This window comes from Serratia sp. NCCP-200, from assembly GCF_059697885.1.
This window is the reverse complement of the sequence record NZ_BAAKUJ010000002.1, coordinates 919,945-1,035,287: the sequence shown is the minus strand read 5'-3', so window position 1 is coordinate 1,035,287 and position 115,343 is coordinate 919,945. Positions and strand designations below refer to the sequence as shown.

Here is a 115,343-nt window from a genome sequence, read left to right as displayed (position 1 = left end):
AGGCGCTGGTCCAGAAGTTCTGCACGTAGGCGGTCAGCAAGGAGATCGCCAGCATCAGGTCGCTCGGTTCGCCGCCGTGCTGCAAGGTACGCAGCAGGTGCACCACCAAACGGAAGTCTTTGCTTTTTTGCGACAGCAGAGCCATCGCCTGCTGCTGAAGGTCATCAATATTCAGCGAGCTGTGGGTCAGCGAACCCACTTTGACCATCTGGCTGTCGATATGCTCCCATTGCGGATCGTCATCGGCCAACGCCTTGGCGGTCTGCTCGGGCGTCAGCGGCGTCAGCAATAATGCATGCCAGGGATGTTGTGACGTGCTATCCATAGTCCTCACCAGTGGCAGGCGTTACGCAGCGGTTTCAGCGCTGGCGTTAACTGCGAAATATTAAATGTCAGACGGGGTAACCCGCCGTTGGTACCGTCGATCGTCAGCGTCTGCGCCGACATCAACCGCTTGATCTCATCAATACCGGCCAGGCCCCGGCTGGATTCCAGCAGATAGCCGTTTTCACGCAGGAACCACTGCACGTTAAACCGGTCGCTATCCGCCGTTAGCGTCACCGCACCGTCTTTTTGCGGACCGACCAAGGCGATCTGCAAACGGGTAATGTTGTCGATGCAGCTCAGCATCAGCACTGGCCGCGGTGGTGGCACACCAATCGCTGGCGTGGTCAGCACCACCTGCGGGTTGTTGCCCTGCCCTTCGCTTATCAGGAATGCCGTCGAGTGATCGCGGCGGCCTTTTTCCTGCGCCATGGCTCGCTGCCAGGCTGGCCCGGCCTGTACCTGACCCGGATTGTCGCCGCTGGCCGCTGACAACGCGTTGTCGTAACAGTCCAGACGCACCAGCGGCGAGCTTTCACTGCGGCAGTTCATCAGCAGCGCCAACTGATGCGCATCCCCTTCAGGCTGCGGCAGCGAAAGGCCACTTAGCCACTCGGTGGCTGAATGGCTGCCGGAAAGCAGTAACGAACCGATCAATAACCACGTATTCATAGCTAACACCTGTATTTCGCCAACTTGTAACCCAGGGTGCGCGGCGTGATCCCCAGGCTGTCGGCGATGCGGTTTTTGTCATTGCCGTACAGACGCTGGCGCTGCGTCAGTACCGCGGCTTCAAACGCCTCCACCGCGCTAGACAGGTCATCTATCTTGCTGTAATCGCGTGATAGCTCTGGCGAGGTGGAAACGTCGGAGGTGCTCAGCGAGACCATCAGCTCATCCAACTGTTTTTCACGCACCTTGAACATCGATCGCAGCTGGACCAGTTGCGATCGCAGATGCTCTACCTCTTGCAGCTTGTTGAGGCGGTGCTGAAAAATCTGGCAATAGATAGAAAACATGCCCCGGCTGTCCACAAATCGATCGATATCCTCGGCAAACACCGCAATCACCCCGCAGGCCCGCCCCTGAAAATCAAACAGCGGTACGCCATACATGCTGCAACCGTTGGGCAACGCCTCAATAAAGCCACGAAAGCCGTCATCTTCGATGCGCACCCCGCGATTGAGCGCGTACCAGACTTCGGGCGCGCCATTACGCAGCACCCGCACCAAGGGGTGGTTGGTATCTTCGATATCGGCTTCCAGCTTTACCGTAGCGCGCCGGTTGGCATCAGACAGGCGGAGGCATTCCAACTGCCCCTCGCTGGCGTTGAACATCGCCACCATCAAGCCGTCGAACCCGTGACGGTGGTGATCCAGCGTCAAAAAGCCATGGACCAAATGCTCGACCGAATCGTTTTCCAGCAGCGCCAGTAAGCATTTCAGCCGTTGCCTCATAGCGCCTCCTCGACCTGTGCGGTAAACGCATTTCCCTCCGTGGCAATGCGGATATGGCTGATTGCCGTACCTGCCGCCATTTTTTGCAATAGCAGTAGGGAAACCGGTGGCAGCAACGCCCCGTCGATAATCGATTCCAGCATGCGCGCCCCGTTCTCGGCACGGGTGGCACGCAGCAGGATCTCTTCGATCACCTCAGGCTCAATCACCACTTCGGCATTAAAGCGCTGGCGCAACAGGTTATCCAGGCGTTTGAGCTTGCCGTGGATGATGGTTTGCAGCGTGTCCTTGCCCAGAGGCAGGTAAGGCACTACTTCCATACGCGCCAGCAGGGCCGGTTTGAAGAAGGCCGCCAGCTCGGGGTACAGCAGTTCACCCAGCAGTTCCGGCTGTTCGGCGTGATCGACAATGGTCTGATAGCCCAGGTTGGAGGTCAGGAAGAACACCACGTTTTTGCAGTCGATGATGCGGCCTTCGCCGTCGGCCAGTTCACCCTTGTCGAACGCCTGATAGAACAGGTTGAGCACGTCGGGGTGGGCTTTTTCGACTTCATCGAGCAGCACCACCGAATAGGGTTTCTGGCGGATGGCTTCAGTCAGCACGCCACCTTCGCCATAGCCCACATAGCCTGGCGGTGAGCCGATCAGGCGCGAAACGGTGTGTTTCTCCTGGAACTCGGACATGTTGATGGTGGTGAGATAGTGGCGCCCGCCGTACAACAGCTCGGAGATCTGCAATACGGTCTCGGTTTTACCCACGCCGCTTGGCCCCACCAGCAGGAAAGCACCCATTGGGCGACCCGGACGGCGCAAATCGGCCCTGGCGGTCAGCAGATGTTGATGCAGGCAGTGGATCGCGGTTTCCTGGCCTTTGATCTGCTCGCCAAGATACGTTGGCAGCTCGGTGACCACCGACAGTTCACTCTGCGACAGGCGGTTTAACGGCACGCCGGTCCACTCGGCGATCACTGCCGCGATCTGATGTTTATCCACGTGTGGAGAAACCAGGGTTTGATGCTGTTGCAGTTGTTCCAGCTCGGCACCCAGCGCAGCCAGATTAATAACCTGTTCTTCCGTCGCGTTTTCTTCCTGCGTCAGCAGCTCTGCCCGCAGGGCGATGATCTGCTGCACCAACTGCTGCTGGGTTTGCCAGCTGGCATTCAGGTCCGCCAGTTGCTGTTCGATCTCAGCGCGCTGTTGTTGCAACACCGATAAACGCTCATCCGGCTGGCTCAGGTTGAGGCGCTGTTCACGCTCCAACATCTGGATTTCCATCGCCTGCTGGTGCAGCTGCGTTTTCAGTGCCGATACCTGACGCGGTGCCGAAGTCAGGTTGATCGCCACCCGCGCGGCGGCGGTATCGAGCACGTCGATGGCCTTGTCCGGCAGTTGGCGGCCAGAGAGATAGCGATCGCTGAGCACCGCCGACGCCTGTAGAGCCTCGTCGTCGATCAGCACGCCATGCGCCTTCTCATAGATAGTGCGCAAGCCGCGCATGATCACCGTGGCCTCTTCGGCACTCGGCTCAGAGACTTTCACCAGTTGGAAACGGCGCGACAGCGCGGCATCCTTCTCAAAATACTTTTTGTATTCGCTCCAGGTGGTGGCGGCGATGGTTTTCAGCTCACCGCGTGCCAACGCTGGTTTCAACAGGTTGGAGATATCCAGGCCACCCTGCTGATTACCCGCGCCGATCAGCGTATGGGCTTCATCAATAAACAGGATGATCGGCGTGGCCGACTGGGCAACTTCCGCCATGATCCCTTTGAAGCGCTTTTCGAACTCGCCTTTTACCGCCGCACCGGCCTGCAACGCGCCGAGATCCAGCGTCATCAGTTCGCTGTTGCACAGCTTTTCCGGCACCTGGCCGTCCACGATACGCAGCGCCAGGCCTTCGATCAGAGCGCTTTTACCCACGCCTGCCTCACCCACCACGATCGGGTTGTTCTTGCGGCGGCGGCACAGGATATCGATCATCAGGTCGATTTCCTCGTCGCGGCACAGCACCGGATCTAGCGTGCCTTTACGGGCCTGCTCGGTCATGTTGCTGGCATAGCGCGCCAGTAGGCTTTCGCCATTGGCGGCGGCAGTTGCGGTTTTATCGCCCGCTTTCGCTACCCGAGGGGCTTCTGCGGAATCGGCGGTCCAGTCAGCAAAGTTCTGGCGCAACAGTTCACGATTCACCGGGGATAACAACCGGCTGGCCGCCGGTGTGAGATAACGCATAGGGCTCAGCAGTAAGGTCAGTAACATCACCCCGCCGCGCAGCTGGCTGTGATCCATTTCAGCCGACGCCAATAGCCAACTGTCCTGCAACCACTCCACCAGCAAAGGGGAGAAGCTAGGATAAGCCTGAGTGACCGACTGATAGCCGGAAATACGTTGATCGAGTGACTCACGCAATGCGTCAGTGTCCACGCCGGCATGATTAAGGATCACCCTGACGTCGCTTAAGGGGCTGGCGACCATCTGCATTAATACCTGCGAGACCGTCACTTCCGCTTCCTGCAGGCTGACGCAGTGCGCCGCCGCGGCCTCCAGGGCATGGCGGGCGATGGGATTAAGGCGGTTTACCAGCGTGGGCAAGTCAATTTGAATCATCTGTGCTTCCTAGCTCAATAAATTGTTTAGCTGCTGCAAAATATCCTGAGTCTGTCCATGTAACTGGATGGCATAGAACAGGTAAATCACCGTCAACAGGCCTAAGCCACCCCATAGCAGGTGCTTGATGGTCAACCGTTTACTCAGGTAATAACGCCCGCCGGTGCGGCTTTGTTTCTTGTGCAAGACGGTCGCAGGCGCTTCACCGCGCAGCTGTTGCAGTTGGTGATGCAGCCGACGGAACAGCCGTTCAAAGTCATCGCTGTTTTGCAATGTCACCTTGTAACGGCCGCGATAACCCAGGCAGAAACACAGGTAAATGAACTCCAGCAGATCCTGATAACGTTTGGGTTCGCCCATCAGGCGTTCCAGCAGGACGTACACCTTCTCGCCGCCCCAGGTTTCGTTATGGAAATGCACCAGCAAGGACTGCTGCAACCAGCCATTTTGCGTATTCCAACCGTGCCCCAACGCCGTCTCATCGATAAAGGTACAAAGCACGTAGCGGAACGAAACGATCGCCCCTGGCTCGTAGCCTTTGGTTTGCAGGAACTGCTCAATGGCGCGGATATCCGTTACCACCTGCTGATAAAGCTGGTCTGGCAGCGGCTGGTTTTCCATGTCTTTCAAGCGCAGCACCATGCCGAGTAACGGCGTGGCGGCGTCCACCATCGCATTCAGGCTCTCACCGCGCAGCGGGAGCTGATATTGCCGATACGAAGTGACGGTTTCCGTTTCGGGCAGCGCGGGGTTATCCGTGACGGCATGCATTTTCATTAGCTGCTCCTAATCGCCCAGAACTGCATATCCAGTTCAGGGAAGTCACCCGAAACGTGGAAGGCAATCGCATTGCTTTGCAGGACCTCTTTCCAGGTCGGGCTTTGCCGATCCAACATGAAGTAGGTATAGCCGGAATGGTAAGGCAGTTGACGCGGGGCGGCAGAGAGCGCCACCAGCGGTACACCAGGCAGTTGCAGGCTAACCAGCTCACGGATTTTCTCCAGCGAGGTGATCTTGGTTTGCTGCACGAATTGCCGCCGCAGCTGTTCCTGCGGGATCTGCGCCCGAACGGCCAGCACAAAGTCAGCGCTGCGCAACAGATCGCTATCGTTGATCGTCCCCACACGAATGCCGTTAGGCTGTGGATGCAGCTGTACCGAGATAGCACGCGGTGTCAGCACCGTGCTGAGCGTTTGGCGCATCGCCAGGAACAGCGGCTGGAAGCAATCGGTCAGGTTGTCATGGTTATAAACGATGAAGCTGCCTGCCAGACGTGATTCGTCGGTAAAGGTGCGCAATTCGCCGCAGGTTTGCACCAGGTGGCTATAAAAATCCTGTGGGTGCAGCACCGCCTGATGAGACAGATGGGTGAACAAAGGCTGCATGCGGTTAAACACCTGCAGCATCATGAATTCGGCCACGTCGGCAATCCCCTGCTGGCCCGGCGAACCGATACGTTTGGCCAACAGCCGGGCGCGCTCCACCAAGGTACCCTCCACTTCATCCATAAAGTCTTTCAACTGTACGGAGGCGTGCAGAGTGGTGCAGGTAGGAATAAATTCTTCATCCAGGATCAGCGAGCCGTCCGGGTGCTTCTCTTTAATGCGGCAGACCGGCAGCACGGAATAGGCGCTGAGATCTTCGGAGCCCTGCATCAAACGCGGTGCCAACTGGGCCAGCAGCAGCTGGCTGACATCGCCGCCGTCGGTATGCAAATCGCGCACGTCATCGGTATGTTCGGCGTAGCGGATCGCCCCAGGCAGTTGGCTGTGCGGGCTGGCAACCTCATTGATGGTGTCGTTGAGCATCGGCAACGCCAGATAGATATCGCGGCTGGCGGCATCGTTGCAGTTCAGTACGTCCAGCGGCTTGGGCGCGCAATCCTGATAAGGAATATCAAACACCGTGCCATCGGCCATGCTGCCGCTGGCGTTGGTCAAGCCGATCCGCCCCAGCTTGAGCAGTTCCTGATTGATCTGCAGCGAGTGGAAGCCATAGGCGTAATTGGTCAGCGCGGTGATACGGCGCTGCAGCTGATAATCGTTATGTCTCTGTTGCTGTTGAAAGTGTTGTGGCTTAATGAACAGGCCTTCGCGCCAGATCACCCGATTCTTGGTCGGCATGGTTATTCTTCCTCTTTCCTTAAGTCGATTTCATCCGCTTTAACGTGGATCAGCACGCCGTAGTTATGACCAACATCTTTGATCTTGATGATTTTTTTCCATTCAGCGCGATCAACGTCGGCATAGTAGGCAATCACCCCCAGATAGTGGGTCTTCTCTTCCAGCTCAATAGCGGGTAACGGTTTATATTGGCTCGGCAGCAGGGTGTATTCCTGATGGTCGATGTAGTTCTTACTGAGCGTTTTCTTCAGTATTTCCGTGTCGAGCTGGTCGTAGTCGGCGGCCAGCAGTTTGGAATCATCGCTCAGGTACACCACCGCAATCTCGGTCGGCGCGGCCTCGCCTTTCTCATTGGGGTTGATATTCGCGTCCGCCAGCAGCGTCAACCGCAGCGTAGAAGGCTGCTCGGTAGCGCGCTCCGGCTTCTTGTTTTTCCATATCGTGCAGCCTGACAGCATCAGCACCAGGCATAGCGCAGTCGTCAGAAAGTATCCTCTGCCACCTTTCATCGTTCGCTGTCCTTCATCCCCTGGCGCAGCGCCTGGTCGTAAGCCTGTTCATACACTTCGCCAAACAGCTTTTCGAAGCCCTGCTGGCGGCTGGAGGCCAATTCCTGGTAGTAGTTTTTGTACATTTCCCAGGCCCAGGCGGAGTCTTGTTCCTGGCGCTCGTTGCTGCGCATGTAATGGCTAAAGCGCGTCAGCAGTCGCTCTGGGGAGAAGGCTTCCAGCATGGTGCTCAACGCCTGGGCAATCGCCTGTTGGTTGGCCTGATGGTGCAGGCGCAGGTTATGCAGGCTCTCGGCCACCGCCGCCGGGGCGGAAAGGTGGACCGGGCTTTTTTGATCGGCAAACAGCAGGCTGAGCGTGGTGTCGTAGTCCATATTCAGACGCAGCGGGTTATCTTCGATTGGGCGCAGATGTTTGTCCCGCAGGCCGTGTTGGCTGCGCTGCAAGGCCAATAGCCCTTCAATGGCGGCCCTGAGCGTTTTGCCAGCTTCCTCGAGGAAGTCATTGGCCTCCTGGCTGTTGCGGATTGGCAGTTGCGCGCCAAAACCCCGCATCAGCGGCGTGATCGCCACGTGCTGCTGTTCCATCTTGCTGTCTGACGGTGCCTGCTGGCCGGAAAGAAAACTGCTGATTTGCGGCAGATCGATAAACTCCTGATCCATGGCACTGTCCTTGGTGATATCAGAAAGTGGAGAAGAGAACAGCGGATCGCGGTAGCGATCCTGTTGTAATGATTGATCGGCACCGGTGAGGGCGCTCAGAGGTTCGTGCATCGTCAGGCTCTCGGTTTCCAATACCCGCAGCGGGTCGTGGCTGAAACCGTTGGCGACCGTGGCAGCGAGACGGTTGTCCTGCTCATGGTGGGATACCTGTGTATTGCCCCCTTCCATCATCGCTTCCAGCGGGTTGCTGTAGCTGGAGACCAGCGATTCTGGCGAAACCATCAGCGGATCGATCATATCGGCGCTCGAGCGGCTGATATGGCTCTTGATGGCCAGATTGCCTACGCTGATTTCATCACCTTGCTGGATGCGCACCAAACCGGAGTTTGCCGTCAGCATCGACTGGTTAATACTCACCGCACCGTTGAGCACCCGCAGGCAAAAGGACCCATCACGCCATTCAATGGCAAACTGTGAAGGGCTGATATTGCCGCCCTGATCTTGAATAGACCAATGATGGCTGCCGTCACTGCCAACCACCCCACCCTGTGCATTAAACAGGCTGCTGGCCGGTTTGCCACTTTCCAATCTGTCGCTATTGACGACTCGCAATGATAGCGTCGGTTGCTGTTTATCCATGATCTCTCTTCCTGAATCTTGATTGTCATTCCATAACGCTGATGGTTACGTGGGGCTGTTGCTCGGGTTCCCCGAGGAAGCTGGTCCAGCCCAGCAGGTTGTTTTGTTCTGTCCCCAGGATCATGCCGCCCACCTGCTGCTCTGCCAGACCCAGGCGTAAATCCCACGAAAACTGGTCGCGCATAATGAAAGCCACAAACATCTCTAACGGCTCGTAATTCTCCCCGTTAGGTAAAAATGACAAGAACTGTTCACGCGTCAGTTGGTTGAGGCACAACTGATATTTGCCACTGCGATCCGCTACCTGCGATCCCAGTGAGAAATTGACGCCCAGCACCGATTTCCCCTGGTATTTCTGGCCGCTGACCTTCACCCTGCCGCCCAGGCGATTCTGCTGCTCCGGGGCAATTTTGACCTTGCGCAGTTGCCAACTTTGCAGCGTCACATCCGCCAGGTTGAAACAGTGCGCCACCAGGCTGCAAATCACTTCCGGGGCACGCCCAGGGCTGGCCAGCAAACCGGCATAGGCCAGCATTTTGCCGTGGTGGATGCGCAGTTTTTTGCGGATCGCTTCGTTACTTAATCCCACTAGCGCAAACATGCGCTGCGAGACATCATCGTTACCACCCTCGTCAAAGCAGATGTAGTAGCGGTATTTGCGCCAAATCTGATGCAGCAGCGTTAACAGCCGGTGGTTGAACACGTTGAGAAAATCCGTCAGGCGGTTTTCATTCTGGGCATCTTCCCAGGCCAACGAATCCAGGTAGTAACCGGGTAACGGCGACTGGCTGCCATGCAACCCAAGGAAAGAGACTTCCAGCTCAAACTGGCCGCGAGCGGAAGTCTCCAACGCGATCACGTCACGGGTTGGAAAAGCCAGGCTGGCGGTCGATTTAAAGCGGATGGCCTCATCGGCTGGCCTGGCTGAACCCGGGGATTTTTGCCACGCTACCGCCATTTGGTTGAGCAGCTCGACCAATTGGTAAAAGTTATAACGTGACACATCCAGCACTGGCTCCAGCGGTACGCCTTCACCCGCGCTTACATCAATGCATGTTGACCCGTCTGTACCGGCCATTGGTAACATTCCTGATTATCAAGATTGATGACTTTCAAAAGGTGGAACGAGTTGACGCTGGCATACAGGGAGAAGAAGCGTGCCAACACCGTACCAAACAGGTAGAGCTCACCTTCAGAACCAAAAGCGCTTTGCTCCAGCCAGAGGGTGGTTTGCAGACCTCTGACCGGTAAACCACGGAACAACCTGTCGATCGGCTGGGTTTCGATACGCGAAATCGCGTCCAGTTTTTTTTGCGACGACCGAGCGGATTGCCGGTTGTGTACGCTGGGAAAATCATAGGTCTGCAGGATCTGTTTTAACGAATCCTTGTCCAGTAATGACATGTAGTTCAATGACATATTGGACAACAAAGACCATTGCAGGCTGCCATCCAACACCGGATACAGCGGTACCGAAGGCCGGGTAATATTACGGAAGGTCGCAAATGACGGGCCTGCTTGCGTCCGTTGGCAGATATCACCCACGCGTAGCGCCAGCGGTAATTCGCGGTTGGTACAGGTCATGCTGACCGACACGTTTTCTTGAGACAGCGCCACCTGCGTCTCATCACTGCGCACAAAGGAGATGTAATGCTCAAAGCCCTTACGGAACAGCGAGTTTCTCACCCGCAGGCGGTAATAGAGCATGTTGCGCTCCTGCGCAGGTTCCACCTGATGATGGAAACTTTCAAACGCCGGATAGCTTCTGGCCTGCCCCCGCCCGCTGCCCTTGGGATCTTTGCTTAACCAACTCTCCACGCGATCGACCGAGAAAATCTCGTAGCGCTCAGGATGATGGTAGCTGGCACACAGCGGATATTCGGTTTGTGTGCCATCCAGGGCTATCGCCTCGCTGTCGCGTTTGAACAGATTCACCGCCGGGGTGCAGTTCAGGCGCAGAGTGGTTGGCCGTATCTTGACCTCAGGCGGCAATGGCTGGGAGAAATGCAGATTGAGGGTGAACTCGCTGGCTTTCAGATGCGCGGGGAAATCCACCACGCCAGCCACGTCAAAGAACAGGAAGCCTTCTGGGAAACAGAAATACTCCTGCAGGATACGGTAGCCGACATAGGCGTTTTTCGGATAAGGCAACAGCGCATCTTCACGCTCAAAGCCCACCGGGTTGAAATCGAAGTCCGGCATCGGAATGGTGATGCCATTGACCACCAGATCGGCCCGTTCGAAATAGTGACTGATCCAGAAATAGAGCTGGGTGCTGGTGTAACCGTCCTCACCCAGATAGAAACGCAGTTTATCGAGCCGCATTTCCTGCACGTTCAACTCCGCCTTGGCGCCGAAGTGAATGCTCAATATCCCCTGTTCGTTGCTGTTGTTGACGGCGATATCCTGGATACCCATCGGGAACAGCCAGACATCCCGGCACAGCGTGAAGCTGCACTGGGGGCCGTGTGTTTCGCTGTCATTTTGCAACGCGCCGCGTTCCGCTCTTTGCGCAATCGGGACGCTCTCGATCTGGCTGCCGCGCTCGATCAACGTCGCTTCCGTGAGCGCACTGCTGTTCGGCGTGTATTCGACGATGGTCATGCTGGGCACTGGCCGCAAATAGTTCGGCCACAGCATATTCAGCAGGCCGTGAGTCAACTCTGGGAACTGGTCGTCGATCTTTTCGCGCAGGTTGCCGGTCAGAAAGGCGAAGCCTTCCAACAGGCGCTCAACGTCCGGATCGGAACCCTGTTCGGATAAAAAGGCAGCAAGATGCGGCCGTTCGATTGCGGCATCCCGCCCTAATTGCCGGAGGTAATCCAGCTCATCCCTGAAGTACTTTTCGAACGACATTATGCTTCCTGGTTTAGGCAGTAACGGCGGTTGCTGTCCAATTGGATATTGAACTCAACCACATCGCCGATATTGTCGAAATCAACTTGAGCACTGATATGGAAACTCAATAACAGTGGGTCCCCCTGATCTACCAGGGATTGAACGGCAACCTCGGAAATTCTTGGCTCGTAGCGCTCAATACACTCCTTGATGGCCTGCTCAATACTCTTACGAAAATCAGACGTGGTTGCCGTGGCATCATTGAGATCAATAACCCCCAGGCCTGCAGCACTTTGGCAGGCTCCGGGGCGCGAATTGAGGACTTCGTTCAAATGCTGCTTGATTGAGATTAATAGCTCTTGAACACGGCTATGTGAGGAAGGGCCTAAGCCCTTCCCCTGGATACGCTCAAACAAGCTGGCAGAACTTCCTCGCTCCCAATTAAGAAGCGCAGCCATGGCCTGTTATTCCTTATCCAAACGACCAACCAGCGAGAGCTCGAAACTCGCTCCCATGTATTTGAAGTGTGGACGCACCTGCATCGCCACCTGGTACCAGCCCGGATCCCCTTCGACATCCAGCACCTGGATCTGAGCAGAACGCAGAGGGCGGCGGCTGCGAACATCGGTCGGTGGGTTTTCCTGATCGGCAATGTATTGCTTGAGCCAGATGTTCAGCTCTCGCTCCAGATCCTGACGCTCTTTCCACGAACCAATCTGCTCACGCTGCAGCACTTTGATGTAGTGAGCCAGGCGGTTGATGATGAACATGTACGGCAGTTGGGTTCCCAACTTGTAGTTGGTTTCCGCCATCCGGCCTTCATGGGTATTCGGGAATACCTTCGGCTTTTGGACCGAGTTGGCCGAGAAGAACGCCGCGTTGTCGGTGCCTTTGCGCATGGTCAGGGTAATAAAGCCCTCTTCCGCCAGCTCAAATTCACGACGGTCGGTGATCAGCACTTCGGTCGGGATCTTCGCCTGTACCTGGCCCATCGCCTCATAGAGGTGAACCGGCAGGTTGTGCACCGCACCACCGCTTTGTGGCCCGATGATGTTCGGACACCAGCGATACTTGGCGAAGCTGTCTGTCAGGCAGGCTGCCAGCAGGAATGCGGTGTTGCCCCACAGGAAGTGTTCGTGATCCTTGCTGACGTCTTCGTAGTAGTTGAAATTCTTGATCGGATTTTCAACGGTGGAATATGGTAAACGCAGCAGGAAACGTGGCGTGGTCAGGCCCAGATAGCGGGAGTCTTCCGACTCGCGCAGCGCACGCCATTTGGTGTGTGCTGGCCCTTCGAACACCGACTTCATGTCTTTGATGGCAGGCAGTTCGGTAAAGCTGCTGATACCAAAGAAGTCCGGCGCAACGCTGGAAAGGAACGGCGCATGTGCCATGGCCCCAACGGCGCTGACGTATTGCAGCAGCTTCATATCCGGGGTGCTGTTGCTGAACGCATAGTTACCGATGATGGCTGCGGTAGGTTCGCCGCCAAACTGGCCGTAACCAGATGAGTACACGTGCTTGTAGAAACCAGACTGGATAATTTCCGGCGAGAACTCAAAATCTTCCAGCAGCTCTTCTTTGGTCGCGTGCATGATGTTGATTTTGATGTTTTCACGGAAATCGGTGCGATCCACCAGCAGCTTCAGTGAACGCCAGGAGGATTCGATTTCGCGGAATTCTTTGGCATGCAGAATTTCGTCCATCTGAGCACTGAGCTTTTTATCCAGCTCGATGATCATTCTGTCGACCAACAGCTTGTTGATCGGCTCTTCGTTGGTGCCAGTGTCCAGAATGCTGCTGATAAATGCAGCAACGCCCTGTTTGGCGACGTCATAGCCATCATTACCCGGCATCATGCGGGTCTGAGACATGATCTCGTCTAGCAGGAAAGTGGTACTGGTAGGCTCGGCAGCTAAAACCGCATTTTCTTCATGTAAAGACATACGTAAAATTCCCTCTTTCCGTCTCAATTATTTCTGATTAAGAATGTCCAATTCCTTTAGCAACTGCTCACGCATTTCTTCATTGCCTAGGAGATCTTGCAGACGAGAACGGAAGGCAGGAATATTGCCCAGAGGCCCTTTCAGGGCGACCAGCGCTTCCCGCAGTTCCAGAATTTTTTTCAGTTCGGGGACATTTTTCGCCACGTTGTCCGGTGAGAAATCGTCGAGAGAATTGATCGCCAATGTGACCGGCATCTCTTCTTTCCCCTCACCTTCCAGGTGATTGGGTACAGTGAACGAAAGGTTGATATTGGCTTCGTTCATCACCGCGTTGAAGTTGTTCTTGCTGACGGAAACGACCTGACGTTCTTCAATCGGGGTGTCTTCACGAACCCCCTTGAGATCGCCAACGACCATCAGGTTCAGTGGCAGTTCAATTTCAGAGGTTTGATCGCCCGTGTTAGGAACGTACTTAATGTTGATCCTTTCCTTGGGGGCAACACTGCTTTGATTATTCTTACTCATCACTCGTCCTTTTAGTCACAATAAGGGAATACCAGCTAATGTTTGTTGAATGAGCACCGGAAAATGACATTCAGATATCATCCATGCTAATAAAGTTAGCGCCATCTATTCAGATAGAAAATCTATCGCCGTAAAACTAAATACCTTCGTTTATGTCGCACTGAGGTCCAGGAGCAATCCTGTTTCGCACGTAAATATGGGAATTTTCCCATATTCTGCAAAAACCTGCGAATTATCCTAAACAATAACAAAATCCCCGGAAAATGGGTTTACGGCCCACGACAAAACTGGACATTTCCTGCATTAGCATAGCTTCACTGAATGTATCGTCCCCGATCTGACTGGTAAAAGTCCATAAATTTTTCTTTACTAAGCGTCCTAATAATTTATCACCTGGCAAGAGCGGCTTTCTGCTTATGATCATAAAAAATAATTTCACAAAAATTTATAAATTCATTAAAAACAACAAGTTAAAAAATAAAGTAATTGTTTTAATTATGATGAAGACATAAACCATAACTACCATCAATATTTAAACCAGCATAAAACACCAATAATGCAAATATTATAATTTTTTATCCCATTAACGATACCAATAAACATTGCAAATTTGTGAGTGGCTTGGCACTAGGGAAAGTCCCGATTATAGTGATGGCCGAAGTGAGAAGTGGGGCAAGTGACATTCGAGGTCGATTAATATCGGCTAGTCGGTGTGACTAGCATTGAGTTAATACCAAGCTAACTGACAAGGATCTTTAAGATGCCAACTCCAGCTTATATCTCTATCACAGGGAAAACCCAGGGTAATATTACCGCCAGCGCATTTACCGCTGAATCTGTCGGTAACATCTTTGTTCAAGGCCACGAAGACCAGATGCTGGTTCAGGAATTTGAACATATCGTTACCGTACCAACCGATCCGCAGTCTGGCCAGCCGTCAGGGCAGCGTGCACATAAGCCATTCCGCTTTACCGTGGCTTATAACAAAGCTGTTCCATTGCTGTATAACGCATTGGCCTCAGGCGAAATGCTGCCAACGGTTGAATTGAAATGGTACCGCACCTCGATCGAAGGTAAACAAGAGCACTTCTTTACCACCAAACTGGAAGATGCCACCATCATCGATATCGACTGCAAAATGCCACACTGCCAGGATCCAACCAAGGCTGAGTTCACTCAGTTGGTTCGCGTTTCACTGGCATACCGTAAAATCACTTGGGAACACACCACCGCCGGGACTTCGGGTTCTGACGACTGGCGTGCCCCAATCGAAGCCTAAGGCCAGCCTTAGCTTTGCCCAAGCAGCCAATCGAGAGATTGGCTGCTCTTTTACATCTGCTTGCTTACGCATATAGCCATCGGGAAGATCATCTCGCGCAGTACAAAACCACCGTTGCCGACGGAGGTAATCGAGATATAGAAGTCTTGTTTGTTCTCAAAGATCAGGTCATTGAACAACGCGTCCGGTACACTATTGATGGTGGCGTAATTTTCATCACTGATTTTCTTAAGGTGATAGTAGCTACCGTAGGGCTCATTGCTGTAGTTAAAGTAAACCTTGCGATTGACATTATAATTTACCCCTTCATTGCTGAGCACCCCCCTCACATAAAGCAGGCCTATATTGTCGCTTACCAGCATGAGAGAGACATCACCTTCAATCTTGCTGTGGCTGGCGACATTTTCGAAATAGACCTCCGTATCACACTTGAAGTATTGCCCTTTGCTTTCCTTAGACATCAGGTACACCAATGCTGATGTACATGACAACAGAATGATGATAAACATCCACACCAGCTTTTTCCTGTTCATCTTCTTCAAACCACTTTTATGCTGTAACAATGATCATAATTGCCGCCATTCTCATTGCGGCACAAAGACAGCATTCTGAATTGGTTGGTGCTCTGTTCTTCACCACTGAGATAGAAAAACACGTCATAGCGATCGTACTCACAATCAACGTCATTCTTTCTTATCATCTCCATGACGAGAGCGATGGACGCCTGCCGTTTTTTTTCAGGGATCTCCCTCAGCGTTTTCAATACACAGCCTTTATACTTATAGAAAGTTTTAGGCTGAGTATTTGCAAACATCGAGTGAAATTTATCGCCATACAGCGAAGTGAACAGCGCCAACAAAACCAGGATAAAAAGGGCAAGACTCATATAAATTGACCTGAAAGAGGGTTTTTCCTTCACCATTGTTCCCTGAACCGTTCTCACAGGTTGCCCTTCTCCCTCAACCAGGACAATCATATGGTTGCGGTTCAAGGCAAAGCCTTTTTTGGGCACGGTTTTAATCAAATCGTGCAGATCAGCCAACTCTTCCAAATGCTTCCTCAATATACTAATATGATTATTGAGGTTGTTATTTGATGCTGTTAGGCCATGCTCTGACCAGACGACATTTAGCAAATGCTCTCGAGTCACACCGGCAGGATTTTTCAAAAGCTCATCGAAAAGCCGAGATGAAATAGCGTTTAACGTTAATGTTTTATTATTCTGCTCATTGGAGAGTAAATGCTCTTCAGTATCAAAGAACAAACTGCCGTTGATAATATAGTTCACTTAATCACCTGCTACTTTGCATAACATGATTAAATAGCTGCACCTAATGGTACTAGAGAAGGATGTCATTCATATTACTCAGCAAAGCTAACGCTCTGTCATGGCAATATCATTCACCAGACAGTTTTTTTTATCAAGTATTATGCAGCTTTAGGATTATTTATGCTTAAATAAAAAACAGCAAAAAAACATAAAATAGCTACTTAATAGTAACTAAATATAATTACGCGACTTATTTTGTCGTTAAAACACAGCGTTATATATAAATGATCCTAATAAAATATATTATTCAGAATTTAAATCTATTTATCCTCACCTGGCCAGACAAAAATGCTATTCCAGTCGGCAGGGCTTCGGCCTCGCCAAACCGCCGCATTATCAGTCAAAAATATGGTTGCCCATACAAAAACGGATCAGCTCCTGATTACTCTCAACGTTCAACTTACGCATAGCAGAATTCTTCTGCAAGCTAACCGTCTTGGCACTTCTATTAAGCCGTTCAGCGATATGCGCTATGGAGTCACCCTCGACAAAATAGCGCAAAACTTCAAACTCGCGTGGGGACAGGCTATTGATGCGTTGCTGTATAAATACCTCACGCTCATCGCTACGACCATCGCTCTGGAACGAAGCTGGATAATATCTGGCGTTCGCCCTTACGGCTCGTAACGCTGATTGAACCTCTGATAGCGGATCCTGTTTGAAGATCACGCCTGCCACCCCGGTGTCGTAGAGCGCGGAGACGATCATCGGATTGGAGATCATGGTCAACACCAACATTTTGACCTGAGGGAAATTTCTGACCAGAAAATCGACGTAGCGTAAACCGTCTTTATGTGTCTCGTCGTGGGGCATATTGTAATCGGTGATAACCACATCGGGTGGGGCAGTTTTGAGATAGCGTACCAACTCTTCGGTGGAGGTGAAGGTGGCCACGACCTCGATATGGAGCTGTTGATCCAGAAAGTCTTTCAGACCTGCCAACACCACCTGGTGGTCGTCCACTAGGACTACGCGTAATGTTTTCATCGGACACCTACGTTTGATCAGATTGATGCGATGTTATTCAAAACCTGACGTATGTCAGTGACGATTGCGGACATTCTGGCTTGCCCTTGCCCATCCAGACCCTGCGTTTGCATATGCAACTCAAGCTCTGCCATTTGCGCCGCGAGCGCCCGATGGTTGGCCAACGCCAGCGCAGCCCGCATACGGTGCAAGGCCGTGGCAACCCGGTCTGCATCGCTGTCAGTCATCCCCTGCTCTAGCTGACGCATATCTTCCTCCATGGTGCTGAGAAAAATGTCGCGGTGTTTGTTGAGCACATTGGGCTCTACGTGTTTGAAATCCCTATCTTCGTTACTCTCGAGTTGATTATGGTCGTTGTGGGAATATTTGCGCAAGATTTCTACCAACGTACGTAACTCAATCGGCTTGACCAACCAGGCATTCATACCCGCTTCAACACAGCGGCGTTCCTCATCGAGCATCGCGTTGGCCGTTACCCCGATAATCGGCACCGTCGCCCCTTCCGCACGCAGCTTACGCGCCAGATCGTAACCATTCAGGTAAGGCATGTTGACGTCGGTCAGCACCAGGTCATAGGGAGTGATATCCCACTGCGCCAGGGCTTCTTCACCATCGCCCGCCAGTTGGACCTCACAACCCAATAGTTCGAGTTGCCCCTGTAGCGTGACCTGGTTAAGGGGATGATCCTCCGCCACCAGTACGCGAAAGTGGAATTGCGGCAGTGTCATTTCGTGCTGTTCGCTTGGCGGGTCACCGTTGAGCAGTTGGCCAATGCCATAACCTATACTGCTTAGGCTGTACGCATCAACCACAGCGCCATTGGCAACTTCACCGGATAAATAAACGGTTAAAATCGGCCCATGCCACTCAAGCGCTTCACCCGGCGAGTGCCGCTGCACATCCAGCAAAATAGCCTCGTCATTCCCCGGCAACAGTAGATCTAAATCCGACGCCGCTCGAGCCCCCCAATATCGCAGCCAAGTGCAGATATTTTCGGTCAGTTCCGGATGCGGCGACCGTACTAACACGTTGGCTCCTGCCAGTTGCGGTTGCTGCGCATCAGGCGTTTCGCCAACGGCAAGATCCAACGTCACTGCAAACTTGCTACCTTGCTGAGGTTTACTTTCCAGCGTGATTTCCGCCCCCATCAAATCGGCAAGGCGTTCGCAGATGGAAAGGCCCAGCCCCGCCCCGCCCAAACTGCTGTGACCCTCGCCAATCAAATAGAAGGGAGTGAACAGTTTCGCCTGATGTGCTTTAGAGATGCCGACCCCGCTGTCACAGACCTCCAGATGCAGCCGGGTTTTCTCGCGCCCAGCACCAACCTGACTGAGCCGAACGATGACGTGGCCAAACTCGGTAAACTTTATCGCATTACTGATGAGATTACTCAGGATCTGCCTGATGCGCACCGCATCCCCGATCGCCACCGGAGGCACGTCGGGATCGACCACAGAGAACAGCAGCAAGCCCTTACGGTGGGCCATTGCCGCATAAGTACCGGTGCAGCTTTGTACCAACTCGCGCGGCTGAAACGCCCTCTTCTCCAACCGCAACTGCCCGGCCTCAATCTTGCTGACATCCAGGATATCGCTGATCAGTTGCAGCAGCATTTGTGAGGCATCGTCGATACGTTCGACATATTGACGCTGCTGGCGGTCTAACCTCGTGGTGGCCAATAGCTCCAAAGTGCCTAACGCGCCATACAGCGGCGTGCGGATCTCATGGCTCATGGTGGCCAGGAAGGTGGATTTTGCCACGCTGGCGTCATCCGCAGCCGCCTTGGCTCGCGCCAGTTGGCGTTCTATTTCCGCCCGTGCGCTGACGTCTGCAAAGGCGCAGAGGATCACGTCATGTTGCCTGTAACGGGTTGGCGCATAGGCAACGTAAAGTATCTTTCCTGCCATATCCAGTTGCTCAATAACCCCGGCAGCCGGTGCGGAAAGTACCTGTTCCAAAAGCCTGGCGGCGGCGGGATCAGGCAACCGTTCACCGACCGTTGCCCCTAACCAGTCCAATGCCAGCGCATTACCAAACACCAAATGACCATCGGCACGATCGATCAGACACAACGCAACCGGCGCCGTCTGTATCAGAGTGCGGTTAAAGGCATCGCTTTCCAGTATTTCATGTTGGGCCACCTGGGCTGGCAAGATCACCTGCCGGTTATACCAACGCAGATAAGCCAAACCGCTGGTGATGCCGATCAGCAACACCAGTAGCACGCTAACTGGCAACCACAGATTGTCCTGGAAAAAGCTCACATAGCTTACGGAATAGTACCCCGTCCAATTGCCGCTTGTGTCGACAACCTTGAACACCAGACCGCTCAGGGTGTAGTGCAAACCTGGTAGACCAACTCTCGGGGGCTGGCCTTCTCCCATCAACATGCCGTGCGTTTTATGGCTCAACCACATATGATCATAGCGCTGCAGCCAGAATATATGACGCGGTGCCGGGTTGACGGCACGCTCCAGGACACCTACCTGCGAACGGCTCAGCAGGGTAGCCGCGTAGATACAACTGGCAGGCCCCCTACTCAAGTGGCTCCAGATCCTGGGCGAGAACCCTGAGGGTATCAACCCAATCAGCCGGCCCGGCAGAGCGGCCGTGCGAAACCAGATAGCCTCATCCTCTATCGGCTTGTCCCCTGGTTGCCATTGGCAATCCTTGATTGGCACACTGCTGCTTAACCGTTCACGCACGGCGTCGACCACGGCTCGATAAGTCTCAAGGTCAATCGGTTCATATCCTGCACTGACATTAATCGCAGGTACGCTGATGCTGGCATCGTCAGCTTCATTAATGAAGAACACGTTAGCAGCAGGAAAGTAGGATGCGGCCCAAAACGAAGAGTAAAAATCGGCCAGGTAGCTACCTAGCGGTAATAGCGCCTCAGGCTTGATAGGGCAATTTTTTTCACACAGCAAAGAGAATGGCATATCCACCACGGACTCACGCCCCTCAAACAGCCTGTCCCCCCCAGCCGGCAAGGTGGTAATCTCATGAAAACTGCCAATGCTCGTATCGGGCAGCTCTGACAGTTGCCCGCTCTGATGACGTAATTGATGCAGAAAGGTTTCCTGTTCGTGGGCATACCCTACCAGCGTCAGGAAGTCTAAGGTGAAGCGGCCACGCTCCTGATCGATAATGCGCTGAGTGCCCCAATACAGGCCAGCGGCCAAAACCATCGCCAATACCGCAAAGGCAAACAACACCTTGTTTTGTCTAAGTGATGTATACGTGACCCTACTAAACGGCGTTTGAGACATAGGATAGCAACCTGCAAATTCATCATGGGCTTATACTGATTATAAGGTTAGCCAATCAGAATGCCCATCTAGCCGAACCAGACTTAATTCAACACACCCCAAATATAGCGTGGCGATCGCTCGTTGCCACCAAGCCAAGCAGCACCAGCAAAATGACAATCGTCAATGAGAGAAACCACAGGGTCACCGGATAGTCCGTCGCTTTAGTCTTTTTTGCCACTTTGACTTCTTCCTCTGGCCGGTCAGAAACCTCAGCCCCGAGCACGTTCACAGCGTATTTCTTGTTCACTACAAAGCCTTTTTTGGGCAAAGTGATGATCAGATCATCCACCTCAGCAATGCTGGCAATGTTCTTGCGTAACAGGCTGATATGGTTATTGAGATTATTATTTGACGGTTTCAGACCATGATTGGACCACACCGCATCCAGCAGATAGTCACGCTCAACCCCCGCCAGATTTTCTAGCATCTCAACAAATAAACGGGCGGTGATCGCCCCGATCTCGAGTGATTCATCTGGTGATTCTTGCAAGAATAGCGTTCTTTCGTCGCTATCAAATACCAGTCCGGTATCAATGATATACTTCATATTATGTTAACTTTATAATTTAACTGCAGATAAATGATCACCTGAGGAAAGTTTCATCTCAGATTTTCTGCTCCACGCATTTGCGGGCAATGCGTTTCGATGAGCCAACGCCTGAACTCGCCTTTGTGCTTGAAGTTAAGCTTGTTCATCGCTTTGATTTTGTGCGCACTGACCGTTTTCTGATGTATGCCAAGCAGTTCACCAATTTCGATATTGGTGTAACCAATTGAATAATAATGCAATACATCCTTTTCTCGCAGGGTCAATGACCGAGGTTGCCCAATCTGCGAAAACCTCTGTGGCGTGAGATAAACCTCATCAACTTGCTGTAATAGCGTACTAACAGATTGATTACGCTGTAGAATTCTCATCATCTTTTCAGGGCGATTTAAAATCAGCTCAACCTCAGGCTGAATAATGAATATCACCTCAGTACTGACCATTTTTCTGGCGTAGAGATATTGCGATAGATTATTGACGCCAATAAAGGCCAAATAGTAATGAACATTGGCATCAAGCGTTTCATTAACGTCAACCAAGATACCTTTTTCATTAAAGTAGTGACTTAAAAGATGCGTCAGGCCCTGCGTAAAGAACTTGTCATCGTTCGATATAAGTACTTTTATCTTCATTGTGATATAAGGTTAATTTAGCTTATGCCTAATACCATGCAATGGTGCCAAGCAGTCCGTATCAGGTGCGATAAGAGAGCATTATCCAAATTTATCAATCGAGCGATATAAGGAAAGCCTTAAAGCACGCACATTGATGTTTAGATGGACAACAAGTTGAAAGGGCAAGATAGGTCTTGATTATCTGACACGCCATTCCTTTGCAAAACAATTACAGCCTATTAACTCTGGTATTCTCACCAAAGCACCCATTGTGTAAGGGTTAGGCCAACTTGAGTTCCATCTACCAAGAATCTTCTGAATACAAATTCTTCCCTGCTAATATTAATTAATGTCGCCCAGCTGTCAATGATCGCAAAAGAATCAGTAGGAATCTCATTCAATTGATTGATTTTCATTGATATTTCATGAAAACATTGCCATGTAAATCAGTGATAAACGCCTTTATTGGTGATTTATCACAAAACCACAAGAAAAGTAGATATAAAACCCAAAATTGAAAAATTAAGTAGATTTTAAAACTAAAAAGATAATTTTAAATGGTTAATAATTCCATGAAAACCAACAAAAGCAATTGATTTCATTAAAAATGATAAAAAAATAGCTTTAATGATAAAATTTATCTCGTCAAGAGAGAAGATATAGCCTTAAGGCTTGTTTAGAATAAGGAGATAAAGAGAGGAATAAATGCCTGACAGCATGAAACTCCAAGTCTTGGCGGCTGGGATTAATTTGTGGCACCTTCAGTTTTGCCCACGAATACGGAACCGATATAAGGTATAAAAGCCAACCGGAGCACGTTAAGTCCCCTCTCCCTTTGGGAGAGGTTTTAGGGTGGAGGGACGTTATGCCGATTAATTCACCGAAATTCCCCACTTTTTCATTCGCGATAGCAGCGTAGTGCGTTTCAGCCCAAGACGCTGTGCAGCCCCGCGTGGCCCAGCAACCACGCCGTTGGTTTCTTTCAGCACGCGGAGCACCCGTTGGCGCTCATCCTCCTCCGGCGATGCCGTTTCCATGGCAGCGACAGGCGGCCCCCCTGAGGATTGCGAATACTGCAATTCGGGTAGCGGCAGCTCAAGCACCGAGCCGCGCGTCAACAATACCGCCCGCTCAATCACGTTCTCCAGTTCACGCACGTTGCCCGGCCACGGCATCTGGCTTAATAACCGCAGCGTTTGCGCCGGAATACTGTCGATGGTGCGCTTCATGCGACGAGCAATTTTATGGGTCAGGAACTTCACCAATTGGGGGATATCTTCAGGCCGTTCGCGCAGCGGTGGAATAACGATCGGAAACACGTTCAGACGATAGAACAGATCGCTGCGAAATTCACGATCGGCCACCATCTGCTGCAAATCCCGGTTGGTGGCGGCAATCAGACGGATATCGACGGAGATCGGTTTATTGCCACCGACCCGTTCAAACTCCCGTTCCTGTAACACCCGCAGCAGCTTGGGTTGCAACTCAATGGGGATCTCCCCCACTTCATCGAGGAATAGCGTCCCCTTCTCCGCCAGTTCAAAGCGGCCCATACGTTGGGTCGAGGCCCCGGTAAACGAGCCTTTTTCATGGCCAAACAGGTCGCTCTCCAACAGGCCCGCAGGCATCACCGCACAGTTCATTTTCACCATGCGCTGGTCACGCCGTTCGCTCAGGTTATGGATCGCTCGCGCAATCAGCTCCTTGCCGGTGCCTGTTTCCCCGAGGATCAGCACCGAACAGTCGCTTTTAGCCACGATTTCGACCTGTTTGAGTACCGCAGACATCCCCGCGCTGCGCCCGACAATCTCGCTCAGATCGGGATGATTGACGTTGATCTGCTCGGTCAGATACAGGTTTTCATGCACGAGACTCTCTTTGAGCCGGTTGATCTCCTGGCAGGCCAGCGCATTATCCACCGCGATGGCAATACGCTCGGCAATCTGTTGTAGCACCCGTAAGTTGGCCGCGTTAAAACCATCTGCCTGGCATTGCGCCAGCTTCAGCACCCCCAGCTTCTTTTGGCCGAATATCAGTGGCAATACGCACAATGCCTCGATCTTACCCTGTGATATATCAAACAGCCGACGTTCATAGCCAGAAAGCTGCTCGGCATTTTTCAGGTTCAACAGCAGCATTTCGCCGCTGCGCATCACCCGTTCGGTTAAGGTGCCAGCCAATGCCACGTTGTACTGTTGGCGTTCGGCAGTATTGTTGTTCAGATAGTGGGTGGAGTAGATGGTGAGCTGATCGGCGTGGTTACTGCGTAATACGATGCTGATGGCGTCACTGTTGAAAAAGTGGTGAATTTTCTCCGAGATCTCCCCCATCACATCATCCAGATCCAGCTTTGACAGCACCGCATTGGTGACATCCACCAAGATGCGATAGTCATCCAGCTCATGACGCAGCTGGTGCTGTTGCCGTTGCGCGTTTTCCAACAAAACGATCTGCTGCGTGGCCAGCGCCACCACTTCCATCAGCGTTTGCAACTGCACCAGGCTGGCATCGCTGAACGGCTCGCTTCCGCTACGCAGTAATTCACAGCCACCGAGCGGCCGCCCACCCGCATGTAGCGGCATCAAACAGTATTGGTTGAAGGGAGGATGCAACTTCAGGGCGCGGATTTGCGGATAGCGATCGTGCAGCTCATCGGCCTGCCAGCGCTGGGGTAACGAGCTGTGTTGAAAGCGGCTGACCGGACCATTCGCCAGCAGCGTTTCGTCCTGATAATTTACCGGCTGCTGCGCTTGATCCAGCCCGTGAAAACTCACCCGTTCACTGTGCGGATCAAATAGCACCAACGCGACGCTGTCGGCCAATTGCATGCGCTGCAATACCTGACGCAATTGCAGTAACAGATCGATGAAATTATGCTGCCCGAGCAGCATGCGCGTAATTTCGAGCAGGTCTTGTTGTTCTAAGCGTACAGTCGACATGGTTTATCACTTGTCTGAGTCACGAAGATTATTGCCAGCGAACATCCTCACAAAGAGTAAGGTTTGTTAATGGTAATTTCTCCCGACCGGATCAACAAAACACCGCAACAGGAATATCATTTGCCGGGGATAGCACAATTTATCGCCGCTCCTGGTCGCCTTCTCCTGCCAAGAACAGCGCGACGTCCTGCTCCACTTCCCCCATTGCTTGCAGTGCCGACAAGGTTTCCTGCGCTTCTTGCTCATCCAGGCGGCTCATGGCAAAGCCAACATGGATCAACACCCAGCTACCGATTAGCGCTTCTGGCGGTTCATCGTCCTGGCACACCAGGGCAATATTCACTTCTCGTTGCACACCACAGACGTCGACCCAGGCGTGCTGGGATTGATTTGCGTCCAGCGCCACAACCTTACCGGGAATGCCTATACACATGCTTTTTCCTCTTGGTTATTCAATTTCCAGGCGCTTGAGTTGTAAGCCGTCATCCGCCTGCACCCGCAGGTTGCGTCCGCCGCATTGCGGGCAGACCAGGACCTGGGGAACCAGCAGTTGCACATCCGTCCGGCAGTCATGACACCAGCACTGTGCCTGTTGTTCGAGCAGATGTAACTCGCAGTCTTCGGCCAAGGTGCCGCGACAGACCATGTCGAAGCAGAACCTCAGCGACTCCGCCTCCACGCAGGAAAATGCGCCGATCTCAAACCAGACGGCGGTAATGCGCCGGGCATGATTTTGCCGGGCGTGTTGCTGCATGATTTCCATCGCATGATGGCACAGGGTTATTTCATGCATCTGGGCTCCGTTGTTCGGCGATTAATCACCGATGCTTCAGCTAGTGCAATTACGGTGCCAAGGTGATCCCGTGGCCCCTCACCCTAACCCTCTCCCACAGGGAGAGGGGACCGATCGAGTTGGGCTGAAAGTATAGTGATCCTTCATAAGCACCAGCTGAATCACCTTGGTTAAAGGGGGCGTTCGAGTTGGGCTGAAAGTATAGTGATCCTTCATAAGCACCAGCTGAATCACCTTGGTTAAAGGGGCGATCGAGTTGGGCTGAAAGTGTAGTGCTCCTTCATAAGCACCGGCTGACTCACCTTTGCTAAAGGGGGCGATCGAGGTTGCTGCTATGACAGCCCTTCTCCCAACAGAGTAGGGGCTATCAGCTCCCTCTCCCCTAAGAGAGGGGACAGTCCGAGACGCAAATTAAGTCCCGTGATCGACCACAGCGCCAATTTAACTCCCCCTCCACAGGAAAATTGACTTAACAAGCCGCAACTTTATTCCCGCACTTATCGACAACGCCGATCGGCTCCCTCTCCCTGTGGGAGAGGGTTGGGGTGAGGGGTAAACCGTCATTTTTGCTGCCGATTTCGACAAAAATGACGAAGTGACGACGCCAACTCTGGCGGAACGTGACGAATATCCCCTCCCGCTTCGTCGTTTATGCCCATCCGCCGTTCATGCGCGGCACATTAAATCACAACCAACTGTTTTATATCAATTTATTAGGCTTGGCACGTTTTATGTATAGCTAACGGCAGCACAGACTCAAAGGCTCGCCGCCTGGAGTTTAACGATGGAAGGTAATCAGGAGTGACTGATGAACAGGTTTATCATGGCCGATCCGCAAAAATGCATCGGCTGCCGTACTTGTGAGATCGCCTGCGTAGTGGTCCATAGCCAAAACCAGGATGTCTCGGCGCTGGATGCCGCCAACTTCACGCCTCGCCTGCATCTGCTGAAAGGCGGCAATGTCAGCACCGTGGTGCTGTGTCGTCAGTGTGATGATGCCCCCTGCGCCAGCGTTTGCCCCAACGGGGCCATCAGCCAAAGCGACGGCATGGTCAAGGTCACGCAGGAGCGTTGCATCGGCTGTAAAGCCTGCGTCATGGCTTGCCCATACGGAGTGATGGAAGTGGTCACCCGCCCGATGGCCCATCAGGGTAATACCTTGATGTTCCCCGCCGCCGAGAAAGCGGAAGCGCACAAGTGCGATCTCTGCACCGGACGTGCCAATGGCCCGGCCTGTATGGAATTTTGCCCCACCGATGCGTTGCTCTGTGTAGACCAACAGCTACTGCAAAAAATGAACGCAGAGAAACGCCGCCGCGCCGCCCTCAATCCACTGTCGTTGGCGATATAAGCATGAACCGCTTTCTGTCGGAGGAACGGCCATGAACCGCTTTGTTATTGCGGAACCTCAACACTGTATCGGATGCAATACCTGCATGGCTGCCTGTACCGAAGTGCATAAGGCCGAAGGGCTACAGTCGCATCCCAGGCTGACGGTGACGCGCGTCGGAGAGCAAACGGCGCCGATACTTTGCCGCCAATGTGAAGACGCCCCTTGTGCACGCGTTTGCCCGGTCAATGCCATCACGCACGGCGAGCATGCCATAGAGCTGAATGAGACCCTGTGCATTGGCTGCAAGCTATGTGGCCTGGCCTGCCCGTTCGGTGCAATTACGCCTGCGGGCAGCGGGCCAGTCAATATCCCGTCGATGTTTGAGCAGTACGTCCCGGCAGAACTGCTACCCGACGTGCCAACCAGCCCCGCAAACCAATCGCCCTATCTGTCCTGGAATGCCGGGATCAAAACGGTAGCGGTGAAGTGCGATCTCTGCGCCTTCCTCGCCGATGGGCCGGAATGTGTGCGCATCTGCCCAACCAATGCCCTGCATATCATCGATGAGCAGCAGCTTGAGCAGGAAGCGCAGGCCCGGCGTTTGGCGCGAGCCGGCCAGGTCGCGATCGGCTGGCCATCCTCTCCTTCTCTCGTCAGGGGGCAGAAATAAACATGGACTCTCTCACTCTACTGTTTTGGGCCTTGGTGATGTATGTCGCCGGTGGCGTGTTATCACTGCTGCTGTTTCGCCGGGAGCGCCTCGCCATTTTGCTGGCGGGCATCAGCGCGATAATGGGTGGTCTGTTAGGGTTGTGCAGCGCCGCCCCCGTCCTGTTAAGCGGGCAAACCCTCACCTTCTCCACCCCTGGCCTGTTCTCGTTTGCCGCCTTTGTGGTGCGCATGGACTCGCTGGCGGCCTTTATGCTGATAGTGATTTCGCTGCTGGTCACCGTTTGCGCGTTGTATTCCATCGCCTACGTGCAGGAGTATCGCGGCAAAGGCGCCGCGAGCATGGGGTTCTTTATGAACCTGTTTATCGCCTCGATGGTCGGGCTGGTGGTGATGGATAACGCCTTCTACTTCATTATTCTGTTCGAAATGATGTCGCTGGCCTCCTGGTTCCTGGTGATCGCCGATCAGGATGACGAATCCATCAGCGCCGGTTTGCTGTACTTCTTTATCGCCCACGCCGGTTCGGTTCTGATCATGATCGCCTTCTTCCTGATGTGGCGGCAGAGCGGCAGCCTGGACTTTGATTCCTTCCGCACTCTATCTCTTTCCCCTTGGATGGCGTCGGTGGTGTTCCTGCTTTCCTTCTTTGGCTTTGGGGCCAAGGCAGGGATGCTGCCGCTGCACAGCTGGTTACCGCGCGCCCACCCGGCAGCTCCTTCTCATGCTTCAGCGCTGATGTCCGGCGTGATGGTGAAGATCGGCATCTTCGGCATCATCAAGGTCGGGATCGATCTGCTGGGGGCCACCGAAATGTGGTGGGGCATCGTGGTGCTAGCCTTCGGCGCGGTGTCTGCGGTGTTGGGAGTACTGTATGCGTTGGCCGAGCACGATATCAAGCGCCTGCTGGCCTGGCACACGGTAGAGAACATCGGCATCATTTTAATGGGCGTTGGCGTGGCAATGGTCGGCATGGCAAGCGGACATCCGGTGATGGCCGCGTTAGGCTTGCTCGGCGCTTTGTACCACCTGCTCAACCATGCGGTGTTTAAAGGCTTGCTGTTTCTGGGTGCAGGTGCCGTGATTTGGCGCGTGCATACCCGCGATATGGAACAGATGGGCGGCCTGGCAAAGCTGATGCCGCTCACCGGGCTGGCATTCCTGATTGGCTGTATGTCGATCTCCGCCCTACCGCCGCTGAACGGTTTTATCAGCGAGTGGTACACCTACCAATCGCTGTTCTCCATGAGCCACGACGGCAACTTTATGATGCGCCTCAGCGGCCCGATTGCCATGGTGATGCTGGCGATCACTGGGGCGCTGGCGGCGATGTGCTTCGTTAAGGTCTACGGCGTCAGCTTCTGCGGCGGGCCGCGCAGTGAAAAAGCGGCGCAGGCTCGCGAAGTGCCATGGCAGATGACGGTCTCCATGCTGTTGCTGGCCCTGCTGTGCGTACTGCTCGGCGTGGGAGCCAGCGTGGTCGCACCTGTGTTGGCGCAGGTTGCCATGACGCTGGTTGGCACTCATGGCGTCACCGTCGTGCAAGGTTCCATGCTGGTGCCGCAACTGGCCAGCCAAGCAATGCTGTCACCAACATTGACCTTTATCCTGCTACTCGCTCTGCCGCTGATCCCATTGGCGGTGTATCTGATGCTGAAAAGCAATCAGTCCAGCTTCCGTCGCCGCGGCGACCCTTGGGCCTGCGGCTACAACTGGGAGCAGGCGATGGCGGTGTCAGCCGGGGGCTTTACCCAGCCACTGCGCGCCATGTTTGCCTCGCTGTACCGTCTGCGTAAGCAGCTCGATCCAACGCCTGCATTGTCGCGGGCACTGGAACAGACCACCGCAGGGGCAACCCGCGCCGAACCATTCTGGGATGACTGGATCATCAATCCGCTGGTCAAGGCCTCTCAACGCCTGGGGGTGCGGTTGCAGGGCATGCAGAGCGGCGACTTCCGCTTCTATTGCCTGTATGTGGTGATCGCCTTGGTGATCCTGCTGTTGCTTGTCGCGGTTTAAGGGGGAAATAGCATGTCGATGCAGGAAACACCGTCGTTAATGATGGGACTCTTCGCGCTGATGCAAGCGCTGATAATGCTGGCGCTCGCGCCGCTGTTCACCGGGATCTCCCGCCAAATCCGCGCCCGGATGCACTCGCGCCGTGGCCCTGGCATTTGGCAGGACTACCGCGATATGGGCAAGCTGTTCAAGCGCCAGGAGGTGGCTCCGGCGCAGTCGGGCGCCATCTTCCGCGTGATGCCTTATGTACTGCTGAGCAGCATGTTGCTGGTGGCGATGACGCTGCCCATCTTCACGCGGACGTCGCCGTTTGCCGGTGCGGGGGATCTGATCACCCTGCTCTATCTGTTCGCACTGTTCCGCTTCTTCTTCTCGCTGTCCGGTCTGGATACCGGTAGCCCGTTTGCCGGGATCGGGGCCAGCCGCGAACTGACGCTGGGCGTATTGGTAGAACCTACGCTGATCCTGGCGTTGTTGGTGGTGGCGCTGATTGCCGGTTCCACCAATATCGGCACCATCAGCGCCGCCCTGACCGAAGGGTGGAGTTCCCCGACGGCCACCCTGCTGGCCATGCTGGCCTGTGGTTTCGCCGCGTTTATCGAAATGGGCAAAATCCCCTTCGACGTGGCAGAGGCGGAACAGGAACTTCAGGAAGGGCCGCTGACCGAATACTCCGGCTCCGGCCTGGCGCTGGTGAAATGGGGGATCGGCCTCAAGCAGGTGGTGGTGGCTGAACTGTTCCTGGCGGTGTTTATTCCCTTTGGCAAGGCGGTGGAACTGACGGTGCCCGCGCTGGCGCTGGCGGCAGTCATCATGCTGGCCAAACTGCTGGCGGTGTTTGTCATTGCCTCCATTGTTGAAAATACCTTGGCGCGTGGGCGGTTCCTGTTGACGCACCACGTTACCTGGCTCGGTTTTGGCGTAGCGGCGCTGGCCTTTGTCTTTTACCTAACCGGTCTGTAGCCGCCAGGAAACCCATTATGGAAAATACGCTCTGTTTGCAATATACCGCCCTCGCCACGCTGCTGCTGCCGTTTATCGGCGCGCTGCTGACGGCCTGCGTGCCGCAACGGATGGCCAAGTGGATCTGTACCCTGTTTGCGCTGTTGGCCACGCTGGGGACGGTGATTATCGGTTGGTTATTCCTGGCCCATGGCAAGGCGGATACGACCATCACGCTGCTGCAATACGGCAACGTGGCGCTGTTCGGCTTTATCATCGACCGCATCAGTACGCTGATTGTCTTCGCGGTGGTGTTTCTTGGCCTGCTGGTCAGCCTGTATTCCACCGGTTACCTCACTACGGCCAACCGCGAACATCCCCACGAGGGCAGCAACCGCTACTACGCTTTCCTGCTGATCTTTATCGGCGCGATGGCCGGGCTGGTGATGTCCTCCACCATTCTGGGGCAGTTGTTGTTCTTCGAGATCACCGGCGGCTGTTCCTGGGGGCTGATTAGTTACTACCAGACGCCGAAGGCACAACGTTCGGCAATGAAGGCCCTGCTGATCACCCATATTGCCTCGATCGGCTTATACCTGGCGGCGGCGACGCTGTTCCTCAATACCGGCACCTTCGCCCTGAGCGCCATTGCGCAGCTCAACGGTACGGCCAGCCTGGTCGTATTTGGTGGCATCCTGTTCGCGGCCTGGGGGAAATCGGCCCAGCTTCCGTTGCAGGCCTGGCTACCCGATGCCATGGAAGCCCCTACCCCGGTGAGCGCCTATCTGCACGCCGCCTCGATGGTAAAAGTGGGCGTCTACATCTATGCCCGCGCCATCCTGTCTGCGGATGCGGTGCCGCATATTATCGGCTGGGTCGGCATCGTCATGGCGACTATTACCCTGATTTACGGTTTCCTGATGTACCTACCGCAGAAGGATATGAAGCGCCTGCTGGCATGGTCCACCATCACCCAGCTCTCCTATATCTTCCTGGCGCTGTCTATTTCCATCTTTGGTTCCAAAACCGCCTTTGTCGGCGGCGTGGCCTACATCTTTAACCACGCGTTTGCCAAGAGCCTGTTCTTCCTGGTGGCCGGGGCGCTGAGCTACAGCTGCGGCACCCGGATGCTGCCCCGCTTGCAGGGCGTGATGCGCAAGATGCCGCTGCTGGGCGTGGGATTCTGCGTGGCCGCGCTGGCGATCACCGGAGTGCCGCCGTTTAACGGCTTCTTCAGCAAGTTCCCGATTTTTGCCGCCGGTTTTGCACTGTCGCGTGAGTTCTGGCTGATGACGCCGCTGATGGTACTGGTGCTGATCGAGTCGGTCGCCAGCTTTGCCTGGTTCATCTATTGGTTTGGGCGCGTTATTCCCGGCAAACCCAGTGATGAGGTGGCACAGGCCGCTCCGCTGCCGCTGGTGATGAGCGTGGTGCTAGTGATTCTGATCGCGATGTCGGTAGGTTCCAGCGTGATTGCCGTCGCCTGGCTTGGATAAGGGAGTTGATTATGACTGGTTCACTGATCGTCAATAACCTCGCGGGGCTGATGATGGTCACCTCGCTGCTGGTGATTGGCGCCAAACGGCCCGTGGCCTCGTGCTGGCTCTATGCCTTGCAGTCGCTGCTACTGGTGCTGATCTTCTTGACGCTAGGGCAAACCCTGGGCGCCCACCAGCTCACGCTGTGGGCGATCAGCGCCTTTATCACCAAGGTGGTACTGGTGCCGGTGATCATGGCTTATGCCTTTCGCAAAATGGACGATCCCTCGGCGAACGGCAGCCTGATCGGCCCGGTGATGCTGATGCTGGCTGCGGCGGTGATTGTGCTGCTGTGCTGGTTTGTGGTGGAGCCGGTGCAGGTGCCGCTGCTGGCCTCGCTGAAACCGGCGCTGGCGGTATCGCTGGGGCATTTTATGCTCGGCCTGCTGTGTATCGTCACCCAACGCAACATCCTCAAACAGGTGTTTGGCTACTGCCTGATGGAAAACGGATCGCACCTGACGCTGGCGCTGTTGGCGAATCGCGCGCCGGAGCTGGTGGAGATTGGCATCGCCACCGATGCTATTTTTGCGGTGATCGTGATGGCCGTGCTGGCGCGCAAAATCTACCGCACACTCAACACGCTGAATGTTGAACAACTGACGGCGTTGAAGGGGTGAGATGATGAATAATTCCACCATGCTGTTTCTATTACTGCTGACGCCGCTGGCCTTCTCGCTACTGACCTTTGCCTGTCGGCTGCTGGGCAATGCGGCGCGGGCCTGTGTAACGCTGCTGCACTTTGTCGGTATCATGCTGCTGCTGGCAGTTTCCCTGTGGGTGGTGATGCAGGTGTACCAGCAAGGCGATATTCTGGCTGCCGGGCGCTGGCTGCACCTGGATAGCCTCAGCGCCCTGTTCCTGGCGATCCTCGGCATCATCGGCTGCCTTACCGGGCTTTACTCTATTGGCTATATGCGCCATGAGGTCGATGAAGGCGAGATATCGGTAGCGACGTTGTGCCACTACTACGGCTTCTTCCACCTGTTCCTGTTCACCATGCTGCTGGTAATCACCAGCAATAACCTGATCCTGATGTGGGCGGCTATCGAAGCCACCACGCTTAGCTCGGCGTTTCTGGTGGGGTTGTACGGGCAGAGCTCCTCGCTGGAAGCGGCCTGGAAATACATCATTATCTGTACCGTCGGGGTGGCCTTCGGGCTGTTCGGTACCATTCTGGTGTACGCCAACGCGGCCAGCTTTATGCCCGATCCCAACGACGCCATCTTCTGGACGGAAGTGCTCAAGCACGCCACGCAGTTGGATCCGATGCTGATGCATCTGGCGTTTGTGTTCATCCTGATTGGCTTTGGCACCAAAACCGGGCTGTTCCCGATGCACGCCTGGCTGCCGGACGCCCACAGTGAGGCACCAAGCCCCACCAGCGCCCTGCTCTCTGCCGTGCTGCTCAACTGCGCGCTGCTGATCATTATCCGTTACTACATCATTATCAGCACCACGCTGGGGCATGGCTTTACCGGCACGCTGTTGATGGTGTTTGGCTTCCTCTCCGTCGCGGTGGCGGCCTTCTTTATTCTGGTGCAGCGCGATATTAAACGGCTGCTGGCCTACTCCAGCGTAGAGAACATGGGGCTGATCGCCGTGGCGATCGGCATCGGTGGTCCGCTGGGTATTCTGGCGGCGCTGCTGCATATCCTGAACCACAGCCTGGCAAAAACCCTGCTGTTCTGCGGCTCCGGCAACGTACTGCTGAAGTACGGCACCCGCGATATTACCGTGGTGAAAGGGATGCTGAAATGCATGCCGTTCAGTGCCGTGCTGCTGGCCGGGGGGGCCTTAGCGCTGGGCGGTATGCCGCCGTTCAACATTTTCCTCAGTGAGTTTATGACGGTCACCGCCGGGCTGGCGGCTGGCCATATTACGTTGACCATCGTCTTGTTGCTGCTGCTGACGGTGGTGTTGGCCGGTTTGGTCCGCATGGTGGCCAGCGTGCTGTTCGGCGACAAGCCAGAAGAGGTCAACAAAGGCGAACTGGGGATACTGACGACCTTACCGATGCTGATCCTGCTGGTATTGATGCTGGTAATGGGCACCCATATCCCGCAACCGGTCAGCCGACTGCTGGAAAACGCGGTCCACATCGTGATGAACAACAAGCCTGGCACTCATGGCCAGCCATTGAGCTGGCCATGGGCCGTTCAGAATCATTCCTCTGCGGCCGAACCTCAGGCAGGAGAAGTAAAGTGAGCTACGAAACCCACGTATTGACCCTCAACAACGACGAGAAACTCGGCAAAGGCTACCTGGCCAAAGTGCGCGAGAAGTTCCCCTCCGCTCTGCTGGATGCCGAGTGGCAAACCGCCAACCAGGTCACCATTACGGTCAAGCTGAACTCATTACCCGAGATTGTGGAATACCTCTATTACCCGCTAGGCGGTTGGTTGCCGGTGCTGTTTGGCAATGACGAACGTACCTTGACCGGGGACTTCGCCGTCTACTACGTGCTGTCGATGGAGGAGGGAGAAAAGTGTTTTATCACCGTCAAGGCTCAGGTTAGCGCCATCACGCTGGAGTTTCCGTCGGTTACCCCACGCGTTCCCGCCGCCGTATGGGGCGAGCGCGAAATCCGCGATATGTACGGTTTGATCCCAGTAGGGTTGCCGGACGAGCGCCGTCTGGTGCTGCCGGACGACTGGCCGGACGATCTTTACCCGCTGCGTAAAGACACCATGGATTACCGCCAGCGCCCTGAGCCAACCACCGATGTGGAAACCTACCCGTTTGAAAATGCGGCCACCGGCGAGTCGCGTGTGGTGCCGATCGGGCCGATGCACATTACCTCCGACGAGCCGGGGCATTTTCGTCTGTTTGTTGACGGTGAACGCATTGTCGATGCCGACTATCGGCTGTTCTACGTGCACCGTGGCATGGAAAAGCTGGCCGAAACCCGTATGGGCTATCAGGAGGTCACCTTCCTGTCCGACCGGGTCTGCGGGATCTGCGGCTTTACCCACAGCGTGGCCTACACCACCTCGGTGGAAAATGCGTTGGGGATCTATGTACCACCCCGCGCCCATGCCATCCGCAGCATTCTGCTGGAGGTCGAACGGCTGCACAGCCACCTGCTGAACATCGGGCTATCCAGCCACTTTGTCGGCTTCGATACCGGCTTTATGCAGTTCTTCCGCGTGCGTGAAAAATCGATGACCATGGCGGAGCTATTGACCGGATCGCGTAAAACCTATGGGCTCAACCTGATCGGAGGCGTACGCCGCGACATCCTGAAAGAACAGCGAGTTAAAACCATCAAGCTGATCCATGAGATGCGTGCCGACGTGACGCAACTGGTAGAGATGCTGCTCGGCACGCCGAATATCGAGCAGCGCACCAAAGGCATTGGCCTGTTGGATCGGCAGATCGCCCGCGACTACAGCCCGGTGGGGCCGATGATCCGAGCTAGCGGCTTCAAACGCGATATGCGCTTTGACCATCCTTATGCCAACTACGGTTCATTGCCGAAAACGCTGTTCACCTTCGACGGCTGCGACGTCTATTCGCGTGTGATGGTGCGCGTGCAGGAAGTGCTGGATTCGCTGGCGATGATCGAATATGGCCTGGATAACCTGCCGGGCGGCCCACTGCTCACGGAAGGTTTTCGCTATCAGCCGCACAAGTTTGCCTTGGGCTATGCCGAAGCCCCGCGCGGTGAAGATATCCACTGGAGCATGCTGGGGGATAATCAGAAACTGTTCCGCTGGCGCTGCCGGGCGGCCACCTACGCCAACTGGCCGGTGCTGCGTTATATGCTGCGCGGCAATACGGTTTCCGATGCCCCGCTGATTATCGGCAGCCTCGATCCCTGCTACTCCTGCACCGACCGCGTCACGCTGATCGATATCAACAAGCGTAAAGCGAAGACCGTGCCGTACAAGGAGATTGAACGCTACGGGATCGAACGCACCCATTCACCGTGCAAGTGAGGGAGACAGCATGCTGAAACTGTTTAAAACCATCCTGAAGGCCGGTGAAGTTACGGTGAAATACCCGTTTAAACCGCTGGAGGTGTGCCCGGGGTTTCGTGGCAAGCCAGAGTACGATCCTGAGCAGTGTATCGCCTGCGGCGCCTGCACCGTGGCCTGCCCAGCGAATGCGTTAACCATGGAAACCCATGAGGCCAGCGGCGAGCGCGTCTGGCAGTTGTTCATTGGCCGTTGCATCTTTTGCGCACGCTGTGAAGAAGTTTGCCCGACTAGAGCGATCCGGCTGTCGGAAGAGTTTGAAATGGCGGTGATGCACAAGCCCGATCTGTATATCCGCGCCACCTTTACCCTGCTCAACTGCCGTAGTTGCCAGCAGCCCTTTACGCCAACCAAATCGGTGAATTACGCCCTGGCGTTGCTGGCCCACGCGGGCATGGGAGACGATAGCATCGCAGCCTTACGGCCACAGTTCGAGACCTGCCCCGCCTGCAAGCGTAAACAGGCTCTGAGCCAGCATCGGCCGATGAAACTGAGCCAGCCGGCGGGAGCGAAATAATATGACGATGCCCGATATCAAGGTTAATCATCACCGCAACACGCCGATCACCGTTGATGAACAGACCGCCAAACTCAAAAGCAAGCTGCTGAAGGATATCAAACGCTCGGCCTACGTTTATCGCGTGGACTGCGGCGGCTGCAACGGCTGTGAGATCGAGATCTTCTCCGCCATCACGCCGGTATTTGATGCCGAGCGTTTTGGCATCAAGGTGGTCCCCTCACCGCGCCATGCCGATATTCTGCTGTTTACCGGCGCGGTCACCCGGGCCATGCGCGTGCCCGCGCTCAGAGCTTACGAATCGGCACCCGATCCAAAAATCTGTATCTCTTACGGGGCCTGCGGCTGTGGCGGCGGGATTTTCCACGATCTGTACTGCGTCTGGGGCGGCAGTGAGTCTATCGTACCGATTGACGTGTGGATCCCTGGTTGCCCACCGACGCCCGCCGCTACTCTCTACGGCTTTGCCGTGGCCCTGGGCCTGCTGGAGCAAAAGCTGAAGGGCGAAAACCACCTTGAGCAGGTAGGCGAAAAGGCAGCATTGCTGCTTCCGGGCATCCCGCTGCATACCCGCGTACTGATTGAACGCGAGGCTCGCCGTCTGGCGGGCTACTACCAAGGCCGTATCATCAGTGAGCGTTTCCTCTCTCTGTTGGCCGGAGCCAGCATGGATGCGGCCACGTTGCGCCTTGAAGAATGGTTGAAACAGGAAAACGACCCTCGTCTGCGCGAGATTGTCGCTTGCCTGATTGACTGCCTGCAACAGGAGCTGCCCCATGCAAAATGAAGGCAAGGCGGTGTTCTGGTCGTTACGCCAGAAGTTTCTTGATAGCGATGACGACATGCCTGCCCAGGCGCAGCAGGTGATGTATTACTCGTTGGCGATTGGCCATCACGTGGGGGTGATTGACTGCCTGAACACCGAGTTGAGCTGCCCATTGCCGCAATATCAAGCCTGGGTTGAGCTGTTCCCGGAAGGTGAAGCTCAACGCAAGATGCGTGGCCTGCTGACCTTTGGCGAAATCACCATCGACTCCACCCACACCAGCCTGCTGGCCAATGCCCTGGCCCCGTTGATTGATAGCCAACCGGCTCCCTTTAGCGAATGGAGTACCAAGCTGCTCGGCTTGCTCGCCGAGATTGAGCGCGAGCCTGCTATCTATCTGATTGTGAAAAAGGTGACGAACCCATGAATGTCGTCCTTACCGTAGGCAATAGCATGATGGGTGACGACGGTGCCGGGCCATTGCTGGCGGAAATGATGGCTGACACGCCAATCGAGGGTTGGATCGCCGTCAACGGCGGTTCCACCCCCGAAAACGTCACACATCAGATCCGCGATCTTAAGCCCAGCCGGTTGGTGATTGTCGATGCCACCGATATGGAGCTGGCTCCTGGCGAAATCCGTATCGTCAATCCTGACGATATTGCCGAGATGTTCTTTATGAGCACCCACAATATGCCGCTCAATTTCCTGATTGATCAGCTACGTGAAGATATTGAGGAAGTGATATTTCTCGGCATTCAGCCGGACGTGGTGATGTTTTATTTCCCGATGACGGAGAAAGTGATGCAAGCGGTACGGGTGATTTATCAGCGGCTATCAATATGGGATACGGGAGAAGGTTTTGAGCCGTTGTAAACCTCTGCCAATGATTATCGAGTAATACAGGCGTGCCATTAATCCACATCAAGTCAGCGTGGCACAATTTATGCTTCAAATAAGTGAGACACATTTTTCGTCACCGCGGAGATTTTCAGGCCCAGTGACGTGTTGAGCAATGTCGAACAGGTTTAAACAAGGAGTGCTGGAGATGAAAACAGTCATCACGGTCTGCCCCTATTGCGCTTCAGGTTGCAAAATCAACCTGATAGTCGACAACGGCAGGATCGTTAAGGCCGAAGGCGCTAACGGCGTGACCAATCAGGGCGAGCTATGCCTGAAAGGGTATTACGGCTGGGATTTCGTTCACGATACCAAGATCCTGACGCCACGGCTGAAAACGCCGATGATCAGGCGGGAACGAGGTGGCAAACTGGAGTCGGTGTCCTGGGAAGAGGCCATTGAGTTCGCCAGTTCACGCCTGCTGGCCGTTAAAGAGAAATACGGCCCGAATGCGATTATGACGACCGGTTCCTCACGTGGGCCCGGTAACGAAGCCAACTATGTGATGCAGAAATTTGCTCGCGCCACCGTCGGTACCAACAATATCGACTGTTGTGCACGCGTCTGACACGGCCCCTCGGTTGCAGGTCTGCAGCGATCGGTCGGTAACGGCGCCATGAGTAACTCAATCTGCGAGATTGAGGATACCCAGTGTATTTTTGTCTTCGGCTATAACGCCGCGGACTCACATCCTATTGTCGCCCGCCGCATTCTCAAGGCGAAGGAGAAAGGAGCCAAAGTCATTGTTTGCGATCCACGCTATATCGAAACGGCGCGTATTGCGGATATCCATTTACCGTTGAAAAACGGTTCCAACATCGCCCTGATCAACGCGCTCGCTCATGTGATGATTGAGGAGAACCTGTACGATCAGGCGTTTGTTGAGCAGCATACCGAGCAGTTCGACGAGTATCGCGCCATCGTGGCGGACTACCCACCGGAGTCGGTTGAAAAAACCACGGGCCTCACCGCCCAGCAAATCCGTGAAACGGCACGCATGTATGCCAGCGCGCCGACGGCCACCATCCTGTGGGGCATGGGCGTCACCCAGTTCTATCAGGGCGTGGAAACCGTGCGTGCGCTGACCAGCCTGGCGATGCTGACCGGTAATCTGGGCAAGCCGAACGTCGGGGTTAACCCGGTGCGCGGGCAGAATAACGTTCAGGGTGCCTGTGATATGGGCGCGTTGCCAAACACCCTGCCCGGCTATTTCCAGGTCACGGATGCCGAGGCACGGGAAAGGTTTGCCAACGCATGGGGGATCGACGCGATGCCTGCCGAGATCGGCTATGCGTTGAGCGAAGTGCCGCACAATATCGACCATGGCAAACTCAAAGCGCACTACATCATGGGGGAAGATCCGCTGCAAACGGAGCCGGATTTAGCCACCATCCGTAGAACCTTTGAGAAGCTGGATTTGCTGATCGTGCAGGATATCTTCATGACCAAAACCGCCGCAATTGCCGACGTTGTTTTCCCGGCAACCTCCTGGGGCGAGCATGAAGGAGTGTATACCGCGGCAGACCGCGGCTTCCAACGCTTCTATAAAGCGGTGGAGCCGGTGGGCGATGTGAAGACGGACTGGCAGATCATCAGCCTGATGTCGACGGCCATGGGTTACCCAATGCACTACAACAACACGCAGGAAATCTGGGACGAACTGCGCGAGCTATGCCCACTTTACTATGGCGCTACCTACGAGAAGATGGCGGATCTGGCCTACATTCAGTGGCCATGCCCAACGTTGGATCACCCAGGTACCCCTTATCTGTACGAAGGCGGGGAATTCTCTCGGCCCGGTGGCAAAGCGGAGTTCTTTACCTGTGAATGGGCTCCGCCGATCGATCAGCTCAGCGATGAGTTCCCGTTCGTGCTGTCGACGGTACGCGAAGTGGGCCATTACTCCTGCCGTTCGATGACCGGTAACTGTAAGGCACTGGTCGCGTTGGCCGATGAACCGGGCTATGTGCAAGTCAACTCGGAAGACGCCGCACGGCTAGGGATTGAGGATCAGGCATTGGTGTGGGTACGCTCCCGTCAGGGCAAGGTCATTACCCGCGCCAACGTCAGCGAACGTCCTAACCGGGGTGCGATCTACATGACCTACCAATGGTGGATCGGTGCCTGTAACGAGCTGGTGGCGGAAAACCTCAGCCCGATAACCAAAACGCCGGAATACAAATACTGTGCCGTGCAGATTGAGCCAATTAAGGATCAAGGGCAGGCAGAACACTATGTTCAGCAGGAGTACAGCAAGATCAAACAGCGCCTCCGCGAGGCCGCTGCCGGCTAATCTGTAAAAGCCGAACCTCAGGGACGAGGTTCGGCTTTCCACGCATCTCTCACCACCCGCTATTCATCCTCACACTTCTGCCAGTGGCTGCCATACTAAAATTCCTAATAGCCGATTTATCCCGTGGCTAACAACCCCGTACAATACCCCTTTCCTTTGTAACGGATTGATCGTTTTCAACGATCGGTCTGATCTTATTGATCTGTACAACCAATTATCTTTGTCTTTCCGCCCCCTATAAGATCGCCTTTTATCGTTCTCTGGGATATATCAGCAAAATATGACGTTCGCGATGAGTGCTGGCAAGGCCGTGTTACCTGACCGTCGCTTGCCCAACGGACTACTGCACCGCGATCGGGTACAGCGCATCCTGGTGATCAAGCTGCGTCACTTTGGTGACGTTTTGCTGACCACGCCGTTGCTCAGTACGCTGCGCGCCAATAACCCCAACGCCCTGATTGACGTGCTGGCGTATGACGGTACCGAGGCGATGCTGGCGGGCAATCGGGATGTCTATCTGACCTATACCGTCGATCGCAGCCTAAAACGGCAGAGCTGCAAGGCACAGTATCGCGGTGAGCAAGCCCTGTGGAACAGTCTCAACACTGGCCACTACGACCTGGTGATTAATCTGTCCGACCAGTGGCGGGCGGCGTTGTATTGCCGCTTTCTCAAACCGACGTTCAGCCTGGGGTTTGCTTACCCCAAGCGTAATAACCGGCTGTGGCGGGCTTGCCATTCGCTGTTGGTGCCGGTGGACGGACATGATCAACAACACACCGTGCTCAATAATCTCTCTATTCTGGCCCCGCTGGCCTTACCCACCTTGGTGACCAAGGTGACCCAGGCTTACCGGCAGCGCGATGTCGATGAGATTGACCGCCTCAGCCAACATCATCACCTGACGGATTTCGTGCTGATCCAGCCTACTGCGCGCTGGGCGTTCAAAACCTGGTCGGTGGCGGGATTCACACGGGTTATCGACCATCTCACCGCCAGCGGGGAAACCGTGGTGCTGACCTGCGGGCGTTCTGCCGATGAGATCGCCTTGATAGCCACCCTTCTGGCCCACTGCGCCATGCCACAACGGGTGGTCAATCTGGCCGGTCGCCTGGACCTGCCGGAGCTTGCCGTCTTGATCGATCGGGCGAAGCTGTTTATCGGGGTGGATTCGGTAGCGATGCATATGGCCGCCGCCTTGCAGACGCCTTCCGTCGTGCTGTTCGGCCCCAGCAATCTGCAACAGTGGTCGCCCTGGCAGGCTCCGCACGTGCTGTTATGGGCAGGCAACTACCGCTCATTACCACACCCCGACGAAGTGAACACCGCTACCCCGGAACGTTATCTGCACGCCATTCCCGCCAGTGAGGTTATCCGGGCCATAAACCGCCAGCTCACCTGCCTGGAAATCCCAACTTCCCGCACGGTGAATGACACCGTGTTTGATTAACCCTGATTTGAGCCACTCCATGCCATCCACCGAACCCTGTTCCGTATCGTTACTCTCCCCTGCCCGCCTTCGGCTGTTTGGCTTCACGGCGTTTTTGCTCGGCGTATCCCTGCCGACCTCCAATGCGCTGATGAATGCTTCGCTGGTGTTAGCGGCGCTATGTCTGCTTTGGCAGCGTGACTTTCGCCAACTGATGCCTTTGCTCAAACAACCGCTGGTGTGGCTGCCAGCATTGATGTTTGCACTGCTGGCAGCCTCGTTATTGACCCAGCACCACGAATACGGCCCGAAGATGGTCGGCAAGTATCAAAAGCTACTGTTTGTACTTCCTCTGGCATTGTTCTTTCTCAGCAACTCCAAGCTTATCACCCGCTTTATCAGCGGTTTTCTGATCGCCAATGCCGTGATACTGGCGATCAGCCTGATTTCGGGGGTCGGGCATGTAACGCTGGGTGGCCTCGATCCGCAGAATCCAACGGTGTTTAAACTGCAGATAACCCAGAACGTGTTTATGGCGTTTGCTGCATTGATATGGCTAACCCGCGCTTTTGCGCAATCAGGTGCGCTGCGTTGGTGCTATGGGGCATTGGTTCTACTGGCAACGGCGAACGTACTACTGATGGTACAGGGGCGTACCGGCTATGTGGCGCTATTGGTCGGCGTGGGGCTTTGGTTACTGCTGACGCTACCCCGCTGGCAGCGGCTGGGGGTACTAGCCTGTGGTTTGCTGCTGGCCATTATGCTGATTTTTATCCCCAATAGAGCGACGGAGCGCCTGACGCTCGGCCTTGCTGAGGTACGCAATTGCGTGTTGGCCCCGGCAGAGCAGGCCTATCAGGCTTGCGACAACTCGATGGGACAGCGCACCGCCTTTGCCCGCGAATCGCTGCGCCTGATAAAACAGGCCCCACTGCTGGGTAACGGGGCCGGGAGTTTCTGGTATGGCAATGCGCAGACCGGTTACGGCGTGCATAACCCGCACAATGAATACCTGCTGGAAACGGTACAAAATGGCTTGCTGGGGCTGGCGTTGTTTCTGGGGTGGATGTGGTGCTGCTTCCGAGCAGCCTGGCGGCAACCAACAGCCTGCCGCAACCTGCTGGTTGCCGTGCTCGGCAGTTATCTTGCCTGCCACCTGTTCAACTCGTTCCTGCTCGATTCCGCCGAGGGGCATCTGTTTATGGTGTTGGCTGCCGTGCTGGCAGGCTACCGGGTTGTTCGGCAGCCTAAGTAACCTCAACCGTCTTATTGTGTTATGGGGCGCCGTATGCTACCCCCGTTTTCAATCTGGCCTGCGGTTAATTCAGTTTGGCTTTGGAAAAATCACTGCCCATCAAGCTGACGCTATAGCCACTAACGTTGCTGCGCGTGGCATAGAAGGTTTTGCCATTCGCCAGGGCAATCCACGGAGCCTGCTGGTAGAAGATTTCCTGCGCCTGACCGTAGAGTTTTGCACGTTCGGCAGGGACGCTAGTCAACCTGGCCTGCTGTACCAGACCATCATAGGTTTTATCGCACCAGCGCGCGGCATTCGAGCCGGTTTTGATGCTGTTGCAACCCAGCAGCACCTCGGCAAAGTTATCCGGATCGCCATTATCAGACATCCAGCCAAACAGCGCGGTGTCATGCTCGCCCTTACGCATACCGGCGAGATACTCTCCCCACTCGTAAGAGACGATTTTCGCCTTCACGCCAACCTTTTCCCAGTCGCTTTGCAGCATTTCCGCAATACGCTTGGAGTTCGGGTTATACGGGCGCTGAACCGGCATTGACCACAGCGTGATCTCAAAGCCTTTTTCCAGCCCGGCCTGTTTCAGCAACGCCTTGGCTTTTTGCGGATCGTAGCCGTAATCCTGCAGGTCTTTATCAAAGCCCAGCATATTTGGCGGCAGCGGCGATTTCGCCACCGTGGCAGAACCTAAAAACACCGCGTTAACTATCGCCTTTTTGTCAGTGGCATAGTTGAGGGCTTGGCGTACCAGCACGTTATCCAGCGGTTTTTTCTCGGTGTTAAACGCCAGGTAACCAACGTTCAGTGCATCCACCTTATGCAGGGTCAGATCTTGGTTTTTATTGATTTCATCAAACTGGACCGGAGCCGGTGCGGGGATAATCTGGCACTCGTTGGTCTGGAGTTTCGCCAGGCGCGTCTGTACGTTCGGCGTTATGGAGAAGATCAGATGCTTGGTCGGCACCTCTCCATCCCAGTAATTAGGGTTGGCAGCATAGCGGATCAGTGAATCGACTTTATACTGCTGCAAAACGTAAGGGCCGGTGCCGATTGGCCAGGTGTCCACGTATTCTGGCGTGCCTTTTTTCAGCATCGCATCGGCGTATTCGGCAGAAAGGATCGACGCAAAGTCCATCCCCCAATCTGCCAGAAACGCGGCGTTCGGCTCGCTCAGAACGAACTGAACGTGGTAATCGTCCAGCTTTTTCACTTCCTTAATCAGCGTATCCAGACCTACGTCGTGGAAATATTCGTAATTACCCTGCGAAACCTTGTGGTATGGGTGATTGGCGTCTTTCTGGCGTAACACCGAGAACACCACGTCATCGGCGTTAAAATCGCGGGTCGGCTTGAAGTTTTTGTTGCTGTTGAATTTCACCCCTTGGCGCAGGGTAAAGGTGTAGGTTTTGCCGTCTGGGGAAATTTTCCATTCGGTTGCCAATGACGGCGTTGGCGTGTTGTTAACCGGATCGAAATTGATTAAACGGTTATACAGCACCTGCGAGCTGGCAACGAACGTTGGGCCAGAGCTGGCAATCTGCGGGTTGAACGACTCCGGTGACGCCTCGGAGCAATAAATCAGCGTATCGTTGGCTGCCGCCATGGCAGCACTTGCCGGTAAGAGTGTGCTCAGCGCCAGCGCGAGCAGCGTTTTCCCTGTAGACATGGTCATCGCCTTGTTTGACTTTTTTCAGGCGACAATCTCAGCACGGACGGGGAACCCAGGCAAATAACCAATTGCTCTCAGGTTATGCCAAAACCGTTGTTTTTGCTGTTTTATTCAGCTAAGCGGGCGCAGCAATGCCACGCCCCAACAAAGTGAACACCCTTAGCTCAGCAGTAGCCCATCATCATCCAGCTTTTCGCCACGAGTTTTCTCAAACATCGCCAACAGATCGGTAACCTGCATGTTCGCCCGTTGCTCACCGACAACATCTAGCACCACCCGCCCCTGGTGCAACATCACGGTTCGATGGCCATGATCCAAAGCCTGGCGCATGGAGTGTGTCACCATCAGTACCGTCAATTGCTGCTCGGCGACAATGCGGTCGGTCAGCGCCAGCACAAAAGCCGCCGTTTTAGGATCGAGCGCGGCGGTATGCTCATCCAGCAAGAGCAAACGAGAAGGCTGTAGCGACGCCATCAACAGACTGACCGCCTGACGCTGCCCGCCAGACAGCAGGCCCATGTGATCCCCTAAACGATTCTCCAGCCCCAGTTCCAACGTGGCCAACTTGTCTCGGAACAGCTGCCGCTGTTTGCTCTTGACCGCCCGCTGAAATCCTCGCATTTGACCGCGCTGCAGAGCCAGTGCCAGATTCTCCTCAATGCTCAGCCCCTCACAGGTTCCCGCCAGTGGATCCTGGAATACACGGGCAACCATACCGGCACGACGCCAGGCGGGCATCAGGGTAACGTCCTGTTCATCAATAAACACTTGGCCACGATCGGGGGTAATATCACCGCTGACCGCATTGAGCAGCGTAGACTTCCCTGCCCCGTTACTGCCAATGACCGTCACAAACTGCCCTGCCTCAATATTCAAAGACAGGCCACGTAATACCGGGTTCTCCAGCGGGGTTCCAGGGTTAAAGGTTTTAAACAACTGCTCGGCACGCATCATGATGGCTGCCTCCCCCGCTTGCTTTTCAATTTTTGTTTCAACTTCGGCAGGACCAGCGCCAACGTAACCAGTAGCGCGGTGATCAGATTCAGATCCTGCGCCTGCAAGCCGATAAAGTCTGCATTCAGGGCCAGAGCGATCATCAAGCGGTACAGCAATGCCCCTAACAGGGTCGCCATAGTGATCAGGAACAGGCTACGGGCAGGCAACAGCGTCTCACCGATGATCACCGCCGCCAGCCCGACGACGATGGTGCCGATCCCCATGGAGATATCCGCACCCCCCTGAGTCTGTACGTACAGCGCCCCCGCCAGCGCTATCAGCGCATTGGACACCGCCATGCCGATCACCGTCAGCCGACTGGTCGCAATCCCCTGAGCGCGCGCCATCCGCGGATTCGCTCCGGTAGCCCTCAGCGCAAGGCCGACTTCTGAGGTCAGGAACGCGTCGAGCGCCAGTTTGACGACGACGACCACCACCAACAGCAATAACGGCTGGATCAGCCAGGCGTTGTCCTCAACCTGGCTGATAAAAGGAGTGAAAACGCTGGGTAAGCCGATCAGGGCCAGGTTTGGCGCGCCCATAATGCGCAGGTTGATGGAATACAGGGCAATCATCACCAAAATGCTGGCCAGCAGTTGCAAAATACCGAGCCGCACGTGCAGCCAGGCCGTCAAACAGCCGGCACCGGCACCCGCGATAGCCGCCAGCAAACATGCCAGCCAAGGGTTATAACCGCTGACAATCATCACCGCGGCAACCGCGCCCCCTAAAGGGAAGCTGCCATCGGCCGTCAGATCGGGAAAATTGAGCAAGCGAAAGGAGATCAATACGCCCAACGCGACCAGCGCAAAGATCAGGCCGATCTCCAAAGCGCCCATCAGGGAAATTAACGACATGCGTACCTCATAAACAGCTTGGCCCGCCACCTGCGGCAGGCCATTTACACCCGATGTAAACCATCATTCAACGCAGATCGTTATTTGATGACTTCTTGTGCTGATTGCACCAGTTCCGCTGGCAGAGTGACCCCCTGCTTCTGGGCGGCGGCAGGGTTCACGCTCAGGCTGAGCTTGTTACCTACCTCAGGAGCTATGGCACCTGGCTTTTCGCCCTCTAACAGACGGACGACAATTTTACCGGTCTGACGGCCCAGATCGTAATAGCTCATCCCCAACGCCGCAGCTGCGCCACGTTTGGCAACGCTATTGTCACCGGCGATCAACGGGATTTTAGCCTGATTGGCAATGCCGACCAGCGACTCGTAGGTAGAGATAACGTTGTTATCGGTATTGGTGTAAATCACGTCAACTTTACCCACCAGGCTTTTGGCCGCTGGGGCTACGTCGATAGTACGTGCGGCAGGAACCTCAACCAGCGTCATCCCGCGTTTGGTTAATTCATCTTTCAGCTCTTTAACCACCACCGTCGAGTTGACTTCCCCTGGGCTGTAGACCATGCCGACCCGCTTGGCATCGGGTTTAACCTGCAAGATCAGATCGACCTGTGGGCCAATGGCGACGCTGTCTGAAACGCCGGTAACGTTGGTGCCACTCGGCTGCCAGCTACTGACCAGCTTGGCCGCCACCGGGTCGGTTACCGTAGTAAACACCACCGGAATGGTCTTGGTAGCCGCCACCACGGACTGCGCAGCAGGCGTTGAAATCGCCACTATCGCATCGGGCTTGTCACCGATAAATTTACGCGCAATCTGCCCAGCGGTGGCCGTATTTCCCTGCGCGCTTTGGAACTGGACCTTGACCTTATCCTTGTCATACCCCGCAGCCTTTAGCTCATCAATCACCCCATCACGGGTGGCATCCAATGCCGGATGGTCAACGATAGAGAGGATCGCCACGGATTTCGGCGCAGCCGCGTAACTGCTGACAGCAAATAAAGCGGCGGCGAGAGCTACAAAAATATTTTTATTATTCAAAGGCATGGTCATATCCTTTTCAAGTTGGCGTGGGTGCCAGAGGGGGTGATTAATCATCCTAGCACAGTGTTTTATCGCCATCTATCGGATAACGTTTTGTTATCATGTGGTTAACATACAGAATGAGAAGAAAACACTCGGGCCGCTTACATGGGGCAGTGATTCGGGTCACAAACCGCCACTTTTGGCCTCTGGTTGTTCGATGCGTAGGCCATTAAACAGCGCCCACAACCCGCGTAGCGAGCGGGTAATGGGCACCGATAAGAACACATTAACCGCGGCGCTCCCTACCCAACCGCTGCCGATCATATTCACCGGAGCGCTAATAAATCGGATGACATCGTGGATCACATCCCCCGATTCTACATGGCCGCCAGGTGAACAAATCAGGAAATTAATCGGCGCGGAGGACTCGTCAGACAACTCCAGCAGCCTTGCAACAGTCACCAGCCAGCCGGCAAATAACCAAACAGTGACGCAATTGCATAGACCGCACTTCCCAGATACAGCAGTACAATACTCACCTGCAACAGCGGATGCGTGATCCAGTTACATTGCCAGAGCGGTATCTGGTCGCCATTTTTGCGGGCACCTCGCAAAATCAGTATCGGCATGATCGACAAGATCACGCCACTGAATACACCGGCGAAATACAACGCATTGACGAAAGAAACCAGACCACTGTAGGCCAGCGCGAACGGTGGCAAAACGACCACCATCAACACGCCGAAGCGGCGCAACGGCCGTTCGTCGTCCCCCAGCCTGAATTTATCGAAAATATTACTCACGAAGCTGCCGCCCAACCCCCAGTAGGATGTCAGCATGGCACATAGCGCAAAGATATTGGCAGAGAAGAAAGCCCATTGGCCGAGCGCCTGCCCCCACGAGATCGTCGCCACGTCAGAAATATTACCCAACCCACTGAGCGCGATCACCGACATCGGCACCACTGCCAACAGCACAAAAGTCGTTACCATCCCGACAATAATGGCCTTGGGAAGTTGTTCTGGCTTATTCGCAAAACCACGCGCCATCTCAGGCACAATATATTGGGCAGAAAAACAGAACACCACCACACTGAATACGGGCACCATAAAGAGCCAATCACCGTCAAGCAGGTTGCGCATCTGGGTGGTCTCTTTCAATAGCGTCGCGATAACCAGAGCGCTCAACATGACAACCATGCCGATACTGATAAACTTTTCGCCACGACCAATGGCCTTCAAGCCGAGATACAGAACCAACGCCGCTGGGATAAAAAAAAGCAGGCTGCCGAGCGCAGGCGAAATGCCGAGCAGGGATTGCAATAATTTGCCGCTACCAGACATGTAAGCGGTAAGCGCGCCGATACTATTGACACATACTGAAGCGAACATGACCCATGAAGCAAAACCACCGACATAGCGCCGCGCCAAGCCGCTTAGCTGCAGATGTTCTCGGGTACGAAGGGTGGATTCAGCGACATACAGCATAGAGATGGTGGTTACACAGCCAACCAGTACCAACCAGAATAGCAAAGGTAAATAACCTGCTTTACTGGAAGCGTACGCGATAGAAAGCACGCCTGCACCGATATTAGTGCCGACGATCATTGCGACCCCTTCAAGAAAAGTCAGTGATTTGACGGGTGCAAGAGTCCGTTCCCCTGCGGCTAATGCCGGGGAAATGCCGATGTTTTCGCAAGACATATATCATCCTTTGATACCCGGTAGCGTTAATGACCAGGAAAAGTTAGCGTCTAGAGGGTTGGTTGTTACTTTTCATTCACAAAAATGAAACAACCTCACTTGGTTATACAGTGTACGGCCCTATAAACGAGTGCCAATCACGATTACTTGAGGGATCCAATTGTGTTCTTTAAGGGGGAATTATTATTGCAGCGATTCAGCGAACAGCCTGATGGCAAGCGGCATCGCGACTGTGTGACGCGAGCCGCACCAGCGATCTTTGTGCTTCGGGCGATTATTGTCTGGCTGGTGTGTACGAGGATTTTTGCAGGACGTGTTCAGAGGGCATAAAAAAGTGTGGGAAAGTCGTCAAATGGTCCGCCTGCTGAGGTTAGGATAACCAGCATCATTTCATAACAATCCCATTATATCAGCCCTATTCCGTCACTACCCGTCAGCCCTCTGATTTTACAGGCTCATCGTTTTTGCCGTCAGCTTTTGTGCTCAAAGGATAAAAACGCCATGAGTTTTTAAACAGCAAATCGCCATGAATTAGCATGGCTCCTTTGTTCAATAAATCTCAGGAATATGTTTCAAAGGATAGTCTGGTGACTGATATTTTCCGATTTTGCGTTTAGGCAGTTTAATCTTCATTTTTGGCAACCGCTTGTAGGGAATATGCTGCAAAAAATGGTGGATAACATTTAGTCGAACCCGTTTTTTGTCTTCTGAATTAGCAACAAACCAGGGAGCCCAAAGGCTATCTGTGGCAGCAAACATGTCGTCCCTGGCTCGGGAATAGTCGTCCCAGAGTTCGAAAGAACGGATATCTATCTCTGAAAGCTTCCATGTCTTGCGGCCATCATCAATACGTGCACGCAATCGACGCTCTTGTTCCTTTGGGCTTACATCCAGCCAGTATTTGATTAGAATTATGCCAGACTCCACCATTAATCGTTCCACCATCGGAACCGTCTCCAAAAATTGATGCGTCTGCTCTGGCGTACAAAAACCCATAACTCGCTCGACGCCAGCTCGGTTATACCAACTACGATCGAAGATAACGACCTCTCCTGCTGCTGGCATGTAAGGCATGTAGCGTTGCAGGTACATTTGGGTTTTTTCACGTTCGGTTGGGGCAGGAAGGGCAACAACACGGAACACTCGTGGACTGACTCTTTCGGTCAGTGCTTTTATCGTACCGCCCTTGCCAGCCCCATCGCGCCCCTCAAACACGATGCAAACTCTCAGCCCCTTGGCAATCACCCAGCTTTGTAAATGGACAAGTTCTTCGTGTAACAACCTGAGCTCTTGCTGATATTTTTTTTCCGGTATTTTTACCGTGCCTTTTCCTTGTGGCACACGTTTGCCTGATACGCGCTTGGGGTTCTTTTCTTTTGCAAGACTGGCATCGGGTACGATTTTGTTTTTCTTTCCGTTAGTCATGAAGTTACCCCACAATATCATCAATATGACGCTAGCCAGACGTTGAACGTCCCCCCACAGCGCTTGGTTGGCTGCGTATGCAGGACGGATAAGGAGTCAGGAGTCGATGAGCAACCACATGGTCTCATCTCATACAATATCGTAGTTGTTATTTCTTCATGCTGCGAACGGAAGGCCGCTTCATTATGTCTACTGTTGTTGGGAAAGTTGCATTGGTCACAGAGAGAAACAAGCTGTTGATGGAGGAACAAATAGCTAAATAAATTGCATACCGTCCTATCCCTACCTTTGGCCGATCTGGAGCGGATGGTATATTTACTGGATAGCATAAAACGAAAAACCCCAAGCCTTTTGAGCTTGGGGTCATTCATAATATGGCGGAGGAGCAGAGATTCGAACTCTGGAACGGTTTCCCGTCGACGGTTTTCAAGACCGTTGCCTTCAGCCACTCGGCCACCCCTCCGTAATGCAGCGAACTATAAACACAGCCGATCCCGTTGTAAAGCCTGAAACCGTTCAACCGAACGAAAAAACGGCATCTGCAATCTGACCGATGAAGAAATCAACAATCAGGGGGCGGCAATACCCTAGTAGTCACGTAGGGTAAAGAATGGTAAACAAACTTTAATCAATGGCTTGCACTGCACTATTATCATGATCAATTTTGTGATGACCTGATAAGAGAGATCATATGGACCGCATTGTCGTCTCATCCTCCTCGCACGACTCTTTGCTAAGCACGCATAAAGTCCTGCGTAACACCTATTTTCTGCTGTCGTTAACGCTGGCCTTTTCCGCACTGACCGCAACCGCCAGCACCATGCTGGGCTTACCGGCTCCTGGGCTGCTGTTAATGCTGGTCGGCTTTTATGGTTTGATGTTCCTGACCCATAAGCTGGCCAATAGCCCTGCCGGTATTCTGGCAGCCTTCGCCTTCACCGGCTTTATGGGTTACGCCCTTGGCCCGATCCTGAGCTCCTTCCTGAACGCTGGCGCGGGTGACCTGATCATGCTGGCGCTGGGCGGTACCGCAGTAGTGTTCTTCTGCTGCTCGGCCTATGTGCTGACTACCCGTAAAGACATGTCGTTCCTGTCTGGCATGATGATGGCGGGCTTCGTAGTGCTGCTGGTAGCGGTTATCGCCAACCTGTTCTTGCAGATCCCTGCCCTGCACCTGGCCATTAGCGCACTGTTTATTCTGTTCTCTGCCGGTGCCATGTTGTGGGAAACCAGCAACATCATTCATGGCGGTGAAACCAACTATATCCGTGCCACCGTCAGCCTGTATGTTTCGCTGTACAACATGTTTATCAGCCTGCTGAGCATTCTGGGTTTCGCCCGCAGTAACTGATGCATCGCTTTTGCTTTGACCAGAGCCCCGCAATGCGGGGCTTTATTTTTGCCGGGGCAAAAGTTTGCTAGACTGTGGCCCGCAATGAATTACCGATCACCGAGGCTGTATGTTGGAGTTTGAAGGTCAGACGATTGAAACTGACGCCCAGGGCTACCTGAAAAACAGTGCCGACTGGCACGAAGGGCTGGCCCCGCTGTTAGCGGCACAGGAAGAGATTGAACTGAGCGAAGCGCATTGGGAAGTCGTACGCTTTGTGCGTAGCTTCTATCAGGAATTTAATACCTCACCGGCCATTCGCATGCTGGTCAAGGCGATGGCGCAAAAATACGGCGAAGAGAAAGGCAGCAGCCGCTACCTGTACCGGCTGTTCCCGAAAGGCCCGGCCAAACAGGCGACCAAGATTGCCGGGTTGCCAAAGCCGGTGAAGTGTATCTAGCTACGGGTTAATAGCGAATACTGAAGCCCTTATATTCGGCAACCCCACGCGGTTCCACCAGCACGCGGTCAACGCGGGCGCTACGTGGGCCGCCGCTTTTCAGCCACGCCATCAGTTGGTCAACGGCCTGTTGTTCGCCACAGGCCAGCACTTCCACGCTGCCATCATCCAGATTACGCGCATAGCCGGTTAACCCCAAAGCCGTAGCCTGGTGTTGGGTGTTATAGCGAAATCCTACCCCTTGCACCACACCATAGACATACGCGGCAATACAAACTTGTGTCATAATCGGCTCCTGATCGATTTCATTACAGGCATTCTCTGCGCTGATGCCCAGAGTGTGTCACTCTTTTTTCTCTATCTGGCAGCATACTTAATTATGACCGCACGCTTGATCCTTGCCAAAGGACGTGAAAAGTCCTTACTCCGTCGCCATCCGTGGATTTTCTCTGGCGCTGTTCTCCGTGTCGAAGGTAAAGCCCAGTCCGGCGAAACCATCGATATCCATGACAGCCAGGGCAAATGGCTGGCACGCGGTGCCTATTCACCAGAATCGCAGATTCGCGCACGCGTCTGGACCTTCAAGCAGGACGAAGAAATTGATATCGCTTTCTTTATCAGCCGCTTGCAGCAAGCACAGAGCTGGCGTGATTGGGTCGCAAAGCGTGACGGGCTGGACGGTTATCGCCTGATCGCCGGTGAATCTGACGGTATGCCGGGGGTCACCATCGATCGCTTCCAGAACTTCCTGGTTTTACAGTTACTTTCCGCCGGTGCTGAATATCAGCGCGCCCCGCTGCTTTCTGCTCTCCAGCACTGCTACCCAGAATGCGCGATCTACGATCGTTCAGACGTTGCCGTACGTAAGAAAGAGGGCTTGCCGCTTACCCAAGGCCCGGTGCTGGGCGATCTGCCCCCGGCCCTGCTACCGATCACCGAGCACGGTATGAAACTGCTGGTGGACATTCAACAAGGGCACAAAACCGGTTTTTATCTCGATCAGCGTGACAGCCGCCTGGCTGCGCGTAACTATTCCGCAGGGCGTCGCGTGCTCAACTGCTTCTCATATACCGGCGCTTTCGCAGTGTCTGCCTTGATGGGCGGGTGTGAGCAGGTCATTAGCGTAGATACGTCACAGGCCGCGCTGGATATCGCCAAGCAGAACGTCGAACTGAACCAGTTGGATTTGAGCAAGGCCGAGTTTGTACGTGATGACGTATTCCAACTGCTGCGCAACTACCGCACGCAGGGTGAGAAATTCGACCTGATCATCATGGATCCACCGAAGTTTGTCGAAAACAAAAATCAGTTGGCCAGCGCCTGTCGCGGTTATAAAGACATCAATATGTTAGCCTTCCAGTTGCTGAACCCAGGCGGCATTCTGCTCAGCTTCTCCTGCTCAGGCCTGATGCCGACCGATCTGTTCCAGAAAATTTTGGCCGATGCTGCCGTAGATGCCGGGCGTGATGTACAATTTGTAGAGCAGTTCCGACAGGCTGCCGACCACCCGGTGATTGCGACTTATCCTGAAGGCTTGTATCTGAAAGGGTTTGCCTGCCGGGTGATGTAACTTGAAATGCGCTGTTTTTGTCCTCATATAGAGTTCAATACACTGTTTCTCAGGAGGTCATATGATAGCCAGCAAATTCGGTATCGGTCAGCAGGTTCGTCACCGGCTGCTGGGGTATTTGGGGGTAGTGATTGATGTCGATCCAGAATACTCTCTGGAGCACCCAAAAGCAGACGAGATTGCAGCCAACGACGAGTTGCGCCTCGCCCCGTGGTATCACGTGGTGATGGAAGACGATGAAGGCCAGCCGGTTCACACTTATCTGGCCGAAGCGCAGTTGGCGGGGGAAGCACAGGATGCACACCCTGAACAGCCTTCTCTGGATGAACTGGCGGAATCCATTCGCAGCCAGTTGCAGGCCCCCCGGCTGCGTAACTAAGCGTCAAGCCTGAGAAACCAGCGCCTCTACGTAGCGTAACGGGTTGAAGTCTATCAGCAGTCTCAAACGCCAGGGCCAATCCTGGCGTTTTCATTCAATCAGCGTGCCAGCCCCAGGCGCGGGATCTCAATCTTCGGGCAACGATCCATAATCACCGTTAACCCGGCCTGTTTGGCCAATGCTTCCGCCTGTTCGTTGATCACCCCGATTTGTAACCACAACACCTCGGCGCCTATCGCAATGGCCTCTTGTGCCACCCCATACGCCGCCTCCGAGTTACGAAACACGTCCACCATATCGACAGGATGAGGAATATCCTCCAATGAGGCATAAACCACCTGCCCAAGCAGCGTCTGCCCGGCCAGCTTCGGGCTCACCGGAATGACCTGATAGCCTTGCGCCAGCAAATAAGCCATTACGCCATAGCTGGGCCGCGCCGATTTATCACTGGCCCCCACTAGCGCAATGGTTTTGACCTGCTTGAGTACCTCTGCAATTGCTAGGTCTTGCATTTTTCGCTCCTGATGTTTTCCGAAAAGCATTTTCATCAGTGTAACCGAAACGCCAACATCGGTTAAAATTTGTTATCAGTCAGCGTCTATACTGCCCGCAAACTGGTTTGAGCCAAGTGATGTTTCAAATATCATCAAAATGTGTGTAAATGTAAATTAAACGGCATTCTGAAAAGATTTGACATAACTAGTGGCGTATCCAACACTAGTCATACTGTTTCACGAAAAGGAAGTAACAATGAAATTTGGTCTGGTGGTTGCGGGGCTGCTTGGAATATCGCTAAGCGTTTCGGCCGCAGCTACGACCCTGAAGCTTTCCCCGGACATCGAGCTAATGGTGGTCGACGGCAAGCAAATGACGGGCTCGTTGTTAAAAGGAGCCGATAGTCTGGAATTAAATGACGGGCAGCATCAGCTGTTGTTCAAAGTCACCAAATCCGTACGTAAAGAACCACGGTCTCAGATGTTTTACACTTCATCCGCGCAGATTGTGGTGTTCAACAGTCAAAACGTCAGCGCCGTCACCATTGAGCTACCGCGTATCGAGAATGAGCAGGATGCCCAGCGATTTGATAAAGCGCCGAATTATAAAATTCTGGGTAACCACGGCAAGCCGTTAGCAATCAAACACGATGTATTACCACTAACAACCTCACCCAATGGGAATGACCTGGAGAAGATCGTTGCCGATTATAACGCTCAAAATCGCCCGGCCTCCGTTCCGGCTTTAGCACATCTGAGTGCCAGCGTGATCTCGGCGACACAGGGTAGCCCAGCGGTTATCCCCCTGAACGGCGACAACGTTGCCGAGGAAATGCTGCAATACTGGTTCCTGCGCGCCGATCCCGAGACGCAAAAACGGTTTATCGCCTGGGCCGGCCAATCTCGCAACCGTTAAATGCTGCCAACTACGCCTTTATGCCGTAAAGGCGTGGTTTGTTCGCAATTTCCCGCGTTAGCACTAGGCAGTGAAATACAGTTTCAGTAATCTGTGGCGAATCATTCGATTTTCCAAGGACAGCGACATGGAACAAACCACCCGCACCATCGCAGCACGCAAGCATATTGCACTCGTTGCTCACGACCATCGCAAGCAGGCCTTGCTGAAATGGGTTGAAGACAATAAGGAAGTACTTGCCCAGCATCAGCTGTATGCCACGGGCACCACCGGCAATTTGATCCAGCGAGCCAGCGGTATCCCGGTGCAGAGCATGCTGAGTGGCCCGATGGGCGGCGATCAGCAAGTCGGTGCACTGATATCCGAAGGCAAGATCGATATGCTGATCTTCTTCTGGGATCCGCTAAACGCCGTCCCCCACGACCCCGATGTCAAAGCCTTGCTGCGCCTGGCCACGGTCTGGAACATCCCGGTGGCGACCAACCGCTCCACCGCCGATTTCCTGATCGACTCCTCGCTGTTCAAGAGCGAAGTAGTGATCGCCATTCCTGATTACGAAAAGTACCTCGCCGAACGCCTGAAATAATACCAAGGCCTGGTGTAGTGCCAGGCCTGTGGTTTACGGCTTTCTTTGCGACGGCACGCCAATCTCTTGCAACTGCTCGATAAATACCGACGGGCGTTCACGATCTTGTAATAACCAAACCTGATGCCTGGCCCGCGTGAGGGCGACATAGAGCAAACGCCGCTCCTCCGCATCCGGGAAATCCTCAGGCTGAGGCAATAATACCTCTTCAAGCACGGATTCACGGACCTCCGCCGGGAATCCATCCTTGCCTTCATACAGCCCGGCAATGATCACATAGTCGGCCTGTTGGCCTTTGCTGGCATGAATGGTCATAAACTCGATATTCAACTTCGGCCAACGCGTTGCCGCCTTTTGCAACACCTCAGGCTTGAGATGGTGGTAGCGCGCCAGCACCAAGATCCGTTCTTGCGGCTTCGCATAGCCACTTAGCTTGTCCAGCAACGCTTCCAACTGCTCTTGCGGCAAAATAACCACCGACTTCTTGTTGCCCTTGGTCAGGCTATTGAGCGGCTTTTTCAACTGGTGCGGGTTCTGCTGTATAAAGCCGTTGGCCACCTCACCGATCCGATCGTTAAAGCGGTAGGTGGTATCCAGCGCACACTGCTCGCCTACGCCAAAGTTCTCGGCAAAGGCAGTGGTTAGCGACAGCTCTGCTCCGCTGAAACGGTAAATTGCCTGCCAATCATCGCCGACGGCAAACAGGCTGGTCTGCTTGTTTTGCTTACGCAATGCCGCCAGCAGTTGCGCACGCTGTGGTGAAATATCCTGGAACTCGTCCACCAGAATATGTTTCCACGGGCTGATAAAGCGCCCCTTTTCCAGCAGATTAACGGCTTGATGGATCAGCCCGGCAAAATCGACCGCTCCTTCATCCTTCAGCGCGGTTTTCCACGCTTTCAGCAACGGTGCCATCAGGCGAATGCGTTTGCTGAACAGGTCGCGGATCTCTTCGTCGGCCTGCTCTATCATTTCGGCCTGGCTACCTCCGTGTGTGCGCATCAAGCCAAGCCAGCGCTCCAGACGCCCACTCAAACGCTCTGCCAGACGCCGGTCATGCCAGAAATCGCCCTCAGGCAATTCCCACTCCAGCTCTTCCGTTAACCATTGCCGCCAGCCTTTGGCCTGTGCTTTCTTCTCGCTGCACTGCTGTTGCCAGTGGGTAATTAGTAACGTCCTGCGCGCTTTACTGTCACTTTCCAGCTTGCTGATCACCGGCGCTTTCCGGCTACCCTGCTGGATAATCTGTAGCGCTAGCGCATGGAACGTTTTCGCCTGGATCGCCACGCTGCCCAAACGTTCCTGGATGCGTTCGTTCATCTCTTCGGCGGCTTTGCGCCCAAATGCCAACAACAGGATCTGCTCAGGCTCGGCCTCTTGACGCAGTAGCAGCCACCCCGCCCGCGCCACTAGCACCGAGGTCTTGCCACTACCGGCTCCTGCGAGAACCAGCACCGCATCCTCGCCGTTCACCACGGCCCGGCTTTGCGATTCATTCAACGGTGACGTTTCAACGGTCTGGAAGAAATCCTGGTGGGTTTCCAGCATCCGGTCGCACCACCGCTGATTGCGTTGCGCCACGCTGCGCAGACCAGATTTGAGCCACTGCAGGCACAAATGATAGCTTTCACGGCAGTTTTCAAACTCTTCCAGCCGCGCCACCGGCATGGGCAATGCGCCAAACGACTGGTGGATCTGCTGCTGCAAGCTGCTCAATTCGGTACGTTTGAACCACTTGTCCTGTTGCTCAATTTGGCGGATATGATCGACCTGCTGTTGCAATACCTCGGCGCTCACTTCACTCATCTCGCTGCTCCACTGCTGCCAAGACTGCTGCAGATAGTGGTAAAAGCGCTGGGTTTCCTGCCACTCGGTACCGTGCAGACGCACAACCTTTTCATCCGGCAGTTCGAACTCAAGCTCCCCCCAGACGATCCCGCGTTTACAACGCACCTGAATCAACTGGTTGAAAGGGATCAGGTATTCATGCTTCTCACCGCTCACCTCAACCCCGGCATGCAACAACCGTACGCGGTTGTAAGGATGCTGTGCCAGGTGCTTGCCCAGCGATGTCGCTTTAAGTTCCATATGCCCACGCCATAATCATGTTCAGAGTTGCCGCCAGTTTACCCGCGTTAAGCAATGGCACTCTAGCGTTAAAAAAAGGGTAGAATAGTTTTTGCGTTATGCTGATGAATACTTCCCCCGTGCCGTTTGGCCATCATTAGAGCAGAATGACGACTATGCGTACTGTATTGAACGTTCTTAATTTCGTATTGGGTGGTTTTTTCACCACGCTTGGCTGGCTGATTGCCACCTTCTTCAGCGTCGTGCTGATTTTCACCCTGCCATTAACCCGCTCCTGCTGGGAAATCACCAAAATCTCCTTGTTGCCATTTGGCAACGAAGCGATCCATGTCAATGAATTATACCCAGAGAAAAGCAATGCCCTGCTGGCTGCCGGCGGTTCTTTACTGAATATCGTCTGGCTGGTCCTGTTCGGCTGGTGGCTGTGCCTGTCACACATTATTGCCGGCATCGCCCAGTGCATCACCATTATCGGTATTCCGGTAGGCATCGCAAATTTCAAGATAGCCGCTATCGCCCTGTGGCCAGTCGGCCGCCGCGTCGTGCCGGTTGAGGTGGCCCAACAGGCGCGGATCGAGAACGCCCGCCGCCGCTTTTAATCGCGTTAACCTTTCTCCCATTTAGGAGCTTGTCGTGCTCTCTTTAGCACCCAAAATTCGGCGTTATACCTATAACAGCAACCTGCTTTATAACCTGCGTATTTTTATCGCGCTGGCTGGAGCCTCTGCGGTGCCGTGGTGGTTGGGCATCCCTAAACTGACCATTCCGTTAACGCTGGGGGTCGTTGCCGCCGCGCTAGCGGATCTGGACGACCGGCTGGCAGGAAGATTGCGAAATCTGCTCATTACGCTAGTTTGCTTTTTTGTGGCCTCGACATCGATTGAGCTGCTGTTTCCATACCCCTGGCTGTTTGCCCTTGGGCTGACGACCTCAACCTGCGGCTTTATCCTGCTGGGGGCATTAGGGCAGCGTTACGCCACTATCGCCTTCGGTGCCTTGCTGATCGCCGTCTACACCATGCTTGGCACCTCCATGTACGACGCCTGGTACCAGCAACCGGTTCTGTTGATTATCGGTGCCATTTGGTACAACTTGCTGACGCTGATCGGCCATCTGCTATTTCCTATCAAGCCCCTGCAGGAAAACCTGGCCCGGTGCTATGAACAGTTGGCCAACTACCTGGATGCCAAGGCCAACCTGTTCGATCCAGATGCCGAATCGGACGCCGACCTGCCGTGGGTAGACGTGGCGATGGCCAACAGTACGCTGGTTACCACGCTTAACCAGACCAAGGCTTCACTGCTGACCCGCTTGAAAGGCGACCGTGGCCAGCGCGGCACCCGCAGAACGCTGCACTACTATTTTGTCGCTCAGGATATCCATGAACGCGCCAGTTCTTCTCACGTACAGTATCAGGCGCTAAGCCAACAGTTCCGCCACAGCGATATTCTGTTCCGGTTTCAGCGGCTGCTGGCCAAGCAGGCCCGTGCCTGCCAGCAACTGGCGCAGTCGATACTGCTACGGCAAAAATATCTGCATAGTCCGCGTTTCGAGCCCGCTTTTTCGCGCCTGGAAGAGGCGCTGACCCGGATTACCATTACCCCAGAAAATCGCGAACTGACCAGAGCGCTATCCCATCTGCTGAAGAATTTACGGGCAATAGACGCCCAGTTGGCCAATATCGAGTCTGAGCAGTCCTTGGCGAGTGGCCAGACCGAGGAAAACAACCTGTCAGACGACCGGCTCACCGGTTGGAGCGATATTCGCCTGCGTATCAGCCGCCACCTGACACCTCAATCCGCCCTATTCCGCCACGCCATCCGGATGTCCGTGGTGTTGTGCGTGGGCTATGCGTTTATTCAATTGACCGGGATGCAGCACGGTTATTGGATCCTGCTGACCAGCCTGTTTGTCTGCCAGCCCAACTACAACGCCACCCGCAGGCGCTTGGCGTTAAGGATCATCGGCACTCTGGCTGGCATTTTGATCGGGCTGCCGATCCTCTATTTTGTGCCCTCGCTGGAAGGGCAGTTGATCCTGATCGTGATCTCGGGGGTGTTGTTCTTCGCCTTCCGAACCGTGCAATATGCCCACGCCACAATGTTTATCACCCTGTTGGTCTTGCTATGCTTTAACCTGCTGGGCGAAGGGTTCGAAGTGGCTGCCCCGCGCGTCTACGATACCCTGCTGGGTTGTGCCATCGCCTGGGCAGCAGTGAGTTTTATCTGGCCAGACTGGAAGTTCCGTCAGTTACCGGCCATGGTGCGTAAGACACTGAATGCCGACTGCCGTTATCTGGATGCCATTCTGGTGCAGTACCATCAGGGCAAGGATAACGGCCTGCCTTATCGTATTGCCCGCCGCGATGCCCATAATAGCGATGCCGAATTGGCGTCGGTGATCTCTAACATGTCTGCTGACCCTAAAGCCGATAAAACCATTCAGGAAGCGGCATTCCGCCTGCTGTGCCTGAACCATACCTTGCTGAGCTATATTTCCGCCCTGGGCGCCCACCGTGAGCGCCTGGAAAGTGCCGCCGTGCTGGACTTGCTCAACGATGCGGTTTGCTATGTTGATGGTGCATTACACCACGACGCTCATGATCGTCAGCGTAGCACGCAGGCACTGGAAGCCCTCTCCGAGCGTATTACTGCGCTGGTTCCGGAGCCGGAAAGCAAAGAACAGCTGGTGTTGCAGCAAATTGGCCTGGTACTCGAATTGCTACCAGAGCTGACGGCACTTAATACACAAATTACTCAAGCCGGTTGATAGTTCAAGGATGTGGGCCGCAGGCGCGGTCTTCTGACCGCGCCTCAAAGGAGGGAAAGAGCGCGTAGTTTTCGAACCATTCGGTCAACGCCTCCCTTTGTAGATTAGGCAAGGCGGCATGATGGTAGCCTGCCATGGCGCCTGCCAGTGACATCAGCACTTTCATGCCCAGATTTTTTTGCTGTTGCAGCAGTTTCAGATAGCTATCTCTGGCCCCCAACAGGCGAAAATCATAAATATTGCATATGCCTGCTCGCCACAGCTGGCGCTCTAATGAGGCATCAATATTCGGTAAATCTTTCAATCTGCCATTGCAGCGTTTTTTCACCTTAATCTCTTTACGCGTCTCACAGATAGCCTGCCAGGCAAGCGCACACAGTTCGCGAGGCTGCCGCCACAGTTCCTCATTCACCCAGTAATAGCGCATGACCATGGGGACCCCTCGCTTTAAATAGGTCATATTCACCATGCCACGCTCACGAAAAGCGGTTTCCAGACTTTCCGTTGCACGCAAATACAGCTCACCTTCGGTAATGACCGCAAACATTGTGCCGTCCGCCAGCAGGCCATAGCCGCCAAACTGCGAGCGTATGGCAATATTTCCCAGGGCGGCAAAGCAGGACTTTGCCTGTTCGATCCTCCTTAACGATCCTCCATTCATTTAACTCTCCTTATATGAAGCCACAGCCATTAGGCATGTTTTGGTTGGAATAAACGTAACGGGAACAACTAATTAAAAAAAATACGCATTATCCCTAGTCGTGCCAATCATAAATTCAAGACGTACAATAAATAATCTCAATTATGCGAAGCGTTACGAAAATTTGGGTTGATCTTCTGTTTCGATGGCTATACTGTATATACATACAGTAACACTACGGGCGGGAGACGACATGCGTACTCAATCACTTTATCAACCTCATTTTAGCCAATCCTCAATGCCGGCAAAGCAAGCGGTGATCCCTGCGCAAGAGGGCAACGAAAATGGCCTTATCAGTGAGCTTGTTTACAATGAGCGGCAACCCGCCGTAGCCCAGTTATTGGTGCCTTTGTTACAGCAGTTGGGCAAGCAATCACGCTGGTTACTGTGGTTGACCCCGCAGCAGAAACTGAGCAAAGCCTGGCTGCAACAGGCCAGCCTGCCGGTTGATAAGGTCGTACAGCTTAATCAGATCAATCCACTGGCTACCGTAGACGCCATGGAGAAGGCTTTACTGACAGGAAATTACAGTGTGGTGCTAGGCTGGTTACCAGAATTGACACAAGAGGATCGTCTAAGGCTGAGTCGAGCGGCAGAATTGGGCAATGCCTATGGGTTCATTATGCGACCCCAACGTGACATCGTTGCTGCCGACAGACACTGTTCAACCTTAAAAATTCACTCTTCTTTGTATCATTAAGTAAATTTAGGACTTTTCCCATCACTTTTATCGCTTGGTCTGGCAATCGCAGGCAGATCGGGCGAGAAGCGAGGTTGGCTGCGGTTCGGCGCCACCTTCCATATGAAAAAAAGTCTCGTTTAGCCCCCCGATATGTTAGAGGATATGTCTAATTCCATGTTTTTTTTTAGAGCTTTATCACATCACACTTGTAACTTTCGCGCCACGTTGTAGACTTTACATCGCCAAGGTTGCTCTATAACGCCAGAAAAACTGGCAGAGTAACAAACGAGGGCTCAAACCTTGGCGAAGGAATTTAAACCAAGGGCTTAAAGCAGCTTTAAAGCTCATTGCCTATTTGGATGATAACGAGGCGCAAAATGAAAAAGACAGCTATCGCATTAGCAGTGGCACTGGCAGGTTTCGCTACAGTAGCGCAAGCCGCACCAAAAGACGACACTTGGTACACTGGTGCTAAACTGGGTTGGTCCCAGTTCCATGACACCGGTTTCTACGGTAACGGTTACACCGTTGATAACGACGCACGTAAAGACCAGATTGGTGCTGGTGCGTTCGTTGGCTATCAGGCAAACCAATACCTGGGCTTCGAAATGGGCTACGACTGGTTAGGTCGTATGAAATATACCGGTGCTAACCGGGGTTCTTTCAAAGCTCAAGGCGTTCAACTGGCAGCTAAACTGAGCTACCCAATCATGAACGATCTGGACGTCTACACTCGTCTGGGCGGCATGGTATGGCGTGCAGACAGTGATGGTGCTGGCTCTAACGGTGGCAACCATGACACTGGCGTTTCTCCATTGGCAGCAGTGGGTGTTGAATACGCACTGAACCGTGACTGGGCTACCCGCCTGGACTACCAGTGGGTTAACAACATCGGTGATGCAGGTACCGTTGGCGCACGTCCAGACAACGGCATGCTGAGCGTAGGTGTTTCCTACCGCTTTGGCCAGGAAGTTGCTGCTCCAGTAGTAGCTCCAGCTCCGGCTCCAGCTCCAGTTGTTGAGACCAAGAAGTTCACTCTGACTTCTGACGTTCTGTTCGCGTTCAACAAAGCGACCCTGAAGCCAGAAGGCCAACAGGCTCTGGATCAGCTGTACACCCAACTGAGCTCACTGGATCCGAAAGACGGTTCTGTTGTCGTTCTGGGCTTCACTGATGCAGTAGGTTCAGCAGAATACAACCTGCGCCTGTCTGAGCAACGTGCACAAAGCGTTGTGGATTACCTCGTGTCTAAAGGTATCCCTTCAGACAAGATCTCTGCACGTGGCATGGGTAAAGCTAACCCAGTTACCGGTGACTCTTGTGGCTACCGTTCAGGCCGCGCAACTGCAGCTCAGATCGCATGTCTGGCTCCAGATCGTCGCGTAGAGATCGAAGTTAAAGGCATCAAAGAAGTTGTTTCTCAGCCTCAGGGCTAAGTAAGCGCTTCTTAGTAAAAAACCCCGCATTGCGGGGTTTTTTTTGGCCTAAACATTTGGGGAATGCTATTTATCATCCTTACCCAGGATCGCCTGTAGATCCTGTTTCAGCGATGACATCTGGGTGGCATACTTCTCTTTGCGCTCGGCATCTTCGATCAGCTGTACGACGGTTTCCGACAGGGTGACACCACGGCGATGCGCCAGCGCAGCCAAACGTTGCCAGACCAGGAACTCCAGATCGATCGATTTCTTGCGCGTATGCTGATGTTCTGAGTTAAAATGACGCTTACGCCGGGCGCGGATGGTTTGTTTCATCCGGTTATCCAACGTCGGATTCATGTGCTCATCGATCCACGCCAGCACTTTGACCGGTTCATTTTCCAGCTTCAGCAGTTGGTCAATGACCTCCTGAGCAAGGCTGTTTTCAATGTAGCGGGTGATCGCTTCACCTTCCCGGTGCTTTTTCACCAGGTACTTCCATTTCCAACCGCTCTCCAGATTTTCCAGTTGCTGATATTTCATCATGAACTCTGCTGTGACCGTGTAACTTTAATAAGCATAACAGCTTTAGCCAACTTTTCCTCGGCAATTACCCGCCGTTTTTGACTGTTTTTTGCACTGTCATCGAGCAATGTCAAACTCCGATGCTCAACAATGACTCTGGAGGTATCAAGCTGGCGTTATTCTTGTATAATCGCGCTTTCCCTTTTTGACGATTGCATCTAACACTTTGACCAATAACCGACTTGAATGGCAATCTCTGTTGCCTGCTGCTACGCCTTATCAGGCGATTTTCGATTCCGCTGCTCAATTGGCACCCGTGGCCTTTTCTGCAATCCAGCCCCGTTTGGAGAATGCGCTGACGCTGTTTTTGCATCCGCTGTCTCTGCCACGTTTTATGCTGTTGAAAGCACAGGAAACACGTGAGTATCTGGCGTTGATCGCCCGAGCGGCAGAAGAGTTGCAACCGCAGAATACCGTTAAAGGCAGTCACTACGTGATTGAAGGCGACACCGTCAGCATTAAAAGTGCCATGCGCGGCGATGAACCTTTTGCCGCCGGCGGTGCTTGCGTATACCAGGAATGGGTTGAGCCAGAACAGTTATTTGGCTGCGTCAGAATGCATAATGGTGCGATCACCTTGCAGCCGGGCCTGGTCCATCAGGCTAACGGCGGCGTGCTGATCCTGTCGGCGCGAGCCCTATTGGCACAGCCGCTATTGTGGCTGCGTCTCAAGCAGATGATTACCCAGCGCCAGTTCCAGTGGCTGACGCCAGATGAAACCCGGCCACTGCCGATTTCGATCCCGCCGATGCCGTTGGAGTTACGCCTGATTGTGGTGGGCGATCGCCATGGCCTGGCTGATTTCCATGATATGGAGCCTGAAGTCTGCGGGCAGGCCGTCTACGGTGAATATGAAGACGATCTGCAGCTCACCGAGCCAGACGATATGGTGCAATGGTGTGGCTATATCAATAGCGTGGTCGCCGAGCAGCAATTACCACCGCTGGCAGCCGACGCCTGGCAGCCTCTGATGGTCCAGGCGGTGCGCCATACCGGTGACCAGGGTAGCCTACCGCTATCACCGCTGTGGGTCAGCCAGCAGCTTTCTGAGGCCGCTCTGTATGCCGAAGATGAACAGATCACCGCTAAAGCGTTAGAAGCGGCGCTGAATGCCCGCGAATGGCGTGAAAGCTATCTGGCAGAACGCATGCAGGACGAGATTGAGCTGGGCCAGATCATGATCGAAACCGAAGGTGAGGTGATTGGTCAGATTAACGGCCTGTCTGTGCTGGATTATCCAGGGCATCCGCGCAGCTTTGGCGAACCTTCGCGCATCAGCTGTGTGGTCCACCTGGGCGATGGCGAATTCACCGATGTGGAGCGCAAGGCCGAGCTTGGCGGCAATCTGCACGCCAAAGGTATGATGATCATGCAGGCGTTCCTGATCTCCGAACTGGATCTCGATCAGCAGTTGCCCTTCTCCGCCTCGATCGTCTTTGAGCAATCCTACGGCGAAGTTGACGGGGACAGCGCCTCACTGGCCGAACTCTGCGCCCTGATCAGCGCATTGTCACAGCAGCCGATCACCCAGCAAATTGCCGTGACCGGCTCCGTTGACCAGTTTGGTAATGTGCAACCGATCGGTGGTGCAAACGAAAAAATCGAAGGTTTCTTCGAGGTTTGTCTACGCCGTGGCCTGACGGGTAAACAGGGTGTGATCCTGCCAGCCAGCAACGTACGGCACCTTTGCCTACGCCCAGACGTCGTCGAAGCGGTGCGTGTTGGGCAATTCCATCTGTGGGCGGTAGATAGCGTTGCAGAAGCCTTGCCGTTATTGACCGGCTATCCGTTCGCCGATGAGCAGCAGCCTAGCTTGCTGGCCGCCATCCAGGAGCGAATTGCACAGGCCATGTTGCCAGAACGGCGTCCGTTGCCGTGGCCATTGCGCTGGCTTAACTGGTTCAGCCGTGGCTGATCGGACTTGTTCAGCGTACACGTGTAAGTTAAGCTGCGTCCTTCATCAAAAAAAGGTTTACTGAGAACATGGTAGATAAACGCGAATCCTATACGAAACAAGATCTCGAAGCATCGGGCCGTGGCGAACTGTTTGGCGCCGGTGGCCCACCGTTGCCATCAGGCAACATGTTAATGATGGACCGCGTGGTCAAGATGACCGAAGACGGTGGTAGCCACAATAAAGGCTACGTAGAAGCTGAGCTCGATATCAATCCGGATCTGTGGTTCTTCGATTGTCACTTTATTGGCGATCCGGTTATGCCAGGCTGTCTGGGTCTGGATGCCATGTGGCAGTTGGTAGGGTTCTACCTAGGCTGGATGGGCGGTGAAGGCAAAGGCCGTGCTCTGGGCGTCGGCGAAGTGAAATTCACCGGTCAGGTACTGCCAACCGCCAAAAAAGTCACCTACCGCATCAACTTCAAACGCGTGATCATCCGCAAGCTGATTATGGGCGTGGCTGATGGCGAAGTGCTGTGCGATGGCAAAGTGATCTATACCGCCAGCGATCTGAAAGTGGGCCTGTTCAAGGACGCTGCGGCGTTCTAATGCCCTACGGCGGCCTCTCTCGGTCGCCGTTTATTTCCCCCCTTTGTTATTACTGTTCTGGTCGTTTAATCGCCACGCAGTGACTACAATAAATGTATCCACTAAGAGGGCTGCATGAAAAAAACCAGTTTTGCAACGACCCCCTGCCCAATCGCCCGTTCGTTGGGGCGCGTGGGGGAATGGTGGAGCATCCTGATCCTGCGCGATGCCTTTCATGGCCTGAGCAAATTTGACGAGTTTCAGCAAAGCCTGGGGCTATCCCCCACGCTGCTGACCCGCAGGCTTAAATTTCTGGTGGAAAGCGGCATTCTTTATAAGCAACGCTACCAGACTCGCCCGGTACGCTACCAATATCTGCTCACCGAGCGTGGCAAGGATTTCTTCCCAGTGTTGGTGACGTTGTTCCAGTGGGGCAATACTCATCTGACTGAAGGGGCACACAGCGCGGAACTGGTTGATCGACGCAGCGGTCAACCAATACAGCCTCTATTAATCGATGCGCTAACCCAGCAGCCTATCGCCCTACAGCACATCACGTTGGCGGCAGGTCCTGCGGCCGGAGAAGCCATGTCACGCCGTGCTTCTCTGATGCAGCATCACTACGCCTTACTTAATGAATCATCCAAGGAGTCACTATGAGCAGTCGTCGTATAGTTATCACCGGTATGGGGGCCGTCTCTCCTTTGGGTTGCGGCGTAGAGCCGATCTGGCAACGCCTGTTGGCGGGTCAGTCAGGGATCAGCCCGCTACCCGAAGAGATGGTGGCAGATTTGCAGGTCAAGATCGGCGGCCAGGTGCCCACGCTGGAGCAGGATGCCGCTGCCGGTTTTGATCCTGACCTGAGCGTGGCACCGAAAGACCAAAAGAAAATGGACCGCTTTATACTGCTGGCGATGGCCGCCGCTGACGAAGCCATTAAGCAGGCTGGCTGGAGCGCCGATAGTGAGGAGAAACAGGAACGGACGGCCACCGTGATCGCCTCTGGTATTGGTGGTTTCCCAGCTATCGCCCACGCGGTGCGCACCACAGATAGCCGCGGGCCGAAGCGCCTCTCTCCTTTCACCATTCCCTCCTTTTTGGTTAACCTGGCCGCGGGCCATGTCTCCATCAAGCATCAATTCAAAGGGCCGATTGGCGCACCAGTCACCGCCTGTGCCGCAGGCGTGCAGGCCATTGGCGATGCAGTGCGGATGATCCGCAACGATGAAGCCGATATCGCCTTATGCGGCGGAACGGAAGCCGCTATCGATACCGTCAGCCTGGGGGGCTTTGCCGCTGCCCGAGCCATGTCAACCACGCCAGCGGATGCCGCAACCAAAGCGTCACGCCCGTTTGACAGCGCCCGCGACGGCTTTGTGATGGGTGAAGGTGCTGGGATGTTGGTGATCGAGACGTTGGAACATGCATTGGCACGCGGTGCCAAGCCGTTAGCTGAGATTGTCGGTTACGGCACCAGTGCGGATGCCTACCATATGACCTCCGGGGCCGAAGATGGCGATGGCGCCTATCGGGCGATGAAGATTGCGCTGAAACAGGCTGACGTCACGCCCGATCAGGTTCAGCATCTGAATGCGCACGCCACCTCAACCCCGGTTGGCGATCTGGGTGAAATCAACGCCATCAAACACCTGTTCGGCACCGATGGGCATATCGCCATCACCTCCACCAAATCGGCCACTGGCCATCTGCTGGGAGCCGCAGGCGGACTGGAAACCATTTTCACCGCTCTGGCGCTGCGCGATCAAATCGCTCCGGCCACCCTGAATCTGGATAATCCAGACCCTGCCGCCGCCGGTCTGCATCTGGTGGCCAATAAGGCGGAACCGATGGCAATGACCTATGCCCTGTCGAACGGATTTGGTTTTGGGGGAGTCAACGCGAGTATTTTGCTGAAACGCTGGCAGGAATAATTTTACGCTTAAAACGAAAACCTCCGCTTGTTTGGCGGAGGTCGTTCCTTAATTCATGACAGAGAGCCGCTTAAGCGGTCACAGCCCTGTCCTCCATGGCTTTTCGCCACCCTCCCAGCCAGTTAGCCCGGGCATCTAAAGATTGGTAGGGACAAAGTTCCCTCGAACGCCCTGCAATACCTGCTTGGTAACCGCGTGATTCAGCCCGCTCCAGACGATCTCTTTTCTGTCTCTTCATGCCTCGTTTCCCTCGTTGTTACTCTGTGGAAAGAAAACAATGGCCGCACGAAATACAGCCACATTTAAGGAATAGCCCTAAATGGCGAGAAGATCAACGTTCAAATTTCATACCGTTGTCATATTTGTGAGCTATGCACGGCGCATAAGCTAAGTGGCTGATATTGCTGGACTGGATTTAATTTCATGATAATAAAAGAAAAAAATCCCGGCAAGGCTTTTACTTTGCCTTACCGGGATGGCTTTAGAACGCATTATTACAAGCTATGATTAAAGGCGAGCTGCCTGTGCGGCAATCTCCTGCGCTTCCTGCAACCAACCCTGGGCCAAGGTGCGGACCAAGGCGTCATAGCCATCTTCACTCTGTTTCAATTCCAGGTTGAATGGCCGCTTGATCAGCCTGCCCTGATGGCTCAACACCCATTCACCACGGACGATCGCTTTACCATCGTAGCGGCCATGGAAGCCGCTGATGGTGACGTTAAGCACATCCTGATCGCTGCTCATCGGCTGTGATGACACCACCCAACCCGGCAAAGCGCTGCCCAGGTTGGTCACCAATGTCTGTTGCAGTTGCTGATCCAACGGGCTGGCCCACAGGTTGTTTTGTCCAATCACAAACTGCACGTCGTTAGTCTGGTAAACCACCCCACTCTGCGCCAGGAAATCCGCCACGCTGACGTGCTCCAACCACAGCTGGCGTGACGCCTGGGTGCCACTCACCTGAGCCGGGGTTCCCAACGCCGGTAACTGATAGTAAGTCTTGTTGGGCGTACTGCTACAGGCGCTCAGCAACAGCGCCAAAACTACCGGGATCCATTTTTTCATTTTTTGGCCTTCTTCGGCTGAGGGTCATTACTGCCCGCGGCTTCAAATACCAGGGCGTTGCTCTTATCGTTCAGGGTACGCAGCACCGGTTGCAGCTCACGCAGTACCTGATCGAGACGTTGCATATCACCGACCATCTTGTTGTAGGCAGGCGATCCTGGCTGGAACCCTTTCATGCTGCGATTGAGTTCTTGCAGGGTTTTCTGCATATCTTCCGGCAATGCCTTCATCTCTTTACTGCCGATGATGTCATTGAGCGACTGCAGGGTTTTCTGCGTTTCTTTCATGGCCTTCTGGCTTTCGGCCAGCGTTTTGGTCGCTTCGTTGATCATTGGATTGATCGGCATCGAATTGATCTTGTCTAGCGTCTGTACCAGCTTCTGCTGGATCTGCGCCAGGCCACTGCCAGTAGTTGGCAACAGCGGATAACCGAACAGCTCACGCGGCCCCTTCCACGGCTTCTCATTTGGATAGAAGTCCAGATCGATATATAACGCCCCGGTCAGCAGGTTAGCGGACTTCAGCGAGGCGCGTATGCCCCGTGCTTCTGCATCTTTCAAATGCTGTACTACATCGAACCCCTTGCCTACCTCTTGGTTAAAGCGCTCTGGCTCAATACGGATCAGCACCGGTATGCGATAGTCACTATCCAGTTGCTGGCGCATACCTTCTTTGTAGAACGGCACTTGCCCCACGGTACCCAGGCGAATACCCCGGAACTCGACTGGCGCCCCCGGCTGCAAGCCACGGACCGATTCAGAGAAGAACACCAGATAATCGACATGCTCGGTATAAAGAGAATCCTGAATATTGCGCTGGTTATCGAACAGGGCAAACTCGGCCTTTTCTTTCACCGCTGGGCCACGCTCCCAACCTTCTGGCACGTCAAAGCTGACGCCACCGCTAAACAGCGTCGCCAAGGATCCCATTTCCACACGCATCCCCTGTGCGGACATATCGAAGGCAACGCCGCTGTCTTTCCAGAACCGGACGTTGGTAGTGATCAACTGATCGTAAGGCGCGGTAATAAACAGCTGATAGCGCATGGAGCGCAGCTTGGGATCGAAATAGCTGGTTTCAACCGAGCCAACGCGGTAGCCACGGAACAACACCGGATCGCCAGCGTTCAACTGACCGGACTTGTCACTGTCCAGTATCACGCGCAACCCTTTGGCATCGGGAGAGGCCAGCGGCGGAGCATCCAGCAGCTGATAATCCGCTTTTCCAACCTTGCCCTTGTTGCCCGGTTGCAATTCAATGTAGGCACCGGAGAACAAGGTCCCCAGCCCGGAGACGCCTTCACGGCCAATCTGCGGTTTCACCACCCAGAAGGCCGAATCGTCACGCAGTAGCTTTTCCATGCCGGAGTTCAGGCGAGCCTGCACCAGCACTTTACTCAAATCTTCGCTCAGGGTGACGCTTTCCACCGTACCGACATCCACACTGCGGCTTTTGATCTTGGTTTTTCCCGCTTCCAAACCTTCGGCGGAGGTCGTGACCAACGTCACTTGCGGCCCTTGATGGCTGAAGTGATAAAACAGGATCCACGCACCGATCAACGCGGTGACAATGGGAATGATCCACACCGGCGACCAGCGCTTGATCTTCTCAACATCCGCGACGCCATGATTACTTTCCGTCACCTTGCGGCTCCTTTTTTATTGTTTCATTTGCGCGATCCCAGGTTAAACGGGGATCAAACGCCATAGCAGCAAACATGGTGAGAATGACCACCATGGCGAACAGTAGCGCCCCAATGTCTGGATAAATACTCATCAACTGTCCCATACGTACCAACGCCGAAAGCACGGCGATCACAAACACGTCGATCATTGACCAACGGCCAACAAACTCCACCACTTCATAAATCAGATGCATACGCTCGCTATCGGCATTGGCCTTGCCTTTGCCATTGGCATCCAGGCATAGCCAGCCAATCGCCAACATCTTGAGCGAGGGCACCATGATACTGGCAATGAAAATCACCATCGCCACCGGATAGGACCCTTCTCCCCATAGCAGCACCACCCCGGCCATGACCGTTGATGGCATTTTATTGCCCAACGCCTCGGTGATCATAATCGGCATCAGCATCGCCGGAATATACAATATGATCGAGGTGACCAATAACGCCATCGTCCATTGCAGGCTGTGGTGGCGGCGTACATAGCCCACCGTGTGACAACGCGGGCATTTGGACTGCTGGGCGGGCAGGATGGCCGTACAGCAGGAGCAGGAACGAACTCCCTGACGCAGACCGGTACGCCCAACCTGCAACGGGCGATCAATCAACGGGGCGGGTTCAATATCCTGCCACAGCCAGCGGCGATCGACGCATTGGAAGGCTCGCACCTGCAGCAGGCAAAACAGACAGTAAGGGACGAAACTGGAACCAATGCCGATATCACCATAAGCCATCAGTTTGACAAAGCTAACCAGCACGCCAGCCAGGAAGATCTCGACCATACACCAGGTCTTCAACTGGAACAGCACTTTGGCCATCCAGATCTTCCATTGTCGTGGTAGCCGCACCCTGGCACACAGCAGAATAATCGCCAACATGCAAAACGCCGGGATCAGTTGCACAAACACCATAAACAGGGTGGCCATGCTGGCATAGTCTTCTGCCACCATCACCTGAGGAATTTGGATCAGTTTGATTTCATTGCCCAGACCGGCAACGCGCATATTGATAAACGGGAAGATATTGGCTAACACCAGCATGAATAACGCGCTGAGGGCAAAACCAATCGGTTGTTTGCGCGGTTCTGCCCAGCGGGCGCTGAGCGTCGTTTTACAACGGGGACAAACGGCCTTGGAGCCTGATTGCAAAGGCGGCAACGCCACCAGCATATCGCATTGTGGGCACAGTATCAGGTTATCCTGTTGAGGCTCGCCATGCATCGCATGACTCTGCTGCTTATGACTTTCGTGGGAACACACCATTATCCTCCTTAACCGTGTCGCTCATCGGTACAGCCTGGGTTGCCCACAGCAGCAGCGTGCGGGCAACCCGTTTCCGATCAGCCGTTTTTCATTGCTTCCAGCTCTTCCCAACGGGCAAAGGCTTGTTCCAGTGCCTGCTCCGCAGTGGCAAGATCGGCCAGCACCTGCTGGGTTTCGCTGTGCGGGCGTGAGAAGAATCCCGCATCACTCACCTGTGCCTGCAAGGCTTCAATATCCACTTCCAGCTGTTCAAGGCGCTGCGGCAACTGCTCCAGTTCGCGCAGCAGGTTATAACTCAGTTTGGCTGCTGATTTCTTGGGCTGCTCGGTTTTTTTCTCCACCGCAGCCTTGGTTTGGCTGGTGGCTACCGTGCGGATCGGCTTGGCGGTGGCACGCTGATGGTGTGCATCGTAGTAGCCCCCGACGTAAGTGTCGATCACGCCATTGCCTTCGAAAATCCAGCACTCGGTCACGGAGTTATCAACAAACTGACGATCGTGGCTCACCAGCAATACGGTGCCCTGGTAGCTATCGATCATCTCTTCCAACAGTTCCAGCGTTTCGACGTCCAGATCGTTGGTTGGTTCATCGAGGATCAGTAAATTACTCGGCTTAAGGAATAATTTAGCCAGCAGTAGGCGGTTACGCTCCCCGCCCGACAACGCTTTGACCGGCGTCATTGCCCGTTTAGGGTGGAACAGGAAGTCCTGCAGATAGCCCAGCACATGGCGCGAACGGCCATTGACCATCACTTCCTGCTTACCTTCCGCCAGGTTATCCATCACGGTACGTTCTGGATCCAGCTCGGCGCGGTGCTGATCAAAGTAAGCCACTTCCAGCTTGGTGCCACAGTGCACTCGCCCGCTGTCGGCTTTCAGTTGACCGAGCATCAATTTCAGCAAGGTGGTTTTACCACAGCCGTTGGGCCCCACCAGTGCGATTTTGTCACCGCGCTGCACCTGGGCGCTGAAGCCCCGGACCAGCACTTTGTCGGCAACCTGATAATTGACGTCTTCCATTTCGAACACAATCTTGCCCGAACGCACGGCCTCTTCCACCTGCATCTTGGCGGTACCCATCACTTCACGACGTTGTGAACGCTCGTTACGTAACGCTTTCAGAGCACGCACCCGGCCTTCGTTACGCGTGCGGCGTGCCTTGATGCCCTGGCGGATCCAAACTTCTTCCTGCGCCAGTTTGCGGTCAAATTCGGCGTTCTGCAGCTCTTCGACCCGCAGCGCTTCTTCTTTGCTTTCCAGGTACAGCTCGTAGTTGCCCGGCCATGACACCAGCTTGCCGCGATCGAGATCGACAATGCGCGTGGCCATATTGCGGATAAACGAACGGTCGTGCGAGATGAAGACGATGCTGCCCTGGAACTCTTTCAGGAACCCTTCCAGCCAGTCGATGGTGGTGATATCCAGGTGGTTGGTAGGTTCATCAAGCAGCAACACGCGCGGTGAACTGACCAACGCCCGGCCCAGTGCCGCTTTGCGCAGCCAACCACCGGAAAGGGAGGACAGCTCCGCATCGCCGTTCAGCCCCAGTTGCAACAGGACTTCACTGATACGGCTGTCTAGCTGCCATAAGCCTTGGTGATCGAGGATCTCCATAACCTGCGCCATACGCGTCAGGTTCTTTTCACTCGGATCCAGCTCCACTTGATGTGAGATAGCGTGATACGCCTTCAGGTGTTCCGCTTGCTCGGCCACGCCTTCGGCCACAAAGTCGAACACCGTGCCGCCGATATTGCGCGGAGGATCCTGCTGCAAACGCGCCACAATCAGATCCTGCTCGTAAATGATGCGCCCATCGTCCAAGGGGATCTCTTTACCCAGGATCTTCAGCAGGGTTGATTTACCGGCCCCGTTGCGCCCAACCAGGCAGACGCGTTCATTGTCTTCAATATGAATTTCGGTGTTGTCTAACAAAGGTGCATCGCTGAAAGAGAGCCAGGCACCGGACATGCTGATTAACGACATAGTAATTATTTTCCTTCGCCGGCGTGGGTGACCAGCCAGCAGTTGTGGATCTGACGGTTACGGGCAAAGTCTTCTGACTGTGTCTTGGCGGTAATTTCTTTCGCCTCCAGACCCAGTGCGTTCAGACCTGCCAGATCCATCTGGAAACCGCGTTTGTTGTTGGAGAACATAATGGTCCCGTTACGGCGCAGTATCCGTTGTAAATCTTTCATCAGCGCCAGATGGTCGCGCTGTACGTCAAAGGTGTTCTCCATCCGCTTGGAGTTGGAGAACGTCGGCGGATCGATAAAGATCACATCGAACTGTTCGTCGGCATTGTGCAGCCAGGACAGGCAATCTGCCTGGATCAGGCGGTGCTGTCTACCGGTCAGGCCGTTAACCCGCAGGTTCTTCTCCGCCCATTCCAGATAGGTACGTGACATATCCACCGTGGTGGTGCTGCGTGCGCCCCCCAACCCGGCATGTACGCTTGCGGTGCCGGTGTAGGCGAACAGGTTGAGGAAGTCTTTGCCTTTGCTCATCTCACCCAGCATACGGCGAGCGATGCGGTGATCGAGGAATAACCCGGTATCGAGATAATCCGTCAGGTTGACCCACAGCTTGGCATTGAACTCTTCTACCAGCAGGAACTCACCCTTCTGCGCCAGCTTCTCATACTGATTTTTGCCCTTCTGACGTTCGCGGGTTTTCAGGATCAGCTGATTCGAAGGCAGCTCTAACACCGCTAACGTGGCGTTAATCACGTCAAACAGGCGCTGGCGGGCTTTCTGCGCGTCGATAGTTTTCGGCGGCGCGTATTCCTGCACCACCACCTTACTGCCATAGCGATCCACCGCCACGTTATAGTCAGGCAGATCGGCATCATACAGGCGATAGCACTCGATCCCCTGCTGCTTCGCCCATTTGTCCAATTTCTTCAGATTCTTGCGCAGACGGTTGGCAAAGTCTTCTGCCACCTGCACACCACCAGCACCCTGCGGGTTTTCTGCCAACTGGTAGTTTTTCTGTACGCAGTCCAGCGGGCCGTTTTTCGCCTTGAACTGGCGCTCGGCGCGCAGCTGCAGGCAACTGAGCAATTCCGGTGAAGCGCTGAACAACGAAAGCTGCCAGCCACCAAAGTGGCTCTTCATAATGCGCCCTAACATATTGTGCAGCGCAATCAGTGCCGGTTCGCTCTCAAGGCGTTCACCATAGGGTGGATTGCTGACCACCGTGCCTACCGGACCTTCCGGCAGTGGGTTGGTCAGTTTGCTGACGTCATTAACGTTAAAGGTGATCAATTCGGCCACGCCAGCGCGGCGGGCATTCCCCTTCGCCATTTCAATGACGCGACGATCGATATCGGAACCGAAGAAGCGTGACGGGGTTTCTTGCAGGCCACGTTTCGCCCGCACCTGCGCTTCTGTGATCACTTCACGCCACAGTTCGGCATTGTGGCCGTTCCAGGCGGTAAAGCCCCAATGTTGACGATGCAGGCCAGGCGCACGATCGGAGGCGATCATCGCCGCTTCGATCAACAGCGTGCCAGAGCCGCACATCGGGTCCAGCATCGGCGCCCCTGGTTGCCAGCCGGAACGTTGGACAATCGCCGCCGCCAGGTTTTCCTTCAACGGAGCCTGGCCGGTAAGATCGCGATAGCCGCGCTGGTGCAAACCTTCTCCGCTCAGATCGAGCGCTACGCTGGCCATATCACGCTGCAGGAAAACGTTCACCCGAATGTCCGGCTGCTGTTTCTCTACCATTGGCCGATCGTTGAGCTTGCGGGTAAAGCTGTCCACAATGGCATCTTTGACCTTCAGCGCACCATATTGGCTATTGCGGATCTCTTCATTGAGGCCGCTGAAGTGCACGACAAAGGTTTTATCCAGGCCAAATATCGATGGCCAGTCAATGGCCTGCACACCGAGGTACAGATCCAAATCGCTGTGCACGCGAAATTCATTCAGCGGCAACAGAATACGCGAAGCCAGGCGGCTCCAGAGCAGGCTTTGGTACAGAAGACGATCGTCACCCTGAAAATGTACTCCCCCCTGCACCACTTTGCAGGAGTGAGCGCCAAGCCGCTCCAGTTCGCTTTTTAACAGTTCTTCCAGTCCACGCGCCGTGCTGGCAAACAGAGTGTTCATATCGTGCTTATCACCAAAAAGAAAATTGTTGCGCATTATAGCTAATCCAGACCGCTTGTCATAAAGTTGCTCCCTTCTATTTCATTTATCGCACGGAGGCAGGGGTGATCACGCTCTCCCGACTTTACGTTCATCCGGTCAAATCACTACGGGGTTTGCAGCTCTCTCACGCTCAGGTGGCCAGCAACGGCCTGGCTTTTGATCGCTCTTTCATGATCACCGAGCCAGACGGTACCTTCATCACCGCCCGCCAATATCCGCAGATGGTGCTGTTTACCCCGGCGTTGTTGGCGGATGGTCTGTTTCTGACCGCACCGGACGGTGAAAGCGCGGCGATCCGCTTCATTGACTTCGCTCCCGATGCGCAGCCGACCGAGGTGTGGGGCAATCATTTCACCGCGTTGATCGCGCCGGTGGCCATCAACAGTTGGCTAAGCGGTTATTTTCAGCGCGAGGTCCAGCTACGCTGGGTGGGGCCTGAATTAACCCGCAGGGTAAAGAAGCACCCGGAAATTCCACTCTCCTTTGCCGACGGTTACCCTTATCTGCTGATTAATGAAGCTTCGTTCCAGGATCTGCAGCAACGTTGCCCAAGCAGCATCAGGCTGGAGCAGTTCCGCCCGAACCTGGTGGTGACCGGCAGCCCGGCCTGGGCAGAAGATGGTTGGCAGGTGATCCGCGTCGGCGACGTGATGTTCGATCTGGTAAAACCTTGCAGCCGCTGCGTATTGACCACGGTCAGCGTCGAACGTGGCCGCAAACATCCGAGCGGCGAGCCGTTGAGCACGCTACAACAGTTCCGCACTGCCGATAATGGCGACGTCGACTTTGGCCAAAACATGATTGCCCGTAACAGCGGTATTATCCGCGTCGGCGATAGCGTTGAAGTATTGTCAACCAAACCGCCGCGGCCTTATGGGGCAGGTAAGGTCGTCGAAAGCCTGCAGGCGCCGCAGGACAACACCACCAGCGTGAGCATTGAGTATCAAGGAAAGGTGTTTGCCGGTAATAACCAGCAGATCTTGTTAGAGCAGTTGGAGCAGCAAGGCATTCGCATTCCTTACTCCTGCCGGGCTGGCCTGTGCGGCAGTTGCAAGATAACGCTGGTGGAGGGCGAGGTTGTGCCGCTAAAGAAAAGCGCAGTGGCTGCCAACGGCACCATCCTCTGTTGCAGCTGTATTCCTAAAAGCGATGTGAAGCTGGCGTAACGCTTATTACACTGCCCTGTCGTAAGCCGGGGCAGACTGTTCATCCGGGATGCAAGGTTTCAAGCGATCGTGCATCACTTTTATCGCATCCCCCAACACCATGGTGCGCCCAGCCAACGCCAGCTGATTTTGTGCCAGCAAGCACAGGCTGGCATTATCCCCGGCTTCCACCACCAGCAGACGCGCCTCGACACCGCTATCCATCACCTTCACCGCCGCCAACTCGCCATTTTTTGGGCGCAGCGGATAGTGTTGCTGAGCAAAATGCCAGCTCTTGGGCATCAGGGGTTTGAGAAAACGGAAGGCCACCAGCGCATTTAATACCAACTCGGCACGTTGTTCATGGCTGAGCTTTATCTGTTTGCACTGTTCTTCATAATCAAAATAAAGCGCTGCATCATCGACGCAGAATGCACATTCAGCGAAGGCGTCCGGGGTTAGCATTTTTGCCGGAAAGCGTGAACGGAAGATCATACCATTGGCTAAATCGAGCATCAGTCGATCGTGCTCAGCGTCAAAATACCAACGCCAATTGTCATCAGGTTTTATCTTCATTGCTTATCCTTCTCACCACATGCCAACGCAGTATTACGCAAAGGGCGATTTTATCACCAGAAAGGTTGCTGAAACATCGGATAATTCCGCTACCGAACAAAATATAGACGAGCCGGGGGCAGAAATAAACCCCCGGTCGAAAATGAAAGGCAAAATATTAGATATGGGTAACGATATCTTTAATCAAACGCGGTCCGTGGAAGATAAAACCGGAATAAATTTGTACCAACGTTGCCCCGGCCTCCATTTTTTCCCGCGCCGCCGTCAGGGAGTCAATTCCGCCAACGCCGATAATCGGCAAGCGCCCTTGCAGCTCCTGCGACAAACGGCGGATCACTTCGGTGCTGCGTAACTGTACCGGACGGCCACTTAATCCCCCTGCCTGATCGCAGTAATTCAACCCCTGAACCAGTTTACGATCGAGAGTGGTATTGGTGGCAATGACCCCATCTATATTATGACGCACTAAACTGTCTGCTATTTGGATCAGTTCTTCTTCTGAAAGATCCGGCGCGATCTTTACTGCAACCGGCACATATTTGTGATGGCGAGCCTGCAATTGGGCCTGCTTATTTTTTATCGCCGCTAGCAGATCGTCCAGCGCTTCACCATACTGTAAGGATCGTAATCCTGGGGTATTGGGTGATGAGATATTAATCGCGATATACCCCGCATACGGATAAACCTTATCCATACAGATCAGATAATCGTCTTTGCCTTGCTCGACCGGCGTGTCTTTATTTTTACCGATATTGATCCCCAGCACGCCGCCAAAATGGGATTTTTTAACATTTTCAACCAGATTGTCTACGCCATGGTTATTGAACCCCATGCGGTTGATCAGCCCTTCGGCCGGGACCAGGCGGAACAGACGCGGTTTTTCATTGCCCGCTTGCGGACGCGGCGTAACGGTACCAACCTCAACAAAGCCAAAGCCCATCGCGCCAAAGGCATCAATGCACTCGCCGTCTTTATCCAGACCGGCGGCCAAACCTAATGGGTTGCTAAAAGAGAGCCCCATGCAGCTCACCGGCTTGCTCGGCACCGACTGACGGATAAGAAACTCTAGTGGGGTGCCGGTAATACGGCGCAGTTGACTGAAGGTCAATTCGTGTGCGCGCTCGGGATCGAGCTGGAACAAGGCTTTCCTGACGATGGGGTAGTACATGTACTCTCCTGATTTCCCGGTGATATCCTGCTGACTTGAGGTCGCAAGTAAATCGCTGTGCCTGATGGGGATACACGTGGGGATCATGCAGAACGCCGACACATCGTAAACCCATCCCTGGGGGCTCGCAATCACGCATCCCTGCGCTCAACGGTCGGCTAACCTGCATGATCCCCACCTGCTTCAGGCTTTCGGTGTTGCGGTTATTTAGCGACAACCTCAAGTCAGCAGGATAGGCCTGTCGACCGGGGGCGTATTATCCGGTATCCCCTCGCCAATTGGAATTGATTAAAGGCAAAAAAAGCGCGTTTAGCGCAATCGTTTCCCTTGTATGGCACTACTTCCCCGCTTTTCCCCCTTTACGCATATCAAAATCAAAAAATGAGATTTAAAAATCACCTCCTTTTGCTGTTAGCTTTAAAACACCTTACGAACATTAATTTAACATTAATAACTTTTTGATATAAGGAGTGGCGATGCGCGTTTTATCTCTAGCTGGCAGCCCAAGGCTCCCCTCACGCTCGGCGGCGCTGTTGCAACTGAGCCAACGCTGGCTACAACAGCAGCAGGTGGAAGTGATCCCCTATACCCTGCACGATTTTCAGGCGGAAGACCTGATGCGCGCCAATTTTAACAGCCCTGATATTAAAGCCTTCGCCGCACAACTGGCCGCTGCGGATGGTCTCTTGATCGCCACGCCGGTTTATAAGGCATCGTTTTCTGGCGCGCTGAAAACCTTACTCGATCTGCTTCCTGAACGCGCGCTGGAACACAAAGTGGTTTTGCCGCTGGCCACCGGCGGCTCCATCGGCCACATGCTGGCGGTGGACTATGCGTTGAAGCCAGTGTTGACGGCGCTGAAAGCCCAGGAAGTGCTGCACGGCGTGTTTGCCGATGACGGCCAGATAGTGCTTAACGGTGAACAGGCCCAGCTATCCGATGGGGTGGCCGCACGCCTGAACGAAGCGTTGGACAGTTTTTATCTGGCGCTCAGCCGTCGTAAACCGCCGGTGCCAAACACCGCCGCCTCTCTGTTAACCCGGCAAACTGCCTAAGGAAATCATCATGCCACTCTCTTTCCGCCGTTGGCTTAACACCGGTGCGCTGGCCGCCATTATGGCGCTGGCGCTGACCAATACCGCTGTCGCACAAGATAACGCGCCTGCTCAGTTTCGTATTGGCTATCAAAAAGGCTCGGTGAGTCTGGTGTTGGCCAAAACCCACCAGTTGCTGGAACAACGCTTTCCTGCCACCAACATCAGTTGGATCGAATTCCCGGCGGGCCCGCAGATGCTCGAGGCGCTGAACGTCGGCAGCATCGATCTGGGCAGCACCGGCGATATCCCTCCAATCTTTGCCCAAGCGGCCGGTGCCGACCTGCTGTACGTCGGCGTAGAACCGCCAAAACCCAAGGCGGAAGTGATCCTGGTGCCGGAAAATAGCCCGATCCACAGCGTCGCCGAGTTGAAAGGCCATAAAGTGGCCTTCCAGAAAGGCTCCAGTTCACACAACCTGCTACTGCGGGCACTGCAAAGGGACGGCCTGAGGTTTACCGATATCCAACCGGTTTATCTGACGCCCGCCGATGCCAGAGCGGCCTTCCAACAGGGCAACGTCGATGCCTGGGTGATCTGGGATCCCTACTATTCTGCCGCGTTGCTGCAAGGCGGAGTGCGGGTATTGACCGATGGCAGCGAACTGAACCAGACCGGTTCTTTCTATCTGGCCGCTCGCCCTTATACCGAAGCCAACGGCCCGTTCATCCAGCAGGTGCTGGCGGTGCTGACCCAGGCCGATGCGCTGACGCATAGCGATCGGGCGCAGAGCATTACCTTGCTGGCCAAGGCGATGGGCTTACCGGAAGCGGTAATTGCCAGCTATCTGGATCATCGCCCACCGACGGCCATCAAACCCCTAGGGTACGCCACCATTGCTGCCCAGCAAAAAACCGCCGATCTCTTTTTCGCCAACCGCTTGGTTCCGGTTCAGGTCGATATTTCTCAACGCGTCTGGCACCCAGCCGCACAATAATCAGGAGAGAGCGCTATGAGCATTAACGTATTCTGGTTTTTACCGACTCACGGAGATGGCCACTATCTGGGAAGTTCAGAAGGGGCACGTGCGGTCGATTACGGTTATCTTCAGCAGATCGCCCAGGCCGCTGATCGGCTCGGTTTCGGCGGCGTGCTGATCCCAACGGGGCGTTCGTGCGAAGACTCTTGGTTAGTTGCCGCGTCGTTAATTCCGGTCACGCAGCGGCTGAAGTTCCTGGTGGCCCTGCGCCCCGGCATCATATCCCCGACCTTGGCAGCCAGGCAGGCCGCCACGCTAGATCGCCTTTCCAATGGCCGCGCCCTGTTCAATCTGGTGACCGGCGGCGATCCAGAAGAGCTGGCAGCGGAAGGATTACACCTTAACCACACCGAACGCTATGAAGCCTCCGCCGAGTTCACCCACGTATGGCGCAAAGTGCTGGAAGGTGAAACCGTCGATTTCGCCGGTAAGCATATTCAGGTGAAAGGCGCCAAGCTGTTGTTCCCGCCAGTGCAGCAACCTCGCCCACCGCTGTATTTTGGCGGTTCCTCAGAGGCGGCACAGGATCTGGCAGCCGAGCAGGTTGAACTGTATCTGACCTGGGGAGAACCCCCTGCTCAAGTGAAAGAAAAAATAGAGGAAGTACGAGCCAAAGCAGCGGCCCTGGGGCGCAAAGTCCGCTTCGGCATTCGCCTGCACGTCATCGTGCGCGAAACCACCGCAGAAGCCTGGCAGGCGGCCAACCGTTTGATCGCCAACCTCGATGATCAAACCATTGCGGATGCACAAAAAGCCTTCGCCCGCTTCGACTCCGTTGGCCAACAGCGTATGGCGGCCTTACACGGCGGCAAGAAGGACAATCTGGAAATCAGCCCTAACCTGTGGGCCGGTGTCGGATTGGTGCGTGGCGGTGCAGGCACGGCGTTGGTGGGCGATGGTCCGACGGTCGCTGAGCGCATTCAGGAATATGCCGACCTGGGTATCGATACCTTTATTCTTTCCGGTTACCCGCATCTGGAAGAGGCCTATCGCGTAGGTGAACTGTTGTTCCCGCATCTCGATCTGGCGACCAGCGAACAACCAACCCAGTTGCGTACGATCAAGCCACAGGGCGAAGCGGTCGCCAATATCTATATCCCACAAAAAGTGTCACAAAGCTGAGGAGAACAGTGATGGCGATCGGTGCACAACAAATTCTGCACCGGCTGGCCCCCTGGGCTTTGCCGGTAGCGCTGGTGATTGGCTGGCAGACCGCCGTTGAGGCTGGCTGGTTATCTAACCGTATCTTGCCCGCGCCGAGCGCCGTAGTGGCTGCCTTTTGGGCCTTAACCAAGAGTGGCGAACTGTGGCAACACCTGACCATCAGCAGTTGGCGTGCGCTGATTGGCTTCAGTATCGGTGGCAGCATTGGCTTGGTACTAGGGTTCATTACCGGCCTGTCCCGTTGGGGAGAGCGTTTGCTCGACAGCTCGGTACAGATGATCCGTAACGTGCCGCATCTGGCGCTAATCCCGCTGGTGATCTTGTGGTTCGGCATCGACGAGTCCGCCAAAATCTTTCTGGTGGCGCTGGGTACGCTATTCCCGATCTATCTGAACACCTATCACGGCATCAAGAATATCGACCGTGGCCTGCTGGAAATGGCGCGCAGCTACGGCCTGAGCGGCTTTAGCCTGTTTACGCAGGTGGTGTTACCCGGCGCGTTGCCTTCGATCATGGTCGGCGTGCGTTTTGCGCTCGGGTTTATGTGGTTAACGCTGATCGTCGCCGAAACCATCTCCGCCAACTCTGGCATCGGTTATCTGGCAATGAACGCCCGTGAATTTCTACAAACCGATGTAGTGGTGGTCGCCATTATTCTGTATGCCCTGCTCGGCAAACTGGCCGATGCCTGCGCACAACTGCTCGAACGTGTCTGGTTACGCTGGCACCCGGCCTATCAACTGAAATCAGGAGAAGCATAATGACGGCCCCGACTCGTATTCCGCAAGGCACCCCCATTACGCTGGAAGGCATCGCCAAACGTTATGGCAACCGCACCGTGCTGGACGATCTGCAACTCCGCATCACTGCGGGCCAGTTTGTGGCCGTGGTTGGGCGCAGCGGCTGTGGTAAAAGCACCTTATTACGCCTGCTCGCAGGGCTGGAAACGGCCAACGGTGGGACCCTGGTGAGTGGTAATGCCCCACTCAGCCACGCCAAAGACGATACGCGTCTGATGTTTCAGGATGCTCGCCTGCTGCCGTGGAAAAAGGTGATCGATAACGTGGGGCTTGGCCTACGCGGCAACTGGCGTGATGCTGCATTGCAGGCGTTAACCACCGTTGGGCTGGCCGATCGTGCCAATGAATGGCCAGCCGCGCTGTCTGGCGGGCAGAAACAGCGCGTCGCCCTGGCCCGTGCGTTGATCCATCGCCCACGTTTGTTGCTGTTGGATGAACCCTTGGGGGCACTGGATGCGTTAACGCGTATTGAAATGCAGGGGCTGATCGAAACGCTTTGGCAACAGCATGGCTTCACCGTACTGCTGGTCACGCATGACGTCAGCGAGGCGATCGCACTGGCCGATCGGGTGCTGTTAATCGAAGAAGGACGTATCGGATTGGATCTGACCATTGATTTGCCACGACCGCGCCGCAAAGGTTCGGCAAAGCTGGCAGAGTTGGAAGCAGAGGTGCTGACCAGGGTGTTGTCACCACCGCAAACCGTTGGGACTTCCCGCCGGGTGGCAAATTAATCAGGGGACGGCAAATGCCGCCCCCCTTGCTTTTACGCGTCTAACGCCTTGGTGATCTTCTCAAACAGATCGCCAGACAGGTTCTCCAGCCCTTTCAACTGCTCCAGCGCCTGACGCATCAACGCCTGACGAGAGGCATCGTAACGCTTCAGGCGGATCAGTGGTTCAATCAGCCGCGCAGCAACCTGTGGGTTACGCTTGTTCAGATCGCTGAGGATCTCCACCAGGAACTGATAGCCGCTGCCGTCTGCCGCATGGAACGCCGCCGGGTTAGCCGAAGCGAACCCACCAATCAACGAGCGAGTACGGTTTGGATTACTCAGGCTGAATGAACGGTGTTGAAGCAACGAACGCACCTTGCTGAGCACGTCTGCCGCCGGGCTGGTGGCCTGCAAGATAAACCACTTGTCCATCACCAAACCATCGTGATGCCAGCGCTCATCAAACTCGGCCATCAAGGCATCACGGCAAGGCAACTGTGCCCCCATCGCCGCAGCCAGTGCCGCCAGCGAATCGGTCATGTTGTCAGCCTGCTGGAACTGTTGCACCACCAGCTTGTCGGCCTGCTCTACATCGCCGAAAGCCAGATAGTGCAGACAAATATTACGCAGCGAACGCTTGGCAATATCGCCGTGCTCAACCCGGTACCCTTCGGTTTTGTTAGCGTGATATACCGCCAGCCACTCATCGGCCAGCTCTTTAGCCAGGCAACGGGTGATCGCTTCATGCACTGCCGAAATGGCTTGCGGATCGATGATGGCGAACAGCTCGGCAATTTCGTTTTCCGATGGCAGCGTGAGGATCTGCGCGGCCAGGGCCGGATCCAGCTTCTCATCCAGCAGCACCGCCCGGAAGGCATCTGCCACGTGCAGCGGCAGCGACAATGGCTGCTTCTGCTGATGTTTGGCGACGTTCAGCTTAATGTAAATGGCCAGCAGGCTCTGCGCGGCATCCCAGCGAGAAAACTCATTGCGTGCATGCTGCATCAGGAACGTCAGTTGCTGATCGCTGTACGGATAGTCCAGCTTGACCGGTGCCGAGAACTCACGCAACAGCGAAGGAACCGGCTTATGCGCAACGCCATCAAACACAAAAGTCTGTTCGGCGGCGGTGACGTTCAACACGTTATTGACCGGGGAACCGCCTTTCTGCAAGGCAATAACGTTGCCTTCGCTGTCGTAAAGCTCAATATCCAGCGGAATATGCAACGGCAGTTTTTCTGGCTGATCGGCCGTCGGCGCGGTTTTCTGGCTGACGTGCAAGCGGTATTGCTGATCCTCGGCGCTATAATCATCACGCACCGTCAGCAGCGGCGTACCAGACTGGCTGTACCAGCGGCGGAACAGCGACAGATCGACGTTGGAAGCGTCTTCCATTGCCTGCACAAAATCATCGCAGGTTGCCGCACTGCCGTCGTGGCGTTCGAAATAGAGCTGCATCCCCGCCTGGAACTGTTGTTCCCCCAGCAGCGTGTGCAGCATGCGGATCACTTCGGATCCTTTCTCATACACCGTCAAGGTGTAGAAGTTGTTCATCTCGATCACTTTATCCGGCCGGATCGCATGCGCCATCGGGCTGGCGTCTTCGGCAAACTGCGCCCCACGCATCACCCGCACGTTATCGATGCGGTTGACTGAACGGGAGCCCAGGTCGGAGCTGAACTCCTGATCGCGGAACACCGTCAGCCCTTCTTTCAGACTAAGCTGGAACCAGTCGCGGCAGGTCACGCGGTTGCCGGTCCAGTTATGGAAATATTCGTGGCCGATCACCGCTTCAATATTCAGGTAATCCTTGTCGGTGGCGGTTTCTGCCTTGGCCAACACATACTTCGAGTTAAAGATATTTAACCCTTTGTTCTCCATCGCCCCCATGTTGAAGAAATCCACGGCGACGATCATGTAGATATCCAGATCGTATTCCAGGCCAAAGCGGGTTTCGTCCCACTTCATCGAGTTTTTCAGCGAGGTCATGGCCCAGTCGGCACGATCCAGGTTGCCACGGTCGACAAACAGCTCCAAGGCCACCTTACGACCAGAACGGGTGGTGAAGCTATCGCGCAACACGTCGAAATCCCCTGCTACCAGCGCAAACAGATAGCTAGGCTTAGGGAACGGATCCTGCCATTGTACCCAGTGACGGCCATCTGCCAGGTCACCCTCAGCCACCCGGTTGCCGTTCGACAGCAGGAACGGATAACGCGCTTTATCGGCGACGATGCGGGTTGTGAAACGGGCCAGCACGTCTGGGCGATCCAGATAGAAGGTGATGTGGCGGAAGCCTTCGGCCTCGCATTGGGTGCACAGCGCTTCGCCAGACAGGTATAGCCCTTCCAACGCGCTATTTTTAGCCGGATGGATATCGTTGACGATCGTCAGGGTAAACTGGGCAGGTAGCTGTTCGATCACCAGTTGGTTTTCCTGCTGGTGATAGGCGCTCCACGGCTGCCCATCCACTTGAATACTCACCAGAGTCAGGTCTTCGCCATTCAACGTTAACGGTGCACCGGCGGCACCCTGCCGTTTGATCTGGCTGACGGCGGTAACGCGCGTGGTGTCTGCATCCAGTTCAAAATCCAGGTCGATATCGGTGATGGTATAATCTGGGGCGCGATAATCGTGGCGATACTTCGCCTGTGGCTGTTGTGTCATAAAAACCCTTTGACGTCTCAGTGAGTTACAGATCCCGGACTCGGAGCGCACCGCCGTGCAGGACGACGCGGTACCTCAATGGCCCGATTGTGAATAAACTGTATCACAGCTATAAAAAAAACCCAGAATTGGCAGCAAATCGCACCAAGAAATCACACGACTCACGCAGACATTCGCTGTTGTTTGCTATGCTCCAGCTACCCTGGCGCTTCGCTTAACGTCAAACTCAGCATTTTATGCTTAAACAGGCGCAGTTCCGTCCCCGTTGGCAACCGAATTGCGGAGGAAAACCAGCGGTAGCAATGATATAATCATCCAAGAGCCAGTAGGAGAAACAGATTGGCATGAAAGTAAAATACCTGATCTATTTCTTCACCTTTGCCATCATGCTGTCCTTTGCGGTATTTATTGCCAATGGGCTGATAAAGGCCCGTGCCAGCCATGAGCGAAGCTTGGAAAACCTGTATAAAATCAGCAGGACCAAAGAAGTGGCCGAGGCCTTTCAGGCTACGCTGCTGGCACACCGGTTAAAAAGATTAGGTTTAGCGGATAAATCCGTCACCCAAGCCGAATGGCAACAGGCCGATCAACAGGCGCGTGAAAAAATCGCGATTGTTAAATCCAATGTCGACGCCGATCTCGCCCTGCGCCTGGGCATTCGGCAAAAGATTGCCATACTTTCTATGCTCGATTGGATGGAAAGGCTGCTGGATAACGATTCGCGTCAGGTCACGCAAGTCGATACTGCCAACAGCAATCTGTTCAATATCAACAGCGCCTATTATATCGTCCAGACCACCAAAGCCTTCTACCGCTATACCTACGACACCCGGCTGATCAATGCGGACTCATTTCTGTTTTTGGAGGCTGTTCGCCTTAATAACCGGCTGAATATGTCGCTGACCGAACTGATCGATCAGATTATCGACGTCAATCTCAGCAGCCAGGAACGCAAGAATGCTTATCTGAAGGCCATCCAATTGACCGGGGTGTTCACCCCGCTCGGTACTCGTTTGGCGTTCTTAAAGCTGGCCTATAACGATCCGCAGATTGCTGAGCTGGTGGATGAGATACTCCGTAACATTTCCAACAATCGGATCAGCAACATTTCAGACGGGTTATATCAAGCCATTACCCACAATACCGTCTATGACATCAACCTGATCGCCAGCTATATCGAGGAGATGGACAGGCTTTCCCAAAGACTCTATGAGCGCAGCTTTGAGCTGGAGATGGCCGCTTCCGAAGCCAAAAAGTATGATAGCCAGACGGCCATCTACGGCATGATTTCTCTGAGTGGGCTGATTGCCCTGTTCATCCTGCTGCCTTCCATGATCTTCTGTTCCAACATCACCCGCTGGCTGACCAAAACGCATAAAAATATTCTGCGCCTGTCACAAGGCGATATGAATATTGATGACAACGACGCTTTTTACAGCAAAGAGCTGATCGCCATCAGTGATGCCATCACCCAGCTCAAACAATACAATCAGGTCAAGATCGCGCTGGAAAACGAAAAGCAGCAGCTAATCAAAGAGCTGGAGGTCTCGTCATTCTTCGATCCCTTAACCAACATTTATAACCGCCGCAAATTTTTCCTCGAGTGTGAGATGCTCGCGCAGAGTAGCTATCCGCTGGCGTTCTGTCTCATCGATATCGATAACTTCAAGCGTCTTAACGATACCTATGGCCACGATGTCGGCGACCGAGTGCTGGTAATGTTCGCCCAGTCGTTAAGTAACACCTTCCGTTCCAGCGATATTTTTTGCCGCTATGGCGGTGAGGAGTTTGCCCTGCTGCTCGGCCACTGTTCCCTGGAAAATGCCCGCAGCATGATGGAAGCCCTGCGTGAACAAACCCAACAAATGTGCCTGGAGCTGCTCAACGGAAAACGGGTACGCTTTACCATCAGCTGTGGCATCGCTGCCGTGGGCAACCTGGCAGAACTGCATCCAGCCATCAAACAGGCCGACGAAGCGCTCTATTTTTGTAAGAAGAGCGGGCGCAATCGGGTCAGTATTTATACGCCAACCGGTTTTATCTGAATCTGTGTTTAAAATAATTAACCTCATAATTTTTATGAGTAAATCAACTAAGCCATTCAGTTTATTGGATTAAATGGCTTTTTCTGTCCGAGGTTGTGCCCCCGGTAAAATAAAGGCACGTTTTATCCTCGACCCGTTCCGGCCATTTGTGGTGTGATGAGGCTTCAATAACAGGATAATCCGGGTATACTCCCCCCACTTTTTTGATTATCCGGATTTGGACACGCGCCTGACGAGGATGCTGTAACGCGATATGACTCTATACGCTTCCCCGATTTTGACTTCACTGCTTGATACTGACGCCTACAAGCTTCATATGCAGCAAGCAGTGTTCCATCGCTACCCCGCAATTACCGTTGCGGCGGAGTTTCGTTGCCGTGGCGACGAACTGCTGGGCGAATATGCCGACGAGATCCGCGCGCAGGTTGCCATGATGAGCGAGTTGGCGCTAACCGAAGCCGAACACCGCTATCTCTCCAGCCTGCCTTTCTTCCATCAGGATTACCTGAGCTGGCTGCGGGAGTTTCGCTACGATCCGCAACAGGTCAGCATTAGCAATCATGACGGCAAATTGCATATCCGTATCGCTGGCCCCTGGCGCGAAGTGATTATGTGGGAAGTGCCGTTGTTGGCCGTGATCAGCGAAGTGGTGCACCGCCAGCGTTCGCCACAGGCCACGCCAGAGATGGCCATTAGCCAGTTGCGCCAGAACCTGGCGCAGTTCAAGCAACTGAGCGGGGATATTGATATTTCACGCTTCAAGCTAATGGACTTTGGCACCCGTCGCCGCTTCTCTCGCGAGGTGCAACAGGCCATTGTCAGCACGCTGAAAACCGAATTCCCCTATCTGGTTGGCACCAGTAACTACGATTTGGCGCATCGGCTGGATCTGATCCCGGTTGGCACGCAAGCCCATGAGTGGTTCCAGGCTCATCAACAGATTAGCCCGGTACTGGCCAACAGCCAACGTGCCGCATTGCAGGCCTGGCTGGATGAATATCCCGATCAGCTCGGCATTGCACTGACCGACTGTATCACCATGGATGCGTTCCTGCGTGATTTCGGCAAGCAGTTTGCCCAGAGCTATCAAGGTCTGCGCCACGACTCTGGCGATCCGATCGAATGGGGTGAAAAAGCCATTACCCACTACCAGCAATTGGGTATCGATCCCATGAGCAAGACGCTGGTGTTTTCAGACAATCTTGATCTGGATAAGGCGTTGGCGCTGTATCGCCATTTTGATCGGCGTATCAACCTGGCGTTCGGTATCGGCACGCGTTTGACCTGCAATATCCCCGGCGTCAAGCCGCTGAATATCGTGATCAAGCTGGTCGAGTGTAAAGGCAAGCCAGTGGCCAAACTGTCCGATAGCCCAGGCAAAACCATCTGCCAGGACCCCGCGTTTGTCAAAGCGCTGCGCAAAGCCTTCGATCTGCCGCTGGTGAAGAAAGCCAGTTAAGGCCACTCCTCACTCCAACCCTCTCCCACAGGGAGAGGGAGCTGTACGGCGCTGCATTAAAGAACGAGAGTCAGCCGGGGATACAAACCGTGTGGGCATTTCTCAGCGGCGTTCCCCCTCTTCCTTTATATAGCTCCTGTTTTTTATCCCACTGCAATAAATGTTGTCCCATTCTGATGATTTCTGCTTGTGCTCTGCAACGCGGCAAGTAACATAGCAACATCCCCAAATTCTTGGGTTGTTAGCCTATTTCTGAAAAACTTATAAGAGAGAAATCTATGAGCGTAGTGCCTGTAGTCGACGTACTGCAAGGTCGTGCTGCGGTTGACAGTGAAGTCACCGTACGCGGTTGGGTACGTACCCGGAGAGATTCTAAAGCTGGTATCTCCTTCCTCGCCGTTTATGACGGCTCCTGCTTTAATCCGTTACAGGCCGTCGTTAATGATTCTCTGCCGAATTATCAGGACGAAGTGTTACGCCTGACCACCGGCTGTTCCGTTGAAGTGACCGGTACCGTGGTACCTTCGCCGGGTGAAGGCCAGAGCTTCGAACTGCAAGCCACAGCCATCAAAGTGGTGGGTTGGGTTGACGATCCTGACACCTATCCAATGGCGGCCAAACGCCACAGCATCGAATACCTGCGTGAAGTTGCCCACCTGCGCCCACGCACCAACCTGATTGGCGCGGTTGCCCGCGTTCGCCACACCTTGGCACAGGCAATCCACCGCTACTTCCACGAGAACGGTTATTTCTGGGTTTCCACCCCGCTGATCACCGCCTCTGATACCGAAGGTGCCGGTGAAATGTTCCGCGTCTCCACGCTGGATATGGAAAACCTGCCACGCACTGATAAAGGTGCCGTCGATTTCAGCCAGGATTTCTTCGGTAAAGAAGCCTTCCTGACCGTATCCGGCCAGTTGAACGGCGAAACCTACGCCTGTGCGCTGTCAAAAATTTATACCTTTGGCCCCACTTTCCGTGCCGAGAACTCGAACACCAGCCGTCACCTGGCGGAATTCTGGATGATCGAACCGGAAGTCGCCTTTGCTACCCTGGACGACGTTGCCGGGCTGGCCGAAAGCATGCTGAAGTATGTCTTCCAGGCGGTGCTGGATGAACGTGCCGACGATCTGCAATTCTTTGCTGAGCGGGTAGATAAAGACGCCATCGACCGTCTGAAGCGCTTTGTTTCTTCTGATTTCGCCCAGGTGGACTACACCGAGGCGGTCGAGATCCTGATCGCTTCCGGCCAGACCTTCGAGAACCCGGTTTCCTGGGGTATCGATCTGTCGTCTGAACACGAGCGCTATCTGGCCGAGCAACACTTCAAGGCTCCGGTAGTTGTGAAAAACTACCCGAAAGATATCAAAGCCTTCTACATGCGCATGAACGAAGATGGCAAAACCGTCGCGGCGATGGACGTGCTAGCGCCGGGCATTGGTGAAATCATCGGTGGTTCACAGCGTGAAGAACGTCTGGATGTGCTGGATCAGCGTCTGGCAGAGATGGGCCTCAATAAAGAAGATTATTGGTGGTATCGTGACCTGCGCCGCTATGGCACCGTGCCACATTCCGGTTTTGGCTTAGGTTTTGAGCGTTTAATCGCCTATGTGACCGGGGTGCAGAACGTCCGTGACGTGATCCCGTTCCCAAGAGCGCCACGTAACGCCAGCTTCTAAGTCATAAAACCCAGCATAATTTAAACATTTTCTTTACATAATAAAGGCCAGCTTAGCTGGCCTTTCGCATTTTTGATTATTGACCTGCATCACAAAGTTCCCCAAAATACACAAATTGTTACACATCGTTTCTTTCTGAAACCAGATTGAGACATTGGTAGCATTTTCGTTCTAGATAAACCTGCCCGTGAATGGAACACTGCGTGCAGACACAGGACGACACCAATCTATCAACAATAGTTCCAAAAGAATTATTGGCGGCAGTGGCAAGGTGTCCGAATAAAACCAATGAGGGTAATAATGATGATGAAGCGCAACATTCTTGCAGTAGTGATCCCAGCTCTGTTAGCAGCTGGTGCAGCCAACGCAGCTGAGATCTACAACAAAGACGGCAACAAACTGGATCTGTACGGTAAAGTTGACGGTCTGCACTACTTCTCTAACGACAAAGAGAACGATGGCGACAAGTCATACGTTCGTTTTGGCTTCAAAGGTGAAACCCAGATTACTGACCAACTGACCGGTTACGGCCAGTGGGAATACAACGTGCAAGCTAACCACGCTGAGTCACAAGGTACCGAAGGTACTAAAACTCGTCTGGGCTTCGCGGGTCTGAAATTTGCTGAATACGGTTCATTCGATTACGGCCGTAACTACGGCGTAGTGTATGACGTTGAAGGCTGGACAGATATGCTGCCAGAGTTCGGTGGCGATACTTACACCTACACTGACAACTTCATGACTGGCCGTACCAACGGTGTTGCTACTTACCGTAACAACAACTTCTTCGGTATGGTTGATGGCCTGAACTTCGCTCTGCAGTACCAAGGCAAAAACGAAAACGATGGCCGTGCTATTAACAAACAAAACGGCGACGGTTGGGGTGTGTCCTCTACCTACGCAATCATGGATTCAGGCGTGAGCGTGGGTGCTGCTTACTCTGGTTCTGATCGTACTGACGCGCAAACCCGCTTCTCTACTGCTGGTGGTAAAAACGCTGAAGCCTGGACCGTTGGTGCTAAATACGACGCCAACAATGTCTACCTGGCAACCATGTATGCAGAAACTCGCAACATGACTCCATTCGGTGATTTCGATGGTTCTATCGCTAACAAAACTCAGAACTTTGAAGTGGTAGCACAGTACCAGTTCGATTTCGGCCTGCGTCCATCTATCGCTTACCTGCAGTCTAAAGGTAAGAACCTGGGTAGCGCTTACGGCAACGATCAAGACCTGGTTAAATACATTGATGTAGGTACTACTTACTACTTCAACAAAAACATGTCTACCTACGTTGATTACAAAATCAACCTGCTGGACGAAAACGACTTCACTCGTGCTAACAAGATCGCTACTGACAACATCGTAGCTACCGGTCTGGTTTACCAGTTCTAAGTTGTTGCACTTGATGACGGCTCGCCGTCAGCTAAGTTAAAAAACAGGGCTTCGGCCCTGTTTTTGTTTTTAGCGCTTCCGCCAATTTTTTATTCTGCCAATCCGCCCTTCCCCGTCATTTTTTGTGCTGAATCTGCCGCCGTCACAAGATCGAGGTGTTTTTCTCGCAAACGGTTGGCAAAGGCGATAACTGGCGCTACCCTGATGTTTCTGTCTGCTTAACTCTAGGCCATGGAAGCATCTGACATGTTTGAAAAAATCACCGCTGCACCTGCCGACCCGATTCTAGGTCTGACCGACATTTTCCGCGCCGACAAGCGTGAGAATAAAATCAACCTGGGTATTGGCGTCTATAAAGACGAAACCGGCAAAACGCCGGTGCTGACCAGCGTTAAAAAAGCTGAACAGTATCTGCTGGAAAATGAGACCACCAAAAACTACCTGGGTATTGAAGGTATTCCTGAATTTGCTAGCTGCACGCAAGAGCTATTGTTCGGCAAGCAGAGCCCAATCATTGCCGACAAGCGTGCACGTACCGCGCAAACCCCTGGTGGTACCGGTGCCCTGCGCGTAGCGGCCGACTTTATTGCCAACCAGACCAACGCCAAGCGTATCTGGGTCAGCAATCCAAGCTGGCCAAACCATAAAAACGTCTTTGGTGCCGTTGGCCTGGAAGTATTGGAATACAACTATTACGACGCCGCCAACCATGCGCTGGACTTCGACGGTCTGCTCACCAGCCTGAGCCAGGCTCAGGCCGGCGACGTAGTGCTGTTCCACGGTTGCTGCCATAACCCGACCGGTATCGATCCAACCGAAGCACAATGGGCTCAGTTGGCTGAACTGTCCGTAGCCAAGAGCTGGTTGCCGCTGTTTGACTTCGCTTACCAAGGCTTCGCCAAGGGCCTGGAAGAAGATGCCCAGGGTCTGCGTATCTTTGCTGCCAAACATCAGGAACTGATCGTTGCCAGCTCCTACTCGAAGAACTTTGGTCTGTATAATGAGCGTGTCGGTGCCTGCACCGTGGTAGCTGCCGATGCAGAAACCGCCGAGCGCGCCTTCAGCCAGGTGAAAGCCGCGATCCGTGCCAACTACTCGAACCCGCCGTCACACGGTGCGGCCGTAGTTGCCACCATCTTGGGTAACCCAGCGCTGCGCGCCATTTGGGAACAAGAGCTGACCGACATGCGTCAGCGCATTCACCGTATGCGCCAGTTGTTCGTTAATACCCTGCAGGAAAAAGGGGCGGAGCAGGATTTCAGCTTCATCATCAACCAGAACGGCATGTTCTCCTTCAGCGGCCTGACCAAAGAGCAGGTTCTGCGTCTGCGTGATGAATTTGGCGTGTATGCCGTTAACTCCGGTCGCGTTAACGTGGCAGGGATGACGCCGGACAATATGGCGCCGCTGTGCGAAGCCATCGTTGCCGTGCTGTAAGTTGATTTTGCATTGAAAAAGGGGCGCATTTGCGCCCCTAATGCTTGCAAGTTTTGGCAGTAAAGAGACCATCTCAGCAAACCGCTCGTCACTCATCAAAGGTGAGTCACTACAATTTTAAACACGCTCGATCGGTCCCCTCTCCCTGTGGGAGAGGGTTAGGGTGAGGGGCATTGCCGAGAGGTGTCTTTACCAGATGGCCGGTTCTTCGCGCAGGAACGGGTTGGTTTGACGTTCATGGCCAAAGGTAGACATCGGGCCATGTCCTGGAATAAACGCCATATCGTCGCCCTGAGGCAGTAATTTGTTGCGGATTGAAGCGATTAGCGCCTGATGGTCACCGCGCGGGAAATCGCTGCGGCCAACGCCACCGTTGAACAACACGTCCCCCACTAATGCCAAACGCGCCTGTTCGTTGATAAAAACGATATGACCAGGCGTATGACCAGGGCAATGCAGTACGTTCAGCGACATTTCGCCCACCTGCACTTTATCCCCCTCTTCCAGCCATTTGGTCGGCGTTAGCGCGGCACATTCATCCAGACCAAACATACGGCTCTGCGCTGGCAAACCTTCAAGCCAAAAGGCATCTTCCTTATCCGGCCCATAGATTGGCACCTGATAATGCTCGGCCATTTCTGCCGCCGCGCCTACGTGATCGAGATGGCCGTGCGTCAGTAAGATCTGGCTAACCTGTACGCCCTTTTCGGCAATGGCGGCCTTCAGTTTTTCCGGATCGCCACCAGGATCGACCAGCGCCGCCTGTTTGGTCACGTCGCACCAGATGAGCGTACAGTTCTGACTGAACGCCGTAACGGGGATAATATGGTATTTCATAAAGCTCCAACGACAACGACACTACGCCCAAAGGGCGGGTGCCATTCAGCGATCATGATGCACAATGATTACCAGGTCCGCACCGGGCCGGTATCGATGTGCACAAAGTTACTACGTGGATAATAGCCTACCCCGCCAGCACGCATTTTTAACGCGGCCTTACGGATATTACTCAGCTGGATCCCTTCAATATGGAAATCCATCGCCTGGCCTTTGGTGTGGTAGCTCTGCTTGGCCACGCCACGGCTGTGCGCACGCATTTCGGTGTTGGTCGCCATCGAACGGTAGCCGGAAATCAGCTGTACCGGTTTGCTGGTGCCCAGCATCACCTGTAGGCGATAGAGATGATCAAACAGAGCCGGATCAATGCTCTTGACCTTATTGGCCCGATAGTCACGGAAGATATGGTTCAGGCGCGCCAATTCTTCTTTATTGTAACCTTTACCATTGAAGAACTCGGCCTTGATGGATTCGCCAGTATTGAGGTTGTTCAACAACAGAATACGTGGGCGAGCGGTAGAAAGACTGGCAAACGCCTGCCCTGGAAGCAGTGCGATACCCACGGCGGCGCTACCTAACGCCAGCCATTTACGGCGATGATGATCAATTTTGTCCATGACTCTTTAAACTCGGCAAGAATGTCAAAATAAATGCACAAAACTGCGCACTGCCCGAACCATAACCGCCAGCGTATGCGGAGTCAACCCGCGATACGCTGTGGTTTACCAGTGCTCACAAAAAACAGAGCCCGTTACTGGCCAGACATTCAGACCGTTATTTATCTAGAATTACTGCATTTATTGCATCAATTTTTCGGCCTGAGCCAAAATTTGTGCACCCGATCTCACTGTCGCATCATAATTGTAAATATCTGTGCGGAACTGTGGCTTGCCATCATCAGAGACCCAGGCCGTCAGGTAATACAACTGCACCGGGATGTTCTGGCGGATGTTCACATACGTCGTATTACCGCCTTTAAGCGTGGAGGAAACACGCGCGTTGTTCCAACCGGCATCCTGCAACAGCATGTTGGCCAGATCGGAAGCCTTGTTAACGCGCACACAGCCAGAGCTTAACGCCCGGATATCCTTCTGGAACAGGCCATGGTTCGGGGTGTCATGCAGATAGATGGCATCCGAGCTCGGCATGTTGAATTTGAAACGCCCTAACGAGTTGCTGCTCCCCGGTGCCTGCTGGATGCGGTAAGGGAAGTTGCGTGGTGAAACCACACTCCAGTCAATCATTGCCGGATCGATCACTTGCGCATCGTTGCTCCAACCAGAGAATACACGGTAGCCGTGTTTCTGGAAGTAGCTGGCATCATGCATGGCCTTGGGCACGATATCTTCACGGATCAGCTTGGTGGGCACGTTCCACGGCGGGTTGACCACCACGTTATTCAACGCGCTGCTCATCAATGGCGTTTTGCGGCTCGGGCGGCCAACAATCACCCGCGAAGATAACACTTCATTACCATTCAGATAGTAGGTGAGCGAGTAGTTCGGGATGTTGACCATAATACCGGTATCAACGTGCCCTGGCAGAATGCGCAGGCGCTGGATGTTCAACGCCAGCAGTGAAGCACGAGTTTGTGGCGAAACGTTCAGCCATTCACGCGTCCGGGCACCGATGACGCCATCAGGAGTCAGCCCTTGCCAGGTTTGGAAACGTTTGACCCCTTCCACCAGATCTTCGGTGTAACGATTATCCGTTACCGAAACCGGACTGGCAGGTTGTACCTGCGCGGTCGCTTCTGGAGAGGGAGCAAGATCTTTGATCGATGCCGCGCCCGGGCTTACGACAGCCGCTGCGGTAGCACGATCCTTCTCTTCATCCACCGACAGATCGTCATCCGCCGCCGGGGTCGTCGCGCTGGCGTTGGTGACTTGAGGCTCAGGCGAAGCAGATGCTACCGCCGGAGTGGCGATTAGCATTCCGGTACGCGCCAGAATATCGCGCAGTGCGGGAATATCGTCGCTGAGCTGACCTGGACGCAGGCTTGCGCCATTGGTCATTTGTGGCCACGGGCGCCCAGCCGCCAGCATTTCGCGCAGCGCCAAATGCATTTTTGCGTACTGAGGATGCTGCGGGGCTAACGAATTAATATACGCCAGCGTTTTGCCCTGATGTATCGAGAGCTGCCACTGATTGATCACCGTATTCGCTGGCACCTTCAGCTTGTAAGGAACATTGCTGTACAGCCAGTTGTTGCCGTTGGCCCCGATTGAGGAGACAAACTGCAAATAACCCAGCATTGCATCCGACAGCACAATATCACGTGCCATATCGGTGATGAGCGGATCGGTCAGCAGTTTTACCCATTGAGTAAACTGCGGCTGTACGCCAGAAATGGCCAACTCAGCCAGCTGCTGCTGAAATTGCTGTACCGCATCCCGATCTTGCCACATAGGCTGCATCTGGTTGGCAGCGTACAGCGGTGCCAAAGTGGAGAGATAATACGGCACAACGCTTTTCGGCAATGCCGCCAGCAGTTCGGCACGACTTTGTGCCACGGACATTCCCGATGACGATGATGCCACCGGTAACGCCGGAACAGTTGCCCATGCGGAAAACGACACGGCAAAACCACACGCTATTGCGCAACTCAATGCCAGACGTCGTACTGAGTTTCCATTTTTAAGCAACATCCCTTGCCCCCTGTAGGCTCACAAAAATACCGCACAGACTATTATTAGTTTCAGTATACAAACAGAACGGCGCTTTTGCTCTCAGCGCCGTAAATAACCGTTTTCATCCCAGCTTACCACCGGTAAAAAAACACGCCTATCATCCTCGTCATACAAAAAAATAGCCACCTTCAGGCGGCTATTTTCAGATTTATAGTGCACTTTTTTAGCTTTGTGGCGTTTATTCCGACACCGAATCTAAAGCCGGTTGTTCGCTGGCGAACCCACGCAGGCCAACCACGTGTACATGCTCATGGTTCTGGAACACCTTACGCACCAGTTTATAGGTAGTCCCTTTTTCCGGGCTGATGTTTTCTGGCGCGGCGATAATCAACTGCATCTCCAGACGATCGCACAGCTCAAACAGCGTGGCGATGGATTTGGCATCCAGACGCGCGGCTTCATCAAGGAACAGCAGGCGGCAAGGTGAAATATCTTTACCCCGCAGGCGGCGTGATTCCTCTTCCCAGCTCTGCACCACCATGACCAGAATTGACATACCGGTACCGATCGCTTCCCCGGTAGACAACGCGCCACTTTCTGCACGCAGCCAGCCGTCGGAGCCACGGAACACTTCCACTTCCAGCTCCAGATAGTTACGGTAATCCAGCAGCTCTTCACCGATGGTTTGTGGCGTGCGCTGGCCCATATCGATCTGCGGGTTCAGGCGCTGATACAGCTTGGCTAACGCTTCCGAGAAGGTCAGACGGTTGCTGTTAAACAGATCCTGATGCTGTTCCTGCTGCTCGGAGAGCACATCCAGCAAGGTGGCATGCGCTTCCCGTACATTGACGTTCAACCGCACGCTCTTCACCTGACCGAAGGAAACTGCTTGCAGCCCCTGGTTAAGCATCCGGATACGGTTCTGCTCGCGCTGAATGGTCTTGCGGATAATGTTCGCCACGCTCTTCGAACTGATCGCCAGTTTCTGTTCGCGTGCGGTAAGCTCTTCGGTCAGACGGCCCAGTTCGATCTCCATCTGTTCGATAGCTTCGACCGGATCGTCGGTACGGATAATATCCTGACGGATACGCTCGCGCAGATGCTGATAGACCGCGATAAAGAACTGGATCTTGCGCTCTGGCCGTTTCGGATCTTCCGACAGGCGCAGCACGTCACGCAGATGTTCGTTATCCGCCACCGCCAGACGCAGCGCACCCAATGCCTTATCCGACATCGAACGCAGCTCGTCACCGTCCATATAGGCCAGTTCACGACGGTGCAGACGGCGTTCAACCCCGTTGTCTTTCACCAGACGCATCACGGCACACCAGCCCGCCTTGGCGGTCACCACCTGCTCACGCAGTTGGTAATAATCACGCTCCAGCTTGCGCAGTCTCTTTTGCAGGCTGTCCATTTCCGCTTCGCAGAAGGTCAGCTGTTTCTCCAACTGGTTACGGCGGTTACGGTTATTACTCAGCGAGGCATGTAATTCGTCCCGGCGCTGCCGCGCACGGGCTTCGGCATTGGCATCGGCCTGCACGCCAATGTCTACCAGTTCCTGGCTCAGCTCTTTAAGCATGTCGCGTTTGGCGTCATAGGAGCTTTTCAGCGAGGCCAGTACCTGGCTGTATTGCGTAAACTGGGTCTGATACTGGCGCAGTTGCTCGCGGGCGCGGGTACGTTCCGCTTCCGCATGTTCCAGGCGTTGACGCAGTTTATCGTTGAGATCGTTATCAGCATTCTGCATGCCAGCAGAGTCGGTATAGCTGAAGTGCGCGCGGCGCTGAACCACTTCCGTCAGGGCAAAGGCTTGCTGTTTAGCCTGGCGTTGGGTGGCCTGGGCCTGTACATAGTCCTGCTGTAGCTGCTCATGCTGCTCCGGATCGCTTTGCAGCACCGATAACATAGGCTCCAGCTTGGCCAAGGAAACGCCGTGCTGTTGGATATAGCGCGCAGCATCCTGCGCCTCTTCCATTTCCTCGCGAATTTCTTCGACACGATCCTGCAAGGTTTCATCATTCAGCAGTGAGACCAGCGGCATCAGGCGGTTGAGCGCGGAAATGCCCTCTTTGGCCTGATCGTATTGCTGACGCTGCTGTTGGTTCTGCGCTTCGTGGTTATTGAGCGCACGCTCAATTTCACCACGGCGGCTGTTCAGAGCACGGATATCCGCTTCAGGATCCGCGTCAAACGCCACGGCGAGGTGCGAACCAATAAAGCGGCTGAACGCCTGGTGAGAACGCTGGGTTTTCTGCACGTCAAATGACAAGGTGGCGTAGCGCTCGGCCAAGGAGTCACGTTCTGCGTACAGCACTTCCAGGCGATTTTCCCGGGCAGCACGGCCAAACAGCGGCACCTCAGGGTAGCGGGAGTAACGCCACTGGCGATCGGCGATTTTCACCACCACCGCTTTTTCTTGCTCTTCGACGGCGAACACGCTGTCGTCAAACGACTGCGGATCCCCCTCGATCAGGTAGAGATCTTCCGGGCAGTCTTCCAACCCTTCCAACATCTCACGCACCAGCGACAGATCCGGCACCACAATGGCGTGGCGCGACGGGCCGTACAACGCTGAGAAGTACGGGGCATCGTCAATGGTGACATCGTCATAGATTTCAGACAGCAGCACGCCGCCAAAGCGCTCCGCCAGCGTTACCAGACGCTGATCTTCTGCCCCGCTCGGCTGGCTGAGGCGTTCAACCTGCGCTTCGATTTCGCGCTTGCGGGTGGCCACTTCATCACGTTCAACCGTGGTTTCGCGTTCGCGCTCCAGCAGTTGCTGCATGTATTCGGTAACCTGCTGACCATCTTCGAAGGCTTCACCGCTCTGCTCGCTGAGCTGGGTCAGTGAATCCTGCGCGGCCAGCCAAATCGGTGCCCTGGCGGTCAGCTCCTTGATGCGCTGCTGGATCTGCTCCAGCTCCTGGCGCATTTCCATCCGGCGCTCACCGGCCTCGCTGACGCTTTGGGACAACGATTCCAAACGCTCTTCCAGCTCTTGCTGCAAGGCATCAAGTTCATCCGGCTGATAACTCTGCCCGTGACGTTTGCAGAACTCCTGCAACAGACGTTCGGCATCCTGCTGCGAGCGCAAACGTTGCTCCAACTCGCTCAAACGCATCCGCAACGGCTGCACACGCTCGGCCTGATGCTGCTGCGAAGGCCAGTCACGCAATAGCTCACGCGCGGTTTGCCAGGCTTCACTGCGGCTGACTTCGCCCGCAATTTTACCCACCAGCTGGTAGGCCTGCTCGAACTGGCTGTGAGCGGCATCCGCCACGCTTAACTTTTGTTCCAACTGCAACAGGGACTCTGTCGCTTCCTGCTCACGCGCCTGGAAGGTATCCAGCCACTCTTCGGCATTTTCGGCGGTCAGTTCCGGCACCTGACACAGCGCACGGGCGCGCTCAAGAGCCTGAAGTGCCTGCTGATATTGAATGGCGCGGGTTTGTTGCACGTCCAACGCCTGCTGGTAATCGGCGAGCTGGCTTTTCAGCTCATCCACCTCCAGCTCTGCGGCTTCGGCACGCGCTTCGTTTTCCGCCTGCTGTTCGCTCGCTTCGGCGACAACCTCATTCTGCTCTTCCAGACGGTAGGTCAGCTCTTCCAGATCGCCTTCATAGCGTTCGATCTTTTCCTGCTGGCGCATTGCGGTCTGCACCAGATTGAGGTGATCGCTGGCGGCCTGATAATCGGTTTCCAGATCGGATTCAGCACCGCTTTGCTCAGCCAGCTCACGCGCCATTTCAACGTGGCGGAACTGCTCAGCGGCCAGCTGTTTGCGGCTGCTCAGCAACTCGTTGCGTAATACCAGCGCTCCATCCAGATGGATACGCCGTTCATTGGCGTGGCGCATGTAGTCTGCGGCAACGTACGAGGTTGCTTCGGAGATCAGATGCTTGAACAGATCGCGGTCCGACTGGGTGACGCGGATCGCTTCCAGCGTCATGCGGTTCTCGCGCAGTGCGGCTTCCATATCCTGGAACGCTTTACGTACGCCGCCGTTTTCCGGCAGCAGGTAATCACGCAGAGAACGGGTAATGGCACTGGAAATCCCGCCATACAGCGAGGCTTCGATCAGACGATAGAACTTGCTGCGGTCGGAGGAAGTGCGCAGACGCTTGGGCAGCACCCCCAGATCAAACATCAGGGCGTGGTAATCGGTGATGGAGTTGAACTGCTTGAACTGCACCCCTTCCATCTCTTCAACACGCTCTTTCAGTTCCTGCAACGAAAGAACCCGAGCCTGACGCTCACCGACGGTCTCGGTCAGCAGTTCGGTCGGTTGCACTGCCGTTGGCAGCCCCTGAATGGTGAAAGGTTTGATATCAACCTTACGATCGCGCCCCGCAACCTGTTGCAGACGAACCCCGACCACCACACGCTGGTGGCGTGAGTTGACTACGTCCAGGGTTGAGTAGCAGACACCGGCACGCAATTTACCGTGCAGGCCTTTGTCGCGTGAACCGCTGGTGGCACCGGCTTCAGTGGTGTTACGAAAGTGCAGCAGCGTCAGATCCGGGATCAGCGCCGTGACGAAGGCCGCCATGGTGGTAGACTTACCGGCCCCGTTACCGCCCGAAAGCGTGGTGACCAGCTCATCGAGATCAAAGGTTCGGGCAAAGAAACCGTTCCAGTTAACCAGCGTCAGTGAGCGAAATTTACCGCGTTCAATCATTCCTGTTCATCCTCTGCACTGTCCTGGGTGGCTTCTGCCTGCGTATCTTCCGCATCAACTTCATCGTTCAGTGACAGGCTGTTTTCAACCGGCATCGCCTCACCGTCGCGGATCATCCGCAACTGGGCTTCGCGCGGATCGTCACCGCTACGCACATCGGCACCGAAGCGGAACACCGCCTCGGTAATGCGGAATTTGCTGTTGTCATTGCCCATGAAATACACCATGCCCAGACGGCGCAGGCGATTGAGCGAGGAGCGCACTTTTTCATGCAGCTTCTGACGGTCAAGATCCGAACCGGTGGAGCGCTGGTTGACGAACTTCAGCAGCTTGCTCTCATCCGCCAGGCTCAGCAGCTCATCGTACAGCTCCTGCTGGCTGAAAATACCTTCATGCGCCAGGCGCTCGGGGCTCAGGTAGAGGTAGCACAGGATCTTGCCGACCATCATGTCCAACTCGGAGAGCACCGAGCGTGGAATAAGCGTGGTCGAGCGCGGGCGCAAATAGAAGAACCCTTCCGGCGCCCGGATCAGCTCAACGCTGTAACGGGTATAAAACTCTTCCAGCTCGTCTTGAAAATCCATAAGGAAAGCGTGGTTGTCCAACTCATCGATACCGATGTGACGACCTGCGCGCAATTGGCTGTCCAACGCCGGAAACAGCGTGTTAGACAATGCCTTGGCCAGCTTGACTGGCATTACTTGTTCAATATTTGTCGATGACATGGGCCTGTACCTTGGCTCCGTAATCATTGATTGCCTGCCACTGTGCGGGCAACCCTGAAAAATCAGCTTCAGCCACACCAAGGCGCACTGCCTGGTCGACCACTATGCGGGCAACGTCAAAGTGACGCACACGCGGATATTGCGCCAGATAATCGCGCATCACTGCCCCTAAATCGAGCGGCATCTTTTGTTCCTGATAAATCTTCAGTGCCTGTTCGATCATCGCTGCCAGCTGTTCGCGAATTTCGCTGAACTCTTCATATTCCAGATCTGGCGGCAGCTCCCCGGTGACCTCCTCACTGCGCAACGCCAACTCTTCGTCTCGCATATCGAGCAGACGATCGGCGTTGGCATGGGTCAGCGTCCAAGGGTTATCGAAGTAGTTTTGTACCGATTGGCGCAGGCGTTGGGCAAACACGCGGTTTTTATCCATATCGATGGCGGTACGGATAAACTTGTGCACGTGGCGATCATAGCCGATCCACAGGTCAATCGCCTGTTGGCCCCAACTGATGATGCGATCCAGCTTGCTTTGCAAATCAAACACCAGCTTATCGACAAAGCCCAGCTCCATCTCACCCAGCGTGGCATCCTGAATCCTCAGCAGGTTGGCCTGGAGTTTATCACCTGCGGCCTCCAGCGTATCCTGAAGTTCACGCAAGGTACCGGAGGTTTCCGACAGCAGCATCTCACAGCTGGAGATCGCCGCACGCCAATCCTGGTTGAGCAGCGCCGCGATATCGGTTTTCACGCTCTGTTGCTGTTCATCCATCAGGCGCTGGGTCAGATCGATACTGTCGAAGATCTCCGCTACCGAGTATTTCAGCGGAGCAAAGACGTTGCGGTGCCAATGGAAATCATCGCCGCCCTCTTCGGCAGCGTCTGCGGCACGCTTCAACTCTTCCGCCACGATCGACAACTGCATGGAAAGGCGCAGGGTCGAAAACTCACGCTGGCGGATATAGTAATCGGTTATACCAATACCCAGCGGCGTCAGGCGATAGATAGCATTGCCGTCCGCCAACTCGCTGGTAAAACGGTTCAACAGGCGCTGGCGCACCATGTCGTTAATCGCATTGTTGGCGCGTATCGCCACCGTTTCATGCGTCTGTTCAAACCCTTTGCTGACATGGCGAAATGCATCAACCAGCTCACCTTCGCTCATCTCGCCGTCCAGCCGCTCACCATTTAACGTGGCGATAGCCAGCAAAAACGCAAGACGCTCAGTGGGGAGCGAAATAGAGAAATCATTTTTCCGTGCCCAGGCGACCAGTTCGGGTACTGTCTGGGAAAATTCACTCATAGTTCGTCCTTCAGGTTCGGTTTATGCGCCGAGACGTGAATATAGCGCCCCAAACTCACGTAAGGCTCTTGCCGACAATAAAGCTGTTCAAGCGCCAGTAACTCTTCAAATTTTTGGGTCTGTAGCTGCCTGCTTTGCAGATAATCATGGAAAACCCTCACGCCGGTTTTGCCTGAAATCTGCATGCCCATCTGCTCCAACCAGCCGTAGACCAGCGGTGGGCTGTGTGGATACTGCGGCGACAGCGAGCGCTTGCGACGCCGCCTGACCTCGGGATCCACCAGTTGGAAATTGCCCAACACCACATTACGCATCAACAAACCGTTGGCATTAAAGAACATCAGTGACAGTGCGCCGCCAGGCACCAGGCAGTCAAACAACGCCTGCAAAGCCACCTGCGGTTCGGCGATCCACTCTAAAACCGCATGGAACAATATCAGATCGACCGGTTGTGCCAAATGCTGACCAATCTCTTGCGCCGAACTTTGTATGAATTGCATGTTCTGGCTCACACCTTTCTGCTCGGCCAGCAACGCAGCGCGTTGGATCATCTCACCAGAAAGATCGCACAACAAGACCTGATGTCCTAATTCTGCCAGTTGGCAGGCCATGTGGCCTTCGCCCCCACCAGCATCCAGAATGCGCAGCGGCCGCTGTGGCAACTGAGCCAGCAGCATGGTCAGATCCTGCCAGACTACCGCCTGACGGATTTTCCCCTTGGTGGTGCCGTAAATATTACGCGCAAACTTCTCGGCAATATCGTCAAAATTGCGATCCTGCATGGACAACGGCTCCGCTGATTCTATCTTGGCCGACGGCAAAGCGCCTGCCCATTCAAACCTGCTATTTTGGCACAGACTGGCTTAGAATAAATCTTCTTGCAGCATGAATGCGGCCAGATGTCGTTTTTTCGCCCAAAAGGACCTGATTTTTGATGTTATTTAACTTAAAAAAATTTATTGGTGGCCTGATGATGCCTCTACCCGCTCTGCTGTTGTTAATGGGGCTGGCATTATTGCTGCTGTGGTTTACCCGTTGGCAGAAAAGCGGCAAAGTCATATTAAGCCTGAGTTGGCTGCTGTTGCTGTTGCTCAGCCTGCAACCGGTCGCCGATCGCCTGTTGAAGCCGTTAGAGTCCAGTTACCCGACCTATAGAGGCAACGGCCAGATTGACTATATCGTGGTGCTTGGCGGCGGTTATACCTATAACCCGGACTGGGCCCCCAGCTCTAACCTGCTCAACAACAGCCTGCCACGGGTGACCGAAGGCGTCAGGCTATACCTGTCGCACCCGGGTAGCAAGATGGTCTTTACCGGTGGAAAAGGCGCGAAAACGCAAAGCAGCGCGGCCACCGCAGCACTGGTGGCGGAAAGCCTGGGCGTACCTGCCAACGACATCGTGCTGGTGGACCGCCCGCGGGATACCGAACAGGAAGCCGCAGAGGTCGCCAAATTGGTGGGGAAACAGCCGTTTGCGCTGGTGACATCCGCCAATCACTTGCCGCGTGCCATGCGTTTCTTTGAGGCCCAAGGCCTGTCCCCAATCCCGGCTCCGGCCAATCAACTGGCCATTACTTCACCGCTGAATATCTGGGATCGGGTAATCCCTTCCGCCATGTTCCTTGGGCACAGCGAACGGGCGGCATATGAAACGCTGGGCAGCCTGTGGCAGCAGCTAAAAGGGGATGGTGAAGTCAGCAGCGATTAGTGAGCCAGCCAGGGCCGTAGCTGTTGTGCGGCCTGATCGAACGCCGGGCGATCCAGCTTGCCGGTATGGATCATCCTGGCTACCGCCTCCCACACCACATAAAGCCAACGACGAGACAGGAAGGACTCCGCCACCGGCGCACGCTGTAGGTAGTGGAACAGCAGTTGATCCGGCATCCCCGCCTCGCAAAGCCTGAACAGCTCATATTCCCGTGGCGCCCACAGCATCATGCCTGGGTTGAGCATCGCCAGCAGTTGGTCGGTTTTGGCATCTTTCAGCATGCTGCGTAACCCCAGATTACCGTGCACCAGCACGCAAGGGTCGTCAAAATCGGCAAAGAAGTCGATCAGCATTTCGCGCGTGCGGTACAGCAGACGGCGATCTGCCATGCTTAACAGCGGCGAGTTCATATTACCCAGAGTTGACCAAAGTACCTCGATACGCTGATGGTACCAACTGCACCAATCATTCTCCTGCGTGCTGTCAACCGTGCCCACGCAGCCGTGGCTATCGATACGGTGCCAGGCCAGCATGCCGTCGACAATCTGGTCCATCAAGGCTTCCCAACGGGCTAAAGTCCGGGTTGGAGCCTCGACCGAGACGCCACGCAGGCGTTCGATCAGCAAAATCTCTTTGTAAGGCGCTTGCCGGGTGTAGACCACGCCAAACACCGTTGGCAGACGAATGTCCCCTTCACGCGCCAGCATGGATAGCTTGTAAGCTTCCTGCTGGGCAATGCCCTCACAGACGAAGCTTTTCGCCATCAGCGGGATCGCATGATCCTGACGATCATACAGTGAATACAGATGGGCATATGGCTGTTCGCTGACGCGTTCCAGACGACCGACGGACTCTCCCAGCACAATACTCAATTCGGCACGCAGCTGCTCCATGGAACGACCCCCTCCACATTAAGGATAAGCAACTGTCATCATTGAACGGTGAGCGGAGAAATTCTTCAATGCAGATCAATAAAAAGGGTAAATCAGGGAATTGAGATGGCCGGGGTCTCCGGCCAATAGATGACTCAACGCTTGATGCTGTCCCGCACTCGTTGCAGGTCTTCTGGGGTATCGACACCGACGCTCGGAATGGCCTGCGCCACCGCGACGTGGATCTTTTCGCCGTACCACAGCACACGCAACTGCTCCAGCAATTCAATCTGTTCCAGCTGGCTTGGTTGCCAACTGACGTAGCGGCGGACAAAACCGGCGCGGTAAGCATAAATCCCGATATGCCGCAGCAGGCTATTGCCAATACTCTCTTTTGACTGAGCAAAACGCTCACGATCCCAAGGGATGGTGGCACGTGAGAAATAGAGCGCATAGCCTTGCGCATCCATCACCACCTTGACCGCATTCGGGTTGAAGGCTTCTTCTGCGGTTTCGATCGGCACCGCCAGCGTAGCCATCCCTGCGCTACTGGCCGCCAGGTTTTCTGCCACCTGACGCACGATAACCGGCGGGATCATCGGCTCATCGCCTTGCACATTGACAATGATTTCATCATCGGCAAAGCCACATTTTTCGATCACTTCCGCCAGGCGTTCGGTGCCTGAATGGTGGTCCGGGCTGGTCATGCAAACTTCACCGCCGGCAGCCTCGACCGCTTTGGCCACCTCTGGGTGATCGGTGGCGACAATCACGCGGGAAGCCCCTGATTCACGGGCTCGTTCCATCACATGCACCACCATCGGCTTACCGTGGATATCCGCCAACGGTTTACCCGGCAAGCGGGTGGACGCATAACGCGCCGGGATGATAGCGATAAAACTCATGCGTGTTTCTCGTCCAGTGGGATGGTGCGCGCTTCGTTTTCCAGCAATACCGGAATACCATCACGTAATGGGTAGGCCAGGCCGTCCAGTTTGCAGACCAGTTCCTGATGTTCTTTGTTGAAATACAGCTTACCGTTGCAAACCGGGCAGGCAATGATTTCGAGTAAACGGTGATCCATGCTTCCTCCAGGGGAAGATATGCTAACAGGGAAAGTGCGTGAGGATAGCATAACGCCATAGGGCCGGTTAATCACCGCCTGATTTGCTCAGACGGTTGCCGAACGGGAAATTTTTCTGCGGGGGTTGAATCACTCCATTAGCAGGCGTAGAATTTTTTGTGACTCACATCACAAAAAAAAATGAGAACCTGCAAATGATCAAACGTCTTCATAAAATCATCGCGCTGTTTGCCAACTACAGCAACTGAAAACGCCCCGCCCTCACCCTAACCCTCTCCCAAAGGGAGAGGGGACTAAACGTGCCACAACTTGATTATGGTACCCGTCTCAACATTGATTCTGTGACAGATTAAAATCCGTACCTGATACCAGCTCCTACAGAACATGAAGGATCCCAACATTTGGTGAGATTATCTTCTGTCTTCCAACAGAGCAGGGACTTTCAGCCCCCTCTCCCTGTGGGAGATACCCATTCCTACAAGACACGAAGAAGCGCTCAGTTTTGCTGAGATTATCTTCTGTCTCCCAGCAGAGCAGGGACTTTCAGCTCCCTCTCCCTGTGGGAGAGGGTTGGGGTGAGGGGACTTCCCAGCCTTGCCCCCACTCTGCTGCCAGCGATGCGGGTACGTCTCCTAGCAAAACCTGCTGCGCCCCATGCCATTTCGCCGTACGGGTGATTGCCTGACGAATATCCTGACAACGCTGCTTACCCAGCTTGACCCCAGATTCAAGATGGAAACTGATTACTTCAAACACGTTCTGCTTGCGGTGCATTTTCGCATCCACCCGGCCAATCAGTTCGCCCCGCTGCAACAGCGGCAAGGTGAAATAGCCGTACTGGCGTTTTTCTTTTGGCGTGTAGCATTCCAGCCGATAGTCAAAGTTGAACAGTTCGAGCGCGCGCCGCCGATCCCACACTACCGGATCAAAAGGAGACAGCAGGCAGGTTACCGTGGATTTCAACTTCCCTTGTACCGCCAGCGCCAACTCGGCCGCCAGAGACTGATGGACATAAAATTCCCCTTCCAGCCCGTCGATAGCGATCTGAGAGATCTCTCCCTGCTGTAATAACATTGTCAGCAATGGTTTGGGGGCGACGCGTTTCAAGCGGTAATAATCTGCCAACCATTCGGCTTTAAACACGCCGAGATAGCGGCAACTACGGCTGAGCATCTGTTGCTGCGCCGTCGGCTGAGGTAAGGCATGCACATCGTCATCCCACTGCGGCAATAAACGTTCGGTGAGATCGTAGACACGGTGAAAATTACGGCGTTCAGCCACCATCAACTTGCCAGAGGTAAACAGAATTTCCAGATGACGCTTTTCCGGCTTCCAATCCCACCAACCGTTAGCGCCTTTCTTTTCGGCGCTGAAATCGGCCGAACGCACCGGCCCATTCACCGCGACATGCTGTAGCAGTTCATCGATAGCCTGTTGGTGCTGTTGCACCCATTCCTGCGAGTATTTCCACCCCATCCCCTGCGGTTGCAGCATGCGGTGGCGTAACAGACCAAAGTCATCGATAGGGAGAAAACAGGCTTCGTGCGCCCAGTACTCAAACAGTTTGCGGCTAGCCAAGGCCTGTTCCAGCCATTCAGGCCGATAATCGCCCAGACGACTGAACAACACCAGGTAAGGGCTGCGGGCCACCACGCTAATGGTGTCAATTTGCAGCAACCCCATACGATCGATGGCAGTAATCACATCATCGGGGCAAGCCTGGCGTTTGATTGGGGATAGCAGCCCTTGAGCGGCAAGATGAAGCGCGCGGGCAGAGGAAAGCGAAATAACGGGGATTGGCATCCTGATATCCAAGGGTCATTGAGCAATGGCCTGATGATAGAGGATCCTGGAGAAATTTTCTTCGCCAGTGCATGGGGTGGCGGCACCGGCACTGGCGAGGAAAGTTTGGGTCAGAACGCGATAACGTCTGCCGCTGACAGCCCGTGAGAGCTACGATAAATCGAGAACTCGACGTTCTGACCTTCGTTTAATGACTTGTTCTTGGTATTGGCGATAGCACGGCGGCTAACATAAATTTCGTCACTACCATCGACCGGTGAAATAACACCATAGCCTTGAGCCTGATCAAACCATTTCACTTGGCCCATTTTTAGCATTGTATTCTTAAACATATTTTATATCCTTTCACTTGAGCATCCTTCACAACGTTATTTTTGTTATTGTGTGGACGCTACCAGCCCATCCTAAAGTTTCTCGTAACAAACCTCTCGTGAGCAAAAATTAAAAAACCCGCACTGCGGCGGGCTGTTTGAGCTTAATATCTTCCGCATAACTCAGCATAAACGCGTCATTATGGTTGTATTAAGCTCTCTATACGCTATTCCCTGTAAACTTACAGAGCAACAACGTTGGCGGCAGCCGGCCCGCGCGGGCTGTCCTGAATGGTATACTCAACACGCTGGCCTTCTGCCAGAGTCTTGAAACCTTCGGTCATGATTGCAGAGAAGTGTACGAATACATCTTTGCCGCCATCTTGTTGTTCAATGAAACCAAAACCTTTACTTTCGTTGAACCACTTAACCTGACCAGTCTTCTTAGACATTACTATTACCTTTTAAATATTTACAAAAACCTGCCCTATGGCAATTTGGCCGTTTTTCAGAATCATTACTTATGGGAGGTACTTAGAAGGTTCGTCTTTGAAGCGGAATCAGATGATAACGTCTTGGGAGGAACTACTTAATCTATACTCGTACATAAATAGCGCTGCATCACAGGCCGGTATGCATTTACTCATAAACTCATCATCAAGACAAGAGGTTTATCACACTTTTTAGCTATATCCGCCCAGAATATTTATATCTGACTGATTTTACTGATTTAAATTCCTCTTATTTTTAGCTCATCGAAGGAGCATCTCGCTCATCACTCACCACTTGGGGTTAAACCTGCAAATGAGAGCCAACGCATAAAACACTAATATCGTTAGCCAATCGATAACAAATCACGAACCAACTGACTAGACTTGAGTCAAAAACACGGTGAGGTGTCATCTGGCCAGCACTATTGGCGGCCTAAACCGCATTTTTCAGATTTTATTGAGCTAAGGAGCTAGCAGTATGATCGACCAGCACTTCGTCTCGCCGAATGACATTCGCGCCAAATTTTCCCTGGCAATGTCGGCCATGTATCAACAAGAGGTGCCACTGTACGGTGACTTGATCGAACTGGTCGCTGAAACCAACCGGGAGGTACTTAGTAAAGATTCCGCCCTGGCACATGGGTTGCAGATTACCGGTGAAATCGGTCGATTATCGATGGAACGCCACGGCGCTATCCGCGTCGGCACGGCAGCTGAATTGCGGACTTTACGACGACTGTTTGCCGTCATGGGCATGTCTCCTGTGGGTTATTACGATCTCACCGCTGCTGGCGTCCCTGTCCACTCCACCGCCTTTCGTGCCGTACATGAAGCCGATCTGCAAGTCAGCCCGTTTCGCATCTTTACTTCGTTGCTACGGCTGGAACTGATTGAGAATGTGGCGCTGCGCGAGCTGGCACAACGGCTGCTGGATCGCCGCTGCATTTTTACCGAGCGGGCTTTGGAGCTGATAGCGTTACATGAAGTTCAGGGCGGGCTGGATGCCGAACAGGCGCAAGAATTCGTTGCCCAGGCGCTCGAAACTTTCCGTTGGCACCGTTTGGCCACCGTCAGCGCCAGCGAGTATCAACAGTTACACAATCAACATCGCCTGATCGCCGATATCGTCGCCTTCAAAGGGCCACATATCAACCATCTGACACCAAGAACACTGGATATCGATCGAGTACAGGCGGCAATGCCAGAACGCGGGATCCCGCCCAAAGCGGTGATCGAGGGTCCACCTACACGCAACTGCCCTATTCTGCTACGCCAGACCAGTTTCAAAGCGTTAGAGGAACAAGTCCTGTTTATCGAACCCGACGGTCATCAGGTTGTGGGCCATCATACCGCGCGTTTCGGTGAAATTGAGCAACGGGGCGTAGCCCTGACCGCCAAAGGGCGAGCGCTTTACGATCGCCTGCTGCAGGCCGCCCAGGATGCATTACAGGTTCCGGCTACGGAAGATAATGCTCCACGCTATTACCAACTGCTGGCTGAGCATTTCCAGGCCTTCCCGGATGATTACAATACACTACGCGTGCAGCAATTAGCCTGGTTCCGCTATTTCCCTACCGAGTGCGGGCTGGCGGTTAAAGAGACCATTGAGCAGCACAGCACGCTCGAACAGCTCATCGCGCTGGACTACATCCGCTTCCAGCCGTTGGTGTATGAGGATTTCCTGCCGGTTAGCGCCGCCGGAATTTTTCAGTCTAATCTGGGGGGGAGCCGCCATGCGCAATACGCGGCGTCATCGAGCCGTACGGCGTTTGAACAGGCATTAGGGGCGGGCGTGATTGATGAATTGGCGCTTTATCAGCAAACGCAGCAGCGCTCACTGCAAGCTTGCGCGCAAGCCTTGGGCTTGCACGCTTTGGAAGCTTAGATTATTTGATTAACTTCTGGATCCCTTGCAACAGTTGCTCGGCCTGCTCGGTGGGAAGTACCGCTTCAACCGGTAAATACCACCAGTCAGGCTGGGCAAATGCACGGCATTTCACCGCATCCTTCTCGGTCATAAGCAGCGTTTGGCCTTGGCTCGTCAATGCGGCTAACTGCCCGTGGTTGTATTCCTGGTGATCGGCAAAAGCAACCTCGCGATCGACTTCAACCCCCAACTTTTCTAGCGTGGCGAAAAATCTTGGAGGATGACCGATCCCTGCCATCGCCACCACGTGGGGCAATTCGATCGCCGGGCGGCGCTCACCGCTGGCGATATTCACCGCATCCTGCGCCTGGAGCTTCATGGCGATTTCCCCCGGCTGGGCAACACCGCCATTTGCCACACAGGCATCTACCGTCTTTAAGCGGGACACACGCTCACGCATTGGGCCAGCAGGTAGCCACCAGCCATTGCCGAAGCGACGAACGCCATCGATCACCACCAGCTCAAAATCACGCTGTAAAGCATAGTGCTGGAGGCCATCGTCGGTGATGATCAAATCAAGCTCGCCCTGATTCAACAAGGCTTGCACCGCTTCGGCGCGCTTTGGCGAAATAGCCACGGGTGCCCCGGTGCGCTGAAAGATCAGCACGGGTTCATCACCGGCTTGCCGGGTGGTAGTCTGAGCATCCAGCACCAGCGGATAGACCGCCGACTTGCCGCCGTAACCTCTGGAAACCACGCCGACCCGGTAGCCACGCTGTTGCAGTTGTTCAACCAACCAGATCACCATCGGTGTTTTACCGTTACCACCCGCAGTGAGGTTCCCCACGATAACTACCGGCACCGGCGCACGCCAACTCTTGCGCAAGCCACAGCGGTAGCTAAGGCGGATCAGGCCGCTCACCAGGCCATACAGCCAGGAGAGCGGCAACAGCAGCAGGTAAACCAGTGAACTACCGGACCAGATGCGCTCTATCATTACTGACCAAACTGCATGCGGTGAAGTTGTGCGTAAGCCCCTTTCTGCTCGATCAACTCGGCATGCTGGCCACGTTCAACGATACGCCCATCTTCAACCACCAGGATCTCATCGGCTTTCTCGATAGTCGACAGACGGTGGGCAATCACCAATGAGGTACGGTTTTTCTGCAGTTCGTCCAAGGCCGCCTGGATCGCACGCTCGGATTCGGTATCCAGCGCGGAGGTGGCTTCATCCAGGATCAGGATTGGGCAATCTCGCAGCAAGGCACGAGCTATGGCAATACGCTGACGCTGACCACCGGAAAGCATCACGCCGTTCTCACCGATCACCGTATCCAGACCATGCTCCATTTTATCAATGAAGTCGGTGGCATAGGCCATGCGCGCCGCTTTCTCGATCTCTTCACGGCTGTAGCGCTCTTCACG

The 115,343-nt window shown here is 54.3% G+C and carries 102 protein-coding genes and 1 tRNA gene (2 of these 103 only partly in view); 43 read left to right on the top strand and 60 right to left on the bottom strand.

The genetic code is table 11. The features are described from left to right. The 13 genes in view from tssA to tssB are tightly spaced (at most 27 nt apart) and all read right to left on the bottom strand, a layout consistent with a single transcriptional unit that may run on beyond the window. A protein-coding gene (gene tssA, locus AC6HVW_RS10045; RefSeq protein ID WP_071680599.1) for a type VI secretion system protein TssA crosses the window boundary here: on the bottom strand, window positions 1–325 show its beginning. 1,070 nt of this gene lie to the left of the window's left edge; 325 of the gene's 1,395 nt are visible here — the first part of the coding sequence; its start codon is at window positions 323–325; its stop codon lies beyond the left edge, outside the window. Window positions 326–330: 5 nt separating this feature from the next. Further along, entirely contained in the window at window positions 331–996 is a 666-nt protein-coding gene (gene vasI, locus AC6HVW_RS10040; protein ID WP_071680600.1) for a type VI secretion system-associated protein VasI, read from the bottom strand. 2 nt (window positions 997–998) lie between these two features. Next, window positions 999–1,781, bottom strand: coding sequence for a helix-turn-helix domain-containing protein (locus AC6HVW_RS10035; protein ID WP_021178395.1), 783 nt, complete (start codon window positions 1,779–1,781; stop codon window positions 999–1,001). Next, complete coding sequence (tssH, locus tag AC6HVW_RS10030; protein ID WP_071680601.1) at window positions 1,778–4,381, bottom strand: type VI secretion system ATPase TssH; 2,604 nt, start codon at window positions 4,379–4,381, stop codon at window positions 1,778–1,780. The genes AC6HVW_RS10035 and tssH overlap by 4 nt, the downstream gene beginning before the upstream one ends. Before the next feature lie 9 nt (window positions 4,382–4,390). After that, entirely contained in the window at window positions 4,391–5,158 is a 768-nt protein-coding gene (icmH, locus tag AC6HVW_RS10025) for a type IVB secretion system protein IcmH/DotU (protein ID WP_071680602.1), read from the bottom strand. Continuing rightward, window positions 5,158–6,504 carry a type VI secretion system baseplate subunit TssK gene (gene tssK, locus AC6HVW_RS10020; protein WP_071680603.1) on the bottom strand — a complete coding sequence of 449 codons (1,347 nt, stop codon included), beginning with the start codon at window positions 6,502–6,504 and terminating at the stop codon, window positions 5,158–5,160. The genes icmH and tssK overlap by 1 nt, the downstream gene beginning before the upstream one ends. 2 nt (window positions 6,505–6,506) lie before the next feature. Continuing rightward, a complete protein-coding gene (gene tssJ, locus AC6HVW_RS10015; protein WP_021178399.1) occupies window positions 6,507–7,013 on the bottom strand; it encodes a type VI secretion system lipoprotein TssJ in 507 nt (168 codons plus the stop codon). Continuing rightward, window positions 7,010–8,314, bottom strand: a complete 1,305-nt coding sequence (gene tagH / locus AC6HVW_RS10010; protein WP_024529705.1) for a type VI secretion system-associated FHA domain protein TagH — start codon at window positions 8,312–8,314, stop codon at window positions 7,010–7,012. Before tagH ends, tssJ begins: the two co-directional genes overlap by 4 nt. A 25-nt stretch (window positions 8,315–8,339) precedes the next feature. After that, entirely contained in the window at window positions 8,340–9,392 is a 1,053-nt protein-coding gene (gene tssG / locus AC6HVW_RS10005) for a type VI secretion system baseplate subunit TssG (protein ID WP_071680604.1), read from the bottom strand. Then, window positions 9,356–11,170, bottom strand: coding sequence for a type VI secretion system baseplate subunit TssF (tssF, locus tag AC6HVW_RS10000; RefSeq protein ID WP_024529703.1), 1,815 nt, complete (start codon window positions 11,168–11,170; stop codon window positions 9,356–9,358). Before tssF ends, tssG begins: the two co-directional genes overlap by 37 nt. Continuing rightward, complete coding sequence (tssE, locus tag AC6HVW_RS09995) at window positions 11,170–11,610, bottom strand: type VI secretion system baseplate subunit TssE (RefSeq protein WP_021178403.1); 441 nt, start codon at window positions 11,608–11,610, stop codon at window positions 11,170–11,172. Before tssE ends, tssF begins: the two co-directional genes overlap by 1 nt. A 6-nt stretch (window positions 11,611–11,616) precedes the next feature. Next, window positions 11,617–13,098, bottom strand: coding sequence for a type VI secretion system contractile sheath large subunit (gene tssC, locus AC6HVW_RS09990; protein WP_071680605.1), 1,482 nt, complete (start codon window positions 13,096–13,098; stop codon window positions 11,617–11,619). 27 nt (window positions 13,099–13,125) lie between these two features. Then, window positions 13,126–13,623: a type VI secretion system contractile sheath small subunit gene (tssB, locus tag AC6HVW_RS09985; RefSeq protein WP_021178405.1), complete on the bottom strand. Its 498-nt coding sequence runs from the start codon at window positions 13,621–13,623 to the stop codon at window positions 13,126–13,128. Between the two features lie 760 nt (window positions 13,624–14,383). On the opposite strand from tssB, the gene AC6HVW_RS09980 reads away from it, so the two are divergent. Further along, window positions 14,384–14,902, top strand: coding sequence for an Hcp family type VI secretion system effector (locus AC6HVW_RS09980; protein ID WP_021178406.1), 519 nt, complete (start codon window positions 14,384–14,386; stop codon window positions 14,900–14,902). A 50-nt stretch (window positions 14,903–14,952) separates the two neighbouring features. On the opposite strand, the gene AC6HVW_RS09975 is transcribed toward AC6HVW_RS09980, so the two are convergent. The 10 genes from AC6HVW_RS09975 to hypA all read right to left on the bottom strand — a co-directional run bounded on the left by AC6HVW_RS09975 (window position 14,953) and on the right by hypA (window position 25,426). Next, a complete protein-coding gene (locus tag AC6HVW_RS09975; RefSeq protein ID WP_071680606.1) occupies window positions 14,953–15,411 on the bottom strand; it encodes a FidL-like protein in 459 nt (152 codons plus the stop codon). 29 nt (window positions 15,412–15,440) lie between these two features. Then, on the bottom strand, window positions 15,441–16,190 hold the full coding sequence (locus tag AC6HVW_RS09970; protein WP_071680607.1) for a winged helix-turn-helix domain-containing protein: 750 nt from the start codon (window positions 16,188–16,190) through the stop codon (window positions 15,441–15,443). Between the two features lie 378 nt (window positions 16,191–16,568). Beyond that, a complete protein-coding gene (locus tag AC6HVW_RS09965) occupies window positions 16,569–17,219 on the bottom strand; it encodes a response regulator (protein WP_071680608.1) in 651 nt (216 codons plus the stop codon). A gap of 17 nt (window positions 17,220–17,236) precedes the next feature. Next, complete coding sequence (locus tag AC6HVW_RS09960; protein ID WP_217497046.1) at window positions 17,237–20,437, bottom strand: hybrid sensor histidine kinase/response regulator; 3,201 nt, start codon at window positions 20,435–20,437, stop codon at window positions 17,237–17,239. A 142-nt stretch (window positions 20,438–20,579) separates the two neighbouring features. Beyond that, window positions 20,580–21,080 carry a winged helix-turn-helix domain-containing protein gene (locus AC6HVW_RS09955; protein ID WP_071680610.1) on the bottom strand — a complete coding sequence of 167 codons (501 nt, stop codon included), beginning with the start codon at window positions 21,078–21,080 and terminating at the stop codon, window positions 20,580–20,582. 53 nt (window positions 21,081–21,133) lie between these two features. Beyond that, entirely contained in the window at window positions 21,134–21,712 is a 579-nt protein-coding gene (locus AC6HVW_RS09950) for a LuxR C-terminal-related transcriptional regulator (RefSeq protein ID WP_071680611.1), read from the bottom strand. A 236-nt stretch (window positions 21,713–21,948) separates the two neighbouring features. Beyond that, window positions 21,949–22,110, bottom strand: a complete 162-nt coding sequence (locus tag AC6HVW_RS09945) for a hypothetical protein (RefSeq protein WP_166734697.1) — start codon at window positions 22,108–22,110, stop codon at window positions 21,949–21,951. Between the two features lie 456 nt (window positions 22,111–22,566). Next, window positions 22,567–24,633 (bottom strand): formate hydrogenlyase transcriptional activator FlhA, encoded by a 2,067-nt coding sequence (flhA, locus tag AC6HVW_RS09940; protein WP_071680612.1) that lies wholly within the window; start codon window positions 24,631–24,633, stop codon window positions 22,567–22,569. 139 nt (window positions 24,634–24,772) lie between these two features. Further along, on the bottom strand, window positions 24,773–25,066 hold the full coding sequence (gene hybG, locus AC6HVW_RS09935; protein ID WP_071680613.1) for a hydrogenase maturation factor HybG: 294 nt from the start codon (window positions 25,064–25,066) through the stop codon (window positions 24,773–24,775). Between the two features lie 15 nt (window positions 25,067–25,081). Beyond that, window positions 25,082–25,426 (bottom strand): hydrogenase maturation nickel metallochaperone HypA, encoded by a 345-nt coding sequence (hypA, locus tag AC6HVW_RS09930; RefSeq protein WP_071680614.1) that lies wholly within the window; start codon window positions 25,424–25,426, stop codon window positions 25,082–25,084. Window positions 25,427–26,234: 808 nt separating this feature from the next. Between hypA and hydN the strand changes: the two genes are divergently transcribed. The 15 genes from hydN to AC6HVW_RS09855 all read left to right on the top strand — a co-directional run bounded on the left by hydN (window position 26,235) and on the right by AC6HVW_RS09855 (window position 43,067). Further along, entirely contained in the window at window positions 26,235–26,777 is a 543-nt protein-coding gene (gene hydN, locus AC6HVW_RS09925) for an electron transport protein HydN (RefSeq protein WP_071680615.1), read from the top strand. Between the two features lie 31 nt (window positions 26,778–26,808). Next, complete coding sequence (locus AC6HVW_RS09920) at window positions 26,809–27,429, top strand: 4Fe-4S dicluster domain-containing protein (RefSeq protein ID WP_021804844.1); 621 nt, start codon at window positions 26,809–26,811, stop codon at window positions 27,427–27,429. Window positions 27,430–27,431: 2 nt separating this feature from the next. Next, entirely contained in the window at window positions 27,432–29,447 is a 2,016-nt protein-coding gene (hyfB, locus tag AC6HVW_RS09915; RefSeq protein ID WP_071680616.1) for a hydrogenase 4 subunit B, read from the top strand. 12 nt (window positions 29,448–29,459) lie between these two features. Next, window positions 29,460–30,410, top strand: a complete 951-nt coding sequence (locus tag AC6HVW_RS09910) for a respiratory chain complex I subunit 1 family protein (protein WP_071680617.1) — start codon at window positions 29,460–29,462, stop codon at window positions 30,408–30,410. Between the two features lie 17 nt (window positions 30,411–30,427). Next, window positions 30,428–31,885 (top strand): hydrogenase 4 subunit D, encoded by a 1,458-nt coding sequence (locus AC6HVW_RS09905; RefSeq protein WP_071680618.1) that lies wholly within the window; start codon window positions 30,428–30,430, stop codon window positions 31,883–31,885. Between the two features lie 11 nt (window positions 31,886–31,896). Further along, complete coding sequence (hyfE, locus tag AC6HVW_RS09900; protein ID WP_024487063.1) at window positions 31,897–32,547, top strand: hydrogenase 4 membrane subunit; 651 nt, start codon at window positions 31,897–31,899, stop codon at window positions 32,545–32,547. A gap of 4 nt (window positions 32,548–32,551) precedes the next feature. Beyond that, the gene (locus tag AC6HVW_RS09895; protein ID WP_071680840.1) at window positions 32,552–34,135 is read left to right on the top strand and encodes a hydrogenase 4 subunit F; all 1,584 of its coding nucleotides are present in this window, start codon (window positions 32,552–32,554) and stop codon (window positions 34,133–34,135) included. Further along, entirely contained in the window at window positions 34,078–35,868 is a 1,791-nt protein-coding gene (locus AC6HVW_RS09890; RefSeq protein WP_497569371.1) for a hydrogenase large subunit, read from the top strand. Before AC6HVW_RS09895 ends, AC6HVW_RS09890 begins: the two co-directional genes overlap by 58 nt. A 10-nt stretch (window positions 35,869–35,878) precedes the next feature. Next, on the top strand, window positions 35,879–36,424 hold the full coding sequence (hyfH, locus tag AC6HVW_RS09885; protein WP_071680620.1) for a hydrogenase 4 subunit H: 546 nt from the start codon (window positions 35,879–35,881) through the stop codon (window positions 36,422–36,424). Window position 36,425: 1 nt separating this feature from the next. Further along, complete coding sequence (locus tag AC6HVW_RS09880) at window positions 36,426–37,211, top strand: NADH-quinone oxidoreductase subunit B family protein (RefSeq protein WP_071680621.1); 786 nt, start codon at window positions 36,426–36,428, stop codon at window positions 37,209–37,211. After that, a complete protein-coding gene (locus tag AC6HVW_RS09875) occupies window positions 37,201–37,617 on the top strand; it encodes a formate hydrogenlyase maturation HycH family protein (RefSeq protein ID WP_021178427.1) in 417 nt (138 codons plus the stop codon). The genes AC6HVW_RS09880 and AC6HVW_RS09875 overlap by 11 nt, the downstream gene beginning before the upstream one ends. Continuing rightward, complete coding sequence (gene hycI / locus AC6HVW_RS09870; protein ID WP_071680622.1) at window positions 37,614–38,066, top strand: hydrogenase maturation peptidase HycI; 453 nt, start codon at window positions 37,614–37,616, stop codon at window positions 38,064–38,066. The genes AC6HVW_RS09875 and hycI overlap by 4 nt, the downstream gene beginning before the upstream one ends. Before the next feature lie 172 nt (window positions 38,067–38,238). Beyond that, window positions 38,239–40,383, top strand: coding sequence for a formate dehydrogenase subunit alpha (gene fdhF, locus AC6HVW_RS09865; protein WP_081050626.1), 2,145 nt, complete (start codon window positions 38,239–38,241; stop codon window positions 40,381–40,383). A 292-nt stretch (window positions 40,384–40,675) separates the two neighbouring features. Next, a complete protein-coding gene (gene rfaQ, locus AC6HVW_RS09860) occupies window positions 40,676–41,833 on the top strand; it encodes a putative lipopolysaccharide heptosyltransferase III (protein ID WP_254698900.1) in 1,158 nt (385 codons plus the stop codon). A 19-nt stretch (window positions 41,834–41,852) separates the two neighbouring features. Continuing rightward, window positions 41,853–43,067 (top strand): O-antigen ligase family protein, encoded by a 1,215-nt coding sequence (locus tag AC6HVW_RS09855; RefSeq protein ID WP_497569370.1) that lies wholly within the window; start codon window positions 41,853–41,855, stop codon window positions 43,065–43,067. Window positions 43,068–43,131: 64 nt separating this feature from the next. Here AC6HVW_RS09855 and AC6HVW_RS09850 read toward each other — a convergent pair whose 3' ends face one another. The 8 genes from AC6HVW_RS09850 to AC6HVW_RS09815 all read right to left on the bottom strand — a co-directional run bounded on the left by AC6HVW_RS09850 (window position 43,132) and on the right by AC6HVW_RS09815 (window position 51,199). After that, complete coding sequence (locus tag AC6HVW_RS09850) at window positions 43,132–44,730, bottom strand: ABC transporter substrate-binding protein (protein WP_021804857.1); 1,599 nt, start codon at window positions 44,728–44,730, stop codon at window positions 43,132–43,134. A gap of 162 nt (window positions 44,731–44,892) precedes the next feature. Beyond that, window positions 44,893–45,687 (bottom strand): ABC transporter ATP-binding protein, encoded by a 795-nt coding sequence (locus tag AC6HVW_RS09845; protein ID WP_071680626.1) that lies wholly within the window; start codon window positions 45,685–45,687, stop codon window positions 44,893–44,895. After that, window positions 45,684–46,586 carry an ABC transporter permease gene (locus tag AC6HVW_RS09840; RefSeq protein WP_021178435.1) on the bottom strand — a complete coding sequence of 301 codons (903 nt, stop codon included), beginning with the start codon at window positions 46,584–46,586 and terminating at the stop codon, window positions 45,684–45,686. Before AC6HVW_RS09840 ends, AC6HVW_RS09845 begins: the two co-directional genes overlap by 4 nt. Window positions 46,587–46,666: 80 nt before the next feature. After that, complete coding sequence (locus AC6HVW_RS09835) at window positions 46,667–47,629, bottom strand: ABC transporter substrate-binding protein (RefSeq protein WP_024485282.1); 963 nt, start codon at window positions 47,627–47,629, stop codon at window positions 46,667–46,669. A gap of 162 nt (window positions 47,630–47,791) precedes the next feature. Further along, the gene (locus AC6HVW_RS09830) at window positions 47,792–48,070 is read right to left on the bottom strand and encodes an ATP-dependent Clp protease proteolytic subunit (protein ID WP_254698899.1); all 279 of its coding nucleotides are present in this window, start codon (window positions 48,068–48,070) and stop codon (window positions 47,792–47,794) included. Beyond that, on the bottom strand, window positions 48,067–49,311 hold the full coding sequence (locus tag AC6HVW_RS09825; RefSeq protein ID WP_071680628.1) for an aromatic amino acid transport family protein: 1,245 nt from the start codon (window positions 49,309–49,311) through the stop codon (window positions 48,067–48,069). The genes AC6HVW_RS09830 and AC6HVW_RS09825 overlap by 4 nt, the downstream gene beginning before the upstream one ends. A 549-nt stretch (window positions 49,312–49,860) precedes the next feature. Continuing rightward, window positions 49,861–50,736: a polyphosphate kinase 2 gene (gene ppk2, locus AC6HVW_RS09820; RefSeq protein WP_081366973.1), complete on the bottom strand. Its 876-nt coding sequence runs from the start codon at window positions 50,734–50,736 to the stop codon at window positions 49,861–49,863. 375 nt (window positions 50,737–51,111) lie between these two features. Further along, window positions 51,112–51,199, bottom strand: a tRNA-Ser gene (locus AC6HVW_RS09815). Window positions 51,200–51,427: 228 nt separating this feature from the next. Between AC6HVW_RS09815 and yccA the strand changes: the two genes are divergently transcribed. Continuing rightward, entirely contained in the window at window positions 51,428–52,087 is a 660-nt protein-coding gene (yccA, locus tag AC6HVW_RS09810; protein ID WP_071680629.1) for an FtsH protease modulator YccA, read from the top strand. Between the two features lie 109 nt (window positions 52,088–52,196). Then, window positions 52,197–52,526 (top strand): sulfurtransferase TusE, encoded by a 330-nt coding sequence (tusE, locus tag AC6HVW_RS09805; RefSeq protein ID WP_024485653.1) that lies wholly within the window; start codon window positions 52,197–52,199, stop codon window positions 52,524–52,526. Between the two features lie 7 nt (window positions 52,527–52,533). Here the strand turns inward: tusE and yccX are convergent, their stop codons facing one another. Continuing rightward, window positions 52,534–52,812, bottom strand: coding sequence for an acylphosphatase (yccX, locus tag AC6HVW_RS09800; RefSeq protein ID WP_021181988.1), 279 nt, complete (start codon window positions 52,810–52,812; stop codon window positions 52,534–52,536). Between the two features lie 93 nt (window positions 52,813–52,905). On the opposite strand from yccX, the gene rlmI reads away from it, so the two are divergent. Together rlmI and hspQ are read left to right on the top strand one after the other, a co-directional pair. Further along, a complete protein-coding gene (gene rlmI, locus AC6HVW_RS09795) occupies window positions 52,906–54,096 on the top strand; it encodes a 23S rRNA (cytosine(1962)-C(5))-methyltransferase RlmI (protein WP_186486181.1) in 1,191 nt (396 codons plus the stop codon). Between the two features lie 61 nt (window positions 54,097–54,157). After that, window positions 54,158–54,475 (top strand): heat shock protein HspQ, encoded by a 318-nt coding sequence (gene hspQ, locus AC6HVW_RS09790; protein ID WP_021182046.1) that lies wholly within the window; start codon window positions 54,158–54,160, stop codon window positions 54,473–54,475. Between the two features lie 98 nt (window positions 54,476–54,573). On the opposite strand, the gene AC6HVW_RS09785 is transcribed toward hspQ, so the two are convergent. Beyond that, the gene (locus tag AC6HVW_RS09785) at window positions 54,574–54,987 is read right to left on the bottom strand and encodes a CoA-binding protein (protein ID WP_071680708.1); all 414 of its coding nucleotides are present in this window, start codon (window positions 54,985–54,987) and stop codon (window positions 54,574–54,576) included. A gap of 238 nt (window positions 54,988–55,225) precedes the next feature. Here AC6HVW_RS09785 and AC6HVW_RS09780 point away from each other — a divergent pair, with 238 nt between their 5' ends. Then, on the top strand, window positions 55,226–55,885 hold the full coding sequence (locus AC6HVW_RS09780; protein WP_071680709.1) for a DUF2057 family protein: 660 nt from the start codon (window positions 55,226–55,228) through the stop codon (window positions 55,883–55,885). 127 nt (window positions 55,886–56,012) lie between these two features. Continuing rightward, on the top strand, window positions 56,013–56,471 hold the full coding sequence (locus AC6HVW_RS09775; protein WP_021804871.1) for a methylglyoxal synthase: 459 nt from the start codon (window positions 56,013–56,015) through the stop codon (window positions 56,469–56,471). A gap of 33 nt (window positions 56,472–56,504) precedes the next feature. Here AC6HVW_RS09775 and helD read toward each other — a convergent pair whose 3' ends face one another. Continuing rightward, a complete protein-coding gene (gene helD / locus AC6HVW_RS09770) occupies window positions 56,505–58,559 on the bottom strand; it encodes a DNA helicase IV (protein WP_071680710.1) in 2,055 nt (684 codons plus the stop codon). Between the two features lie 155 nt (window positions 58,560–58,714). On the opposite strand from helD, the gene AC6HVW_RS09765 reads away from it, so the two are divergent. Then, on the top strand, window positions 58,715–59,158 hold the full coding sequence (locus AC6HVW_RS09765) for a YccF domain-containing protein (protein ID WP_021804873.1): 444 nt from the start codon (window positions 58,715–58,717) through the stop codon (window positions 59,156–59,158). Between the two features lie 34 nt (window positions 59,159–59,192). Then, window positions 59,193–61,328, top strand: coding sequence for a YccS family putative transporter (gene yccS, locus AC6HVW_RS09760; protein ID WP_186486179.1), 2,136 nt, complete (start codon window positions 59,193–59,195; stop codon window positions 61,326–61,328). 4 nt (window positions 61,329–61,332) lie between these two features. Here the strand turns inward: yccS and AC6HVW_RS09755 are convergent, their stop codons facing one another. Further along, a complete protein-coding gene (locus AC6HVW_RS09755) occupies window positions 61,333–61,989 on the bottom strand; it encodes a TfoX/Sxy family DNA transformation protein (RefSeq protein WP_071680712.1) in 657 nt (218 codons plus the stop codon). Between the two features lie 232 nt (window positions 61,990–62,221). On the opposite strand from AC6HVW_RS09755, the gene sulA reads away from it, so the two are divergent. Together sulA and ompA are read left to right on the top strand one after the other, a co-directional pair. Beyond that, window positions 62,222–62,728, top strand: coding sequence for an SOS-induced cell division inhibitor SulA (gene sulA, locus AC6HVW_RS09750; RefSeq protein ID WP_071680713.1), 507 nt, complete (start codon window positions 62,222–62,224; stop codon window positions 62,726–62,728). A gap of 359 nt (window positions 62,729–63,087) precedes the next feature. Then, entirely contained in the window at window positions 63,088–64,146 is a 1,059-nt protein-coding gene (ompA, locus tag AC6HVW_RS09745; protein WP_071680714.1) for a porin OmpA, read from the top strand. A gap of 66 nt (window positions 64,147–64,212) precedes the next feature. Here the strand turns inward: ompA and matP are convergent, their stop codons facing one another. Next, window positions 64,213–64,671: a macrodomain Ter protein MatP gene (gene matP, locus AC6HVW_RS09740; protein WP_071680844.1), complete on the bottom strand. Its 459-nt coding sequence runs from the start codon at window positions 64,669–64,671 to the stop codon at window positions 64,213–64,215. A 208-nt stretch (window positions 64,672–64,879) separates the two neighbouring features. Here matP and AC6HVW_RS09735 point away from each other — a divergent pair, with 208 nt between their 5' ends. The 4 genes from AC6HVW_RS09735 (at window position 64,880) to fabF (ending at window position 69,125) form a co-directional block, all read left to right on the top strand. Then, window positions 64,880–66,628, top strand: a complete 1,749-nt coding sequence (locus AC6HVW_RS09735; protein ID WP_175415614.1) for an AAA family ATPase — start codon at window positions 64,880–64,882, stop codon at window positions 66,626–66,628. 68 nt (window positions 66,629–66,696) lie between these two features. Continuing rightward, a complete protein-coding gene (gene fabA, locus AC6HVW_RS09730; RefSeq protein ID WP_024485665.1) occupies window positions 66,697–67,215 on the top strand; it encodes a bifunctional 3-hydroxydecanoyl-ACP dehydratase/trans-2-decenoyl-ACP isomerase in 519 nt (172 codons plus the stop codon). Window positions 67,216–67,329: 114 nt separating this feature from the next. Further along, window positions 67,330–67,854: a winged helix-turn-helix transcriptional regulator gene (locus AC6HVW_RS09725; protein WP_071680716.1), complete on the top strand. Its 525-nt coding sequence runs from the start codon at window positions 67,330–67,332 to the stop codon at window positions 67,852–67,854. Then, window positions 67,851–69,125, top strand: a complete 1,275-nt coding sequence (gene fabF, locus AC6HVW_RS09720; protein WP_071680717.1) for a beta-ketoacyl-ACP synthase II — start codon at window positions 67,851–67,853, stop codon at window positions 69,123–69,125. Before AC6HVW_RS09725 ends, fabF begins: the two co-directional genes overlap by 4 nt. A gap of 70 nt (window positions 69,126–69,195) precedes the next feature. Here the strand turns inward: fabF and rmf are convergent, their stop codons facing one another. The 6 genes from rmf to rlmKL all read right to left on the bottom strand — a co-directional run bounded on the left by rmf (window position 69,196) and on the right by rlmKL (window position 77,244). Further along, entirely contained in the window at window positions 69,196–69,363 is a 168-nt protein-coding gene (gene rmf / locus AC6HVW_RS09715; protein ID WP_071680718.1) for a ribosome modulation factor, read from the bottom strand. A 269-nt stretch (window positions 69,364–69,632) separates the two neighbouring features. Continuing rightward, window positions 69,633–70,190 carry a membrane integrity-associated transporter subunit PqiC gene (gene pqiC / locus AC6HVW_RS09710; RefSeq protein ID WP_071680719.1) on the bottom strand — a complete coding sequence of 186 codons (558 nt, stop codon included), beginning with the start codon at window positions 70,188–70,190 and terminating at the stop codon, window positions 69,633–69,635. Beyond that, complete coding sequence (gene pqiB, locus AC6HVW_RS09705; RefSeq protein ID WP_071680720.1) at window positions 70,187–71,833, bottom strand: intermembrane transport protein PqiB; 1,647 nt, start codon at window positions 71,831–71,833, stop codon at window positions 70,187–70,189. Before pqiB ends, pqiC begins: the two co-directional genes overlap by 4 nt. Then, complete coding sequence (gene pqiA / locus AC6HVW_RS09700; RefSeq protein WP_497569375.1) at window positions 71,820–73,094, bottom strand: membrane integrity-associated transporter subunit PqiA; 1,275 nt, start codon at window positions 73,092–73,094, stop codon at window positions 71,820–71,822. The genes pqiB and pqiA overlap by 14 nt, the downstream gene beginning before the upstream one ends. Window positions 73,095–73,213: 119 nt before the next feature. Then, the gene (locus tag AC6HVW_RS09695) at window positions 73,214–75,118 is read right to left on the bottom strand and encodes an ABC transporter ATP-binding protein (protein ID WP_021804884.1); all 1,905 of its coding nucleotides are present in this window, start codon (window positions 75,116–75,118) and stop codon (window positions 73,214–73,216) included. A 5-nt stretch (window positions 75,119–75,123) separates the two neighbouring features. Further along, window positions 75,124–77,244: a bifunctional 23S rRNA (guanine(2069)-N(7))-methyltransferase RlmK/23S rRNA (guanine(2445)-N(2))-methyltransferase RlmL gene (gene rlmKL / locus AC6HVW_RS09690; RefSeq protein WP_137751241.1), complete on the bottom strand. Its 2,121-nt coding sequence runs from the start codon at window positions 77,242–77,244 to the stop codon at window positions 75,124–75,126. Between the two features lie 104 nt (window positions 77,245–77,348). Here rlmKL and AC6HVW_RS09685 point away from each other — a divergent pair, with 104 nt between their 5' ends. Continuing rightward, on the top strand, window positions 77,349–78,452 hold the full coding sequence (locus AC6HVW_RS09685) for a YcbX family protein (RefSeq protein ID WP_071680723.1): 1,104 nt from the start codon (window positions 77,349–77,351) through the stop codon (window positions 78,450–78,452). A gap of 6 nt (window positions 78,453–78,458) precedes the next feature. Here AC6HVW_RS09685 and AC6HVW_RS09680 read toward each other — a convergent pair whose 3' ends face one another. Together AC6HVW_RS09680 and pyrD are read right to left on the bottom strand one after the other, a co-directional pair. Further along, entirely contained in the window at window positions 78,459–79,007 is a 549-nt protein-coding gene (locus AC6HVW_RS09680; RefSeq protein WP_021804887.1) for a cell division protein ZapC, read from the bottom strand. Between the two features lie 157 nt (window positions 79,008–79,164). After that, window positions 79,165–80,175: a quinone-dependent dihydroorotate dehydrogenase gene (pyrD, locus tag AC6HVW_RS09675; RefSeq protein ID WP_071680724.1), complete on the bottom strand. Its 1,011-nt coding sequence runs from the start codon at window positions 80,173–80,175 to the stop codon at window positions 79,165–79,167. Between the two features lie 476 nt (window positions 80,176–80,651). Here pyrD and ssuE point away from each other — a divergent pair, with 476 nt between their 5' ends. Genes ssuE through ssuB form a run of 5 tightly spaced genes read left to right on the top strand, consistent with a single transcriptional unit; the run spans window position 80,652 to window position 84,946 of the window. Further along, on the top strand, window positions 80,652–81,230 hold the full coding sequence (ssuE, locus tag AC6HVW_RS09670) for an NADPH-dependent FMN reductase (protein ID WP_186486176.1): 579 nt from the start codon (window positions 80,652–80,654) through the stop codon (window positions 81,228–81,230). Between the two features lie 10 nt (window positions 81,231–81,240). Further along, window positions 81,241–82,206: a sulfonate ABC transporter substrate-binding protein gene (locus AC6HVW_RS09665; protein WP_071680726.1), complete on the top strand. Its 966-nt coding sequence runs from the start codon at window positions 81,241–81,243 to the stop codon at window positions 82,204–82,206. A 15-nt stretch (window positions 82,207–82,221) separates the two neighbouring features. Continuing rightward, a complete protein-coding gene (gene ssuD / locus AC6HVW_RS09660; protein ID WP_071680727.1) occupies window positions 82,222–83,370 on the top strand; it encodes an FMNH2-dependent alkanesulfonate monooxygenase in 1,149 nt (382 codons plus the stop codon). Window positions 83,371–83,381: 11 nt separating this feature from the next. Beyond that, window positions 83,382–84,173, top strand: a complete 792-nt coding sequence (ssuC, locus tag AC6HVW_RS09655; protein ID WP_046808141.1) for an aliphatic sulfonate ABC transporter permease SsuC — start codon at window positions 83,382–83,384, stop codon at window positions 84,171–84,173. Next, complete coding sequence (ssuB, locus tag AC6HVW_RS09650; RefSeq protein ID WP_186486175.1) at window positions 84,173–84,946, top strand: aliphatic sulfonates ABC transporter ATP-binding protein; 774 nt, start codon at window positions 84,173–84,175, stop codon at window positions 84,944–84,946. Before ssuC ends, ssuB begins: the two co-directional genes overlap by 1 nt. A gap of 32 nt (window positions 84,947–84,978) precedes the next feature. On the opposite strand, the gene pepN is transcribed toward ssuB, so the two are convergent. Continuing rightward, on the bottom strand, window positions 84,979–87,594 hold the full coding sequence (gene pepN, locus AC6HVW_RS09645) for an aminopeptidase N (RefSeq protein ID WP_071680730.1): 2,616 nt from the start codon (window positions 87,592–87,594) through the stop codon (window positions 84,979–84,981). Between the two features lie 344 nt (window positions 87,595–87,938). Here pepN and AC6HVW_RS09640 point away from each other — a divergent pair, with 344 nt between their 5' ends. The 5 genes from AC6HVW_RS09640 (at window position 87,939) to AC6HVW_RS09620 (ending at window position 95,609) form a co-directional block, all read left to right on the top strand. Beyond that, complete coding sequence (locus tag AC6HVW_RS09640; RefSeq protein WP_071680731.1) at window positions 87,939–89,639, top strand: GGDEF domain-containing protein; 1,701 nt, start codon at window positions 87,939–87,941, stop codon at window positions 89,637–89,639. Between the two features lie 253 nt (window positions 89,640–89,892). Beyond that, window positions 89,893–91,098 carry a nicotinate phosphoribosyltransferase gene (gene pncB, locus AC6HVW_RS09635; protein WP_071680732.1) on the top strand — a complete coding sequence of 402 codons (1,206 nt, stop codon included), beginning with the start codon at window positions 89,893–89,895 and terminating at the stop codon, window positions 91,096–91,098. Between the two features lie 278 nt (window positions 91,099–91,376). Further along, the gene (gene asnS, locus AC6HVW_RS09630) at window positions 91,377–92,777 is read left to right on the top strand and encodes an asparagine--tRNA ligase (RefSeq protein ID WP_497569369.1); all 1,401 of its coding nucleotides are present in this window, start codon (window positions 91,377–91,379) and stop codon (window positions 92,775–92,777) included. A 303-nt stretch (window positions 92,778–93,080) separates the two neighbouring features. Further along, window positions 93,081–94,172, top strand: a complete 1,092-nt coding sequence (gene ompC, locus AC6HVW_RS09625) for a porin OmpC (protein WP_071680845.1) — start codon at window positions 93,081–93,083, stop codon at window positions 94,170–94,172. 246 nt (window positions 94,173–94,418) lie between these two features. Then, window positions 94,419–95,609: an amino acid aminotransferase gene (locus AC6HVW_RS09620; RefSeq protein WP_497569368.1), complete on the top strand. Its 1,191-nt coding sequence runs from the start codon at window positions 94,419–94,421 to the stop codon at window positions 95,607–95,609. 189 nt (window positions 95,610–95,798) lie between these two features. Here the strand turns inward: AC6HVW_RS09620 and AC6HVW_RS09615 are convergent, their stop codons facing one another. The 7 genes from AC6HVW_RS09615 to cmoM form a co-directional block, all read right to left on the bottom strand. Further along, window positions 95,799–96,446 (bottom strand): MBL fold metallo-hydrolase, encoded by a 648-nt coding sequence (locus AC6HVW_RS09615; protein ID WP_021804900.1) that lies wholly within the window; start codon window positions 96,444–96,446, stop codon window positions 95,799–95,801. A gap of 68 nt (window positions 96,447–96,514) precedes the next feature. Further along, window positions 96,515–97,063 carry a peptidoglycan L,D-endopeptidase MepK gene (gene mepK, locus AC6HVW_RS09610; RefSeq protein ID WP_024484589.1) on the bottom strand — a complete coding sequence of 183 codons (549 nt, stop codon included), beginning with the start codon at window positions 97,061–97,063 and terminating at the stop codon, window positions 96,515–96,517. A gap of 180 nt (window positions 97,064–97,243) precedes the next feature. Further along, window positions 97,244–99,094, bottom strand: coding sequence for a L,D-transpeptidase (gene ldtD / locus AC6HVW_RS09605; RefSeq protein WP_497569367.1), 1,851 nt, complete (start codon window positions 99,092–99,094; stop codon window positions 97,244–97,246). A gap of 220 nt (window positions 99,095–99,314) precedes the next feature. Further along, window positions 99,315–103,754 carry a chromosome partition protein MukB gene (gene mukB / locus AC6HVW_RS09600; RefSeq protein ID WP_368438722.1) on the bottom strand — a complete coding sequence of 1,480 codons (4,440 nt, stop codon included), beginning with the start codon at window positions 103,752–103,754 and terminating at the stop codon, window positions 99,315–99,317. Beyond that, a complete protein-coding gene (gene mukE, locus AC6HVW_RS09595; protein ID WP_497569366.1) occupies window positions 103,751–104,479 on the bottom strand; it encodes a chromosome partition protein MukE in 729 nt (242 codons plus the stop codon). The genes mukB and mukE overlap by 4 nt, the downstream gene beginning before the upstream one ends. Further along, entirely contained in the window at window positions 104,460–105,782 is a 1,323-nt protein-coding gene (gene mukF / locus AC6HVW_RS09590; protein WP_021804906.1) for a chromosome partition protein MukF, read from the bottom strand. The genes mukE and mukF overlap by 20 nt, the downstream gene beginning before the upstream one ends. Then, entirely contained in the window at window positions 105,779–106,564 is a 786-nt protein-coding gene (gene cmoM / locus AC6HVW_RS09585) for a tRNA uridine 5-oxyacetic acid(34) methyltransferase CmoM (protein ID WP_071680737.1), read from the bottom strand. Before cmoM ends, mukF begins: the two co-directional genes overlap by 4 nt. Window positions 106,565–106,716: 152 nt before the next feature. On the opposite strand from cmoM, the gene elyC reads away from it, so the two are divergent. Beyond that, a complete protein-coding gene (gene elyC / locus AC6HVW_RS09580; RefSeq protein WP_071680738.1) occupies window positions 106,717–107,490 on the top strand; it encodes an envelope biogenesis factor ElyC in 774 nt (257 codons plus the stop codon). Here elyC and AC6HVW_RS09575 read toward each other — a convergent pair. From AC6HVW_RS09575 to cspE, 6 genes are all read right to left on the bottom strand, one after another. Beyond that, window positions 107,487–108,383, bottom strand: coding sequence for a YcbJ family phosphotransferase (locus AC6HVW_RS09575; RefSeq protein WP_065685321.1), 897 nt, complete (start codon window positions 108,381–108,383; stop codon window positions 107,487–107,489). The two genes, elyC and AC6HVW_RS09575, sit on opposite strands and share 4 nt — an antisense overlap. Window positions 108,384–108,517: 134 nt before the next feature. Further along, window positions 108,518–109,267, bottom strand: a complete 750-nt coding sequence (gene kdsB / locus AC6HVW_RS09570) for a 3-deoxy-manno-octulosonate cytidylyltransferase (RefSeq protein WP_024530368.1) — start codon at window positions 109,265–109,267, stop codon at window positions 108,518–108,520. Then, entirely contained in the window at window positions 109,264–109,446 is a 183-nt protein-coding gene (locus AC6HVW_RS09565; RefSeq protein ID WP_021804911.1) for a Trm112 family protein, read from the bottom strand. Before AC6HVW_RS09565 ends, kdsB begins: the two co-directional genes overlap by 4 nt. 543 nt (window positions 109,447–109,989) lie before the next feature. Next, window positions 109,990–111,249 (bottom strand): winged helix-turn-helix domain-containing protein, encoded by a 1,260-nt coding sequence (locus AC6HVW_RS09560; RefSeq protein ID WP_071680740.1) that lies wholly within the window; start codon window positions 111,247–111,249, stop codon window positions 109,990–109,992. A gap of 110 nt (window positions 111,250–111,359) precedes the next feature. After that, window positions 111,360–111,581: a cold-shock protein gene (locus AC6HVW_RS09555; RefSeq protein WP_021804913.1), complete on the bottom strand. Its 222-nt coding sequence runs from the start codon at window positions 111,579–111,581 to the stop codon at window positions 111,360–111,362. A gap of 221 nt (window positions 111,582–111,802) precedes the next feature. Next, a complete protein-coding gene (gene cspE / locus AC6HVW_RS09550) occupies window positions 111,803–112,012 on the bottom strand; it encodes a transcription antiterminator/RNA stability regulator CspE (protein ID WP_021804914.1) in 210 nt (69 codons plus the stop codon). Window positions 112,013–112,529: 517 nt separating this feature from the next. On the opposite strand from cspE, the gene hglS reads away from it, so the two are divergent. After that, the gene (gene hglS / locus AC6HVW_RS09545; RefSeq protein WP_071680741.1) at window positions 112,530–113,936 is read left to right on the top strand and encodes a 2-oxoadipate dioxygenase/decarboxylase HglS; all 1,407 of its coding nucleotides are present in this window, start codon (window positions 112,530–112,532) and stop codon (window positions 113,934–113,936) included. A gap of 1 nt (window position 113,937) precedes the next feature. On the opposite strand, the gene lpxK is transcribed toward hglS, so the two are convergent. Continuing rightward, window positions 113,938–114,915, bottom strand: a complete 978-nt coding sequence (lpxK, locus tag AC6HVW_RS09540) for a tetraacyldisaccharide 4'-kinase (protein WP_071680742.1) — start codon at window positions 114,913–114,915, stop codon at window positions 113,938–113,940. Continuing rightward, window positions 114,915–115,343: the 3' portion of a lipid A ABC transporter ATP-binding protein/permease MsbA gene (gene msbA / locus AC6HVW_RS09535; protein ID WP_024484602.1), read on the bottom strand. 1,317 nt of this gene lie beyond the right edge of the window; the window shows 429 of its 1,746 coding nt (coding positions 1,318–1,746); the start codon falls outside the window, past its right edge; it ends in the stop codon at window positions 114,915–114,917. The genes lpxK and msbA overlap by 1 nt, the downstream gene beginning before the upstream one ends.

Coding starts and splice junctions, on each gene's coding strand:
- ssuC (WP_046808141.1), top strand. CDS start 83,382: ATGGCGATCGGTGCACAACAAATTCTGCACCGGCTGGCCCCCTGGGCT.
- AC6HVW_RS09980 (WP_021178406.1), top strand. CDS start 14,384: ATGCCAACTCCAGCTTATATCTCTATCACAGGGAAAACCCAGGGTAAT.
- AC6HVW_RS09680 (WP_021804887.1), bottom strand. CDS start 79,007: ATGAAGATAAAACCTGATGACAATTGGCGTTGGTATTTTGACGCTGAG.
- hglS (WP_071680741.1), top strand. CDS start 112,530: ATGATCGACCAGCACTTCGTCTCGCCGAATGACATTCGCGCCAAATTT.
- ompC (WP_071680845.1), top strand. CDS start 93,081: ATGATGAAGCGCAACATTCTTGCAGTAGTGATCCCAGCTCTGTTAGCA.
- AC6HVW_RS09560 (WP_071680740.1), bottom strand. CDS start 111,249: ATGCCAATCCCCGTTATTTCGCTTTCCTCTGCCCGCGCGCTTCATCTT.
- tssK (WP_071680603.1), bottom strand. CDS start 6,504: ATGCCGACCAAGAATCGGGTGATCTGGCGCGAAGGCCTGTTCATTAAG.
- AC6HVW_RS09845 (WP_071680626.1), bottom strand. CDS start 45,687: ATGATGCGTGCCGAGCAGTTGTTTAAAACCTTTAACCCTGGAACCCCG.
- rlmKL (WP_137751241.1), bottom strand. CDS start 77,244: ATGAACACTCTGTTTGCCAGCACGGCGCGTGGACTGGAAGAACTGTTA.
- ssuE (WP_186486176.1), top strand. CDS start 80,652: ATGCGCGTTTTATCTCTAGCTGGCAGCCCAAGGCTCCCCTCACGCTCG.
- AC6HVW_RS09855 (WP_497569370.1), top strand. CDS start 41,853: ATGCCATCCACCGAACCCTGTTCCGTATCGTTACTCTCCCCTGCCCGC.
- tssJ (WP_021178399.1), bottom strand. CDS start 7,013: ATGAAAGGTGGCAGAGGATACTTTCTGACGACTGCGCTATGCCTGGTG.
- AC6HVW_RS09765 (WP_021804873.1), top strand. CDS start 58,715: ATGCGTACTGTATTGAACGTTCTTAATTTCGTATTGGGTGGTTTTTTC.
- AC6HVW_RS09920 (WP_021804844.1), top strand. CDS start 26,809: ATGAACCGCTTTGTTATTGCGGAACCTCAACACTGTATCGGATGCAAT.
- hypA (WP_071680614.1), bottom strand. CDS start 25,426: ATGCATGAAATAACCCTGTGCCATCATGCGATGGAAATCATGCAGCAA.
- AC6HVW_RS09785 (WP_071680708.1), bottom strand. CDS start 54,987: ATGCAAGACCTAGCAATTGCAGAGGTACTCAAGCAGGTCAAAACCATT.
- AC6HVW_RS09840 (WP_021178435.1), bottom strand. CDS start 46,586: ATGTCGTTAATTTCCCTGATGGGCGCTTTGGAGATCGGCCTGATCTTT.
- AC6HVW_RS09615 (WP_021804900.1), bottom strand. CDS start 96,446: ATGAAATACCATATTATCCCCGTTACGGCGTTCAGTCAGAACTGTACG.
- tssF (WP_024529703.1), bottom strand. CDS start 11,170: ATGTCGTTCGAAAAGTACTTCAGGGATGAGCTGGATTACCTCCGGCAA.
- pncB (WP_071680732.1), top strand. CDS start 89,893: ATGACTCTATACGCTTCCCCGATTTTGACTTCACTGCTTGATACTGAC.
- rlmI (WP_186486181.1), top strand. CDS start 52,906: ATGACCGCACGCTTGATCCTTGCCAAAGGACGTGAAAAGTCCTTACTC.
- matP (WP_071680844.1), bottom strand. CDS start 64,671: ATGAAATATCAGCAACTGGAAAATCTGGAGAGCGGTTGGAAATGGAAG.
- asnS (WP_497569369.1), top strand. CDS start 91,377: ATGAGCGTAGTGCCTGTAGTCGACGTACTGCAAGGTCGTGCTGCGGTT.
- AC6HVW_RS09905 (WP_071680618.1), top strand. CDS start 30,428: ATGGAAAATACGCTCTGTTTGCAATATACCGCCCTCGCCACGCTGCTG.
- ssuB (WP_186486175.1), top strand. CDS start 84,173: ATGACGGCCCCGACTCGTATTCCGCAAGGCACCCCCATTACGCTGGAA.
- lpxK (WP_071680742.1), bottom strand. CDS start 114,915: ATGATAGAGCGCATCTGGTCCGGTAGTTCACTGGTTTACCTGCTGCTG.
- fabF (WP_071680717.1), top strand. CDS start 67,851: ATGAGCAGTCGTCGTATAGTTATCACCGGTATGGGGGCCGTCTCTCCT.
- icmH (WP_071680602.1), bottom strand. CDS start 5,158: ATGAAAATGCATGCCGTCACGGATAACCCCGCGCTGCCCGAAACGGAA.
- AC6HVW_RS09890 (WP_497569371.1), top strand. CDS start 34,078: ATGGGCCGTTCAGAATCATTCCTCTGCGGCCGAACCTCAGGCAGGAGA.
- mukE (WP_497569366.1), bottom strand. CDS start 104,479: ATGTCATCGACAAATATTGAACAAGTAATGCCAGTCAAGCTGGCCAAG.
- tssC (WP_071680605.1), bottom strand. CDS start 13,098: ATGTCTTTACATGAAGAAAATGCGGTTTTAGCTGCCGAGCCTACCAGT.
- tssG (WP_071680604.1), bottom strand. CDS start 9,392: ATGGCCGGTACAGACGGGTCAACATGCATTGATGTAAGCGCGGGTGAA.
- hspQ (WP_021182046.1), top strand. CDS start 54,158: ATGATAGCCAGCAAATTCGGTATCGGTCAGCAGGTTCGTCACCGGCTG.
- AC6HVW_RS09780 (WP_071680709.1), top strand. CDS start 55,226: ATGAAATTTGGTCTGGTGGTTGCGGGGCTGCTTGGAATATCGCTAAGC.
- tssB (WP_021178405.1), bottom strand. CDS start 13,623: ATGAGTAAGAATAATCAAAGCAGTGTTGCCCCCAAGGAAAGGATCAAC.
- ssuD (WP_071680727.1), top strand. CDS start 82,222: ATGAGCATTAACGTATTCTGGTTTTTACCGACTCACGGAGATGGCCAC.
- rmf (WP_071680718.1), bottom strand. CDS start 69,363: ATGAAGAGACAGAAAAGAGATCGTCTGGAGCGGGCTGAATCACGCGGT.
- tusE (WP_024485653.1), top strand. CDS start 52,197: ATGTTGGAGTTTGAAGGTCAGACGATTGAAACTGACGCCCAGGGCTAC.
- ldtD (WP_497569367.1), bottom strand. CDS start 99,094: ATGTTGCTTAAAAATGGAAACTCAGTACGACGTCTGGCATTGAGTTGC.
- sulA (WP_071680713.1), top strand. CDS start 62,222: ATGCGTACTCAATCACTTTATCAACCTCATTTTAGCCAATCCTCAATG.
- AC6HVW_RS09825 (WP_071680628.1), bottom strand. CDS start 49,311: ATGTCTTGCGAAAACATCGGCATTTCCCCGGCATTAGCCGCAGGGGAA.
- AC6HVW_RS09850 (WP_021804857.1), bottom strand. CDS start 44,730: ATGTCTACAGGGAAAACGCTGCTCGCGCTGGCGCTGAGCACACTCTTA.
- pepN (WP_071680730.1), bottom strand. CDS start 87,594: ATGACACAACAGCCACAGGCGAAGTATCGCCACGATTATCGCGCCCCA.
- elyC (WP_071680738.1), top strand. CDS start 106,717: ATGTTATTTAACTTAAAAAAATTTATTGGTGGCCTGATGATGCCTCTA.
- AC6HVW_RS09775 (WP_021804871.1), top strand. CDS start 56,013: ATGGAACAAACCACCCGCACCATCGCAGCACGCAAGCATATTGCACTC.
- AC6HVW_RS09945 (WP_166734697.1), bottom strand. CDS start 22,110: ATGAAAATCAATCAATTGAATGAGATTCCTACTGATTCTTTTGCGATC.
- AC6HVW_RS09880 (WP_071680621.1), top strand. CDS start 36,426: ATGACGATGCCCGATATCAAGGTTAATCATCACCGCAACACGCCGATC.
- pyrD (WP_071680724.1), bottom strand. CDS start 80,175: ATGTACTACCCCATCGTCAGGAAAGCCTTGTTCCAGCTCGATCCCGAG.
- AC6HVW_RS09665 (WP_071680726.1), top strand. CDS start 81,241: ATGCCACTCTCTTTCCGCCGTTGGCTTAACACCGGTGCGCTGGCCGCC.
- yccA (WP_071680629.1), top strand. CDS start 51,428: ATGGACCGCATTGTCGTCTCATCCTCCTCGCACGACTCTTTGCTAAGC.
- tssE (WP_021178403.1), bottom strand. CDS start 11,610: ATGGCTGCGCTTCTTAATTGGGAGCGAGGAAGTTCTGCCAGCTTGTTT.
- fabA (WP_024485665.1), top strand. CDS start 66,697: ATGGTAGATAAACGCGAATCCTATACGAAACAAGATCTCGAAGCATCG.
- hyfE (WP_024487063.1), top strand. CDS start 31,897: ATGACTGGTTCACTGATCGTCAATAACCTCGCGGGGCTGATGATGGTC.
- kdsB (WP_024530368.1), bottom strand. CDS start 109,267: ATGAGTTTTATCGCTATCATCCCGGCGCGTTATGCGTCCACCCGCTTG.
- helD (WP_071680710.1), bottom strand. CDS start 58,559: ATGGAACTTAAAGCGACATCGCTGGGCAAGCACCTGGCACAGCATCCT.
- hydN (WP_071680615.1), top strand. CDS start 26,235: ATGAACAGGTTTATCATGGCCGATCCGCAAAAATGCATCGGCTGCCGT.
- AC6HVW_RS09695 (WP_021804884.1), bottom strand. CDS start 75,118: ATGTCGTTAATCAGCATGTCCGGTGCCTGGCTCTCTTTCAGCGATGCA.
- hybG (WP_071680613.1), bottom strand. CDS start 25,066: ATGTGTATAGGCATTCCCGGTAAGGTTGTGGCGCTGGACGCAAATCAA.
- AC6HVW_RS09955 (WP_071680610.1), bottom strand. CDS start 21,080: ATGAAGTATATCATTGATACCGGACTGGTATTTGATAGCGACGAAAGA.
- cspE (WP_021804914.1), bottom strand. CDS start 112,012: ATGTCTAAGAAGACTGGTCAGGTTAAGTGGTTCAACGAAAGTAAAGGT.
- AC6HVW_RS09895 (WP_071680840.1), top strand. CDS start 32,552: ATGAATAATTCCACCATGCTGTTTCTATTACTGCTGACGCCGCTGGCC.
- AC6HVW_RS09975 (WP_071680606.1), bottom strand. CDS start 15,411: ATGTTTATCATCATTCTGTTGTCATGTACATCAGCATTGGTGTACCTG.
- pqiC (WP_071680719.1), bottom strand. CDS start 70,190: ATGAAAAAATGGATCCCGGTAGTTTTGGCGCTGTTGCTGAGCGCCTGT.
- pqiA (WP_497569375.1), bottom strand. CDS start 73,094: ATGCATGGCGAGCCTCAACAGGATAACCTGATACTGTGCCCACAATGC.
- rfaQ (WP_254698900.1), top strand. CDS start 40,676: ATGAGTGCTGGCAAGGCCGTGTTACCTGACCGTCGCTTGCCCAACGGA.
- hyfH (WP_071680620.1), top strand. CDS start 35,879: ATGCTGAAACTGTTTAAAACCATCCTGAAGGCCGGTGAAGTTACGGTG.
- AC6HVW_RS09910 (WP_071680617.1), top strand. CDS start 29,460: ATGTCGATGCAGGAAACACCGTCGTTAATGATGGGACTCTTCGCGCTG.
- flhA (WP_071680612.1), bottom strand. CDS start 24,633: ATGTCGACTGTACGCTTAGAACAACAAGACCTGCTCGAAATTACGCGC.
- tssH (WP_071680601.1), bottom strand. CDS start 4,381: ATGATTCAAATTGACTTGCCCACGCTGGTAAACCGCCTTAATCCCATC.
- AC6HVW_RS10035 (WP_021178395.1), bottom strand. CDS start 1,781: ATGAGGCAACGGCTGAAATGCTTACTGGCGCTGCTGGAAAACGATTCG.
- hyfB (WP_071680616.1), top strand. CDS start 27,432: ATGGACTCTCTCACTCTACTGTTTTGGGCCTTGGTGATGTATGTCGCC.
- AC6HVW_RS09950 (WP_071680611.1), bottom strand. CDS start 21,712: ATGAAGATAAAAGTACTTATATCGAACGATGACAAGTTCTTTACGCAG.
- AC6HVW_RS09875 (WP_021178427.1), top strand. CDS start 37,201: ATGCAAAATGAAGGCAAGGCGGTGTTCTGGTCGTTACGCCAGAAGTTT.
- mukB (WP_368438722.1), bottom strand. CDS start 103,754: ATGATTGAACGCGGTAAATTTCGCTCACTGACGCTGGTTAACTGGAAC.
- AC6HVW_RS09640 (WP_071680731.1), top strand. CDS start 87,939: ATGAAAGTAAAATACCTGATCTATTTCTTCACCTTTGCCATCATGCTG.
- AC6HVW_RS09835 (WP_024485282.1), bottom strand. CDS start 47,629: ATGCCTTTGAATAATAAAAATATTTTTGTAGCTCTCGCCGCCGCTTTA.
- vasI (WP_071680600.1), bottom strand. CDS start 996: ATGAATACGTGGTTATTGATCGGTTCGTTACTGCTTTCCGGCAGCCAT.
- tagH (WP_024529705.1), bottom strand. CDS start 8,314: ATGGATAAACAGCAACCGACGCTATCATTGCGAGTCGTCAATAGCGAC.
- yccX (WP_021181988.1), bottom strand. CDS start 52,812: ATGACACAAGTTTGTATTGCCGCGTATGTCTATGGTGTGGTGCAAGGG.
- AC6HVW_RS09575 (WP_065685321.1), bottom strand. CDS start 108,383: ATGGAGCAGCTGCGTGCCGAATTGAGTATTGTGCTGGGAGAGTCCGTC.
- AC6HVW_RS09620 (WP_497569368.1), top strand. CDS start 94,419: ATGTTTGAAAAAATCACCGCTGCACCTGCCGACCCGATTCTAGGTCTG.
- cmoM (WP_071680737.1), bottom strand. CDS start 106,564: ATGCAGGATCGCAATTTTGACGATATTGCCGAGAAGTTTGCGCGTAAT.
- mepK (WP_024484589.1), bottom strand. CDS start 97,063: ATGGACAAAATTGATCATCATCGCCGTAAATGGCTGGCGTTAGGTAGC.
- AC6HVW_RS09565 (WP_021804911.1), bottom strand. CDS start 109,446: ATGGATCACCGTTTACTCGAAATCATTGCCTGCCCGGTTTGCAACGGT.
- ompA (WP_071680714.1), top strand. CDS start 63,088: ATGAAAAAGACAGCTATCGCATTAGCAGTGGCACTGGCAGGTTTCGCT.
- AC6HVW_RS09965 (WP_071680608.1), bottom strand. CDS start 17,219: ATGAAAACATTACGCGTAGTCCTAGTGGACGACCACCAGGTGGTGTTG.
- AC6HVW_RS09725 (WP_071680716.1), top strand. CDS start 67,330: ATGAAAAAAACCAGTTTTGCAACGACCCCCTGCCCAATCGCCCGTTCG.
- hycI (WP_071680622.1), top strand. CDS start 37,614: ATGAATGTCGTCCTTACCGTAGGCAATAGCATGATGGGTGACGACGGT.
- AC6HVW_RS09555 (WP_021804913.1), bottom strand. CDS start 111,581: ATGTTTAAGAATACAATGCTAAAAATGGGCCAAGTGAAATGGTTTGAT.
- AC6HVW_RS09755 (WP_071680712.1), bottom strand. CDS start 61,989: ATGAATGGAGGATCGTTAAGGAGGATCGAACAGGCAAAGTCCTGCTTT.
- ppk2 (WP_081366973.1), bottom strand. CDS start 50,736: ATGACTAACGGAAAGAAAAACAAAATCGTACCCGATGCCAGTCTTGCA.
- mukF (WP_021804906.1), bottom strand. CDS start 105,782: ATGAGTGAATTTTCCCAGACAGTACCCGAACTGGTCGCCTGGGCACGG.